This is a genomic window from Arthrobacter sp. zg-Y916 (assembly GCF_020907385.1).
GTDB lineage: Bacteria > Actinomycetota > Actinomycetes > Actinomycetales > Micrococcaceae > Arthrobacter_B > Arthrobacter_B caoxuetaonis.
On the sequence record NZ_JAJJOD010000002.1, the window covers coordinates 170,760 to 282,660 of the forward strand.

Annotated in this window: 114 protein-coding genes, 7 tRNA genes, 1 pseudogene and 1 riboswitch (1 of these 123 running past the window's edge); of the genes and pseudogenes, 68 read left to right on the forward strand and 54 right to left on the reverse strand. The window is 66.3% G+C overall.

Translation table 11 applies throughout. The features are described from left to right. The first annotated feature begins 32 nt into the window (after positions 1-32). Genes dut through LOC59_RS06055 form a run of 4 tightly spaced genes read left to right on the forward strand, consistent with a single transcriptional unit; the run spans position 33 to position 2,328 of the window. Positions 33-503, forward strand: coding sequence for a dUTP diphosphatase (gene dut, locus LOC59_RS06040; protein ID WP_331460410.1), 471 nt, complete (start codon positions 33-35; stop codon positions 501-503). 55 nt (positions 504-558) lie between these two features. Continuing rightward, positions 559-1,266, forward strand: coding sequence for a DUF3710 domain-containing protein (locus LOC59_RS06045; protein ID WP_227897048.1), 708 nt, complete (start codon positions 559-561; stop codon positions 1,264-1,266). Positions 1,267-1,270: 4 nt separating this feature from the next. Beyond that, positions 1,271-1,612, forward strand: a complete 342-nt coding sequence (locus LOC59_RS06050) for a hypothetical protein (RefSeq protein ID WP_227897046.1) — start codon at positions 1,271-1,273, stop codon at positions 1,610-1,612. Next, positions 1,612-2,328 carry a DUF3159 domain-containing protein gene (locus LOC59_RS06055; protein ID WP_227917248.1) on the forward strand — a complete coding sequence of 239 codons (717 nt, stop codon included), beginning with the start codon at positions 1,612-1,614 and terminating at the stop codon, positions 2,326-2,328. Before LOC59_RS06050 ends, LOC59_RS06055 begins: the two co-directional genes overlap by 1 nt. On the opposite strand, the gene LOC59_RS06060 is transcribed toward LOC59_RS06055, so the two are convergent. Both LOC59_RS06060 and LOC59_RS06065 read right to left on the reverse strand, forming a co-directional pair. Further along, on the reverse strand, positions 2,325-2,987 hold the full coding sequence (locus tag LOC59_RS06060) for a potassium channel family protein (protein ID WP_227917251.1): 663 nt from the start codon (positions 2,985-2,987) through the stop codon (positions 2,325-2,327). The genes LOC59_RS06055 and LOC59_RS06060 overlap by 4 nt on opposite strands. Then, on the reverse strand, positions 2,984-3,658 hold the full coding sequence (locus LOC59_RS06065; protein WP_227897042.1) for a potassium channel family protein: 675 nt from the start codon (positions 3,656-3,658) through the stop codon (positions 2,984-2,986). The genes LOC59_RS06060 and LOC59_RS06065 overlap by 4 nt, the downstream gene beginning before the upstream one ends. A gap of 139 nt (positions 3,659-3,797) precedes the next feature. Here LOC59_RS06065 and LOC59_RS06070 point away from each other — a divergent pair, with 139 nt between their 5' ends. The 6 genes from LOC59_RS06070 (at position 3,798) to LOC59_RS06095 (ending at position 12,685) form a co-directional block, all read left to right on the forward strand. Next, positions 3,798-5,153: a class I SAM-dependent RNA methyltransferase gene (locus LOC59_RS06070; protein WP_227917253.1), complete on the forward strand. Its 1,356-nt coding sequence runs from the start codon at positions 3,798-3,800 to the stop codon at positions 5,151-5,153. Positions 5,154-5,428: 275 nt separating this feature from the next. Beyond that, complete coding sequence (locus tag LOC59_RS06075) at positions 5,429-8,254, forward strand: aconitate hydratase (RefSeq protein WP_227897037.1); 2,826 nt, start codon at positions 5,429-5,431, stop codon at positions 8,252-8,254. 173 nt (positions 8,255-8,427) lie between these two features. After that, complete coding sequence (dxs, locus tag LOC59_RS06080; protein WP_229971016.1) at positions 8,428-10,401, forward strand: 1-deoxy-D-xylulose-5-phosphate synthase; 1,974 nt, start codon at positions 8,428-8,430, stop codon at positions 10,399-10,401. Positions 10,402-10,441: 40 nt separating this feature from the next. Continuing rightward, positions 10,442-11,293: an SDR family oxidoreductase gene (locus tag LOC59_RS06085; protein ID WP_229971018.1), complete on the forward strand. Its 852-nt coding sequence runs from the start codon at positions 10,442-10,444 to the stop codon at positions 11,291-11,293. A gap of 53 nt (positions 11,294-11,346) precedes the next feature. Continuing rightward, complete coding sequence (locus tag LOC59_RS06090) at positions 11,347-11,661, forward strand: hypothetical protein (protein ID WP_229971020.1); 315 nt, start codon at positions 11,347-11,349, stop codon at positions 11,659-11,661. A 46-nt stretch (positions 11,662-11,707) separates the two neighbouring features. Next, a complete protein-coding gene (locus LOC59_RS06095; RefSeq protein WP_227897032.1) occupies positions 11,708-12,685 on the forward strand; it encodes an aldo/keto reductase in 978 nt (325 codons plus the stop codon). A 127-nt stretch (positions 12,686-12,812) separates the two neighbouring features. On the opposite strand, the pseudogene LOC59_RS06100 reads toward LOC59_RS06095, so the two are convergent. Next, positions 12,813-13,310 (reverse strand): annotated as a pseudogene (locus LOC59_RS06100) (hemerythrin domain-containing protein); the annotation flags it as partial. Between the two features lie 428 nt (positions 13,311-13,738). Between LOC59_RS06100 and LOC59_RS06105 the strand changes: the two are divergent. The 6 genes from LOC59_RS06105 to LOC59_RS06130 are packed head-to-tail and all read left to right on the forward strand — an operon-like array spanning position 13,739 to position 19,888. Then, positions 13,739-14,518, forward strand: a complete 780-nt coding sequence (locus tag LOC59_RS06105) for a tyrosine-protein phosphatase (RefSeq protein ID WP_227917263.1) — start codon at positions 13,739-13,741, stop codon at positions 14,516-14,518. Next, on the forward strand, positions 14,515-15,474 hold the full coding sequence (locus LOC59_RS06110) for a metallophosphoesterase family protein (protein WP_229971024.1): 960 nt from the start codon (positions 14,515-14,517) through the stop codon (positions 15,472-15,474). The genes LOC59_RS06105 and LOC59_RS06110 overlap by 4 nt, the downstream gene beginning before the upstream one ends. Further along, a complete protein-coding gene (locus tag LOC59_RS06115; RefSeq protein ID WP_229971026.1) occupies positions 15,455-16,516 on the forward strand; it encodes an ABC transporter substrate-binding protein in 1,062 nt (353 codons plus the stop codon). The genes LOC59_RS06110 and LOC59_RS06115 overlap by 20 nt, the downstream gene beginning before the upstream one ends. Continuing rightward, the gene (locus LOC59_RS06120; protein WP_229971028.1) at positions 16,500-18,209 is read left to right on the forward strand and encodes an ABC transporter permease; all 1,710 of its coding nucleotides are present in this window, start codon (positions 16,500-16,502) and stop codon (positions 18,207-18,209) included. The genes LOC59_RS06115 and LOC59_RS06120 overlap by 17 nt, the downstream gene beginning before the upstream one ends. Beyond that, the gene (locus LOC59_RS06125; protein ID WP_227917272.1) at positions 18,210-19,343 is read left to right on the forward strand and encodes an ABC transporter ATP-binding protein; all 1,134 of its coding nucleotides are present in this window, start codon (positions 18,210-18,212) and stop codon (positions 19,341-19,343) included. It abuts the gene before it with no gap. Further along, on the forward strand, positions 19,340-19,888 hold the full coding sequence (locus LOC59_RS06130) for a histidine phosphatase family protein (protein ID WP_227917273.1): 549 nt from the start codon (positions 19,340-19,342) through the stop codon (positions 19,886-19,888). The genes LOC59_RS06125 and LOC59_RS06130 overlap by 4 nt, the downstream gene beginning before the upstream one ends. A gap of 99 nt (positions 19,889-19,987) precedes the next feature. Here the strand turns inward: LOC59_RS06130 and LOC59_RS06135 are convergent, their stop codons facing one another. From LOC59_RS06135 to LOC59_RS06145, 3 genes are all read right to left on the reverse strand, one after another. Further along, complete coding sequence (locus LOC59_RS06135; protein ID WP_229971030.1) at positions 19,988-20,278, reverse strand: DUF4287 domain-containing protein; 291 nt, start codon at positions 20,276-20,278, stop codon at positions 19,988-19,990. 155 nt (positions 20,279-20,433) lie between these two features. Next, positions 20,434-21,081, reverse strand: a complete 648-nt coding sequence (locus LOC59_RS06140) for a maleylpyruvate isomerase family mycothiol-dependent enzyme (RefSeq protein WP_229971032.1) — start codon at positions 21,079-21,081, stop codon at positions 20,434-20,436. Positions 21,082-21,259: 178 nt separating this feature from the next. Then, complete coding sequence (locus tag LOC59_RS06145; protein ID WP_331460412.1) at positions 21,260-22,375, reverse strand: type I phosphomannose isomerase catalytic subunit; 1,116 nt, start codon at positions 22,373-22,375, stop codon at positions 21,260-21,262. A gap of 378 nt (positions 22,376-22,753) precedes the next feature. Between LOC59_RS06145 and uvrA the strand changes: the two genes are divergently transcribed. The 7 genes from uvrA to LOC59_RS06180 all read left to right on the forward strand — a co-directional run bounded on the left by uvrA (position 22,754) and on the right by LOC59_RS06180 (position 31,576). Further along, the gene (uvrA, locus tag LOC59_RS06150) at positions 22,754-25,234 is read left to right on the forward strand and encodes an excinuclease ABC subunit UvrA (protein ID WP_229971211.1); all 2,481 of its coding nucleotides are present in this window, start codon (positions 22,754-22,756) and stop codon (positions 25,232-25,234) included. 195 nt (positions 25,235-25,429) lie between these two features. Further along, positions 25,430-25,816 (forward strand): hypothetical protein, encoded by a 387-nt coding sequence (locus LOC59_RS06155; protein WP_227897014.1) that lies wholly within the window; start codon positions 25,430-25,432, stop codon positions 25,814-25,816. Beyond that, positions 25,816-27,423 (forward strand): sensor histidine kinase, encoded by a 1,608-nt coding sequence (locus LOC59_RS06160; RefSeq protein WP_227917277.1) that lies wholly within the window; start codon positions 25,816-25,818, stop codon positions 27,421-27,423. The genes LOC59_RS06155 and LOC59_RS06160 overlap by 1 nt, the downstream gene beginning before the upstream one ends. Then, positions 27,420-28,079, forward strand: coding sequence for a response regulator transcription factor (locus tag LOC59_RS06165; RefSeq protein ID WP_227897012.1), 660 nt, complete (start codon positions 27,420-27,422; stop codon positions 28,077-28,079). Before LOC59_RS06160 ends, LOC59_RS06165 begins: the two co-directional genes overlap by 4 nt. Next, on the forward strand, positions 28,076-29,596 hold the full coding sequence (locus LOC59_RS06170; protein WP_227897010.1) for an SLC13 family permease: 1,521 nt from the start codon (positions 28,076-28,078) through the stop codon (positions 29,594-29,596). The genes LOC59_RS06165 and LOC59_RS06170 overlap by 4 nt, the downstream gene beginning before the upstream one ends. Positions 29,597-29,637: 41 nt before the next feature. Next, positions 29,638-30,846 (forward strand): glycerate kinase family protein, encoded by a 1,209-nt coding sequence (locus LOC59_RS06175; RefSeq protein WP_227897007.1) that lies wholly within the window; start codon positions 29,638-29,640, stop codon positions 30,844-30,846. 118 nt (positions 30,847-30,964) lie between these two features. Next, complete coding sequence (locus LOC59_RS06180) at positions 30,965-31,576, forward strand: dihydrofolate reductase family protein (protein WP_227897006.1); 612 nt, start codon at positions 30,965-30,967, stop codon at positions 31,574-31,576. A 3-nt stretch (positions 31,577-31,579) separates the two neighbouring features. Here LOC59_RS06180 and LOC59_RS06185 read toward each other — a convergent pair whose 3' ends face one another. After that, entirely contained in the window at positions 31,580-31,930 is a 351-nt protein-coding gene (locus LOC59_RS06185) for an ArsR/SmtB family transcription factor (RefSeq protein ID WP_227897005.1), read from the reverse strand. 115 nt (positions 31,931-32,045) lie between these two features. On the opposite strand from LOC59_RS06185, the gene arsB reads away from it, so the two are divergent. From arsB to LOC59_RS06200, 3 genes are read left to right on the forward strand one after another with little or no spacing between them, the layout of a single operon-like run. After that, entirely contained in the window at positions 32,046-33,161 is a 1,116-nt protein-coding gene (gene arsB / locus LOC59_RS06190; RefSeq protein WP_227897004.1) for an ACR3 family arsenite efflux transporter, read from the forward strand. Continuing rightward, on the forward strand, positions 33,158-33,574 hold the full coding sequence (locus LOC59_RS06195; protein ID WP_227897003.1) for an arsenate reductase ArsC: 417 nt from the start codon (positions 33,158-33,160) through the stop codon (positions 33,572-33,574). The genes arsB and LOC59_RS06195 overlap by 4 nt, the downstream gene beginning before the upstream one ends. A 32-nt stretch (positions 33,575-33,606) precedes the next feature. Then, a complete protein-coding gene (locus LOC59_RS06200) occupies positions 33,607-35,118 on the forward strand; it encodes an FAD-dependent oxidoreductase (RefSeq protein ID WP_229971036.1) in 1,512 nt (503 codons plus the stop codon). On the opposite strand, the gene LOC59_RS06205 is transcribed toward LOC59_RS06200, so the two are convergent. Together LOC59_RS06205 and LOC59_RS06210 are read right to left on the reverse strand one after the other, a co-directional pair. After that, positions 35,115-35,582, reverse strand: a complete 468-nt coding sequence (locus LOC59_RS06205; RefSeq protein WP_229971038.1) for an SRPBCC domain-containing protein — start codon at positions 35,580-35,582, stop codon at positions 35,115-35,117. The genes LOC59_RS06200 and LOC59_RS06205 overlap by 4 nt on opposite strands. 39 nt (positions 35,583-35,621) lie before the next feature. Next, positions 35,622-36,689 carry a hypothetical protein gene (locus LOC59_RS06210; RefSeq protein WP_227896998.1) on the reverse strand — a complete coding sequence of 356 codons (1,068 nt, stop codon included), beginning with the start codon at positions 36,687-36,689 and terminating at the stop codon, positions 35,622-35,624. A gap of 329 nt (positions 36,690-37,018) precedes the next feature. Here LOC59_RS06210 and LOC59_RS06215 point away from each other — a divergent pair, with 329 nt between their 5' ends. Continuing rightward, positions 37,019-37,165 (forward strand): hypothetical protein, encoded by a 147-nt coding sequence (locus LOC59_RS06215; protein WP_229971040.1) that lies wholly within the window; start codon positions 37,019-37,021, stop codon positions 37,163-37,165. Between the two features lie 118 nt (positions 37,166-37,283). On the opposite strand, the gene LOC59_RS06220 is transcribed toward LOC59_RS06215, so the two are convergent. The 4 genes from LOC59_RS06220 to LOC59_RS06235 form a co-directional block, all read right to left on the reverse strand. Further along, positions 37,284-39,419, reverse strand: a complete 2,136-nt coding sequence (locus LOC59_RS06220; RefSeq protein ID WP_229971042.1) for a 3-hydroxyacyl-CoA dehydrogenase NAD-binding domain-containing protein — start codon at positions 39,417-39,419, stop codon at positions 37,284-37,286. Beyond that, positions 39,419-40,660 carry a thiolase family protein gene (locus LOC59_RS06225; RefSeq protein ID WP_227896996.1) on the reverse strand — a complete coding sequence of 414 codons (1,242 nt, stop codon included), beginning with the start codon at positions 40,658-40,660 and terminating at the stop codon, positions 39,419-39,421. Before LOC59_RS06225 ends, LOC59_RS06220 begins: the two co-directional genes overlap by 1 nt. Before the next feature lie 181 nt (positions 40,661-40,841). Beyond that, a complete protein-coding gene (locus LOC59_RS06230; protein ID WP_229971044.1) occupies positions 40,842-41,882 on the reverse strand; it encodes a hemolysin family protein in 1,041 nt (346 codons plus the stop codon). Beyond that, positions 41,879-43,237, reverse strand: coding sequence for a hemolysin family protein (locus tag LOC59_RS06235; RefSeq protein WP_227897183.1), 1,359 nt, complete (start codon positions 43,235-43,237; stop codon positions 41,879-41,881). The genes LOC59_RS06230 and LOC59_RS06235 overlap by 4 nt, the downstream gene beginning before the upstream one ends. A gap of 241 nt (positions 43,238-43,478) precedes the next feature. Here LOC59_RS06235 and LOC59_RS06240 point away from each other — a divergent pair, with 241 nt between their 5' ends. Then, positions 43,479-44,621, forward strand: a complete 1,143-nt coding sequence (locus tag LOC59_RS06240; RefSeq protein WP_229971046.1) for an NAD(P)/FAD-dependent oxidoreductase — start codon at positions 43,479-43,481, stop codon at positions 44,619-44,621. Continuing rightward, positions 44,564-45,484 carry an RNA polymerase sigma factor SigJ gene (gene sigJ, locus LOC59_RS06245; RefSeq protein ID WP_227896985.1) on the forward strand — a complete coding sequence of 307 codons (921 nt, stop codon included), beginning with the start codon at positions 44,564-44,566 and terminating at the stop codon, positions 45,482-45,484. The genes LOC59_RS06240 and sigJ overlap by 58 nt, the downstream gene beginning before the upstream one ends. A 2-nt stretch (positions 45,485-45,486) precedes the next feature. On the opposite strand, the gene LOC59_RS06250 is transcribed toward sigJ, so the two are convergent. From LOC59_RS06250 to LOC59_RS06280, 7 genes are all read right to left on the reverse strand, one after another. Beyond that, entirely contained in the window at positions 45,487-46,761 is a 1,275-nt protein-coding gene (locus LOC59_RS06250; protein ID WP_227917285.1) for an HRDC domain-containing protein, read from the reverse strand. Between the two features lie 76 nt (positions 46,762-46,837). Further along, entirely contained in the window at positions 46,838-47,464 is a 627-nt protein-coding gene (locus LOC59_RS06255) for a DUF3000 domain-containing protein (protein WP_227897182.1), read from the reverse strand. Between the two features lie 121 nt (positions 47,465-47,585). Then, a complete protein-coding gene (locus tag LOC59_RS06260) occupies positions 47,586-48,662 on the reverse strand; it encodes a threonine aldolase family protein (protein WP_227896982.1) in 1,077 nt (358 codons plus the stop codon). Between the two features lie 44 nt (positions 48,663-48,706). Beyond that, the gene (locus LOC59_RS06265; protein ID WP_227896981.1) at positions 48,707-49,432 is read right to left on the reverse strand and encodes an SDR family oxidoreductase; all 726 of its coding nucleotides are present in this window, start codon (positions 49,430-49,432) and stop codon (positions 48,707-48,709) included. Then, positions 49,429-50,802 carry a DUF6421 family protein gene (locus LOC59_RS06270; RefSeq protein ID WP_227917286.1) on the reverse strand — a complete coding sequence of 458 codons (1,374 nt, stop codon included), beginning with the start codon at positions 50,800-50,802 and terminating at the stop codon, positions 49,429-49,431. The genes LOC59_RS06265 and LOC59_RS06270 overlap by 4 nt, the downstream gene beginning before the upstream one ends. A gap of 116 nt (positions 50,803-50,918) precedes the next feature. Continuing rightward, positions 50,919-51,605 (reverse strand): VC0807 family protein, encoded by a 687-nt coding sequence (locus LOC59_RS06275; RefSeq protein ID WP_229971048.1) that lies wholly within the window; start codon positions 51,603-51,605, stop codon positions 50,919-50,921. Between the two features lie 121 nt (positions 51,606-51,726). After that, positions 51,727-53,355: a peptide chain release factor 3 gene (locus LOC59_RS06280; protein ID WP_227917287.1), complete on the reverse strand. Its 1,629-nt coding sequence runs from the start codon at positions 53,353-53,355 to the stop codon at positions 51,727-51,729. A 171-nt stretch (positions 53,356-53,526) separates the two neighbouring features. Here LOC59_RS06280 and LOC59_RS06285 point away from each other — a divergent pair, with 171 nt between their 5' ends. Then, a complete protein-coding gene (locus tag LOC59_RS06285) occupies positions 53,527-54,678 on the forward strand; it encodes an acetyl-CoA C-acetyltransferase (RefSeq protein WP_227896970.1) in 1,152 nt (383 codons plus the stop codon). Positions 54,679-54,706: 28 nt separating this feature from the next. Beyond that, positions 54,707-55,252, forward strand: a complete 546-nt coding sequence (locus tag LOC59_RS06290) for a GNAT family N-acetyltransferase (RefSeq protein WP_227917288.1) — start codon at positions 54,707-54,709, stop codon at positions 55,250-55,252. Here LOC59_RS06290 and LOC59_RS06295 read toward each other — a convergent pair. The 11 genes from LOC59_RS06295 to LOC59_RS06345 all read right to left on the reverse strand — a co-directional run bounded on the left by LOC59_RS06295 (position 55,249) and on the right by LOC59_RS06345 (position 64,206). Beyond that, complete coding sequence (locus LOC59_RS06295; RefSeq protein ID WP_227917289.1) at positions 55,249-55,836, reverse strand: V-type ATP synthase subunit D; 588 nt, start codon at positions 55,834-55,836, stop codon at positions 55,249-55,251. The genes LOC59_RS06290 and LOC59_RS06295 overlap by 4 nt on opposite strands. Continuing rightward, positions 55,833-57,236, reverse strand: coding sequence for a V-type ATP synthase subunit B (locus LOC59_RS06300; RefSeq protein ID WP_227917290.1), 1,404 nt, complete (start codon positions 57,234-57,236; stop codon positions 55,833-55,835). Before LOC59_RS06300 ends, LOC59_RS06295 begins: the two co-directional genes overlap by 4 nt. Further along, the gene (locus tag LOC59_RS06305) at positions 57,233-59,002 is read right to left on the reverse strand and encodes a V-type ATP synthase subunit A (RefSeq protein WP_227896962.1); all 1,770 of its coding nucleotides are present in this window, start codon (positions 59,000-59,002) and stop codon (positions 57,233-57,235) included. Before LOC59_RS06305 ends, LOC59_RS06300 begins: the two co-directional genes overlap by 4 nt. Next, the gene (locus LOC59_RS06310) at positions 58,990-59,514 is read right to left on the reverse strand and encodes a hypothetical protein (RefSeq protein WP_229971050.1); all 525 of its coding nucleotides are present in this window, start codon (positions 59,512-59,514) and stop codon (positions 58,990-58,992) included. Before LOC59_RS06310 ends, LOC59_RS06305 begins: the two co-directional genes overlap by 13 nt. Then, positions 59,511-59,747 carry a hypothetical protein gene (locus tag LOC59_RS06315; protein ID WP_227896958.1) on the reverse strand — a complete coding sequence of 79 codons (237 nt, stop codon included), beginning with the start codon at positions 59,745-59,747 and terminating at the stop codon, positions 59,511-59,513. Before LOC59_RS06315 ends, LOC59_RS06310 begins: the two co-directional genes overlap by 4 nt. Beyond that, positions 59,744-60,196, reverse strand: a complete 453-nt coding sequence (locus LOC59_RS06320) for an ATP synthase subunit C (RefSeq protein WP_227896954.1) — start codon at positions 60,194-60,196, stop codon at positions 59,744-59,746. The genes LOC59_RS06315 and LOC59_RS06320 overlap by 4 nt, the downstream gene beginning before the upstream one ends. After that, positions 60,193-61,485, reverse strand: coding sequence for a V-type ATPase 116kDa subunit family protein (locus LOC59_RS06325; protein WP_227896952.1), 1,293 nt, complete (start codon positions 61,483-61,485; stop codon positions 60,193-60,195). Before LOC59_RS06325 ends, LOC59_RS06320 begins: the two co-directional genes overlap by 4 nt. A 34-nt stretch (positions 61,486-61,519) precedes the next feature. Continuing rightward, a complete protein-coding gene (locus LOC59_RS06330; protein ID WP_229971052.1) occupies positions 61,520-62,518 on the reverse strand; it encodes a V-type ATPase subunit in 999 nt (332 codons plus the stop codon). Beyond that, positions 62,515-62,967 carry a hypothetical protein gene (locus tag LOC59_RS06335; RefSeq protein WP_229971054.1) on the reverse strand — a complete coding sequence of 151 codons (453 nt, stop codon included), beginning with the start codon at positions 62,965-62,967 and terminating at the stop codon, positions 62,515-62,517. Before LOC59_RS06335 ends, LOC59_RS06330 begins: the two co-directional genes overlap by 4 nt. A gap of 234 nt (positions 62,968-63,201) precedes the next feature. Continuing rightward, entirely contained in the window at positions 63,202-63,666 is a 465-nt protein-coding gene (msrB, locus tag LOC59_RS06340; RefSeq protein WP_229971056.1) for a peptide-methionine (R)-S-oxide reductase MsrB, read from the reverse strand. 48 nt (positions 63,667-63,714) lie between these two features. Beyond that, positions 63,715-64,206: a hypothetical protein gene (locus tag LOC59_RS06345; RefSeq protein ID WP_229971058.1), complete on the reverse strand. Its 492-nt coding sequence runs from the start codon at positions 64,204-64,206 to the stop codon at positions 63,715-63,717. Positions 64,207-64,299: 93 nt separating this feature from the next. Here LOC59_RS06345 and LOC59_RS06350 point away from each other — a divergent pair, with 93 nt between their 5' ends. From LOC59_RS06350 to LOC59_RS06365, 4 genes are all read left to right on the forward strand, one after another. Then, on the forward strand, positions 64,300-65,550 hold the full coding sequence (locus LOC59_RS06350; RefSeq protein ID WP_227917298.1) for an alpha/beta hydrolase: 1,251 nt from the start codon (positions 64,300-64,302) through the stop codon (positions 65,548-65,550). A gap of 150 nt (positions 65,551-65,700) precedes the next feature. Continuing rightward, on the forward strand, positions 65,701-66,084 hold the full coding sequence (locus LOC59_RS06355) for a DUF1304 domain-containing protein (RefSeq protein ID WP_229971060.1): 384 nt from the start codon (positions 65,701-65,703) through the stop codon (positions 66,082-66,084). Between the two features lie 403 nt (positions 66,085-66,487). After that, a complete protein-coding gene (locus LOC59_RS06360) occupies positions 66,488-68,179 on the forward strand; it encodes an HNH endonuclease (protein ID WP_229971062.1) in 1,692 nt (563 codons plus the stop codon). A 217-nt stretch (positions 68,180-68,396) separates the two neighbouring features. After that, positions 68,397-68,885 (forward strand): FBP domain-containing protein, encoded by a 489-nt coding sequence (locus LOC59_RS06365; RefSeq protein WP_229971064.1) that lies wholly within the window; start codon positions 68,397-68,399, stop codon positions 68,883-68,885. Here LOC59_RS06365 and ybaK read toward each other — a convergent pair. The 3 genes from ybaK to LOC59_RS06380 are packed head-to-tail and all read right to left on the reverse strand — an operon-like array spanning position 68,882 to position 70,841. Next, the gene (gene ybaK, locus LOC59_RS06370) at positions 68,882-69,388 is read right to left on the reverse strand and encodes a Cys-tRNA(Pro) deacylase (RefSeq protein WP_227896912.1); all 507 of its coding nucleotides are present in this window, start codon (positions 69,386-69,388) and stop codon (positions 68,882-68,884) included. The two genes, LOC59_RS06365 and ybaK, sit on opposite strands and share 4 nt — an antisense overlap. A gap of 4 nt (positions 69,389-69,392) precedes the next feature. Further along, positions 69,393-69,896: a SufE family protein gene (locus tag LOC59_RS06375; RefSeq protein ID WP_229971066.1), complete on the reverse strand. Its 504-nt coding sequence runs from the start codon at positions 69,894-69,896 to the stop codon at positions 69,393-69,395. A 39-nt stretch (positions 69,897-69,935) separates the two neighbouring features. Continuing rightward, a complete protein-coding gene (locus tag LOC59_RS06380) occupies positions 69,936-70,841 on the reverse strand; it encodes a sulfurtransferase (protein WP_227896910.1) in 906 nt (301 codons plus the stop codon). 144 nt (positions 70,842-70,985) lie between these two features. Between LOC59_RS06380 and zapE the strand changes: the two genes are divergently transcribed. Next, entirely contained in the window at positions 70,986-72,041 is a 1,056-nt protein-coding gene (gene zapE / locus LOC59_RS06385) for a cell division protein ZapE (RefSeq protein WP_227917138.1), read from the forward strand. Positions 72,042-72,145: 104 nt separating this feature from the next. Here the strand turns inward: zapE and LOC59_RS06390 are convergent, their stop codons facing one another. The 8 genes from LOC59_RS06390 to LOC59_RS06425 all read right to left on the reverse strand — a co-directional run bounded on the left by LOC59_RS06390 (position 72,146) and on the right by LOC59_RS06425 (position 73,596). Further along, complete coding sequence (locus tag LOC59_RS06390; protein ID WP_227896908.1) at positions 72,146-72,403, reverse strand: antitoxin; 258 nt, start codon at positions 72,401-72,403, stop codon at positions 72,146-72,148. Positions 72,404-72,457: 54 nt separating this feature from the next. Then, positions 72,458-72,901 (reverse strand): hypothetical protein, encoded by a 444-nt coding sequence (locus tag LOC59_RS06395; RefSeq protein ID WP_227896907.1) that lies wholly within the window; start codon positions 72,899-72,901, stop codon positions 72,458-72,460. Positions 72,902-73,000: 99 nt separating this feature from the next. Next, a tRNA-Gly gene (locus LOC59_RS06400) sits at positions 73,001-73,077 on the reverse strand. Positions 73,078-73,081: 4 nt separating this feature from the next. Further along, positions 73,082-73,153, reverse strand: a tRNA-Val gene (locus LOC59_RS06405). A 48-nt stretch (positions 73,154-73,201) separates the two neighbouring features. Continuing rightward, a tRNA-Gly gene (locus LOC59_RS06410) sits at positions 73,202-73,275 on the reverse strand. Positions 73,276-73,310: 35 nt separating this feature from the next. Continuing rightward, positions 73,311-73,382, reverse strand: a tRNA-Val gene (locus tag LOC59_RS06415). 26 nt (positions 73,383-73,408) lie between these two features. Further along, a tRNA-Cys gene (locus tag LOC59_RS06420) sits at positions 73,409-73,482 on the reverse strand. 40 nt (positions 73,483-73,522) lie between these two features. After that, positions 73,523-73,596: transfer RNA gene (locus tag LOC59_RS06425), tRNA-Gly, on the reverse strand. A 176-nt stretch (positions 73,597-73,772) separates the two neighbouring features. On the opposite strand from LOC59_RS06425, the gene LOC59_RS06430 reads away from it, so the two are divergent. The 6 genes from LOC59_RS06430 to rpe all read left to right on the forward strand — a co-directional run bounded on the left by LOC59_RS06430 (position 73,773) and on the right by rpe (position 78,553). Continuing rightward, a tRNA-Val gene (locus LOC59_RS06430) sits at positions 73,773-73,844 on the forward strand. 81 nt (positions 73,845-73,925) lie between these two features. Then, positions 73,926-74,816, forward strand: coding sequence for a PD-(D/E)XK nuclease family protein (locus tag LOC59_RS06435; RefSeq protein ID WP_229971067.1), 891 nt, complete (start codon positions 73,926-73,928; stop codon positions 74,814-74,816). Positions 74,817-74,877: 61 nt separating this feature from the next. Next, entirely contained in the window at positions 74,878-75,450 is a 573-nt protein-coding gene (def, locus tag LOC59_RS06440; RefSeq protein WP_227896905.1) for a peptide deformylase, read from the forward strand. Positions 75,451-75,462: 12 nt separating this feature from the next. After that, positions 75,463-76,392: a methionyl-tRNA formyltransferase gene (gene fmt / locus LOC59_RS06445; RefSeq protein WP_229971069.1), complete on the forward strand. Its 930-nt coding sequence runs from the start codon at positions 75,463-75,465 to the stop codon at positions 76,390-76,392. Next, a complete protein-coding gene (locus LOC59_RS06450; protein WP_227896903.1) occupies positions 76,389-77,873 on the forward strand; it encodes an RsmB/NOP family class I SAM-dependent RNA methyltransferase in 1,485 nt (494 codons plus the stop codon). Before fmt ends, LOC59_RS06450 begins: the two co-directional genes overlap by 4 nt. Before the next feature lie 8 nt (positions 77,874-77,881). After that, complete coding sequence (gene rpe, locus LOC59_RS06455) at positions 77,882-78,553, forward strand: ribulose-phosphate 3-epimerase (protein WP_227896902.1); 672 nt, start codon at positions 77,882-77,884, stop codon at positions 78,551-78,553. On the opposite strand, the gene LOC59_RS06460 is transcribed toward rpe, so the two are convergent. Continuing rightward, positions 78,550-79,386, reverse strand: coding sequence for an SMP-30/gluconolactonase/LRE family protein (locus LOC59_RS06460; RefSeq protein ID WP_227896901.1), 837 nt, complete (start codon positions 79,384-79,386; stop codon positions 78,550-78,552). The two genes, rpe and LOC59_RS06460, sit on opposite strands and share 4 nt — an antisense overlap. Before the next feature lie 136 nt (positions 79,387-79,522). On the opposite strand from LOC59_RS06460, the gene LOC59_RS06465 reads away from it, so the two are divergent. From LOC59_RS06465 to LOC59_RS06500, 8 genes are all read left to right on the forward strand, one after another. Next, positions 79,523-81,115, forward strand: a complete 1,593-nt coding sequence (locus tag LOC59_RS06465) for an ABC-F family ATP-binding cassette domain-containing protein (RefSeq protein ID WP_227896900.1) — start codon at positions 79,523-79,525, stop codon at positions 81,113-81,115. Between the two features lie 58 nt (positions 81,116-81,173). Further along, positions 81,174-81,320, forward strand: a riboswitch (FMN riboswitch). 105 nt (positions 81,321-81,425) lie between these two features. Next, positions 81,426-82,109 carry a nicotinamide riboside transporter PnuC gene (pnuC, locus tag LOC59_RS06470; RefSeq protein ID WP_227896899.1) on the forward strand — a complete coding sequence of 228 codons (684 nt, stop codon included), beginning with the start codon at positions 81,426-81,428 and terminating at the stop codon, positions 82,107-82,109. 2 nt (positions 82,110-82,111) lie between these two features. Then, a complete protein-coding gene (gene ribD, locus LOC59_RS06475; RefSeq protein WP_229971070.1) occupies positions 82,112-83,164 on the forward strand; it encodes a bifunctional diaminohydroxyphosphoribosylaminopyrimidine deaminase/5-amino-6-(5-phosphoribosylamino)uracil reductase RibD in 1,053 nt (350 codons plus the stop codon). An 11-nt stretch (positions 83,165-83,175) separates the two neighbouring features. Then, complete coding sequence (locus LOC59_RS06480) at positions 83,176-83,817, forward strand: riboflavin synthase (protein WP_229971072.1); 642 nt, start codon at positions 83,176-83,178, stop codon at positions 83,815-83,817. Continuing rightward, a complete protein-coding gene (ribB, locus tag LOC59_RS06485; protein WP_229971074.1) occupies positions 83,814-84,452 on the forward strand; it encodes a 3,4-dihydroxy-2-butanone-4-phosphate synthase in 639 nt (212 codons plus the stop codon). The genes LOC59_RS06480 and ribB overlap by 4 nt, the downstream gene beginning before the upstream one ends. Next, positions 84,449-85,081 carry a GTP cyclohydrolase II gene (ribA, locus tag LOC59_RS06490; protein WP_229971076.1) on the forward strand — a complete coding sequence of 211 codons (633 nt, stop codon included), beginning with the start codon at positions 84,449-84,451 and terminating at the stop codon, positions 85,079-85,081. Before ribB ends, ribA begins: the two co-directional genes overlap by 4 nt. A 30-nt stretch (positions 85,082-85,111) precedes the next feature. After that, the gene (ribH, locus tag LOC59_RS06495; protein WP_227896894.1) at positions 85,112-85,594 is read left to right on the forward strand and encodes a 6,7-dimethyl-8-ribityllumazine synthase; all 483 of its coding nucleotides are present in this window, start codon (positions 85,112-85,114) and stop codon (positions 85,592-85,594) included. An 8-nt stretch (positions 85,595-85,602) separates the two neighbouring features. Then, positions 85,603-86,097: a hypothetical protein gene (locus LOC59_RS06500; RefSeq protein WP_229971078.1), complete on the forward strand. Its 495-nt coding sequence runs from the start codon at positions 85,603-85,605 to the stop codon at positions 86,095-86,097. A gap of 20 nt (positions 86,098-86,117) precedes the next feature. Here the strand turns inward: LOC59_RS06500 and LOC59_RS06505 are convergent, their stop codons facing one another. After that, positions 86,118-87,482, reverse strand: a complete 1,365-nt coding sequence (locus tag LOC59_RS06505; RefSeq protein WP_229971080.1) for an MFS transporter — start codon at positions 87,480-87,482, stop codon at positions 86,118-86,120. A 98-nt stretch (positions 87,483-87,580) separates the two neighbouring features. On the opposite strand from LOC59_RS06505, the gene LOC59_RS06510 reads away from it, so the two are divergent. Continuing rightward, positions 87,581-87,886, forward strand: coding sequence for an EthD family reductase (locus LOC59_RS06510; RefSeq protein ID WP_227917125.1), 306 nt, complete (start codon positions 87,581-87,583; stop codon positions 87,884-87,886). A gap of 16 nt (positions 87,887-87,902) precedes the next feature. Here the strand turns inward: LOC59_RS06510 and LOC59_RS06515 are convergent, their stop codons facing one another. Continuing rightward, the gene (locus LOC59_RS06515) at positions 87,903-89,057 is read right to left on the reverse strand and encodes an RNA polymerase sigma factor (protein WP_229971082.1); all 1,155 of its coding nucleotides are present in this window, start codon (positions 89,055-89,057) and stop codon (positions 87,903-87,905) included. 3 nt (positions 89,058-89,060) lie between these two features. Continuing rightward, positions 89,061-89,468: a YciI family protein gene (locus LOC59_RS06520; RefSeq protein WP_229971083.1), complete on the reverse strand. Its 408-nt coding sequence runs from the start codon at positions 89,466-89,468 to the stop codon at positions 89,061-89,063. A gap of 147 nt (positions 89,469-89,615) precedes the next feature. On the opposite strand from LOC59_RS06520, the gene LOC59_RS06525 reads away from it, so the two are divergent. Continuing rightward, positions 89,616-90,746 carry a hypothetical protein gene (locus LOC59_RS06525; protein WP_229971085.1) on the forward strand — a complete coding sequence of 377 codons (1,131 nt, stop codon included), beginning with the start codon at positions 89,616-89,618 and terminating at the stop codon, positions 90,744-90,746. Here LOC59_RS06525 and LOC59_RS06530 read toward each other — a convergent pair. Then, on the reverse strand, positions 90,743-91,537 hold the full coding sequence (locus LOC59_RS06530) for an alpha/beta fold hydrolase (protein ID WP_227917122.1): 795 nt from the start codon (positions 91,535-91,537) through the stop codon (positions 90,743-90,745). The genes LOC59_RS06525 and LOC59_RS06530 overlap by 4 nt on opposite strands. Positions 91,538-91,662: 125 nt before the next feature. After that, positions 91,663-92,487: an NAD(P)H-binding protein gene (locus tag LOC59_RS06535; protein WP_229971087.1), complete on the reverse strand. Its 825-nt coding sequence runs from the start codon at positions 92,485-92,487 to the stop codon at positions 91,663-91,665. Positions 92,488-92,697: 210 nt separating this feature from the next. Here LOC59_RS06535 and LOC59_RS06540 point away from each other — a divergent pair, with 210 nt between their 5' ends. Next, positions 92,698-93,213: a hypothetical protein gene (locus tag LOC59_RS06540; protein ID WP_229971088.1), complete on the forward strand. Its 516-nt coding sequence runs from the start codon at positions 92,698-92,700 to the stop codon at positions 93,211-93,213. Positions 93,214-93,240: 27 nt separating this feature from the next. On the opposite strand, the gene LOC59_RS06545 is transcribed toward LOC59_RS06540, so the two are convergent. The 3 genes from LOC59_RS06545 to LOC59_RS06555 all read right to left on the reverse strand — a co-directional run bounded on the left by LOC59_RS06545 (position 93,241) and on the right by LOC59_RS06555 (position 94,972). Then, positions 93,241-93,837: a hypothetical protein gene (locus LOC59_RS06545; protein ID WP_227896884.1), complete on the reverse strand. Its 597-nt coding sequence runs from the start codon at positions 93,835-93,837 to the stop codon at positions 93,241-93,243. Next, positions 93,818-94,414 carry a chloramphenicol phosphotransferase CPT family protein gene (locus tag LOC59_RS06550; RefSeq protein ID WP_229971090.1) on the reverse strand — a complete coding sequence of 199 codons (597 nt, stop codon included), beginning with the start codon at positions 94,412-94,414 and terminating at the stop codon, positions 93,818-93,820. The genes LOC59_RS06545 and LOC59_RS06550 overlap by 20 nt, the downstream gene beginning before the upstream one ends. Positions 94,415-94,477: 63 nt before the next feature. Continuing rightward, positions 94,478-94,972: a GNAT family N-acetyltransferase gene (locus LOC59_RS06555; protein WP_229971091.1), complete on the reverse strand. Its 495-nt coding sequence runs from the start codon at positions 94,970-94,972 to the stop codon at positions 94,478-94,480. Between the two features lie 574 nt (positions 94,973-95,546). On the opposite strand from LOC59_RS06555, the gene LOC59_RS06560 reads away from it, so the two are divergent. Together LOC59_RS06560 and LOC59_RS06565 are read left to right on the forward strand one after the other, a co-directional pair. Continuing rightward, positions 95,547-96,059 carry a hypothetical protein gene (locus LOC59_RS06560; protein WP_229971093.1) on the forward strand — a complete coding sequence of 171 codons (513 nt, stop codon included), beginning with the start codon at positions 95,547-95,549 and terminating at the stop codon, positions 96,057-96,059. A gap of 238 nt (positions 96,060-96,297) precedes the next feature. Then, the gene (locus LOC59_RS06565; protein ID WP_227917115.1) at positions 96,298-96,876 is read left to right on the forward strand and encodes a DUF3060 domain-containing protein; all 579 of its coding nucleotides are present in this window, start codon (positions 96,298-96,300) and stop codon (positions 96,874-96,876) included. Between the two features lie 112 nt (positions 96,877-96,988). On the opposite strand, the gene LOC59_RS06570 is transcribed toward LOC59_RS06565, so the two are convergent. Beyond that, on the reverse strand, positions 96,989-97,831 hold the full coding sequence (locus LOC59_RS06570) for a MerR family transcriptional regulator (RefSeq protein ID WP_229971095.1): 843 nt from the start codon (positions 97,829-97,831) through the stop codon (positions 96,989-96,991). Between the two features lie 306 nt (positions 97,832-98,137). Here LOC59_RS06570 and LOC59_RS06575 point away from each other — a divergent pair, with 306 nt between their 5' ends. The 4 genes from LOC59_RS06575 to hisF all read left to right on the forward strand — a co-directional run bounded on the left by LOC59_RS06575 (position 98,138) and on the right by hisF (position 100,666). Then, on the forward strand, positions 98,138-98,584 hold the full coding sequence (locus tag LOC59_RS06575) for a GNAT family acetyltransferase (protein WP_229971097.1): 447 nt from the start codon (positions 98,138-98,140) through the stop codon (positions 98,582-98,584). A 103-nt stretch (positions 98,585-98,687) separates the two neighbouring features. Beyond that, entirely contained in the window at positions 98,688-98,951 is a 264-nt protein-coding gene (locus LOC59_RS06580) for a phosphoribosyl-ATP diphosphatase (protein ID WP_066298286.1), read from the forward strand. Positions 98,952-99,040: 89 nt separating this feature from the next. Continuing rightward, positions 99,041-99,883 (forward strand): ATP phosphoribosyltransferase, encoded by an 843-nt coding sequence (hisG, locus tag LOC59_RS06585; protein WP_229971099.1) that lies wholly within the window; start codon positions 99,041-99,043, stop codon positions 99,881-99,883. 12 nt (positions 99,884-99,895) lie between these two features. Beyond that, entirely contained in the window at positions 99,896-100,666 is a 771-nt protein-coding gene (gene hisF, locus LOC59_RS06590) for an imidazole glycerol phosphate synthase subunit HisF (protein ID WP_229971101.1), read from the forward strand. Here hisF and LOC59_RS06595 read toward each other — a convergent pair. Then, on the reverse strand, positions 100,651-101,667 hold the full coding sequence (locus LOC59_RS06595; RefSeq protein WP_229971102.1) for a serine hydrolase domain-containing protein: 1,017 nt from the start codon (positions 101,665-101,667) through the stop codon (positions 100,651-100,653). The two genes, hisF and LOC59_RS06595, sit on opposite strands and share 16 nt — an antisense overlap. A 285-nt stretch (positions 101,668-101,952) precedes the next feature. After that, positions 101,953-102,597 (reverse strand): TIGR03085 family metal-binding protein, encoded by a 645-nt coding sequence (locus LOC59_RS06600; RefSeq protein WP_229971104.1) that lies wholly within the window; start codon positions 102,595-102,597, stop codon positions 101,953-101,955. A gap of 91 nt (positions 102,598-102,688) precedes the next feature. Between LOC59_RS06600 and hisI the strand changes: the two genes are divergently transcribed. The 9 genes from hisI to gltB all read left to right on the forward strand — a co-directional run. Continuing rightward, on the forward strand, positions 102,689-103,069 hold the full coding sequence (gene hisI / locus LOC59_RS06605; protein WP_227917108.1) for a phosphoribosyl-AMP cyclohydrolase: 381 nt from the start codon (positions 102,689-102,691) through the stop codon (positions 103,067-103,069). Between the two features lie 32 nt (positions 103,070-103,101). Continuing rightward, positions 103,102-104,688: an anthranilate synthase component I gene (locus LOC59_RS06610; protein WP_229971106.1), complete on the forward strand. Its 1,587-nt coding sequence runs from the start codon at positions 103,102-103,104 to the stop codon at positions 104,686-104,688. Continuing rightward, positions 104,685-105,299 carry a Trp biosynthesis-associated membrane protein gene (locus LOC59_RS06615; protein ID WP_229971108.1) on the forward strand — a complete coding sequence of 205 codons (615 nt, stop codon included), beginning with the start codon at positions 104,685-104,687 and terminating at the stop codon, positions 105,297-105,299. The genes LOC59_RS06610 and LOC59_RS06615 overlap by 4 nt, the downstream gene beginning before the upstream one ends. A gap of 99 nt (positions 105,300-105,398) precedes the next feature. Further along, entirely contained in the window at positions 105,399-105,689 is a 291-nt protein-coding gene (locus LOC59_RS06620; RefSeq protein WP_227896870.1) for an HGxxPAAW family protein, read from the forward strand. Next, positions 105,690-106,523 carry an indole-3-glycerol phosphate synthase TrpC gene (gene trpC / locus LOC59_RS06625; protein WP_227896869.1) on the forward strand — a complete coding sequence of 278 codons (834 nt, stop codon included), beginning with the start codon at positions 105,690-105,692 and terminating at the stop codon, positions 106,521-106,523. A 73-nt stretch (positions 106,524-106,596) separates the two neighbouring features. Then, complete coding sequence (gene trpB, locus LOC59_RS06630; RefSeq protein ID WP_229971110.1) at positions 106,597-107,958, forward strand: tryptophan synthase subunit beta; 1,362 nt, start codon at positions 106,597-106,599, stop codon at positions 107,956-107,958. After that, positions 107,955-108,755 (forward strand): tryptophan synthase subunit alpha, encoded by an 801-nt coding sequence (trpA, locus tag LOC59_RS06635; RefSeq protein ID WP_229971112.1) that lies wholly within the window; start codon positions 107,955-107,957, stop codon positions 108,753-108,755. Before trpB ends, trpA begins: the two co-directional genes overlap by 4 nt. A 3-nt stretch (positions 108,756-108,758) precedes the next feature. Then, positions 108,759-109,814: a prolipoprotein diacylglyceryl transferase gene (lgt, locus tag LOC59_RS06640; RefSeq protein WP_227917105.1), complete on the forward strand. Its 1,056-nt coding sequence runs from the start codon at positions 108,759-108,761 to the stop codon at positions 109,812-109,814. A 251-nt stretch (positions 109,815-110,065) separates the two neighbouring features. Beyond that, a protein-coding gene (gene gltB, locus LOC59_RS06645; protein ID WP_229971115.1) for a glutamate synthase large subunit crosses the window boundary here: on the forward strand, positions 110,066-111,901 show its beginning. The gene runs 2,751 nt beyond the window's last position; 1,836 of the gene's 4,587 nt are visible here — the first part of the coding sequence; it begins with the start codon at positions 110,066-110,068; its stop codon lies off the right edge, out of view.

Sequence of the window (111,901 nt, forward strand, 5' to 3'; positions counted from 1 at the left end):
TACCCACACCAAACGAAACCGCGGAGACCGTTGTGCAGGATGCAGTACCCAGCGTGAAAGTCCAGCTGAAAATGCTCGACGACGGGCTCGAAGCGCCGTCGTATGCACACCCCGGCGACGCCGGAGCGGACCTGCGTGCCCGGGAGGATGTCGAACTGGCGCCGGGAGAGAGGCGCCTGGTGCCCACGGGCGTTGCCATCGCCCTTCCGTTCGGCTTTGTTGCCCTGATCCATCCCCGGTCCGGACTGGCCACGAAGCACGGACTGACAATCGTCAACGCGCCGGGAACCGTGGACGCAGGCTACCGCGGTGAAATTTCCGTCACACTGTTAAATACCGATGTGTCGGAGCCGATCAAGCTCAAGCGCGGCGACCGGATTGCGCAGATGGTCATCCAGCGGGTGGAGACGGCTGAATTCGAGGACGTGTCGGAACTCTCCGATTCCGTCCGCGGAGCTGGCGGTTTCGGTTCCACCGGCGGATTCGGCACGGCACCGGCCTAGGCCGCACTATCCCGGGCTCACCGTCCGGCACCAGATCAGGAAAGAGGACCAGGCGATGGCATTTGGACGCCGCAGGAAAGACAGGGCGGAATCCGAATTCGTGCCCGAAGCAGAGAGCACGGACAACGGCGCCGAAGAGACAGCCGGCGGCCCGGAACACGGGCCCTTCGACGTGGCCGACCGTCCCTCGGAAGAGGGCTACGTTGACCTGGGTGCGCTCCGGATCGCTGCCACCCAGGGCCTTGCCCTCCGACTGGAAGTCGAAGAGAAAACCAAGCGCGTGGTCGCCGTGACCCTTGACCTCGACGGTTCCAGCCTTCAGCTCCAGGCCTTTGCCGCTCCGAAGTCTGAAGGTCTCTGGGATGAAATCCGCAGCCAGATTGTGCAGTCCGTGTCCTCCCAGGGCGGCACCGCGGATGAGCTGACCGGACGGCTGGGAAGCGAACTGCTCGCCCGGGTCCCCGCACAGGCCAAGGACGGTTCCAAGGGCTACCGGGTTGCACGCTTTGTGGGTGTGGACGGGCCGCGGTGGTTCCTGCGCGGAGTCTTCGGCGGTCCGGCTGCCATGAACCCCGACGCCGCCGCGCCGCTGGAAGAGGTCTTCCGCAACGTCGTCGTGGTCCGCGGAGATGCTCCGCTGCCGCCGCGCGACCTGCTGCAGCTGACCCTGCCGCGCGACGCTTCTCCGCTGCCCCCACGCGGTGAGGACGCATCCAAGCCCGAGCCGCCGGAGCGCGGCCCGGAAATCACGACCATTGGCTAAGCGCATGCCTGCTGTTGCCGGTGCCTCTCCGAGACGGACGATCAGTGATCTTCCGGACCGCGGGCGGGTGCACAGCAGCGGCTACGTTGAGTCGGTGACCTTGGCTCCGGCCGACGATGCACCCCGGTTCACGGCTGTGCTGGATGAACTCAAGGGTGCCTACCGGGACCCCTCGGCGTCCCTGGCGCGGCGGCGTGTCCGGCTCATTTGGGTGGGCCAGCGGCGGATCCCCGGCATTGTTGCCGGAACGCAGGTTGCCTTCGAAGGCATGGTGAGCCCGGTCAACGGCATCCCCACGGTCTTCAACCCCCGCTACGAAATCATCGGACGTCCGGAAGGTGCGTAATGAACACGAGCCACGATTCATCAGGCGAAGGCCGCGGGGCGCCCGAGCCTTCGATGAGTGAGCTGGCCGGCGCGTATGCTGCCCGCTCCGGCGTCGAACGCGGCGAAGACGGCCAGATCGATGTCTTGAAATCCGTCGGCGGTATCCGCGGACTGGCTGAGGCCATCCTTCCCGGGCTCCTCTTCACGCTGCTCTACACCGTCACGCAGGGGCTTTATCTGTCCCTCGGCGCTGCGGTCGTGGCCGCCGGCACGTTCGCCGTTGCCAACCTGATCCAGAAGCGTCCGCTGGTGCAGTCGCTGACGGGTGTCATCGGCGTCGCCATCTGTGCCGTCTTCGCTCTCCGGAGCGGCAGCGGCACCACCTACTTCCTTCCCGGCTTTTACCTGAACGGCGCCTACATCCTGGCGTTCGTGGTCTCGGTGGCGGTGAAGTGGCCCGTAGCCGGGCTGCTGTTCGGGTTCATCCGGGGCGAGAACCTGTCCTGGCGCAGCGAGAAGAAGCGGCTGCGTGCCTATTCCCTGGCCACCTGGATCATCATCTCGGTATTTGCCCTGCGCCTGGCCGTGCAGCTGCCCCTTTACCTGGCTGACAACGTCGCGGCACTGGGCACGATGCGCCTGGCGATGGGCGTTCCGCTGTACGCGCTGGGCCTGTGGCTGGCATGGATGGTCTCCCGTCCGCTGCCCGCCAGGAGTGCGGAGCCCGCAGCCTAGGACGACGGCGCCAGCAGCTCCCGCAGCTCGTCTTCCGCTGCGATGGTGGTGACGAAGAAGAGCTCGTCTCCATCCTCGATCACGTCGTCGCTGCTGGGGGTGATCGGTGCGTCGTCGCGCAGGATCGCGACCAGGGTCGAGTCCTGGGGCCAAGGGACTGATCCGACCCGGGCTCCCGCCATGGGAGACGCAGCAGGAACCGTGAACTCGACCATCGAGGAAACTCCGGTCTGCAGGGTCAGCAGCCGGACCAGGTCGCCGACCTCCACGGCTTCCTCCACCAGGGCAGTCATCAGGCGCGGCGTATTCACGGCGACATCCACGCCCCAGGAGTCGTCGAACATCCAGTCGTTCTTCGGGTTGTTGACCCGCCCCACCGTCCGCGCGACACCGAATTCGGTCTTGGCGAGCAGGGAGACCACCAGGTTCACCTTGTCATCGCCGGTAGCGGAGACCATCACATCGGCTTCGTCGAGCTTGGCGTCCTTCAGGGTGGTGAGTTCACAGGCGTCACCGATCAGCCACCGGGCACCGCCGAGCCCGCTGCGGCCCACAGTCTCGGGTTTCTCGTCGATGAGGAGCACGTCATGCCCGTGCGAAAGCAGCTCCTTGGCGATCGAGGAGCCCACGGACCCTGCGCCGGCAATGACGACTTTCACTGGTTCTCCTTTACGGGCGGCTGGGACAGCACCCGGCTGATCTCAGCGGTGCGCTCGACGTTCATCATGGCGTGCAGGACGTCGCCCTGCTGGTAACTGGTGTCCGGCCGGGGAAGAATGCCTTCGCCGAAACGGGTCAAATACGCGATCCGGACACCGGCTGCAGTCTCCACGGCATGCAGGGGACGCCCCAGCCAGGAAGGGTCCAGCGCCAGTTCACCGAGAATGAGCCGGCCCGAGGATTCCCGGAAATCCCCGTTGATGCTCTGCTCGGGCAGGATCCGGCGCAGCACCTGGTCCGCGCTCCAGCGGACCGCCGCAACCGTGGGGATGCCCAGGCGCTGGTAGATTTCGGCACGCCCCGGGTCATAGATGCGTGCGACGACGTGGGGAACGTGGAAGGTCTCCCGCGCCACGCGGGTGGAGAGGATGTTGGAGTTGTCTCCGCTGGAAACCGCCGCAAAGGCGTAGGCCTCTTCGATGCCGGCCTGGGCCAGCGTGGTGCGGTCGAATCCGACTCCCGTGACCTGCCGCCCCGAGAACGTGGGCCGCAGCCGCCGGAACGCGCGCGGGTCCTGGTCAATGACGGCCACTGAGTGGCCTGCGTTATCCAGGGTGTGCGCCAGCATGGCACCGACCCTGCCGCATCCCATGATCACGTAATGGGCCACCTTGTTCCTACCTCTGTTCCCGGCGGGATCCGCCCGTCGCTGCCGTCCCGTTTTGGGCCAAGGGACAGCTTAGTCCTGCCCCGTCGTTAAAACGTGGTGTGATGGTGTTTTAGCATCAACACGGAAGTCCGAACGCATCATGCCCCAAAACACCCTCCCCCCTGAAGACTCCCAGTCCCTGGACCTTGAACTGCGCATCGGTCCCGCCGCCCACGGCGGGCACTTTGTTGCCCGGCATGAGGGACGTGTTGTTTTCGTCCGGCATGCGCTGCCCGGGGAGCTGGTGCGGGCCCGTCTGACCGAGGCGGGGGACAAGGCGAAGTTCTGGCGGGCGGATACCGTCGAGGTCCTTGAGGCGTCCCCGCACCGGGTGGAGCACTTCTGGGCTCCTGCCGATGCGCTGCGGGCAGGGGCGCGCGGCCGGCTCCCCGTCGGCGGCGCGGAGTTCGGCCACATAGCCCTTGAAGAGCAGCGCCGTATCAAGGCAGGGATCTTTGCCGAGCAGCTGCAGCGCCTGGGCGGGCTGCAGCGCGAGGTCACCGTCGAAGCCGCACCGGGGGAGGACGACGGCGGGCTGGGCTGGCGCACGCGTGCCAGCTTCTCGGTCGCTCCGGGCGGCAAGCTGGCGATGCACCCGCACCGCTCCGATGAACTGATCCCCGTCCAGGAAATGCCGCTGGCCACCGGCGCCGTCAATTCCCTGAAGCTGTGGGACGTCGACTTTACCGGCACCGATCGGGTCGAGGTCGCCGCGCCGGCCGTTGGCGGGGCACCGCTGGTACTCCTCATTGCTTCACCGGGTACGCATCCAAGGACGCTGGCCCGCATCGCATCCGACATTGGAACGGCTGCCGATCCGGGCGCCGGGGAAACAGTTTCCGTGGCAGCCTGGGATCCCGAATCCCACGACCTCACGCGGCTGCGCGGCCGGACCTGGGTCCGGGAGAACGCCGCCGGGCACGACTTCCGCGTCACCGGCGCCGGCTTCTGGCAGATCCACCGCAGCGCGCCCCTTGCCCTGACGTCCGCAGTCCGGGACGGACTCCAGATCCAGCCCGGGGAACGGGTGGCGGACCTGTTTGCAGGTGCCGGACTCTTTACCGCACCCCTGGCCGACGCTGCCGGGGAAACCGGCCATGTGCTCTCCGTGGAAGGTTCTCCGGGCGCCAGCAGGGATGCCCGCAAGAACCTGTTCTCCTCTCCCCAGGTGGAGGTGGCCCAAGGCCGCGTGGACAAGGTGCTGCGTACCCGTGAAGGCGGCTTCGACGTCGTGCTCCTGGACCCGCCGCGCGCCGGAGCCGGCCGCACCGTCGTCGAGCAGATTGATGCGGCATCGCCGCGGGCCATCGGCTACATCTCCTGCGACCCCGCGTCGTTCGCACGCGACCTGGCGTGGTTCCGCGAGGCCGGGTGGGAACTGGACGCACTGCGCGTTTTCGACCTCTATCCGCACACCCACCACATGGAGTCCTTCGCAGTGCTGCGCAAGCCGTAGCCGCGTCCGGGCCGGGATGTGGCGAGCGTAATGTCATGTCCCGGCGCGGTGCAAAGGCCCACGGAACCGGCATCCGGCTAGGATGGGGAGTAGTTGTCCGGCTCCGGGCCGCAGGGATCCCGATGAGGAGTATTTCCGCGGCAAGGGACCGTCCGCCCGGGGAATCACCCACCATTCTCCGGCCGGCCCTCTTCAGCCCTGTCAGTTAGGAAAACCTAACTAGCGTGCGGCGGATCACTGGACAAAGATAAAACGGTGGCGAGAGGAGTCCTGTTATGAGTAATGTGGACAGCTTCGGATCCAAAGGCGTCCTTGACGTCAACGGAAACGAATATGAAATTTTCCGGCTGAATTCCGTCGAAGGCGCCCAGAGCCTTCCGTTCAGCCTCAAGGTCCTGCTGGAGAACCTGCTGCGCACCGAAGACGGTGCCAACATCACTGCGGACCACGTCCGTGCCCTGGCCAAGTGGGATGCCAACGCAGAGCCCAGCACCGAAATCCAGTTCACGCCTGCCCGTGTGATCATGCAGGACTTCACCGGTGTTCCCTGCATCGTTGACCTTGCTACCATGCGTGAGGCCGTTGCCGATCTCGGCGGCGATCCCAAGCGCGTCAACCCGCTGGCTCCGGCGGAAATGGTCATCGACCACTCCGTGCAGATCGATGCCTTCGGCAACGCCGGCGCCCTTGAGCGCAACATGGAGATCGAATACCAGCGCAACGGCGAGCGTTACCAGTTCCTGCGCTGGGGCCAGACCGCGTTCGACGACTTCAAGGTTGTCCCCCCGGGCATGGGCATCGTCCACCAGGTCAACATCGAATACCTGGCCCGCACCGTCATGACCCGCGAGGTTGACGGCGTGCTGCGTGCCTACCCGGACACCTGCGTCGGCACAGACTCCCACACCACCATGGTCAACGGCCTGGGCGTGCTCGGCTGGGGCGTTGGCGGCATCGAAGCCGAAGCAGCCATGCTCGGCCAGCCTGTCTCCATGCTCATCCCGCGCGTCGTCGGCTTCAAGCTCACGGGTGAAATCCCCGCCGGCGCCACCGCCACTGACGTGGTCCTCACGATCACCGAAATGCTGCGCAAGCACGGCGTCGTCGGCAAGTTCGTGGAGTTCTACGGCGAAGGCGTTGCCTCCGTGCCGCTGGCCAACCGCGCCACGATCGGCAACATGAGCCCCGAGTTCGGTTCCACTGCCGCGATCTTCCCGATTGACGACGTGACCCTGGACTACCTGCGCCTGACCGGCCGCTCCGATGAGAACGTAGCCCTCGTCGAGGCCTACGCCAAGGAGCAGGGCCTCTGGCACGACCCGTCCAAGGAGATCAAGTACTCCGAGTACCTGGAACTGGACCTCTCCACCGTCGTTCCGTCGATCGCCGGCCCGAAGCGCCCGCAGGACCGCGTGGAGCTCACCAGCGCCAAGCAGCAGTTCCGTGCCGACCTGAAGAACTACGTGCACGAGACCGTCGATGCCGAGGACGGCACCGTGGACGAGGCGCTGGAGGAGACCTTCCCGGCTTCTGACGCACCGTCCTTCGCCGCAGGCAGCACCAAGATCCAGGACAAGGAGCACGACCTCGTCAAGAAGTCCGATGCTCCGGCGGAACGCTCCGTCAACAAGGTCCCCGTGACCATGGCTGACGGCCGCAGCTTCGAACTGGACCACGGTGCCGTGACGATCGCCTCGATCACGTCCTGCACCAACACGTCCAACCCCTCGGTGATGATGGCGGCTGCCGTGCTGGCACGCAACGCCGTCGAAAAGGGCCTCGTTGCCCAGCCGTGGGTCAAGACCTCCGTTGCCCCGGGCTCGAAGGTTGTCACGGACTACTACGAGAAGTCCGGCCTGATCCCGTACCTGGAGAAGCTTGGCTTCTTCGTGGTCGGCTACGGCTGCGCCACCTGCATCGGCAACTCCGGTCCGCTTGAAGAGGAAATCTCCGAAGCGATCAACGAAGCCGACCTCGCCGTCACCGCAGTGCTTTCGGGCAACCGCAACTTCGAAGGCCGCATCAACCCGGACGTGAAGATGAACTACCTGGCCTCCCCGCCGCTGGTAGTTGCCTACGCACTGGCCGGCACCATGGACTTCGACTTCGAGAACGATGCCCTGGGCCAGGACGCCGACGGCAACGACATCTTCCTGAAGGACATCTGGCCGAACCCGGTCGAGGTGCAGGAAATCATCGATGCCTCCATCGACAAGGAAATGTTCACCGACAGCTACGGCACCATCTTCGAAGGTGACGATCGGTGGAAGTCCCTCCCGACCCCCGAAGGTGCAACCTTCGAATGGGATACGGAGTCCACGTACGTCCGGAAGCCCCCGTACTTCGAAGGCATGAAGGCACAGCCCGAGCCCGTCGAGAACATCGAAGGCGCCCGCGTACTCCTGAAGCTGGGCGACTCGGTCACCACCGACCACATCTCCCCGGCAGGTTCCTTCAAGTCCGACACCCCGGCCGGCAAGTACCTGCTGGAGCACGGTGTTGCCCGCAAGGACTTCAACTCCTACGGTTCGCGCCGTGGAAACCACGAAGTCATGATCCGCGGCACCTTCGCCAACATCCGCATCAAGAACCAGCTGCTCGACGGCGTTGAAGGCGGCTTCACCCGCGACTTCAGCCAGGCCGACGCTCCGCAGGCTGCCGTTTACGATGCCGCGATGAACTACCAGGCTGCCGGCACCCCGCTGGTCGTCCTGGCCGGCAAGGAATACGGCTCCGGCTCCTCGCGTGACTGGGCCGCCAAGGGCACCGCACTGCTGGGCGTCAAGGCCGTCATCGCCGAGAGCTACGAGCGCATCCACCGCTCCAACCTCATTGGCATGGGCGTCCTTCCGCTGCAGTACCCGGCCGGCGTCAACGCCGAGTCCCTGGGCCTGACCGGCACCGAGACCTTCTCCGTCGAGGGCGTCACCGAGCTGAACAACGGCACCACCCCGAAGACCGTCAAGGTCACCGCGGTGCCGGAGTCCGGCGAAGCCATCACCTTCGATGCGGTCCTGCGCATCGATACCCCGGGTGAGGCTGACTACTACCGCAACGGCGGCATCCTGCAGTACGTACTCCGCCAGATCTCGGCGAAGTAGGCACAGCAGCCCGCTTGGGCTCAACGCCCCGTTTGTCCGTGTTCCGAGAAATCGGACCGGGGAAACGGGGCGTTTTGCGTTCCTGAGGAATCCTCCGGCCCTGCGCAGGCGTTAGAGTTAAACGTTGTGACGGTGCGTTTGCCCGTTGCCTATGACGCAAGGGAGGCGCCCTTTTGGGACTTCTGGAAACCATCCGTGATCCGCAGGACCTCAGCAAGCTGAGTGACGCGCAGCTCTCGGCACTGGCAGGGGAGATTCGTTCCTTCCTCATCACCAATGTTGCCCAGACCGGAGGGCATCTTGGCCCTAACCTCGGCGTCGTGGAACTGACCATGGGCATCCACCGGGTCTTCGACTCGCCCCGGGACAGCATCGTCTTTGACACGGGCCACCAGTCCTATGTCCACAAGATCCTCACCGGCCGGCAGGATTTCTCCACCCTGCGCCAGCAGGGCGGCCTGTCCGGTTATCCCTCGCGGGCTGAATCCGTGCACGACATCGTGGAAAGCTCCCACGCTTCCTCCTCGCTGTCCTGGGCGGACGGCATCTCGCGTGCCCGGCAGCTCACCGGCGAAGGTGACCGGTACACCGTTGTCATGGTGGGCGACGGTGCCCTGACCGGGGGCATGGCGTGGGAAGCACTGAACAACATTGCCGCCGACCAGCGCAGGCGCGTAGTGATCGTCGTCAATGACAACGGCCGGTCCTACGCACCGACGATCGGCGGAGTTGCCGATTACCTCGCATCGCTGCGCCCGACCATCGACGCCGTACGCACGCACCAGATGTATGAGAACACCATGGACTGGTGGAAGGGGCGTCTGCAGAACGGGGGACCGGTCGGCCGCTTTGCCTACCACAGCCTCCATGCAGCCAAGAAGGGCGTCAAGGACTGGTGGGCACCCCAGGGCCTCTTCGAAGACCTGGGCATGAAGTACGTCGGACCGATCGACGGCCATGACCTGGCAGCGGTGGAGCAGGCGCTGGTCAAGGCCAAGAACTTCGGCGGACCGGTGATCGTGCACGCCATCACCGAAAAGGGCCACGGCTATGCCCCGGCCCGCGCCCATGTGGAGGACCAGTTCCACGCCGTCGGCGTCATTGACCCGGAGACGGGTGCGCCGGTTTCCGCCGGTGGAAAACAGTCCTGGACCTCTGTCTTCGCGACGGAAATCGCCGACATTGCTGACGAGCGCAAGGACATTGTCGGCATTACCGGTGCCATGCTGATCCCGGTGGGACTGCACCGCATGGCCGAGAAGCATCCGGAACGGGTGTTCGACGTCGGCATCGCCGAGCAGCACGCCCTCACCTCTGCTGCCGGCATGGCCTATGGCGGCCTGCATCCCGTCGTCGCGCTTTACGCGACGTTCCTGAACCGTGCCTTTGACCAGTTGCTGATGGACATCGCGCTGCACAAGGCCGGCGTGACCATCGTGCTGGACCGTGCCGGTGTGACCGGACCCGACGGTGCCAGCCACCACGGTATGTGGGACATGTCCATGCTGCAGATCGTCCCCGGCCTGCACCTAGCCGCTCCGCGCGACGCCACGAGGCTGAAGGAGGAGCTGCGCGAGGCAGTCGCCATTTCCGATGCTCCCAGCGTGGTGCGTTTCTCCAAGGGAACCGTTGGACCCGATGTCGACGCCGAGGACCGCACCGAAGACGGCGTGGACATCCTGGCGCGGCGGCCTTCCGGCGACAGCCGCAACGACGTCCTGATCGTCAGCGTTGGCGCCATGGCCGAGATGGCACTTGACGTGGCTGACCGGCTGGGCGCGCAGGGCATCAGCTCCACCGTGGTTGACCCGCGCTGGGTACTGCCCGTCCCGCGTTCGATCATTCGGCTGGCCGCAGAGCACCGGATCGTCATTGTGATCGAGGACGGTGTGCGTGCCGGCGGGGTGGGTTCGCGGATCCGCCAGGAAATGCGCGCTGCCGGTGTGGACACTGCCCTGAACGAGGTGGGTCTGCCGGCCGAATTCCTGGACCACGGCACGCGTGCAGAGGTCCTGGAGCGGGTGGGACTGACCGCCCGCCAGGTGGCAAGCGACGTCGTCGGACAGGTGCTGGGCACCAAGGTTCCGTTTGCCCGGCCGCTTCCAGGGCAGCCGGCACCAACAGGACAGATTCCAAAGATCAAGTAGGCTCCGCGGCCCGGCGGGGCAAGGAAAGAAGGTGGCGTTCATGCCAAACGACCTCCCCGAACTCGCCGTCACCGGAGCCACCGGTGCGCTGGGCGGCATGGTGGCGCGCCTGCTGGCTGAAGCGGACGTTCCGCAGCGGCTCCTGGCGCGGCACACGGCCAGGATGCCGCATCTGCCCAACACTCCGGTTTTCGCCACGGCCTATGCGGACAGGGAGCATGCCGAGCGCGCGCTCCAGGGCGTGAAGACACTTTTCATGGTCTCCGCCGCGGAAAACCCGTACCGCGCCCAGGACCAGCGGACCTTTATCGACGCGGCGAAGGAGGCGGGCGTCCAGCACGTGGTCTACACGTCCTTCATGGGCGCGGCGCCCCATGACGTGTTCACCCTGGGGCGTGACCATTGGGACACCGAGGAGTACATCAAGGCGAACGGCCTGAAGTACACCTTCCTGAGGAACTGCTTCTACCAGGACATCCTGCCCTCGTTTGCAGGGCGCGACGGCGTCATCCGCGGCCCGGCTGCCGACGGAAAGTTCGCGCCGGTGGCACGCAGCGACGTCGCCCGTTCCGCCGCCCGGATCCTCACCTTCCCCCGGGAGCATGAGGACCGGATCTACACCCTCACCGGACCGCAGGCGATCACCATGGAACAGGTAGCCAAAATCCTGTCCCGCGTCACCGGGGAGGACATCACGTATCACGCTGAATCGCTGGATGAAGCAGTTGAGTCCCGGCGCCGTGCCGGTGCCAGTGACTGGCAGGCGGTGGCGTGGGCAACCAGTTATGCGGCCATTGCCACGGGTGAACTTTCCCAGGTGAGTGATGACGTCGCGTTGCTCACCGGGGTGGCTCCGCTGAGCTTCGAGGACCATTTGCTGCGCGAAGAATAAAGTTCAGCGGCGGCCTCTTCCCAATCGGCAGGTGCGTGCCTAGGGTCGAAAACATGGCACATACACCCGGGGATCGCGTTGAGGATTTCCTGCGCGAATGCACCATTACCGGTTTGGACGAGTCCGACGCTACGCCTGCCGCGGACCTGTACGGGATGTACATCATCTGGTGCGAACAGGTCGAGCTCGAACCGGTTTCGACGGCCCTGTTCTCCCGCCGGGTCAAGGCCAGCGGCATCCGGCCCACGCGCCGCCGCCGGGAGAACGTGTATGCAGGACTGCTGCCCACCGGGCCCGTCCCTGTCCAGTACATCCTGGAAACGGACAAACCGCCGAGCCCCAACGGGCTGAGTCTTTTCGGCGCCTAGCTTGTTGTTCCAGCGTCGGGACGCATGCTGTTGATAGCGTGGCAGGATGACCACCTACAACAGACTTGGCACTTCCGGCCTCACCGTTTCGACTGTCGGGCTCGGCTGCAACAACCTCGGCCGGGCAGGCACCGCCACCGAATCCCAGGAGGGGACCGACGCCGTCGTGCATACCGCGGTGGACGCGGGCATTACCCTGTTCGATACTGCGGACACCTACGGCGCTGAGCCGGGCCTCAGCGAAATCCGGTTGGGGAAAGCCCTCGGATCACGCCGGGGCGACGTCGTCGTTGCGACGAAGTTCGGCATGGACATGCAGGGGGCCAACGGACCGGACTTCGGTGCACGCGGCTCCCGCCGCTACATCGTGACGGCGGCGGAGGCATCTCTTCGCCGGCTGGGCACGGATTGGATCGACCTGTACCAGTTCCACACGCCGGACCCGCTGACTCCGATTGATGAAACCCTCGCCGCACTGGATGACCTCGTGACCAGCGGCAAGGTCCGGTACATCGGGCACTCGAACCGCAGCGGCTGGCAGATTGCCGAGGCCGAGTTCACGGCACGGATCAAGGGAACGACGCGTTTTATCTCGGCACAGAACCATTACAACCTGCTGGACCGCCGGGCTGAGCTCGAAGTCACTCCTGCCGCAGAGGCCTATGGCCTGGGCGTGCTGCCGTACTTCCCGCTGGCCAACGGCCTGCTGACCGGCAAGTACAGCTCCGGCCAGGCTCCCGAGGGCAGCCGCCTGACCCACTCCCGCACCAACCTGCTGCAGAACGCGGACTACGACCAGCTGCGCGAGTTCGGCGACTTTGCCAGGGACCGCGGGCTGACCGAGGTGCAGGTCGCGTTCTCCTGGCTCGCATCCCGTCCTTCAGTTTCCTCGGTCATTGCCGGGGCGACCAGGCCCGAGCAGGTGCAGCAGAACGCTGAAGCGGCGTCATGGGTGCCTTCGGAGAAGGACCTGGAGGAGCTGGACCGGATTTTCCCGCAGACGCCGAAGGTTGCTCTGTTCTAGTTCTTTGTCCCTGTTACCTTGGGACGGCCGGTGGGTCCGGAACGGCGGCAACGAAACTCCTGTGCTCGCAGAGCTCGCAAGGAGTATTAAAGCCGCCTAACCCGGACCCTCGCGCGGCCTTCTTCGGTTAGAGTGTTTCGGGGATTCTGCGCCCGGGAAAAAGCGTCGAGTATTGCCGCCGGTACATTCTGCGTCCGACCAGGCGGTAGGCGAGACGGATCGGCGGCGGGATCTCCTTGAACAGTTCTTTTCGGTCCTGGGGAGGATTGGTGGCCAGCACCATGCCGAGGTAGCTCACCAGAAACTTCTTGTCGAGCTGTCCGATCCCGTGCTCGCCGACCGCCTTCATTTCCTTTTCGTTCAGGACCCTGTCCACAACAGGCATCACCTCGGTGACTTCGCGGCGCAGGTGGACTTTGAGGAGATTGGACAGGTCCTCATAGCGTTCAGTGAGTGCCTCACTGGCCGCCTTGTCTGCTGTCTCCGTCCAGCGCCGCCGGACCGGTTCGATGTCATCAAGCCGGACCCTTACTTGCCGGTGCTGCTCCAGCATCTGGGCCACATGCAGTGCGCACCCCGGCGCCCGGCCGGCCAGCTGGGGATACATGAGCAGGTCCTCGCCCTCGTGGTGGCGTGCGCCGCCATCCTGCCCACCGCCGTGGTTGTGGGCGCCAGTCCGCTCGCACCATTGCCGCTGGCCATACTCTTTGGCCTCTGCGGCGCCGTTGCGCTGACGACGCTACCCATTACAGAGATCGCGGCGCGACGGGCGATGGGTGGACGGTTAAGCGGCACGGTCAACACCACGTGAGCAGGCGTGAGGTCCGGGGCCCGCCGGCGAACACGTCGCCCTCACCGCGAATAAGCGGGGGGAAAACATGCTTCTGGAGCAAGAGAGTGCATCGGAGTTTTCCTTACCCTGGACGAGAATCGTTGCGTTGATCACGAGTGTTCGCGCACGGTTCACCGGGACGCCGGTGCGTGTTCACCGCCGATTAACCTTGGCCGGATGAACTCGGAGAGTCCCAATTCGAGCACGACTCAGAGGTCTCATTGAATACCGAACTGCCCTCCAGTCCGCAGGTTCCTGCAGACGTTCCGCCCTCAGTCGGCGGATTGTTCAATTTCCGTGACGCGGCATCAGGAACCGGAACTCCGGGACTGCGCAGGGGACTGCTCTTCCGATCTGGAGCCCTGAATGACCTTGACGCTGCCGGTCTTGCTGAACTGGGTGCAGCACGGATCGCCACGGTGGTAGACCTGCGCGAGCCGGTGGAGGTTGCCTCGGCTCCGGATACTGTTCCGGCCGGAACGCGGGTGGTGAACATTCCGCTCTACTGCGGAAGCGTCCCTGTCTCCGAGCCGATCGAAGCCGTCTACCGGCATCTGCTGCAGAACTGCGCCCGGGCACTGACCAGTGCCGTCGGGGAGGTGATCCGGAGCCTTGACGGCGGTGTCCTGGTGCACTGTGCTGCAGGGAAAGACCGCACCGGGCTGGTGGTCGCGCTGGTGCTCGACGCCGCCGGGGCCTCCCGCAGTGCCATTGTGGAGGACTACTCCCGCACCGAAGCGGCCCTTCCCTGTTCCTTCCGCCGGGCTGTACTGGCCCGGCTGGGTGGCCGGATCACCGATCCCGCGGAAATGGCCACCGCTGTCCGCCTGCATCTGGCCAGTCCGCAGGAGGTTCTGGACAGCGCACTGCAGGTCCTGGCTGAGGAGTCCTTCGAAGGTGAGACCGGTGCCGCTGCCTACCTGCTGCGGAACGGCTTGGATCGGGGAATGCTGGTCCGGGCCCGCGTCCTGCTGCACGGCATCGGAACTCCCGCGGCATGAGCGGGGACGGGTACACCCTGATCCACCTCACGGACACTCATTTGCGTCAGCCGGGTGAGCTGCTGTTTGGTGCCTTGGACACGTGGGCGCGCACCGCAGAGGCGCTGCGTGCTGCGGCCCGCTACCGGCCCGATGCCGTCGTGGTTACCGGTGACATCGCCGATTCCGGCGCGGATATCTACGCCGTCGCTTCCGGGCTTTTCACCCGGGCCAGGCGGGAGCTGGGCTGCCCAGTCATCGTGCTGCCCGGTAACCATGACGTTCCCGGCACCCGGGCATGGGCGGCAGAATCATTCACCGGTTCGCAGACAGATACAGGCCCCGGTCCGGGTAACGACGTGCATTTCGTGGGAGGACTGCGCCTCATCACGCTGGATTCGGATGATCCAGGCCGGCCCGCAGGACGGCTTACGGGAGCGCAGCTGCAATGGCTGGATGATGTCCTGGCCGAGCCTGCCCCCGACGGCACCGTACTGGCCCTGCACCATCCACCCATCGATTCATTGCTGCCGCAGCTGGCCGGCCGGGGCCTGGACAGGCCCGCAGAACTAGCCGGCGTGCTGGCCGGCACGGACGTCCGCGCCGTCCTGTGCGGGCACTACCACCATGCTCTGTCCGGTCGGCTGGGCGGTGTGCCGGTCTGGGTCGGCCCGGCGGTGTCCTACGGTCAGGATCTCTTCGCCCCACCGGAGACCGTGCAGGGCCTGGACAGCAGCTGGCTCTCGGTCATCCGGCTGGGCGAAAACAGCTTCAGCGCCGTCCCGGTGCCGCTTCTGCCCGCCGGAGCCTCGGTGTTCACCAACGCCGCCGTGCCCCCCGGGGCTGTCCCAGCCGCGGGTACCAGCCCTTCCACCCATCTCATCCCGGTGCCCGCAGGTGCACCTGGCCACCAATACCGGCAGCAGCCGTTGCTGCCGGGTTCCCGAGGAGAAACCATTGCTGCAACAACGCACTAAGTACCCCGCCCTCGCCGTCGTCTCAGTTGCATCGCTGGCGTCGCTGGCTCTCCTGACCGCCTGCAGCGGCAGCGCCGACGGCGCCGAAAACTCCCCGGCAGCCGCAGCTTCCAGCACAGCGGCCGGCGCCACCGGCACCCTCACGGTGTACACCTCTGAGCCGCAGGCCAAGATTGATGAATTGGTCGCCGCCTACAACGAGGTCAATCCGGAGGTCAGCGTTGAGGTCTTCCGCGCCGGCACTGGGGAGCTGAAGACCCGGATCGCCACGGAGAAGGAGACTGGCGGCATCCAGGCCGACGTTATCCTCGCCGCCGACGTCCCCACGTTCGAGGCGTACGCCGCCGAGGGCGACCTGCAGGTCCTGGACATCGACAACGCCGGAGAATTGAACCAGGATATTGTCGACCCCGAGGGCTACTACGTGGGCACGCGCATCATTCCCACTGTCATCGCCTACAACACCACACTGGTGGACAGCGCCCCCGAGTCCTGGGCCGAACTGGCCGACGAGGAATACAAGGGCATGATCGCCATGCCGAACCCGGACGTGTCCGGTGCCGCTGCCTTCAACACCACCGTCTGGCTCGAAACCCCGGCCCTGGGTGAGAACTGGCTGAAGAACCTGGTCAAGAACGAACCGACCGTGCTGGAAAGCAACGGTCCGGTTGGGCAGGCCGTGGCCGCCGGTACGTCGGGCATCGGGATTGTGGTGGACTACGTGGCCCGCGAACTGGCAGCAAAGGGCTCGCCCATCAGCCTGTCCTACCCGTCCGACGGCGTTCCGTACGTCTCCCAGCCTGCCGGCGTCTTCAATGATTCGAAGAACCCGGACGCCGCCAACGAGTTCGTGGAGTTCCTGGTTTCGAAGGAAGGCCAGGAACTGGCCGTGGCGCAGTCCTACCTCCCGGTTCGCGAAGACGCCGGTGTCCCCGCAGGTGCGCCTTCCCTTGCCGACCTGGAGCTGCTGAATCCGGACCTCGCGGTGATCGCCGAGAAGCAGGCAAGCGCCGTCGCAAAGTTCAATGACCTCCTCAAGTAATTCCGTTTCCCTGCCGGCACGGCAGCTCAGTACCGCCGGACAGAAGTCCCGGGGCGACGGACTGCACTGGCTCAGGTTGGCGGTCTGGGCTGCGCTGGCCCTGCTGGTGCTCCTCCCGCTCGGTGTCATTGCATTCCGCGGGGCCCAGCCGTCCAACGCCGATGTGCTCACGGACTCCGATGTCCTGGCCGCGGCGTGGAACTCCGTTTCCTCCGCCGCCGGATCAGCCGCGCTGGCCACCGCGTTCGGTGCGCTGCTCGCCGTCGTCCTTGACCGGACCGATTTACCGGGCCGAACCGTGCTGCGCTGGATCTTCCTGCTGCCGTTCCTCATTCCGCCCTTCATTGGGGCAATGTCCTGGATGGCGCTGCTCTCCCCGGCTGGCACCGTGAACAAGGCGCTGATGGCGCTGACCGGATCCGCAGGCCCGGTGCTGGATATCTACGGCGGCGGCGGTGTGGTGTTCCTGCTCGCCGTGCACTCCTATCCGCTGGCCTACCTGGTGATCAGTGCAGCGCTGCGCCGGGTTCCCGGCAGCCTGGAGGAAGCCGCCCGGATCAGCGGTGCCGGCGGGCTGCGAACGTTCTGCCAGGTGACCCTGCCCCTGGTGCGCCCGGCCGTGGTAGCCGCGTTCGTGCTCACGCTGGTCGCCAACCTCTCCGACTTTGGCATTCCCGCGCTGATCGGCCTGCCCGAGCGGTACACCACGCTCACCACACTGGTGTACCGCTACCTCGCCTCCGGCACCGTGACCAATCCGCTGCCCGCCGTGGCCGCGATCGGCGTTGTGCTGCTGGTCCTGGGCCTGGCGGCCGTGCTGCTGCAGCGCCGGCTGCCCGGGGGCAGTGAACTTGGCGGGTCCGGAGCGTCTGCACTGCCTCTGCAGCTGGGGTCCTCCCGCTGGGCTGCGGCGGCGCTGCTGTGGTGCACCGCCGGCGTCGTCTGCGTCCTGCCGCTGCTGGCGCTGACAGAGCAGGCACTGCTGCCCGCTCCCGGTGTGCCGCTGACCTGGGACAACCTGACCCTGGCCAACATCGCCCGTGCCGTGACCAGCGCAGGAGCGCTCACCGGCATCGCCAACTCGGTGATGCTCGCACTCGGTGCGGCGGTGGCCTGCGGCGTCCTGGGACTCGGTGTTGGTGCGCTCCTGACCCGTACCCGACACCGCTCCAACACCGCACTGGACGTCACCGCCATGCTGCCGCAGGCACTGCCCGGCCTCGTCCTGGCTGTCGCCTGGCTGCTGATTGCCCCGGCGGTGGGTATTTTCAACACGCCGTGGGTGATCCTCGGCGCCTACGTCATGGCATTCCTGGCCCTGGTGGTCCAATCCGTGCGTGCACCGCTGGAATCCGTGCCGGTGTCCCTGGACGAGGCTGCACGGATCTCCGGTGCCGGCCCGCTGCGGACACTGGCGGACGTGGCGCTGCGGCTGAGCGTGCCCGCGGCAGTGAGCGGCGCCGTCGTCGTCGCGCTGACCGCAGTGCGCGAACTGACCATTTCCATCCTCCTGGTGGCGCCCGGCTCCCAGACACTGGGCGTGGTCATCTTCAACCTCCAGCAGGCCGGGGACTACAACTCGGCTTCCGCCCTGGCGCTGCTGGTCACGATCGTCGGCGTCGCGGGTCTCGCCGCGACTGCCGCCTGGGGTGCCCGCCGTACAGCGCGCACCCGCTTCCGGAAGGGAAAATAAATGTCTTCGATCAGCCTTCAAGGCCTGCACCATGTCTACGCCAACGGCCATGTTGGCCTGTCCAATGTGGACCTGGACGTGCACGACGGCGAGTTCCTGGCGTTGCTGGGCCCGTCGGGTTCCGGCAAAACCACGCTGCTGCGCAGCATCGCCGGGTTTGTTCAACCGGAGGGCGGCACTCTTTGCCTCGGTGGCAGGCCTGTGGCAGGGCCCGGCGTCTGGGTCCCGCCGGAGAAGCGGAACCTGGGTATGGTCTTCCAGGATCACGCGATCTGGCCACACTGGTCGGTGGCCCGGAACGTGGGGTATCCGCTGCGCCTGGCCGGCCTGCCCCGCAAAGATGCCGAGGCCCGGGTGCGCAGCGTACTGGGACTGGTCGGGCTGGACGGGCTGGGGGAGCGGGCACCGGCTGCACTTTCCGGCGGGCAGCGCCAGCGAGTGGCCCTGGCGAGGGCGATCGCAGGCGCTCCACAGGCCCTCCTCCTGGACGAAGCGTTGTCTTCCCTTGATGAACCGCTGCGGGCCAGACTCCGTCTGGATCTGAAGGCGCTGACTAGCGAGCAGGGACTGACGTCGGTGCACGTCACGCACGACCGCGCAGAGGCCCTGGCCCTGGCAGACCGGGTGGCGGTCCTGCGGGCCGGGCGGATTGAACAGATTGGCACACCGCAGGATCTCGTGCGGAATCCGGCGTCGACGTTTGTGGCGTCTTTCGTCAGCGATGCCGTGCTGCTGGACGGTACCTGGGTGGAGGGACGGCTCGAGCTCGCGGGGGGCATCAGCATCCCCGGCGAACGGCTCGACGCCGGGCCGTGCGTGGGCGCGGACGGTCTGGGACACAGTGCCCTGGCGGTTACCGCCGCGGTGTCACCGATGGACCTGGTGCTGCACCCGAACAACGCCGGCGACACCGGCTGGGCACCGACCGGTGTTGTGACCTCCGCGCTCTACGGACCGCACGGGTTTGACGTCTCTGCAGACTGGCAGGGCAGAACGTTGCGGGCGCATGTCACAGGATGGGTACCCAAGCCGGGGGACCGGGTATCGCCGGAGGTTCTCCGGGCCCATGTGTTCGCGTCCGATGCGGTGGGGCCCGCGGCGGGAGCTGCTCGCCCCAGGCTGGTGCCGGCGTGAGTGGTGCTTCCAGGCCCCCGGAACGGCTGGTCCTGGTTCGGCACGGCGAAACGGACTGGAACCAAGAGCGCCGGTTGCAGGGGCGCACCGATAATCCGCTGAACGGTGTGGGCCGTGCCCAGGCGCGCACGGCCGGACTGCTGCTGGCTGCTGATCCGTGGAGTGTGGTGGTTTCATCGCCGCTGCTGCGTGCCGTGCAGACAGCCCACATTATTGCTGACGCGGCCGGTTTGCAGCCGGCCGGCACCATGGCGGAGCTGATCGAGAGGGACTATGGGTCGGCAGAAGGGCTGCACCTGAACGGACTGACCGAACCGGAGTTTACAGCTGCACTTGGCACCGGCGAACCTGAGAGAGCAGTGGCGCGTCGCGGACTCGCCGCTCTGCGCGGTTTGGCTGCACAGTTTCCAGGCCAGCGGATCATCGCCGTGGCGCACGGCACCCTTATCCGGCTCACCCTCTCTGAGCTCACTGGCCAGCGGTGTCCGCGTGTGCTGAACGGTGAGGTGGTGGAGGTTCCGCTGGCCGCTCTGCTCGAACCCTAGATTTACTGGAAGCCGACAGGAGCGGTGGAGGATCGCTTATTGGACGTCGGCGGTTCAGCCTCTCGGCTGCGTTCCCCGGCGCAATCAAGGGGGTTTCAATCACGACGGCTTAGTCGCTGCCCCGTCCAGCCAGAGCATGTCCGATTCGTCCCGGTGCGTTCCCGTGGTGCCCACGTGCTTTGCATCGATCTTCGGACCATTCCTGATCACGTGCACCAGGGCCATGCCATGGCCGCGTCCAATCCCATAGTCCGTTTTCAGCCACGCCAGGATGTCGCCTGCTTTGGCACTCCCGCCGTCGAAACCCCTGGCTTTTGCCATCCCAATGAGTTCGCGGGGAGTCAGCCCGGTCTTTTGTTCAATGGTGTCCAAATTGGCTTGAAATGACATCGAGTCCCTCCCTAACGCCCAGCCACGTGATGACCCTGATTGTGGCGGAGAAACCGTCCGGCTGTACAGGGGCAGTCTGTGCTGCGGGGCAGGGGCTGACAGCGACATCGCGGCCGCTGTTCAAGCGGTTCCTGGACCGGCAAAGACTGAGGGGCTCAGGAAGTGGAACACCGTTTCAGCAGCGCGCCTGAACCACCGCCGCCGAGCTCATCGTCCCGAACCGGCCTGCCTGACACCGTCAGCAGGAGCGCCACCGACGAACCGCGAACCTCATCGCCTCTGCCGAGTTCAAAAGGGCCGTCCGTGGCCACCAAGCGGAGCCCCTCCACCAGCTCCTTGCCGCCGCCGATTTTCACGGACGTCTTCAGCTGATGCTGCAGGGCCGCGAGGACGGGCGCAACGGGGTACGTGCGGACAATGCCCAGAGGCCGCCGGATGTCCTCCCCGTGGACCACGGCTTCCACCAGCCGGGTGGCGAGGGGCACCGGAGGGCCGGACGTCCGCGACTGGACGGAACGGAACGCCGCCAGGGTGATTTGAGGGTCCTGGGCACGTTCACGGAAGACTCCGGCGGTGTTATCCCGGTCAAAATCCATCCGGGCGGCAAGCAGGCGGCGGATAAAACCCAGCCGGGTCGTTTTGGCGGTATCGACAAGATGGGCCAGGACATCGTGCACATCCCAGCCCGGACAAAGCGAGGGCGTCTGCCACTGTGCGGCAGAGAGACTCTCCAGATCCTGAATCAGCGCACGGCGTTCTTCATGCACGGCAGACCAGATGGAAGAGGCCGGTTGGGGTGTCATGTCCGTACTCAACCAGCGTGGAACCGGGGTGTCCAGTGACGCTGTGCCCAAGACCCGTCGCTGCTGCCTTCGGTACGGCCAGCATCGTTGCCGCTTTCGCGGCGCTCGATGAATCCACCGCTGGGCGAGGAGCGGCCTGGACCCGCCCAGATGTAAACACCGTGCTGTTTGTGTACAGCTAGAGCGTTGAAGCCACGAAGATCTGGGACGGCCCCGTGATCGTGGCCGTGACGGGCTCCCCGGCGTACAGGATCTTCGCCTCGGGCTCCAAATCCGCCGTGGCCCCATCCACGGTGATGTCAGCGGGTTCCGTCGCGGCCAGCACAACGCTAAACGGCCCCACGCTGACGGGCTTTTGGCCACTTCCTACGACCACCCGCCGCAGGTCCAAATCGTTGCTCCAGAGCGGAATGCGCTGCTGGCCGTCGCCGACGTCGACCACGGGCAGGGGAGAAGGCTGCGGCTGTCCGCCGCTCGTCAGATGCTGCAGTTCGCAGAGGTCCACATACTCCTGGGTCAGGCCTGCCTGCAACGCGTTATCGGAGGTGCCCATAACCAACACTGCCTGGCCGGACAGATAGGAATGCAGGCACCCGGGAGGTATCACGGCTGCATGCCCGGGATCCAGCTGGATCAGCTTCATGCAGACGGCCAGCAGGATGCCCCGGTCGTGTGGGAAATGCTGCTGCAGCCGGCGTACTGCCGCGAGCACCTCGGCGGCCGGACCGTCGACGTGCCGGATCCGGTCCACGGCGTCGGCTGTTTCCCGCACAGCAGCTGCTGTTTCCTCCCGCGTCATGCGAAGTACGGAGTGGATGGCGGTCTCATGGTGGAAGGAAAGGTAGGAACGCAGCCAGGGCAGTTCCAGCCCGGAGGCGATGGCCTGAAGTTCTTCCATGGTCCGTTCTCCGGCAAGCACGCGCAGGGGCGTGAGGGCTACGGCGACCTCACACTTCGGGTTGCTGTCCTTGTAGTTACGGTTTCCGGCGCCCAGCGGCACGCCCCGGGCCTGTTCCCTAACAAAGCCCGCCAGCGCCTGCTCCCAGCGCGGGTGCAGCATGATCGGCGACGGAACATCGGCGTCCAAGACCGTGAGACGGAAGGGAAACGGAGAGCCGGTTTCGGCTTCGGGATGGGGGAGTGTTAACGGCCGGTCAGCGGCAAACCGCTCCAGTGTTTGCCGGTAGGTCGCGGGATCCCAGTCAATGAGCAGGCCGCGGGAGGACTGTGGCGAAGGTCGGCGAGCGGGTGCTACCGACCTTGAGAGATCAGAATCAGTACGCACTAGGGTCACTTACATCACTGAGGTGGGGCAAAGACGGTGCTATGGGGGGAGCGGAGGGTCCGGCACATAGACAAACGTTCTCCCATAATTATAGCCATTCCGGCCGCAGAGTGAGTGCTGATCCCGGTGCGGGACTCTCCCAAAGGACGATCCCCGACCGCCGCCAGTCATCAGCTCTCACGCCGTGAATCCCTGATGTATCGGGTGACGGGCAGGGAGCCCTGGCCGGGGCTCGGGGAGCCCTGGGGCCGCTGATCACGCCCATGGTGAAACCGTGGGCAGCAGGACAAATCGGTAGAGGTGCCCTGTTAGCGTCGGAGGGTGAGTACCGAACCTGTTGCAGCAGACCAGTCCGCTCCCAACCTCATCAGCGCCGCCGGCAACGGCATGGTCCGCGTCCGCGGCGCCCGGGAAAACAACCTCCGCAGTGTCGACGTCGATATTCCACGCGACGCCATTGTTGCGTTTACCGGTATCTCCGGCTCCGGCAAGTCATCCCTGGCGTTCGGCACCATCTACGCAGAAGCCCAGAAGCGGTACTTCGAATCGGTGGCGCCTTACGCCCGCCGGCTGATCTCCCAGGGCCACAATCCCAAGGTGGAGGCCATCACTGGCCTGCCTCCCGCCGTCGCGCTCCAGCAGCGCCGCGGCACGGCGAGCTCACGGTCCACGGTCGGTACGCTCACCACGCTGTCGAACTCGATGCGGATGCTGTTCTCCCGCGGCGGCACCTACCCTGCCGATGCCGTGCCGGGCAGCCTCGACTCCGACGCCTTCTCGCCCAATACAGCCGCGGGTGCCTGCCGCGAATGCTCCGGCCTGGGCATCGCGCACACCGTGACCGAGGAATCCCTGGTCCCGGACCCGAACCTGAGCATCCGGGACGGTGCCATTGCGGCCTGGCCGGGCGCCTGGCAGGGCAAGAATCTGCGGGACATCCTGATCCACCTGGGGTACGACGTCGATGTGCCCTGGCGGAAGCTGCCGAAAAAGGACCGCGACTGGATCCTCTTCACTGAGGAACAGCCCGTCGTCACCATCACCCCGCAGCGCGACCGCGTGGCCAAGCCGTACAAGGGACGGTTCTGGAGCGCACGCAGCTACGTGCTGCACACCCTGGCGGATTCGGGCAGCGCGAAGATGCGCGAACGGGTCCTGGCGTACATGGTCTCCGGACCCTGTCCCGTCTGCGGGGGAGCGGGTCTCCGCCCGGAGGCACTGGCCGTTACCTTCGCCGGCCGGAACATCGCCGAACTCAACGGGGCGACCCTGGGCGAACTCGCGGAGGTCATCCGGCCGACAGCGGAGCTCAAGGAAGCGGGCACGGCGTCCCGGTCCGCGGCGTCCAACGAAAACACCGACGTGGCCGTCACCATTACCCGGGACCTGCTTTCCCGGCTCGAAATCCTGATCTCCCTGGGGCTGGGTTACCTCAGCCTGTCCCGGGCGACGCCAACGCTTTCACCGGGGGAGATGCAGCGGCTGCGGATCGCCACCCAGCTGAGGTCCGGACTGTTCGGCGTCGTCTATGTCCTGGACGAACCCTCCGCCGGCCTGCACCCGGCGGATGCCGAACCGCTGCTGGCCGTCCTGCAGGAACTCAAGGACGCGGGAAACTCGGTATTCGTCGTCGAGCACAACATGGACGTGGTCCGCAGCGCCGAATGGATTGTCGACGTCGGTCCGCAGGCGGGCGACGGCGGCGGCACCGTGCTCTACAGCGGTCCGGTTGCAGGACTGGCCGAGGTTGCGGAGAGCGCCACCCGGCCCTTCCTCTTCGGCGAAGCCGAGGAAACCGCTCCTGCCCGCCGCCGCGCTGAGCGCTGGCTGTCCCTTAAGGGCATCACCCGGCACAACCTCGTGGACCTCGACGCCGAGATCCCGCTCGGCGTGCTGACAGCTGTGACCGGTGTGTCCGGGTCCGGCAAGTCCACGCTGGTCAGCCAGGTGCTGGCAGAGGCCGTGGGAACCCAGGTCAACGGGGCTCCGCCCGAGCCGGAAGATGAAGGCGACGACGCGGCGCCGGAGCGCGCAGACCCCGGCGTGCAGGTCCGCAGCATTGACGGCCTGGAGCATCTGGACCGGCTGGTGAAGGTGGACCAGCGACCCATTGGCCGGACCCCGCGGTCCAACCTGGCCACCTACACGGGACTGTTCGACGCCGTCCGGAAGCTCTATGCCTCCACGGATGAGGCCCGGGCCCGCGGCTACACCGCCGGACGGTTCTCCTTCAACGTGGCCGCCGGACGCTGCGAGACCTGCCAGGGCGAGGGCTTCCTCGCCGTCGAACTGCTGTTCCTGCCCGGGACCTATGGTCCCTGCCCGCAGTGCCACGGCGCGCGCTACAACGAGGAAACCCTGGAAATCACGTACCGGGGCAAGAGCATCGCGGATGTGCTGGGCATGCGGGTGGAGACTGCCGCGGAGTTCCTGTCCGACGTTCCTGCCGCGGCACGCAGCCTGAACACCCTGCTCGACGTCGGGCTCGGCTACCTTCGCCTGGGCCAGCCCGCCACCGAGCTCTCCGGCGGTGAGGCCCAGCGGATCAAACTGGCCACCGAGCTGCAGCGGGCACGCCGCGGACACACGCTCTACCTGCTGGACGAGCCGACCACCGGCCTGCACCCGCAGGACGTGCAGCTGCTGCTGGCCCAGCTCAACCGGCTGGTGGACGCAGGCAACACGGTTGTGGTGGTGGAGCACTCGATGAACGTGGTGGCGTCTGCGGACTGGGTGATCGACATGGGCCCGGCAGGCGGCGACGACGGCGGCCGGATCATCTGTGCCGGAACGGCCGATGAGGTTGCGGGCTGTAAAGCCAGCCGGACGGCGCCGTACCTTTCTGCTGCACTGGAACGGATTCGCTGAACGTCTAGCGCGCGGCAGGAAGGTTCGGAACGGCGGCAACGAAACTCCCTGCTCGCAGAGCTCGCCGGGAGTATTAAAGCCGCCTAACCCGAGCCCTCCTGCCTCGGTGCCAGTGGACGGCTTCGATCCGCGAAGATGAAGAATTCTTCATCGCCGTTTCACGGTGGCCTCATAAAGCCCTGAAACTATGTAGGCATGCAAACGATGCGACGTGTGCTCCTGCTGGGGGCGATGCTGCTGGTGCCGGTGCTCCTGGCTGTAGCCGGGACCTTGCTCCTGCCTCCGGCCGGACCTCCCAAGGTTGACGCGACCCCGGTCGAACTGGGCCCCGGTCCTGACGGCGCGCCTGCCCACGGACTGGAACCGCGGCCAAGCGATTCCCCCACGGCCCCGGCGGAGCCTGCGCCCCCGGCCCCTGCACCGTCAGATCCGGACACCGCCCCGGCGCCGCAGCCGCAGGCCACGCCTGCGGAAGGACCGGTGGTTCCTGCACCGGCCCCGGTCACTCCCGCCGAACCCGTGCCTGTCCTGCCGCCGGTCGTCATCGATGACGACGACGCCGGGGAAGAGGATGACGACTAGTGGCACTGACCGTACCCGCACCGGACCGCACGGCACCTCCTGTGCCGGAACACCGTCCTCAGGCCGGTAATGCCTGTGCACGGCGGGGCTCGAAAGTACCCGCCCGCTGGCGGATCGCCGGCTGGATCCTGCTTACCACCGCACTGACCCTCCTGGCCGTGCTGCTGACCATGAAGTCGCTTCTCCTTAATGAGGCGAGGACGCAGGCCCATCAGGACATCAACCAGGAACTGCAGGAATTCCGGGCCTTCGCGGCTGAAGGAGTCGATCCCACCACGGCTGAACCCTTTACCTCCATCGAGAAGATGCTGGAGATCTTCCTCAGCCGGCAGTCGGCGGCCCCGAATGAAGTCATTGTGGGCAGTGTTGGCCAGCGGATCCTCTATACCGCCGCAGGCGCAAACGGTTCGCCCGCCAACGGCCACAACCTGCCCGAGGACGACGCGCTGATGGGCAGCATCCGCTCGGGGGACGCCGCTTCCGGCATTGCCCAGACCAGTGCGGGGGAGATGCACTGGGTTCGACTGCCGGTTGTCTCCGGGGACGAGACCGGCCACCTGATCGTCGGTGTCTATATGGCTCCCCGCCAGGAGGAGGTTGCCGACACCATCCTGACCATCTTCTTCGTCTCCTTCGGCGGGCTCGCAGTGACCGCCGGGATCGCCTGGCTCGTGGCTGGGCAGATCCTCTCACCCATCCGCGAAGTGCGCCGGGTTGCCGAAGAAATCTCGGAGAGCGATCTCACCGCCCGGGTGCCGGTCCGCGGCAACGACGACATCTCCGCGCTGGCTGTGACCTTCAATATGATGCTTGACCGGCTGGAATCGGCCTACCGGACGCAGCGTGCATTCGTCGACGACGCCTCACATGAACTGCGCACGCCAATCACCGTGATCCGCGGGCACCTGGAGCTGATGGAGGACAATGCGGCGGACCGCAGCCGGACGCTGGCCCTGGTGGACGGGGAACTGGCACGGATGGGCCGGATCGTCTCGGACCTGCTGCTGCTGGCCAAGGTAGACCGCCCCGGGTTCGCCGTCCCGCGGCCCACCGACGCGGCGGCACTGCTTCTCGACATCGAAGCCAAGGCGCAGGTCCTGGGTCCGCGGGGCTGGCCGATCCTGGAAATTGCCGAAGGCACCATCAGCGTGGATGCGCAGCGGATAACCCAGGCCGTGCTGCAGCTGGCGACGAATGCCTGCCAGTATTCCCCGGAACGCAGCACCGTGAGCCTTGGGTCCCGCTTCGAGGAGGAGGGGACCGCGCGCCGGTTCACCATCTGGGTTGCCGACCGCGGCAGCGGCGTGGACGCACAGGAAGCTGCCCGCATTTTCGGCCGGTTCCACCGCGGGCAGGCAGCAGATCAAGGCGACGGCGCCCGCCCCGGTGCCGGCCTGGGACTGGCTATCGTGCGCGGCATCGCCGAAGCCCATCATGGGACGGTCTGGGTCCGCAGCACGCCGGGGCACGGCGCCACCTTCGGTATCACCATCCCGGCCCCGGAAGCGCCCGGTGAAGTATCCGCCCTCCCTCCGGACACAGGCACCTCCTGCAGCACAGAAAAGGCCGCCGACGGCCCGAAGCCAAAGAAAGATATGAACCCATGAGCAGGATCCTGATCGCGGAGGATGACCGCCGGATAGCCGAGTTCATCGAGAAAGGCCTGCGGGCCGCGAACTACACCTGCATCTGCGTGGAGGACGGCGCCAGCGCCCTGCTCCTGGCACGCTCCGGGGGTTTCAGCATGATCATTTTGGACATTGGACTCCCTACCCTCAGCGGCTTCGACGTGCTCGAACGCCTCCGAAGCGAGGGTTGCCGGACCCCGGTGATCGTGCTGACAGCCAGTGATTCGGTAGCAGACACCGTCCATGGACTGGAAAGCGGCGCCAATGACTACATGACGAAACCGTTCCAGTTCGCCGAGCTCCTTGCCCGTGTCCGGCTGCGCCTGAACGACGACGCCGAGCCCGCCCCGGTATCCACCCTCACCCACGGGGACCTGGTCCTGGACATGCGCAGCAGGCGGGTGCGGACCGGAGAAGACACCGCCGACCTGACTGCCCGCGAGTTTTCCCTGCTGGAAGTCTTCCTGCGCCATCCGGGCCAGGTGCTCAGCCGGGAGCAGCTGATTTCCCATGCGTGGGACATGGACTTTGACCCCGCGTCGAACGTGGTGGACGTCTACGTCCGCGCCCTGCGCGCCAAGATCGGCGCTGGCCGCCTGGAAACTGTCCGCGGGGCGGGATACCGGCTGACATGAGCGAAGTCTTCTACACCTCCACACCCAAAGGTGCCAGCCTGCCGGAGAACGCTGAAACCGGCAGAAGGTTCCTTGGCGTGCTGAAGCCCTCCGCCGCCGTCGCGCTGGGTGTGGCGCTTTGCCTGATGGCCGTCCTGGCGGTCAACGCGGTCGCCGGCTGGGGCCTCGGCGGGGCCGCCGCGGTCACGCTGTGCATCTTCATCGCAGCGGTCTGGTTCTGGATTTTCTCTCCGGTGGGGGATACGTACGTAGCCCTGGGGGCCGCCGTCGCACTGGTGATCAGTGGAATCCTCCCCTCTGAGGACCTCTTTGCGGCTCTGGGGGAGGACACCATCTGGCTGCTCATGGCTGCCTTCGTGATAGCCGCTGCGGTGGCGTCCACCGGCCTGGCCGCACGGGGCGCCGCGTTCATCGTTTCGGGTGCCCGGTCGGTCCGGCAGCTGGCCCACCTGACTTGCCTCGGCCTGATTGTCACGGCCTTCGCCATCCCTGCCACGTCGGGGCGCGCCGCCCTGGTGCTGCCGGTCTTCCTGACCCTGCGGCGGGTGCTCAAGGACCGTCCCGCGGTGGTGAAAATGCTGGCCGTGCTGTTCCCCACCGTGATCCTGCTCTCCGCTGTCAGTTCCTTTCTGGGCGCCGGCGCGCACCTGATCACCAGCCAGATCCTGCAGGCAGCGGGGTATCCCGGGTTCGACTTCGCGTCCTGGCTGCTGCTCGGACTGCCGCTGGCACTGGTGGCCTCTTTCCTTGCTGCCGAACTCGTGCTCAGGCTCTTCACCGGCAGGGAGGAACGCCGGGAGCCGCTGCGGATTCCCCTCGCCAGCCTGCAGCAGGACAGCCCACAGCGGATCACCGGCCGGCTGGACCTCGATGAGCAGCGCTCCCTGCTGCTTCTCTGCGCCGTGGTGGCACTGTGGTGCACCGAGCCGATCCATGGCCTGGACCCTGCGCTGGTGGCCCTCATCGGCGCCCTGGTGGTGTGCCTGCCGGCCTACGGATCCGTGGACCTGGGTGTAGCTCTGAAAAAGGTTCCGTGGTCCATGCTGATTTTCATGGCCGCCACCCTGGCACTGGGATCCAGCCTGGTGAGGACAGGCGCGGCGGATTGGCTGGCAGCGTCGATGCTGGGGCCGGTGGAGTTCTTCGGTGCCGCCAAGCCCTATGTCTTCGTCGTCGCCGTCGTGCTGGTCTCGACAGCCGCTCACCTGGCGATCCAGTCGCGGTCGGCCCGGTCTGCTGTTCTGATTCCCGTCATCGTGGCCTCCGCTGCCCCGATGGGCGTCGATCCGATGGCCGCCGCCTTCGCCTCCACGGCTGCCGCAGGCTTCTGCCACACCCTGACGAGTTCCGCCAAGCCAGTGGCCATCTTCGCCGAAACGGAGGGCCAGCCAAACTTCGAACCGGCCGATCTGCTCCGGCTCTCCGCCTGGCTGGCGCCGATGAGCGCCGTGGCCGTACTCCTGTTCAGCTTCACGGTATGGCCCCTGCTGGGCCTGCCGGTGATCGTTTCCCCCTGACCCACAAAACCCCCAAAAACCCCCAAGAAAAGGTGTCCATCATGGTCATGACCATTCCGCAGCGGATTCTGGTTGCACCCTCCGGTTTCAAGGAAAGCCTCGATGCCGTCGAGGTGGCTGCGGCCATCTCTGCCGGGATCAGGCGCGTCATCCCCGGCGTCAGCATCAACGCGGTGCCCATGGCCGACGGCGGGGAAGGGACGGCCGCTGCACTGGCCAGTGCGACAGGGGGAAAAATCGTCCGCACCAGGGTCACCGGTCCGGTGGGCCGGACAGTCGACTCGCACTTCGCCGTCCTTGGCCGGGCGGAGCGCCCCACCGCCGTCGTCGAGATGGCCGCAGCGGCAGGGCTCCGGCTCGTTCCCGCCGATATGCGCGATCCCGGAGCTACCACCACGCGCGGAGTCGGCGAGCTCATTTCTGCCGCGCTGGACCAGGGCGCGGAACGGATCGTAGTCGGCTGCGGTGATTCCGGGACCTCCGACGGCGGGGCGGGCGCCCTCCGAGCCCTCGGCGTGAAGATCTTCGACCGCAACGGCAATGACCTGCCCGACGGCGGTGCCGCGCTGGCGCAGGCCGGACACGTCGACTTTTCCGGGCTGGACCCCAGGCTTTCCGCGTGCCGGCTGGAGCTGGCGCTGAATCCGTACAACGTCCTGTGCGGCCCGCAGGGGGTGGCCAGGGTCTTTGGGCCGCAGAAGGGCGCGACCCCGGACCAGGTGGAGGAGCTCTCCCGGGGCCTGGACAATTGGGCGAGGCTGCTGGCGGAGGCCACCGGGACGTCGGAGGATTACCTGCGCAACGGTCCCGGCACGGGCGCGTCCGGCGGCCTCGGTGCGGGCCTCGCAGCGGTGGGTGGCTGGCTGGTTCCCAGGTTCGAGCTGCTCCTGGATTCCGGGCTTGCCGGCATCGATCTGGACACCGACATCGCGAATGCGGATCTGGTGGTCACGGCGGAAGGTGCCATTGATTTCCAGACTCCCCGCGGCAAGGTTCCGGCCGAAGTGGCCCGCCGTGCGCAGCGCGCGGGCGTTCCGGTGCTGGCATTTGCCGGTTCCATCGGCAAGGACGCTGCGGATGTTCACGCCGCCGGGATCGACGCCATCGCCGGCATCATTCCCATCCCGATGGACCTCAAACGCGCCGTTGCGGAGGGTGCCATGCTGCTGGAGGAAGCCACGGAGCGGACCTTCCGGGTCCTGCTTCTGGGTTCGGCCATATCCTCCAGGGTGGCCGCTGCTGCTGCCTGAGCCAGCCTAGCCGTTGCGCGGCCATGGACTCAGGCGAGGTCGGGAAGATTATCCTGTCTGGGAGCGGAACCCAGGACCGGAAAGCTCATCCGTTTGGCACTGACGTAAGGAGCACAGCATGGGGAGCATCACCCTTGACCTGTTCATGACCCTGGACGGCATCTACCAAGGACCCGGCAGCGCAGATGAGGATCCCTCCGGAGGCTTCACCCTTGGCGGCTGGCAGGCCGCTTTTGCCGACGCCGAGTCCGGCAGCGCGATCATGGCCGGCATTAACCAGATGGATGCGCTCCTGCTTGGCCGCCGGACCTACGACATTTTTGCTGGCTATTGGCCGCAGCGCGGAGACACCAACCCGATTGCGGAGAAGTTCAATTCCATGGACAAGTACGTGGTGTCCCGGACACTGGACGAAGCGGATTGGGAGGGAACTGGCGTCCTGTCCACAGTGGAAGAGGCGGCAGTGCTCAAGGACCGGTATCAGGACATTCACGTTGTGGGCAGCGGTGCCCTCGCGGGCGCCCTGCTGGCCGCGGGGATCCTGGACCGGCTCAATCTCTTCCTGTATCCCGTGACATTGGGCAGCGGCAAGCGGATCTTCGCTGACGGCGCCGGCGTTCCTGCAGCCTTCACCCTTGCCTCGAACCCGCAGTCGTTCCCCTCGGGGGTGCTCCGCCTGGTCTATGAACGTGACGGCGCACCGGTGACGGGTATGGACGCCGGTGAGTAGACGCTACCGGGGTGAGAGTACTGCTGCAGCCCGTTCCAGAGCGCCGGGAACGATCGAATAGTACGCCCACACACCGCGCTTGTCCCGGTGCAGGATTCCCGCGTCCACCAGGATCTTCAGGTGATGAGACACCGTGGGCTGGCCCAGCCCTACTGGTTCGGTCAGGTCACAGACACAGGCTTCCTGGTTCTCCTGTGCCGCGATGATGGACACCAGGCGCAGCCGGGTTGGTTCGGCGACGGCCTTGAGCAGCTGGGCAAACCGCTGCGCGTCCTCAGCGCTAAGCACGTCCCGGGTCAGCGGCGTGCAGCATTCTGCTGCAGCGGTTTCGGGGACGGTCTGTGCAGCATTCACCCGACCATTATGCCCTCAGATTGACACTTGTCGATATCTGCGCGGATACTCGACATCGAAGGGTGTCGATGTCCTTCGATCAATGATCCCGCTATGGCCGTCCTCGAGGAGCTTCGTGAGCCACCCCGCCCAGCCGCCTGCAACCGGCCAGGCCCCCGCCCGGCTCTCCACCCTTGACCGCTTCCTCCCCGTCTGGATTGTCGCTGCCATGGCGGCGGGTCTGCTGCTGGGCCGTTTCGTCCCCGGCATTGCGCCCACCCTGGACTCAGTGAGCGTCGCTGGCGTCTCCCTCCCCATCGCCGTCGGGCTCCTGGTGATGATGTACCCGGTGCTGGCCAAGGTGCGTTACAGCGAGACCCGCAGGGTTGTGGCCGACCGCAAACTGATGATCACGTCCCTGGTGCTGAACTGGGTGGCGGCGCCTGCGTTTATGTTCGCCCTGGCCTGGACCTTCCTTCCGGACCTGCCTGAATACCGCACCGGATTGATCATTGTGGGGCTGGCCCGCTGCATCGCGATGGTGATGATCTGGAACGATCTCGCATGCGGGGACCGTGAAGCCGCAGCGGTGCTGGTGGCAATCAACTCAGTTTTCCAGGTCCTCGCCTTCGGTGCCCTCGGCTGGTTCTACCTCCAGGTTCTGCCCGGTTGGCTCGGTCTGGAAACCGCCAGCGCAGACTTCTCGTTCTGGGCCATCACGCTGAGCGTCCTCATTTTCCTGGGCATTCCGCTGCTGGCCGGATTCCTTACCCGCACATTCGGCGAACGTGCCAGGGGGCGTGACTGGTACGAGAACAGATTCCTGCCCAAGATTGGCCCCTGGGCACTTTACGGGCTCCTGTTTACGATCGTCCTGCTGTTCGCGATGCAGGGGGATGAGATTACCTCCAACCCGCTCGACGTCGCCCGCATCGCCCTGCCGCTGCTGGTCTACTTTGTGGTCGTGTTCGTGGCCGGGATGGTGCTGGGCAAGCTCCTTGGCCTCGGGTATCCACGCACAACCACCCTTGCCTTCACCGCTTCCGGCAATAACTTCGAACTGGCCATCGCTGTTGCCATCGCCACGTACGGAGTGACCTCCGGCCAGGCGCTGGCCGGCGTCGTCGGACCGCTGATCGAAGTCCCCGTCCTGGTCGCCCTCGTTTATGCCGCTCTCTGGGCGCAGAAGAAGTACTGGCCCACAGCCACCCCCACCGTTGCCGACACCCCGGCAGAGAAGGCCAACCGATGACCGAAGCAGCTGCCAAGCCGTCCGTCCTGTTTGTCTGCGTCCACAACGCCGGACGGTCGCAGATGGCCGCCGCGTACCTTCGGACCCTGGCCGAGGACCGGATCGTAGTCCGGTCCGCCGGGTCTGCGCCGGCTGAGCAGGTCAACCCGGCCGCCGTCGAGGCCATGGCGGAGGAAGGCATAGACATGTCAGCCGAGCAGCCCAAGGTCCTGACTACCGACGCCGTGCGGGAGTCCGACGTCGTCATCACGATGGGCTGCGGCGACACCTGTCCGATCTACCCCGGAAAGCGCTACGAGGACTGGGAGCTCGAGGACCCGGCCGGGCAGGGCGTGGACGCCGTCCGCCCCATTCGGGACGAGATCAAGGCGCGCATCCAGTCCCTGATTGCCGATCTTCTTCCAAGCGCCTAGCACCCGAACCACATTCTCCGCGAAGGAAATTCATGTCGAAGAACACCGACACCGCACTGTCCCAGCTCCCCGTCGCCGTCATCGGCTCCGGGCCCGTTGGGCTGGCCGCCGCCGCGCACCTCCTTGAGCGCGGACTGACCCCCATCGTCTTCGAAGCCGGCGACTCACCGGCCGCGGCCGTCAACGCCTGGGGGCACATCCGGCTGTTCTCACCCTGGCAGTACGACGTCGATGCCGCCGCACGCCGCCTGCTCGAGGGCACCGGCTGGCAGGAACCGGACGCCGACACGCTGCCGACCGGGGCCGAACTCCTCGAACGGTACCTTCGCCCGCTGGCGGCCGTGCCGTCGATGAGCGGTGCCCTGCATTTGAACAGCGAAGTCGTTGCCGTCACCCGGGAAGGACTGGACAAGACCCGAACCGGCGGACGGGAGAACACCCCGTTCCTGCTCCGCATTCGGGATGAGTCTGGCAGCGTGAGTGAACACCGGGTACGCGCAATCATCGACGCCTCCGGCACCTGGAACAACCCGAACCCGCTTGGACAGGCGGGGCTTCCTGCCGCAGGCGAAGCGGAGGCCTACGCTGCAGGCTTCATCACTGTCCCGCTGCCTGACGTAGCCGGCCGTGAGCGCGCCCGGTTTGCCGGCCGGCATGTCCTGGTGGTCGGTGCCGGGCACTCTGCAGCCAATAGTCTGCTGGCGCTGGGGGAGCTGGCCGAGCAGGAGCCGGACACCCGGATCAGCTGGGCCATTCGCCGGTCCTCGGCGGCCAGTGTTTATGGCGGCGGAGACCTGGACGGCCTGCCCGCCCGCGGCGCCCTGGGCAGCCGGTTGCGTGCCCTCGTCGAAGAGGGCCGGATCGAACTGCACACCTCGTTCACGATCACCGGGTTCAAAGCGGCGGACAGCCTCACGGTCGTGGGAAGCACCCCGTCCGGCGAAACGCAGCTGGACGTGGACCTGCTGGTTCCTGCTACCGGCTTCCGTCCCAGCCTGGACATGCTGCGCGAAATCCGGCTGGACCTTGATCCGGCAGTGGAAGCACCGCGGCAGCTCGGCCCGCTCATCGATCCGGAGTTCCACAGCTGCGGCACCGTGGAACCTCACGGTGCGCGGCTCCTGGCCCATCCGGAAAAGGACTTCTACATTGTGGGCATGAAGTCCTACGGCCGGGCGCCCACGTTCCTGATGGCCACCGGCTACGAGCAGGTTCGTTCCATCGCGGCAGCCCTTGCGGGGGACCAGGAAGCCGCGGACAAGGTGGAACTTGTCCTGCCCGAAACCGGGGTCTGCTCAACCGATCTGGGCGGCAGCTGCGACACCGATGCCAGCTGCGGGACCGACTCCGCCGCGGAAGAGGCTTCCTGCTGTGGGACGCCTGAGCCGTACACCGCTGCTGAACCGGAAGCGGCTTCGTCCTGCTGTGGAACCGCGCCTGAACCGGAACCGGCGGCGTCCTCGTGCTGCAGTGCACCGGAGCCGGCGTTCCTCGGCATCCCCACGGGTCTGGCGCACGGGCGCTCAGCCCGTGAGGAGAGCTAAGGGCACAACGCTTGAAGCGTTGAGTGCAGCGGCCAGAACTGCGCCGCTGGCAGCGGAGTCCCGGAGACAGCTGCTTCAAGGAACGTGAGGTGGGTGAGCCAGCCCGGGAGATAGGCGCCGGTGAGGTTGCCGAGCTTGAGATGGCGGAGTTCAAGGGTGCTTCCCTGCTCCGTGGGATCGAGGCTGAACTCCAGCTGTGATTCCGGTTCGTCCGGAAAGTTCCAGGTCATGGCCAGGAGCTCCGGCTCATTGGCCGTGAGCACCAGGCTTTTGGACCCGAAGCCGTCCCCGTGGTCGATCAGTACCCGTCCGCCCGGCCTGAGATCACATTCGGTCGCCCTGCCCAGCCACTGGGACAACAGGGTGGGCTGGCGGAACGCGTTCCAGACGTCTTGCTGAGGAACGGGAAATGCCCAGGACACCGTGAGGACGTCGTCGGCCATTGAGTACTGGGAGAGTGGCATGGCGATGATTCTGGCACACTGCCCTGTCCGCGTGCGGAGCTAGCCGGTCCGGGTCCAGACGTCGCCGTTGGGCTCCCGGGACCAGAGCTGCCGCGGCACCTCTGCTTCGCGGACGACGTCGGTCAGCCACAGTGTGCTGTCTGGATCCCATCCGGCGAGGACAGTGGCGGTGTCCGCGTGCACCTCAAGTGCCCGGCCGGCCGTGTTGAGGTAGCCCATGGTCGTCAGATGCACTGCGTCCCATTCCGAGGCAACCCTCTGCCAATCCGGGATCACCCACTGGCCGTTCCTGCCAGTCGTGTGAAACCAGTCGTGTCTGCGGGAAGCAGTGACCTCCACTGGATAAGCACGGCAAAGCGAGATCCAGTCCTCCGCAGTGTGTATCTCCAAGGTCCGCCCAGCTCCGTATACCGGAATCACTGTGGCCTCTTGCTCCCCGAAAGAGTCCTCCACCAGATTCAATGCTGCGGGGATGGCCCCCACAGTCCGGATGATTCCAAGAGGGCAGGACCACCAGGTTCCCGTGATGTTGGCGTAGACGCTCTCGGGGCGATCCAGTGCAGCCTGTGCTTCCTCGGAGCGCACCCCCTCAGCCCAATTGTTCAGCACCTCCTGCGGATTCCGAGGCAGCGGCGCCGGGTCCTCCGCGGAACGCCAGTCCACGGCCCACTGCTCCGCCTGATGCTCCTGGGACCAGGCTTGCCCGGTATGGGTGGCAAGGATCTGCCCAGCGATCGGCTGGAGGGCTGCCGTTATGGCCGGCAGGCCGGCGAGCACATCTTCCCCGTCGGGTTCCTGCCAGTACCGTGCGGTACCCACGGCCCTCTGCAGGGCCGCAGCGAGTTGTTCCTCGGTGATGCTGGACGCATCGATTGATCGAAGCGCCGCCGCCAGGTCGCCCACGGACGGCTCTTCGCTTGGAGCGCTGGCCTCAGAACCGCCGCTGGAAAGGGCGAAGAGAACCGTGGAAGTTCCTTTTCCGGGGTCCAGTTCGTACCCAAGATGGAAGACGGCGCTTCGGACGTCGGAATCAAGTTCCATCGCGAGCTCCAGGCACAGACGCCGCCCGCGAGGTCCCTCAAGAAGCAGGTTCGGCTGGGTTTCCATCCGCCCATCCTTGCATGGCGCCTGCTTGTCCGGACGCCGGATGCCGTCGATCGGGCTGTCCGGTCCAAGTCGAGGCTACGCCTCAGGGGGCCCAGAGCGATCACCCCCTCATCCTCTGGGGAGATAACGCTCTTTAGGGAAGGTTCAGCGAAACCATTGGGGAGGTAACGCTGCTTTGACCCGCTCAGAACAGCGATATCTCCCCAAACGTTGGGCGAGAAAGACCCATAACAGTGTTATCTCCCCAAAGGTTCGACGCCGGCCACAAAATCGTGAGAGCTGGTACGCAGAGAGTGTTGCTATGACACGGTGCATGCATAAGGGACCGTATGGCCAGGACCTCAGCAGGGAATGACAAGGAGCGTGGTGTTTCCGAGCGTCAGCTTGTTGCCGCGAGATTCAGATGGTGGGCAGCTGCGGCGTGCTTCGCAGTGCTGCTCGCCGCCGCCGTCCTGCTCCGCCGTGCACGCAACTGAGACACGCCGAGAACGGCGGACGCAAAGCGCCGGACGGACCGGGTTAGGCGGCAGGAATGCAGCCGTTCCGGTCCGCCCGGCGCGTGCCAAGCGTGCCAAGCAGATGAAACGAAGAAGCCTAGACAGCAGCCGGAACAGCACCGGCGTTGAACAGCTTCCCGTTCACGCGGTCAGAAGCACCAACCCGGTCCAGGTACGGGGTGATCCCGCCCAGGTGCATCGGCCAGCCGGCGCCGAGGATGACGCAGAGGTCGATGTCTTCCGGACCGGCTACAACGCCTTCGTCCAGCATCAGGCCGATTTCCTCGGCCAGGGCATCCTGCGTGCGGCGCAGGACTTCCTCGGAAGTGGACGGCGAGTCGCCGAAGGTCAGCAGGTCCAGCGTTTCCTGCGGCACGTACGGCTTGCCGTCCTCGTCCTTCTGCCACAGCGACTTGATGCCGGCATCGATCAGCTTCTGCGAGTTCTCCGAGACGTAGAACCGGTCGCCGAAGGCAGCGTGCAGGGATTCCTGGACGTGCTGACCAACCGGCAGGCCGACCAGGGCCAGCAGGCTGAACGGGGTCATCGGCAGGCCCATGGGGCGCAGCGCGTTGTCCGCAGTGGCGGCGTCGGTGCCCTCGTCAAAGACCATGGTGATCTCGCCGAACATCCGGCCCAGGATCCGGTTGACCACGAACGCCGCAGCATCCTTGACCAGTACGGCAGTCTTCTTCAGCTGCTTGGCGAGGACAAACGCGGTGGCCAGCACGGCGTCGTCGGTCTTCGGGGCGCGCACAATCTCCAGCAGCGGCATGACAGCCACCGGGTTGAAGAAGTGGAACCCGACCACGCGCTCGGGGTGCTGCAGGTCGGCAGCCATCTCGGTCACGGAGAGTGACGAGGTGTTGGTGGCCAGGATGCACTCGGGGGAGACCACGGCCTCCACCTCGGCGAAGACCTGCTTCTTGACGGACATTTCCTCGAACACAGCCTCGATCACGAAGTCGGCATCCGCAAAGACATCCTTGGAAACCGAGCCCGTGACCAATGCCTTGGTGCGGTTCGCGGCGTCGGGAGAGATGCGGCCCTTGCCGAGGAGCTTGTCCACTTCGGCGTGGACGTAGCCCACACCCTTGTCCACGCGGGCCTGGTTGATGTCCGTCATCACCACGGGAACCTTGAGGTTCTTGGCGAACAGCAGGGCCAGCTGGCTGGCCATCAGGCCTGCGCCGACGACGCCGACCTTGGTCACCGGGCGCGCCAGCTTCTTGTCAGGAGCACCTGCGGGACGCTTGCCGCGCTTCTGCACCAGGTCCAGGAACGCGTACACGGTGGACTGGAACTGCGGGGTCTGCATTAGCTCAGCCAGTGCATCGCACTCGGCCTCGCGGGACTGCTCCCGCGTCCACTCCTTGCCGGCTTCCAGCAGGTCCAGCACCTTGGCCGGGGCGGGGGCAGCGTTGGACGTACGCGCCTCGACGAAGGCACGGCCGGCAGCGACGGCGGCATCCCAGCGGTCGGCAACCTCGGAAGGCTCGACGGCGTTGGGCCGGGCGACGCTCTCCGCACCCGTAATGACCCGGGAGGCCCAGGCGAGGGACTGCTCCAGGAAGTCGGCCGGTTCGAACAGGGCATCCGCCACGCCGAGCTTGTAGGCAGCAGGACCCGACAGGGTGCGGTTGTTGCTCAGCGGGTTCTCGATCATGACCTTGACGGCGTTCTCAGGTCCGATCAGGCGCGGCAGCAGGTAGACGCCGCCCCAGCCCGGAACCAGGCCGATGAACGCCTCAGGCAGGGCCAGGGCACCCGCCCCGGTAGAGACCGTGCGGTAGTCGGACTGCAGGGCGATCTCGAGCCCGCCGCCCAACGCCACACCGTTGATGAAGGCAAAGCTGGGCACGCCCAGGTTGCCGAGCTTGGCGTAAACATCGTGCCCCAGGGCAGCCATGGCGACGCCGTCCTCGTACTCGCCGAGGGTCTTCACCGCGGAGAGGTCGGCGCCGGCGACGAGGTAATGCGGCTTGCCTGTCACACCGACGCCCACGATCTCACCCTTGTCCGCGCGCTCCTTCAGGGCATCCAGCACGCCGCCGAGTTCCAGCAGCGTGTTCGGGCCCAGTGTGGTGGGGCGGGAGTGGTCGACGTCGTTGTCCAGGGTGATGAGCGCGAAGGTGCCGGCCCCGCCGGGCAGCTCGACGTCGGAGACGTAGGAGTGAGTGACAACCTCGTTCGGGAAGAGCCCGGCGAGGCGCTGGAAATCAGTGGCAGTCATTACTTCGAAGCCTCCGTGGACTCGGTGTTGTAATCGGGGTGGTTGGGGTTTTCCCAGATGACGGTGGCGCCCATGCCCAGGCCGATGCACATGGTCGTCATGCCGTAGCGCACCGACGGGTCCTCCTCGAACTGGCGGGCCAGCTGCGTCATCAGGCGCACGCCTGAGGAAGCCAGGGGGTGTCCGACGGCGATGGCCCCGCCATAGCGGTTCACGCGGGGGTCGTCGTCGGCAATGCCGAAGTGGTCCAGGAAAGAGAGGACCTGCACGGCGAAGGCCTCGTTGATTTCGAACAGGCCGATGTCCTCGATGGACAGGCCGGTCTGCTTCAGTGCCTTTTCGGTGGCAGGCACCGGTCCGATGCCCATGACCTCGGGCTCGACGCCGGCGAAGGCGTAGCCGACCATGCGCATCTTCACGGGCAGGCCGAGCTCCTCGGCGGCATCCGCGGACGCGAGCAGTGCGGTGGTGGCGCCGTCGTTCAGTCCCGACGCGTTGCCCGCGGTGACGCGGCCGTGCGGGCGGAACGGGGTGCGCAGGGTGGCCAGGTCTTCAACCGTGGTTCCCGGGCGGGGCCCTTCGTCAACCGAGCTGAGTGTCCAGCCGGCGCCGGCCTTCTTGGTGGCAACGGGAACCAGGTCCGGCTGGATCTGGTTGCCTGCGTAGGCCTTGGCCAGTTTCTCCTGGCTGGCAGCGGCGTAAGCGTCGGTGCGTTCCTTGGTGATGTCCGGGAAACGGTCATGCAGGTTCTCGGCGGTGTTGCCCATGTTCAGGGCAGCCGGGTCCACGAGGCGCTCGGTGACGAAGCGCGGGTTGGGATCCGCGCCGGCCCCCATCGGGTGGTGGCCCATGTGTTCCACGCCGCCGGCAATCACGACGTCGTACGCGCCGAAGCCGATGCCCGAAGCAGTGGTGGTCACGGCGGTCATGGCGCCCGCGCACATGCGGTCGATCGCGAAGCCGGGAACCGTACGGGGCAGACCGGCCAGCAGTGCCGCGGTGCGGCCGATGGTCAGGCCCTGGTCGCCGGACTGGGTGGTGGCGGCAATGGCTACCTCGTCAACGCGCTCCGGAGGCAGCGACGGGTTGCGGCGCAGCAGTTCGCGGATGCACTTGACCACCAGGTCATCGGCCCGGGTGTCGGCGTACATGCCTTTCTCGCCGGCCCGTCCGAAGGGGGTGCGGACGCCGTCGACGAAAACGACGTCCCTGATCTGCCGTGCTCGGCTCTGTGGGCTCACGTACTGCTCCTCTTTGAGATGTGGATTAGCTCACGCCCAATGTTACTCGCCAGTAACTTAGGCTGCAAGGGCTGCAGCCGTGCGCCGCAGGCGAACTCCAGCCCAGCAAACTCCGGTGCAAACAGCAAGACCCGGAACCCGCGCGTCGCGGATTCCGGGTCTTGGGATGGGGAAGGTGATGCTAGGCGGAGGTGGCGTCCTGCACTTCGCCTACCAGCTCTTCGATAATGTCCTCCAGGAACAGGACACCGGTGGTGTTGCCCTCAGCGTCGAACACGCGGGCCACGTGGGCGCCGGTGCGGCGCATGGTGTCCAGTGCGTCCTCCAGTTCGCTGCCGCGGAACGCTGAGGCAAGGCGGCGGATGCGCTTTGCCGGAACCGGGGCGTTGAACGTCTCCGCCGTGTGCAGGTCCATCACGTCCTTCAGGTGAAGGTAACCGGTGAGCCCGCCGTCGGCGTCGGCCAGGATGTACCGGGAGTAGCCGTGGATGCCCACTGCCGCCCGGATGTCTGCCGGGGTGGGCTCGGCCGGGACCAGGACCATTTGGGGCAAGGGCACCTCGACGTCGGCAACGGTCTTCGAGGTGAACTCGAAGGCGTTGGTCAGGGTGCCGGTTGCATCGTCAAGCACACCTTCGCGGGTGGACTGCTCCACGATCGTGGCGACTTCGTCCAGCGTGTAGGTGCTGGTCGCCTCATCCTTCGGCTCCACCTTGAACAGGCGCAGCACACTGTTGGCAATGGAGTTCAGCGTCCAGATGACGGGCTTGAAAACCCTGGCCACGAGCACCAGCGGGGGAGCCAGCAGCAGCGCTGCCTTGGTGGGTACGGAAAAGGAGATGTTCTTCGGGATCATCTCGCCCGCCACCACGTGCAGGAAGGTAACCAGCAGAAGTGCCACGACGAACGCCGTGATGCTGATGGCCTCCGGCGTCAGCGGCGTGTTCGCCAGCGGGATTTCCAGCAGGTGGTGGATGGCCGGTTCGGAGACGTTGAGGATCAGCAGCGAACAGACGGTGATACCGAGCTGGCTGGTGGCCAGCATCAGGGTGGCGTGTTCCATCGCCCACAGCGTGGTCTTGGCCGCCTTGCTGCCCTGGGCGGCCTTGGGCTCAATCTGGGAGCGGCGGGCGGAGATGACGGCGAATTCGGCACCCACAAAGAAGGCGTTGACGGCCAGCAGCACGAACAGCCAGATGATGCCGGGCAGATACTCACTCATTGGGTGGCTTCCTTCGTCAGGGTATCGACCAGGCGGTCGTGCGCGCTGCGCGGTGATTCCGAACCGGCGTTGGGGGTGAAGCGCAGGCGCTCAACGTGCGTTCCAAGAACGCGCTCGACGCGCAGGACGCCGTCGTCGACTTCAACTTCATCGCCCAGTTCGGGCATCCGGTCCAGGCAGTGCGTGACAAAGCCGGCCAGCGTTTCGTAGTCCTCGCCGTCGGGCACGGTGATTCCGGCACGGTCCAGCAGTTCATCCGGACGCAGCGACGCATCGAAGGTGACCGAGCGGCCGGTGCGGACGACGCCGACGCGTGCGCGGTCGTGTTCGTCCTCGAGTTCGCCGACGATTTCCTCCACCAGGTCTTCCAGGGTGACGACGCCGGCGGTGCCGCCGTGTTCGTCCGTCACCACGGCGATCTGCAGTCCCTGGCTGCGCAGGATGCCCAGCAGGGAGTCAACGCCCATGGATTCGGGGACCCGCAGCGGCGGGACCATCACGTCTGCCGCCGTCGTGGTGGCACGTGCCTCCAGCGGCAGCGCGAAGGCCTGCTTGACGTGCAGGACGCCCAGGATGTCGTCCGGGTCCCGGCCAAGAACGGGGAAGCGGGAGTATCCGGTGGTCACGGCGATGGCAATGATGTCCTCGGCCGTATCCGTGGCCTGGACGCCCACCATCCGCACGCGCGGGGTCATGACGTCTTCAGCGGTGTGGTCGGAAAAGCGCAGTGTCCTGTGCAGCAGTTCCGCGTGGTCCTGGTCGAGTACGCCTTCCAGTGCGGAGCGGCGGACCAGGAAGCTGAGTTCCTCGGCGCTGCGCGCACCGGAGAGTTCTTCCTTCGGCTCGATGCCGAAGGAGCGGATGACCTTATTTGCCGTGTTGTTGCAGACCAGGATGACGGGTTTGAAGACGGTGGTGAACAGTGCCTGGAACGGAATTACTACCTTGGCGGTGGCCTTGGGCAGTGCCAGGGCAAAGTTCTTGGGCACCAGTTCGCCGATGATCATGGAGAGCAGGGTGGCAACGGCAATGGCGATCACTGCGCCGGTACCGCCGACGACTGCCTCGGGTACGCCGACGCTCAGCAGCGGGCCGCGAAGCAGCGCACTGATGGCCGGTTCAAAGGTGTAGCCGGAAAGCAGGGTGGTAAGGGTGATGCCCAGCTGGGCACCGGAAAGATGGGTAGAGGTAATCTTCAGGGCCTTGATGGTGGGACCAAGACGCTTTTCCCCGGCGGCCTGTCGGGCCTCCAGATCACTGCGGTCGAGGTTGACCAGGGCAAATTCTGAGGCCACAAAGAGGCCGGTACCGACAGTCAGCACGAGGCCAACGCCGATCATGAGCCATTCATACAAATCATTCAACTGAGGTGCCCCCCTAGAACCAAATTGTCTGGCACACAGGAGGGCATGGGTTTATGAGAAGGGTCGTCCATAGTAGCCAAGAGCCTACGGCCCTTTCCTAGGAAAATCCTGAAAGTGCCTGGCCAGAGGGGGTGTTTGGGGCTGATTGTTGCCGAGCTGTCACAAAACGGGGTCCGGAGGTGTCTTATGTACAGCCGGAACGACCGGTGCAGGCGAACTCGAGGAGCGAGAAATGCAAACGGATACCACCACAGCGGCCACGGTCATCCTGGGCGGCGGGTATGCCGGTGTCATGGCAGCGAACCGGCTGGCCGGACGCGGGCAGGACACTGTCCTGCTGACTCCGGATCCCCGCTTCACCGAACGGATCCGGCTGCACGAATTCACAGCCGGCGGCAGGGCGGACCCCACGCAGGACTACCGCTCGCTGCTGCACCCGGCCGTGCGGCTTGTGGCCGGCGCAGCCGCGGCGATCGAGCCGTCGGCGAGGACCGTGCATCTGGCCTCTGGTGACTCGATGGGGTACGAATACCTGGTGTACGCAGTGGGCAGCGGAAGCGCCCCGGCCCCCGCGGGCGCCGTAGCCCCTGACCGGCTGGATGGCGCGCGTGAGGCACGGAGGCGGCTCAGGGAGCTGGCACGCGGGGAACGGATCGCCGTTGTCGGGGGAGGGCTGACCGCCGTGGAGATGGCGGCGGAGATCGCCCGGCGATACCCGGACAACCCGCTCACCCTGTATGCCTCCGGGACATTGGTTCCGCAACTGGCAGAGAGCACGCGCAGCGGCATGCTGGAGAGCCTCCGCCGGGCAGGCGTTGAAGTTCATGCCGGCACAGTGGATCCGGAGAACCTTCCGGAGGCGTCCCTGGTGCTGTGGTGCGTGGGGTTCGGTGTTCCGTCCCTGGCTGCGCGAAGCGGTCTGCCGGTCAATGCTGACGGCCGGCTGGTGGTGGATTCCTCTCTCCGGGTCCCCGGCCAGGACCGGATCTTCGGAGCCGGGGATGCTGCCGTCATTGGTGCGCCGGGATATGGCTACCTGCCGATGACCTGCGCCACCGCGATGCCCATGGGCGCCGAAGCTGCCTCCAACATCCTCCGGCTGCAGGAGGGAGAGCCGCTGCCGCGGCACGACAGCGGTTTCCAGGCGCAGTGCATCTCGCTGGGGCGCCGGGACGGCGCGGTGCAGTTCCTGACGCCTGGGTTCACGCCGAGGCGGCTGCATGTCCACGGACGGTCCGCTGCCGTCTTGAAAGAGGTAATCTGCCGAATGACGCTGCGGTGGATCCGCGGGGAGGCACGGAAGAGCGGAGCCTACACATGGCCGAGGGGTCCGAAGCTGAATCCACAGCCGGTGCCGCGGGCGGCATGGGCCTAACCCGGGAGGTTGAATTCCTTGCCCATCGGGGCATGGTCTTCACCATCGCCTACGACATCACGGGAACCGTCGCCGACGCGGAGGATGTGGTCCAGGAAACCTACCTGCGTTTCTCCGCCGTCGGGCACCCGGTAGACAATCCCCGGGCTTATCTTGCCCGGACCGCGGCGCGCCAGGCGCTGAACTCGGTCCGGGCGTCCGCCCGGCGCCGGGAGGAGTACATCGGAGACTGGCTGCCTGAGCCGCTGCCCACGGGCGCCGGGGAGCAGGCAGACCCGCAGGTTGCGGCCCTCACGGCGGCGGAAGTCTCCACGGCCATGCTGGTGCTGATGCAGAGCCTCAACGGTCCGGAGCGGGCAGCCTTTGTGCTGCGCGAAGTTTTCGGGTTCGAATACCGCGAAATCGCGGCCGCGCTCGGTGCCGGGGAGGCTGCTGTCCGCCAGTTGGTGCACCGGGCCGGGGAACGGGTGCGTTCCGGCCTGCCGCGGACGGTGCCGGACGAGGCAGAGCACAGGACCGCCGTCGAACGTTTCCTCCAAGCCGCGATGACCGGGCAGGTGCAGGACCTGCTGGACGTGCTGGCTCCCGAGGTCGTGCTGGTCTCGGACGGCGGCGGCAAAGTCAGTGCCGCGCGCCGGCCGGTGTACGGTCCGGAGCGGGTGGCGGCGCTGCTGCTGGGGCTGGCAGCCAAATACGGCGAGGGGGCGGTGCCGGAGTTCATCGAGCTGAACGGGCTGCCTGCCGTTGCCTTCCGGGAAGACGGACTGGTGACCACGGTGTTCCAGCTTTCCTTCCGGGACGGACTGGTGACCGGGGTCTTCGCCATGCGCAACCCGGAGAAACTGGCCCGGCTGCAGCCCTGAAGCTATTCCTTTTCCGGCAGCGGATCGGGGTCCAGGAAGGCGACGGTCAGGATGGCCGCCGATTCGCGGATCTGCCATTCCCGGGCTCCGAGGGAACGCAGCGCCTCGCTGACGGTATCCAGGTCGATCGGAGTCGGCGGGCGCCAGGCGATGCGGCGCAGGTGGTCCGGGGTAAGAAGGTTCTCAACCGGCAGGTTGAGCCGTTCCGCCTGGGCTGCCAGGCGCGGTTTGGCGGTATGCAGGCGGGCAGCGGCGGCGGGGTCGTTGCGTGCCCAGACCCGCGGGGGAGGCGGCGCGTGCGTGGGGATATGCAGCGGAGGCAGGTCTTCGGTGTCCCTGGCAGCCGCGATGCAGCGCAGCCAGCGGGGGGCTTCCTTCTGTGCAGCGCGCCCGTGGAATCCGGGAGTGCCGAGCAGCGCCGGAACGGTGGAGGGCATGGCCCGGGCCGCGGCGACGATCGCGGAGTCCGGAATCAGCCGGCCGGGGGCGGTGTCGCGGCGCTCAGCCAGCTGTTCGCGTTCAGTCCACAGCTCACGGACGGCGGCCAGCTGGCGGCGGTCCCGCAGCTGGTGCATGCCGGAGGTGCGGCGCCAGGGGTCGGTGCGGGGCGGGGCGGGTTCGGCGCTGCGGATGGCCTCGAACTCCTCCTCGGCGTACTCAAGCTTGCCGTCAGCTTCCAGGACCTTGATGAGTTCTTCACGGAGTTCCGCCAGCACCTCAACGTCCAGCGCGGCATAGCGCAGCCAGGGTTCGGGCAGGGGCCGGGTGGACCAGTCGGCAGCCGAGTGTTCCTTCGCCAGGCTGAAACCCAGCAGGGATTCGATGACGGCGGCCAGCCCGACGCGGGGCAGTCCGGCCAGCCGTGCTGCCAGTTCCGTGTCGAAGAGCTTGTCCGGCCACATGCCCAGTTCGGAGAGGCACGGCAGGTCCTGGGTGGACGCGTGGAGGATCCATTCAACCCCGCGGAGGGCTTCGTTGATGATGCTCAGGTCGCGCAGCGGTTCCGGATCAATGAGCCAGGTGCCGGCGCCCTCGCGGCGGATCTGGACCAGGAACGCCCGCTGTCCGTACCGGAAGCCGGAGGCGCGTTCGGCATCGACGCCGGCGGGGCCGGTGCCGGCGGCCAGTGCACGTGCCGCGCGTTCGAGCCCTGCCGCGGTGTCGATGACCAGCGGTACTCCGTCGCGGGGAGTTTCAAGAACGGGAAGGGGAGCGGCGGCAGCGGGATCGGCTGCCGGTGCTTCGGGAGCGGTTTTGCCGGAAGTTTGCGCGGTCATAAGGACTTCAGTCTATCGAGTACCGGCGCGAATACCGTTTCCTGCGGCCAGGCACGGGAATCCGCGCGACGATTGGCTAGTTCAGGCGGCGCCTCGGCAGCGGTGACACGCCTTCGGGGAGGGGCGGCAGTCCGGCGAAGGTGCAGACCATGTCGGACCAGGCCTCAAGGTGGCTCTGCACGTCGGCGTCGGCCGGAGTCCAGGAAGCCCGCAGCTCGATGTCTATGGCGTCGCTGCGCCCGGCCAGGGTGCCGTAGCTCTCGGAGAGGATCCTCGTGGCGGTGCCGCCGGCGGAGGAGTAGCGGGCACCGTGTTCCTGGAGCGCATCAACCAGCCAGGTCCAGGCGACGGAACCCAGCATCTGGTCGTTGCCCATGTCCGGTTCCAGTTCGGCCCGGATGTACGTGACGATCCGGAAGGTGCCGTTCCATACGGCGCTGCCCTCGGGGTCGTGGAGGAGGATGAACCGTCCCGTGGCCAGTTCCTGGCTCTCGGGCAGGACGGGTCCCACCGGGCCATGGAACGTGGCGGAGGCGGGAACGGGACCGGAAATGCCGACGTCGGCAGCCAGCGACACCGCAAACGGGGCCAGCCGGGTCGGGGCCGGGATCTCTTCCAGCCGCAGTTCAGGCCGGCACTTGGCTCGGCGCAATGCCCCAAGAGCTGTCAGGAATTCGGGGGGCACCTGTGACAGGTCACCAATCGCACTCACCCTCGAAGATTACGGCCGGTCCGGCCTGCTGCCGATCAGGCTCGCCGGTGTTTCCTTTTCGTTACGTGGCTTCAGCTTACGGACCGGCGGGCCCGACCGACAGGGCCAGGGATCAGCGTGCGGCGGAAACCTCTGAAGCGATGGCCGCGGCGAAGGCATCCACGTCCGCTTCGCTGGTGTCGAACGTGCACATCCAGCGCACTTCGCCGGTGGCCTGGTCCCAGTCGTAGAAACGGAATTGGTCCCGCAGCTTATCGGCCACGCCGGCCGGGAGGGTGGCGAAGACGGCATTGGCCTGGGTGGGCTGGGTCAGGGTCACGCCGTCGATCTTCTCAACGGCCGCACGCAGCCGGGCCGCCATGGCGTTGGCGGTGGAAGCCGAGCGGCGCCAGAGGTCCGTTCCGTAGAGCGCAATGAACTGTGCGGAGACAAAACGCATCTTGGAGGCCAGCTGCATATTCATCTTGCGCAGGTAGTCCAGCCCGGGGGCGGCGTCGGGATCCAGCGCGACGATGCACTCGCCGTACATCATGCCGTTCTTGGTTCCGCCCAGGGAGAGGATGTCGACGCCGGCGTCCGTGGTGATCGCGCGGAGCGAGACGCCCAGGGAGGCTGCAGCGTTGCCGAGCCGGGCACCGTCCATGTGCAGCTTCATGCCGCGTGCGTGCACATGGTCGGCAATCGCCTGGATTTCCTCGACCGTGTACAGCGTTCCCAGCTCGGTGGACTGGGTAATGGAGACCGCCAGCGGCTGCGCCCGGTGCTCGTCGCCCCAGCCCCAGGCCTCGCGGTCGATCAGTTCGGGGGTCAGCTTGCCGTCCGGGGTGGGAACAGTGAGGAGCTTCATTCCGCCCACACGTTCCGGGGCACCGTTCTCGTCGACGTTGATGTGCGCAGTGGAGGCACAGACCACGGCACCCCAGCGCGGCAGCAGGGACTGCAGGCCGATGACGTTCGCACCGGTGCCGTTGAACACCGGGAAGGCCCGCATCCGGTTGCCGAAGTGTTCGGTGAAGACTTCGCGGAGCTTTGCCGTGTAGACATCCTCGCCGTAGGCGACCTGGTGGCCCAGGTTGGCTGCGGTCAGGGCATCAATGATCTCCGGGTGGACGCCTGAGTAGTTGTCCGAGGCGAAAGCACGCAGGGCGGGATCGTGAAGGGAGGCAGTATCAGTCACTAAATCAGTCACAAAAATCAGTATCTCTCAGGGTGGGTCTTGGCTGAAATCGGTTCTCAGGAGCGCGGAACCAGGTTGATCCGCTTGCCGTTGATCTGCCCCGCCGGTGCAGTGAACAGGCTGGTGGCAGCGCGGGCAAGCTCGGAAACATCGGTATAGCCGGGGAACTTCCGCTCCGGCTGCCCTGCCCGCATGGCATCATTCACGAGCGCCTTCACGACGAAGACGACGGCGGCAGCGCCGGTGCCGCTGAACTGCGCGGCGATGGCCTGGACCCAGGCCTCCGCCGCAGCCTTGGCCGCGGCGTAGCCGGCGTTTCCCGGCGTGGGGGATTCCACGGCGGTGGAGGAGACGATGGCCAGGCGCCCGTGCTCGGACGCTGCCAGCTGTCCCACGAAGCTGCGGCTGACGTTGCGCAGCGTGGTCATGATGTTCTGCTGCAGGAAATCCCAGTCATCGTCGCTCTGGTCCTCGAGGGTGCCGCCTCCCCGCCAGCCGCCCACCAGATGGATGAGGCCGTCGATCCCGCCGTAGCCCTGCATATCGGAGGCCAGGGATGCGACGTCGCCGGGGCGGCTCAGGTCGCAGGTGCGCAGTTCGACGCCGGCGACCAGGCCCAAGGATTCATCGAGCCGTCCGGCGCTGGAGCCGACAGCAATCACCTGGGCTCCGGCGCGGGCCAGGGCGGTGCACACAGCGGTGCCGGAGGCAGAGGCCGCTCCGGCTACGAGGACCCTCAAGCCCTCAAGCGCGGATGCTTCCCCGGCTCCGGCTGCGCTCATAGTGTGCTGCTCCCTGTGATTCCGGCGGTGGATTCGATGACCGGTGCCATCTTCTTCGACAGCGCTTCGTAGAACATGGACAGCGGGAATTCGTCGTCGAGCACCTGGTCAGTGAGCGCGCGCGGCGGGCCGTCCAGCGGCAGGGCATCCGGCCCCTTGGCCCAGCGCGATGCCGGGTGCGGAGTCACTGTGCCTGAAATCAGAGTGTACGCAGCGAGCCAGTGGGCTGTCTTGGGCCGGTCGATGGAACGCCAGTACAGTTCCTCGATTTCTTCGCCCAGCCGGATCACGACGGCGGGAACTTCGTCCCAGTCGATGCTCAGTTTGCCGTCGGTCCAGTGCAGTACATGGTTCTGGTGCATCCAGGCGAAAAGGAGCTGTCCGCCGAGGCCGTCATAGTTGCGCACCCGGGATCCGGTGATGGCGAAGCGGAAGATCCGGTCAAAGATCACCGCGTACTGCACCAGCGCTGCGGTGCTGCGCGCCTTGGGGTCGGCGTCGTCGTCATGCTGGATCTTTACTGCTTCGCGGAACGCGGTCAGGTCGCAGCGCAGTTCCTCCAGCGAGTACAGGAAGAACGGCATCCGCTGCTTGATCATGAACGGATCAAAGGGGAGGTCGCCGCGCATGTGCGTGCGGTCGTGAATGAGGTCCCACATCACGAAGGTCTCCTCGGTGAGTTCCTGGTTGTCCAGGAAGTCCGCCGCAGCCTCGGGAAGTTCCAGCGAGGTGATCTCCGCGGCGGCGCGGAGTACCCGGCGGAAGCGGGCCGCCTCGCGGTCGGCGAAGATGGCGCCCCAGGTGAACGTGGGAGTCTCGCGGACGGCAACGGTTTCCGGGAAGAGAACCGCGGAGTTGGTGTCATAGCCCGGGGTGAAGTCACGGAACCGGATCGGAACGAAGAGTTTGTTGGAGTATTCCCCGGCTTCCAGGCCGGCAATGAACTCGGGCCAGATGACTTCCACCAGCACGGCCTCGAGCAGGCGGGATCGTGAGCCGTTCTGCGTGTACATCGGGAAGACCACCAGGTGGAGCAGTCCGTCGATGCGGTCCAGCTGCGGCTGGAAGGCCAGCAGCGAATCGAGGAAGTCGGGCACGCCCAGGCCGGCTTCGAGCCAGCTGTCCAGGTCGCTGATCACCAGGCGCAAGTACTCGGAGTCGTGCGGAAAGGCGGGGGCCAGGTCGGCCACGGCATCGCGGACCGTCTCCAGCAGCGCTGCGGCTGCCGTGCGGTGCTCGGCGGGAACCGAACCGTCCTGTTCCTGGAACTGCGCGAACTCCGTGGCGGCGTTCTTCAGGCGCTGCCAGGCGGCGCTGGATTCGGGAGCGGCGAGTTCAGTGGCTGGGGAGCTGAAGACGGTGGACGACATGGCGGAGACCTTCCAGTTGCACGGACTCCCGAACCGGGAGTGAGTGATGGTCCCAGCGTAGCCAGAAATCAAAGAATCTTACCCTTAGCAACCGGCTAAGTAAGTAATGCTTATGCTTACTGTGTATTGTCGCGGCGTATGGCCCAGCGGCCCTTCGGGTAATCCACGGCAACTCCGGCATAAAACGGTGACCAGGCACGGGCTGCGCCGCTCACCTGGTAGTAGGTGTTGGCGGCCACCACCAGAACGAGCGCTGTTCCTGCCGTCAGCGCCGTCGTCAGGCCCGGGACCGTGTCTACCGGGAGGTTCCAGGCCATGAGGATGCGAAGGGCGCTGTCCATGCAAAGTCCCACGCCCCACGCAATGCTGCTCACCCGCCAGATCCGTCGGAAGCGCGGCAGTTCAGTAAAGAGCCTGTCCCAGTTCCCCGGCCACCCGAACCGTCCTTCGAGCACCGGCTTGGACATCACATAGACCAGCGGCCGCCGGGTCACGGAACTCACGAGAAACCACAGCCCGGAGACTCCCACGACCAGTGCGCCGCGGGCCAGCAGGAACCTCTCGTCCCCGGGGATTACCGAGACCACGGTGCTCAGGGCCATCAGCGCCAGGGCATACAGGGTAAAGGGTGAGATTCGCCGGACGCGGAGGAAGTCCGCCAGCGAGCCGGCCATTGAGGCAGCCGTGCCTGCCAGCAGTGCGGCGTAGGCCCCCACGCCGGCCGCACGCAGTGCGTAGAACAGCGCAACAGGCACCAGGAAGTCCAGGGCCAGGCGGGCAATCCGGGGGAGAGCGGGTGCCATGCGCGAGGCCTTAGGAGCCGACGTCCGCTCCTCGCCGCCAGGTCCGCTTTCGCTTTCCTGCATGAGTAGAAACTACGTCGGCCACGTTGGCGGAACCAGAGTTCCCGGAACTTCTACCGGATTAGTAGCCGCGGCTGTTGGGTGACTCGGTGCCGATCACGGCCAGCGGAACACCGGGGTGGTTTTTCTCCACCCGGCGCAAGGCCCAGATGTCGTTGAACACGGCCACGTAGGCGCCGTCGGTACGGAGGAGGACTTCGGCTCCGTGCACGTTGCTGAGCACCTCGGCAGCGGAGGCGTCAGTCAGCCGGGCCATGGAGTAGGAGAGCTGCTCCATGCGCATGGGGGCGTTGAAGTCCTGGTTCATCCGGTCTTCGACGACCTCGAACTGCATGGGGCCGACGGCGGCCAGGACCGGAGCCTGGTCACCGCGCCGGTCCGAGCGCAGCACCTGGATGATGCCTTCGTGTTCGAGCTGGTCGATGCCGCGGCGGAACTGCTTGTACCGGCTGGGGTCCTGGGACCGGGCGACCCGGAAGTGCTCGGGGCTGAAGAACGGGATGGGCGGGTAGCGGACCGGCTCTTCGACGTAGAGGCTGTCGCCCACGCGCAGGGCGGAGGCGTTAACCAGCCCGACGACGTCGCCCGGGTAGGCCTGGTCGATCACTTCGCGCTCGCGGCCGAACAGGTGCTGGGCGTACTTGGTGGCGAAGGTCTTGCCGGTGTTGGCGTGCGTGACGACCATGCCGCGTTCAAAGATGCCGGAGCAGACGCGGATAAAGGCCACGTGGTCGCGGTGTGCCTTGTTCATGCCGGCCTGGACCTTGAACACAAAGCCGGAGAACGGCGCGTCTACGTCGCGGGAGTTGCCGTCTTCGTCCACGCGGGCGCCGGCGGGCGGAGCCAGGTCAACCAGAGTGTCCAGGATCTGCTTGACGCCGAAGTTCAGTGCCGCGGAGGAGAAGAGGATGGGTGTGGCCTTCGCGTCCAGGAACGCCTGCCGGTCAAACTCGCGGCCGTCGATGACCAGCTCTGCCTCGCCGAGCGAATCGGTCCAGGCGTCGCCTTCGGCGGCTTCGGCTTCTTCGGGGGTGAAGTGTTCTTCCAGGGCCAGTGAAGCGCCTGAGTTCTGCCGGGTGAAGCGGACGAACTCGTCCTTCTGCAGGTCCCAGATGCCGCGGAAATCTCCGGCGATGCCCACGGCCCAGGTCAGCGGCATGGGTGCCAGTCCGGTGCGCTCGGTGATTTCGTCCATCAGGGCCAGCGGGTCGAGTCCGGGGCGGTCCCACTTGTTGATCACGGTGATGATCGGGAGGTTCCGGGAGCGGCAGACCTCGAAGAGTTTCATGGTCTGGGTTTCCAGGCCCTTGGCGGCGTCGACCAGCATGACGGCGCAGTCCACAGCGGCGAGGACACGGTAGGTGTCCTCGGAGAAGTCGGCGTGGCCGGGGGTGTCCAGCAGGTTGATGACCGTGTCCCGGTAGGCGAACTGCAGCGCGGTGGAGCTGATCGAGATGCCGCGGTCCTTCTCCATCTGCATCCAGTCAGAGACCGTCTCGCGGCGGTTTTCCTTGCCGTTTGTCGCGCCCGCCGTTCCAATGACCCGGGCGTGCAGGGCCAGGGCCTCGGTCAGCGTGGACTTTCCGGCGTCGGGGTGGGAGATGACGGCGAAGGTGCGCCGGCGGGCGGCTTCCTTGCCGATTGCCGGATTGGCGCTCGCACGGACGGGAGTCTGGACCTGTGAGGACACTGCCGCTGCTTTCAGGAGTGGGAAGTGGGTGGGGCGCTGCCCAAGGAACAGCCTTTCCATTCTAGCCGCCGATCGCAAACCGGCTTTCCGCGGCGTGCCAGGAGGCGGGCCGACTGGGTTTAGTGTGGTGCACAGCACACACCGCACAGATTATTGGGCAAGGGAGCCACCATGGCAGAAGCATTCATTGTTGACGCGATCCGCACTCCGGTGGGACGCCGCGGCGGTGGGCTCAGCGCCATCCACCCGGCCGACCTGGCTGCTGCGGTCATCGGCGAAGCGGTCCACCGCACCGGCATCACATCGGACGAGTTCGACGAAGTGATCCTCGGTTCCATTGACCAGGTGGGGCCGCAGGCCATGGACATCGCCCGCACGGCGTGGCTCGCCGCCGGACTCTCCGAACGCGTTCCCGGAACCACGGTGGAGCGCCAGTGTGGTTCCGGCCAGCAGGCGGTGTCCTACGCCGCCCAGGCTGTCATGAGCGGAACGGCTGATTTGGTGGTGGCGGGAGGAGTGCAGAACATGTCCGCCATCCCCATCGGCTACTCCAATACTGCCGCTGCCGAGCTGGGCTTCCCCAATCCCTTCGCCGGGTCGGCGGGGTGGGAAGCCCGGTACGGCACGCAGCCGATCTCCCAGTTCATCGGCGCCGAGATGATGGCCGAGCGCTGGGACCTTTCGCGCGCTGAGATGGAGGATTTCGCCGTCGCCTCCCACGAGCGCGCGCTGGCTGCCCAGACGGAAGGCCGCTTCGACCGGGAGATCCTGCCTGTGGCCGGGATCCGTGCGGACGAAGGCCCGCGTACCCCGGACCGGGCGAAGATCGAATCCCTGGCGCCGCTGCGGGAAGGCGGAAAGCTCACCGCGGCCACGGCGTCGCAGATTTCCGACGCCGCTGCCGTCCTGCTGCTGGCCTCCGGGGACGCGGTGCGGCGCTACGGCCTGCGCCCGCGTGCCCGTATCCACCACATTTCCGCCCGCGGGGACGATCCGGTAATGATGCTCAGCGCCCCGATCGAGGCAACCCGACACGCCCTCAAGCGCACCGGCATGTCCCTGGCCGACATGGACCTGATCGAAATCAACGAAGCCTTTGCCTCCGTGGTCCTGGCTTGGCAGCGTGAACTCGACGCTGACCTGGACAAGGTCAACGTCAACGGCGGCGGCATTTCGCTGGGACACCCCATCGGAGCTACGGGAGCCCGGATCATGACCACGATGCTGCACGAACTTGAACGGACCGGCGGGCGCTACGGGCTCCAGACCATGTGCGAGGGTGGCGGGCAGGCAAACGTCACGATTATCGAACGGCTCGGCTGAGCTCCTCGACTTCTTCTAGACTTCGGCCATGGCTATTAGTTTCCTGCCCATGGCGGAGTCCGGCGACGAGACCCGGGCGCTGGTGCAGTTCCTGACCTCAAACCGTTTCCCCTTCCACGTTATGCCGGCCCATTCTGAGGAGTCAGCCAGGAAGCTGGTGGAGGAAGGACGTTTCTGGAGCGGGGATTCCATCGGGTTCTGGATCGAAAACGGTCCGGAACGCATCGGACTGGTGGTCCTGGACGATCTGGAAGAGGACACCCCTATGTTCGACCTGCGGCTGGCGGAGGACTTCCGTGGCCGCGGAATGGGCGTCCAGGTGCTGAAGGCACTGTGCGCCATGGTCTTCGACCGGTTTCCGGAGATTGTCCGGTTCGAAGGGCAGACCCGTGAGGACAACGTCGCGATGCGCAGGACGTTCCTGCGTGCCGGGTTCCTGAAGGAAGCGCATTACCGCCTGGGCTGGCCCACCGCTGACGGCACCCGCGTGGCGTCCGTTGCCTACGCCATCCTTCGGCAGGACTGGGAGAACCACGAGATCACGCCGTTCGAGTGGGAAGACGTTTTCGTCTAGACGGCCCCCGCCGCCCAGCGCAGCCGGAGGCTTTCCTCGAGTTCCTGTTCAGCGAGGCTGCGCTGGATGCGTTCGAGTTCCGCTTCGAGCCGGGGGATCCAGCGGTTTTCGACGGCGCGCTGCCGGGTGCGGGTCTCGGCCAGCTCCCTGCTGACCAGCAGCAGCGCACGCGCGTCGGCGGCGTGGATCACGGCGGCGGCGAGCGCTTCCCGATGCGCTGCGGCAGCAAAGGCGAGCGCTGAGGACCCTGCGGGAGGGACCGGTGCGGGCAGGGTGACTGAGGCGCCCTCGGGGTAACGGATTCCCATCGCGCCTCCCCAGACGATGCCGGCTTTGGCATACGACTCCGGAACGGCCCCGTGCACGCGCCCCAGCCCGTCCATGGCCAGGGTGCGGGACAGCCACAGTGCTGCGTTCCGGGCAGCCTGTTCCCACGCCAGCCTGCTCTGTTCCGCTTTTTCCTTTCGGTTGCTGATCGCAATGCGCAGGATCTGCTGCTTGCGGTCCAGGAGTTCCGCGCCGCGGCGGGCGGTTTCGAGCCTGCGCTCCACCTCTGCCCGTGCCGCCCGGCCCGAGCCGCTCACAACCGGGCACCGCCGATCGGTCCGGGCAGGTAGCGGTCCAGCAGCTCGGGGGAGAGCATGCTCAGCTCACGCCGCGGAAGAACTGCCAGCGCCGTCCAGGCAATGGACAGGGTCTCTTCCAGGGAACGGTATTCGTCGCGGCCCTGGTTCAGCAGCTTCTCCTCCACCACGGAGCGGAACTCAATGTAGGCACGGTCAGCCTCACCCAGCGCTGCCTGCCCCACGAGCTCGGCCAGCTCCGAGGCCTGCCGGGCACGGGCCATCGCGGCCAGCACCTGTGCCGCCACGTCCAGGTGGTCTTCCCGGGTCCGTCCCTTGCCGGCACCGGAACGCATCAGCCGGGACAGGGAGGACAGCACATCCACCGGGGGATAGATGCCGCGGGCGTCGATGTCGGGGGAGAGTACTATCTGCCCTTCGGTGATATACCCGGTCAGGTCAGGCACCGGGTGGGTCATATCCCCTGAGGGCATGGTCAGCACCGGCACCACGGTGACCGACCCTTCCCGTCCCTGGACCCGGCCGCAGCGTTCGTACAGGGTCGCCAGGTCGCTGTAGAGGTAGCCCGGATAACCCCGCCGGGCAGGGATCTCCTTGCGCGCGGCGGAGACTTCACGCACGGCCTCGGCGTAGCTGGTCATGTCACTCATGACGACCAGCACGTCGCTGCCCTCCTCATAGGCCAGGTGCTCGGCGATGCTCAGCGCGATCCGGGGAGTGAGGATGCGTTCAATCACGGGATCATCGGCGGCGTTGAGCAGGAGCACCAGTTCTCCTGCAGCGGAGCGCTCCTCCAGCCGGTCCCTGACATACGCGATGTCCGCGTGGGTCATGCCCATCGCGGCAAAGACCACCCTGAAGTTCCGCCCGCCGGTGCGTGACTGCGCCGCAATCTGCGTCGCTAACGTCAGGTGCGGCAGGCCGGGGACAGAGAAGATAGGCAGCTTTTGACCGCGTACCAAGGTGGTGAGGGCATCGATGGCGGACACCCCTGTGATGACCGCTTCCTGCGGGGGTATCCGGTAAACGGGGTTCAGCGGCCAGCCGCTCACGGGTTCAGAGGTTTCCGAAGTGACGGGCGGCCCGCCGTCGAGCGGCACCCCGCGGCCGTTGCACACCCGCCCCAGCCACTGCGGACCCACCGGGATGTGCAGCGGTTTTCCCTGGAACCGCACCGAGATGCCGCCCGGCTGCAGCCCTCCGGTTCCTTCCAGGACCTGCAGGACGGTTTCCTCACCGTCGACTTCCAGGACCAGCCCGTGCCGTTCGTCGCCGCCGTCGACCTCCACCGTGGCGAACTCATCCCAGCCCACCCCCTGGGTCTCGCCGAGGATCATCAGCGGCCCGCGCAGTTCGCGCACGTCGCTGTAGGAGACAAGGTTCCGGGGGTCCGGGTTCATTGCAGCTCCTTCAGGCCGGCCAGGAAGGCTGCGGCGCGCTCGCTGACGCCGGCGGCGTCGTCCGGTCCGGCCGCTTCACGCAGGCGCAGCAGGGGAGAGAAGTCATAGCTGTCCACGCTGGAGGCAGGCACCCCGGAAGCCACCAGCTGCTGGCAGGCATCGATGGTGTCCAGCACCGCCTGCAGCAGGGCGGCGCCCTTGGCGGCGGAGGAGTAGCCGTCATTGGGGCTCAACGCGTTCTGCACCAGCACGCCGTCGCGCAGCAGCCGCCCGCCCAGCAGGATCATCTGCTCGTGCCCCGGCAGGGAAGCGGCACCGATGATTTCCGCGAGCGCTGAAAGCCGGTCAGCTTCGGCCAGCACCAGGGCGGCCCGGGCTCGGCGTCCGGCCCATTCCGGGTCCCCGTTGGCGGCATGCCAGCGCCCCAGGGACTCGGCGTCACGGGAGAAGGAACCCCGCCAGCTGACCGCAGGGTAGTGCCGGGAGTAGGCCAGGTCCCGGTCCAGCTGCCACAGTGAACGGACGAAGCGCTGGGTCCCGGTGGTGACCGGTTCACTCATATCGCCTCCCGGGGGTGAGACGGCGCCGATGACGGTCACTGACGCCGTCGCCCCGCCCAGCGTGGTAGCCAGCGACGCCCGCTCGTAGAACGCCGCCAGCTCCGAAGCCAGTGAGGCCGGATAGCCTTCCTCCGCCGGAAGATCCCCGTTGCGGTTGGCGAACTCGCGCAGTGCCTCGGCCCAGCGGGAGGTGGAATCGGCGATGACCACCGCGTGGTAGCCCATGTCCCGGAAGAACTCGGCGACCGTGACGCCGGTATTGATGCTGGCTTCGCGCGCCATCATCGGCATGTTGGACGTATTGGCGATGATGACCGTCCTGTCCAGGAGCGCGCCGCCGGTGCGCGGGTCCTCCAGATGGCTCAGGCCGTCCAGTACGTCGGCCATCTCGTTGCCGCGCTCGCCGCAGCCCACGTAGATGATCACATCGGCGTCGGACCATTTGGCGATCTGCTGCAGCAGCAGCGTCTTCCCGGTGCCGAACCCGCCGGGGACGGCAGCGGCGGATCCCCGCGGCAGGGGATACATCAGGTCCAGCACGCGCTGGCCGGTGTGCATGGGGACCGTGTCGGAGAGCCGGGCGGCAACCGGGCGGGGCCGGTGCACCGGCCATCGCTGCGAGAGCGGGACGTCCTGTCCGCCCACCACTGCAACGCGGTCCAGCGGGCGCAGCTGCCCAGAGGCCAGGAAGCTCACCTCGCCGGAAATTCCCGGGGGAACGGTGACCCGGTACTCCACGCTGCCGGCCCCGGGGACAGTTCCCAGTACGGCTCCGGAGGCGACCGTGTCCCCAACCGCTGCCCGCGGCTCGAAAGTCCATTCCCGGTCCAGGACCAGGCGGTCTTCGGCCGATGCTTCCCGGTCCGCCGTCAGCCACATGGGGGCGGAGGAAAGCGGCCGCAGCAGCCCGTCGAACACCTGTCCCAGCAGGCCGGGTCCCAGGAGTGCGGAAAGCTGGTGTCCGGTGCCCACCGCCGCGTCGCCGGCCTTCAGGCCGCCGGTGTATTCATAGGCCTGCAGGGTGGCTTCGGTCCCGTTGATGGCAATCGTCTCGGCTGATATCCGGGACGGGCCCAGGGAGACCAGTTCGAGCATGGACACGCCGGCGAGACCGCTGACCTCAACCAGCGGTCCGCTGACACGCCGTACCCGCGCGGTCTGGGGTCCGGTGTCCCGGCCGTCATCCTTAGGATTCAGTCCTGCCACAGGGTGCGCACCTCCCCGGCGTGCCGTTCCAGCGCCGCGTCCGCGAGCGCCGGAAGTGAAAGATTGACGCTGCGCGAACCAAGCCTGCCGATGATTCCGCCTTCCGGAGCTTCTTCCAGCTGCGCCTGCCGGCCGAGCAGTGTCCGTGCCTGGGCCCGCAGGGCATCGAGCAGCCGCGGATACCGCGGGTCGGTGCGCAGCTGTGCCATCTCCGCAAGGACCTCGGTGCGCAGCTGTTCGCGCAGCTCCTCTTCCTGGGAGAGGACGATTCCGCCTGCCCTCCGGCGCAGGCGTGCTGAGCGGAGCGCCGCCTCGGTGCGGGCAGCGTCACGGCCGTCGGCGTCGGAACGGCTGCGGATGCCGTCTGCTTCCTCCCGGGCCCGCCCGCGGATGTCCTCAGCCTGCCGGGTGGCCGCGTCCACGACCTCCCGTGCCCGTTCCTCCGCGTCCCGCCGGATGGCTTCGCGGACAGGTTCCAGCGCGGGTCCGGCGCTGCGCGGCAGGGCGCTCATGAGGGCAGCGTGATCGTCAGCGGGCGGTCCGGATCGTCAAGGAGTCCGGCAAGGGCGGCAGCGCAGGGCGGTGTCAGGAGAACGACGGCGGTGTCCTCGGGCAGGTGCTCCCAGGCCAGTCTGGCTTCCACGGGCGTGCGGGCGGCGTGCAGCCGTGCTCCGGCGAGCTCATAGCCTGCCAGCACCTCCGGTTCCCCCAGGGCCGCCACGACGGCGGCATCCGGGGACGTCACGCCTGTCCAATCAGGATGATCGAGATAATCAGTCCGTAGATGGCGATGCCCTCGGCCAGGCCCACCACCACCATGGCCCGGCCGAAGATCTCCGGCCGTTCACTCATGGCAGCCAGCGCAGCCGAACCTGTGTACGCGACGGCGATGGCCGCCCCGATGGAGGATCCGGCGACGGCGATGGCCGCCCCGATCAGGGCGGCACCGGAACTGTCACTGCCGTCGGTGGCCATGGAAACCGCCGCTTCCGCAGAGCCACCCGAGGCGGAAGCCGGAGCAGCCGCGAAGGCTGCGGCCAGCAGGGCCAGCGCGCCGGCCATGATCAGGGCGTTGACCCCGAGCATGACCTTGATGCCGGCGCGTTGCCGGCGGCGCAGGACATACAGTGCTCCTCCGGCGAGCAGGACGGTAACGATGAGTGCCAGTGGTATTCCGGCAAACCAGGGATTCATGGCGTTTGCCTTTCGGGGTGGGAGACAGCGGGCGGCTCGGGGGATGGGCCGGAGTCCGCCCCGGACTCCGGCAATTCAGGGCTCCACGGTTTGAAGGGCCGTCCTTCATCCGTGAAAACGCGGGAAAAAAGTTCGTAATACTCCAGCCGCAGTGCCTGGATGCCGGCGACCAGGCCTTCCAGCGCGAAGGTGATGGCATTGCCGATGAGGAAGACCAGTACGGCAAGGACGGCACGCCAGTCCGGGTGCCACAGCGCCGTCGTGCCCTGCCAGACAATTGACATCAGTGCTGCGTGGGTAAGGCCAAAGGCCGCCAGGCGGGTAAAGGACACCAGGTTGGAGCCGAGCTGGATGACCGTGTCCACCAGCTCCACCGAAGCCTGCACGCCGCCGGTGGCACCGCCTCCGGCTTCCACGAAGAGTCCGATGAAAATCAGCACGAGGGCCAGCCCGGCCAGCACGGCAGCGGCGATGACCATGGCGGGTATCCCGGCCAGGAGCCCGCCCGCCAGGAGTCCCACGGCCAGGAAGAGCATGGCTCCGGCGAGCCCGCTGCGGGCATAGAGGGCATACCCCCAGCCGCCCTCCCGGACACGGTTGATGGTGCCGACGGTGTACGCGCCCGCGAGCAGCACGGCACCGAAAATCAGCGCGGCAATCAGCAGCGGGATGGGATTCTCCACCGGCTCGAGCCAGAGCACCGGAATGACGTGGGTGGGCCCGAAGAATTCTCCGTAAAGGATCCCGAAGAACACGGCGGCCATCCCCGCGCCAAAAATAAACAGCCACGTGCGCTGGAATCTGCGCAGCGCCGGGACCAGGCCGGAGCGCATGAGCAGCCCAAAGAGGACCAGCAGCAGCCCCTGCCCGGCGTCGCCGAACATCATCCCGAACATGACCACGTACGCCAGCCCGGCCAGCCGGGCCGGATCCAGGTCCGCGTACGGAACGGTGGTGTACGTGTCCACCAGGAGCCGGGACAGCCTGGGCGCCTGCCGGGAGCGCTTCTCGTTGCCGGTCAGCAGTGTGGGGGGCTGCACGCCCCGGGGGGTCTTCAGCGGCACGACTCCGGCTCCCAGGGGTGCCAGTGTGCCCTGCAGTTCTCGAAGCCGGCGTGCCGGCGTCCAGCCGACCAATCCGGACACCGGGCCGTTTTCCACGGCGGCTTCCGCTGCCCGGTCCAGTTCCTCCGGGCCGTTGCCCGGGGTGTAGGGCAGGTCCAGTTCGACGGCGGCGCTGCGCGCGACTTCGGTGAGCGCCTCCCGCCTGCTCTCTGTGGGGGTTATCACGGCCACCCGTTCCATCCGGACCGGGCTGAGGGTTTCACGCCACGGCATCGAGCACCTCGCTGCCTCCTCCTGCGGACGCGGCCGCGAGCGCAGCACGCATCCGCCACGCGTCGACGGCCAGGACAGCTACGGCTCCCACTGCGGTGTCCGGGCCGGGCAGCCCCGACCTCAGCAGGCGGAATGCGTCCTCTTCAACCCGGGCCTGCAGGGCCGCTTCGGCGCGCCAGAGCCCCGTGGGTTCCTCGACGCCGTCCAGTACCGGAGCGGCTGCCGCCGGAAGGGCAGCGCGGAAGGATGCGACGTCGTCCGCTGTTGACCAGGTGCCGCCAATCAGGGGCTGCAGCAGCATGCCCAGCCGTTCCGGGATCTCCGGCACCGTTGACGTTCCCGTTGCCGGCGAGACCAGGATGCGGCGGGCTGCGAGCAGTGCCGCTTCAGCGACGGCCCAGCTCCGGGCCTGCGGAACAGCGGCGGCCAGCCGGCGGAGCCAGACGGCCGTCAGGGTGTCCGGCATCGTGTCCGGGCTGCCGGGATCACCCCAGGGGCTGGTCCGGAGCAGTTCCGCAAGCTCCGCCGTCGAGCCGGCAGCGGAAAGCCGCGGCCAAGCGGTTGCCAGTCCGCCGAGTTCGAAGTATTCGGGAAGCGGAACACTGCGGTGGAGGTCCCCGGCGCTGTCCTGGTCTCCGAGCTGGCCGGCGGGCTGGTCGGCAGACTCCGCGAGGCGGCGGGCGAGGAGCAGGATGTTCACCAGTTCAAACGCTGCTCCGGCCGCGTGGACCATGCGTGCCCCCGAGACAGGGACCCAGCCTGCCAGAACCCGCAGCTGCCAGAGCACGCTGCGGCGGGTTGCGTCCTGGGCTGCGGCCAGGTCGGTTGCTCCCGCCAGGTCCGCTGCATACGAGGTGCTGCTGAGCACTTCCAGGGCCTGGTCCAGGCTGGGCTGCGCCGCAGCTTCGCGGCACAGGCCCGCTCCGGCACGCCGACGGGCCATCGCTTTGGCCCGGACCGTTGCCGCCACCCAGTCGGACCTCATGAGTCCTGCCTCGGGGCGGTGTCCGGGCCCAGGTAGTCCTGGATCACGGAGGCGGCGATCCCTGTGGCCAGCTGGGTGACCCTGCCCGCTGCGCCCGCCGAGATGCTGGCCGCGCGTTGCCGGGCCTGGTCCAGGCGTTCCTGGTCACGTGCCGCGGCCTCCTGTGAGACCTGTTCGGCGGCCCGGGCCCGGACCGCACCGGAATCCATCCGGGCCTGGGCAACGTCGGTGTCCGCCTGGCGCCGGGCATCGGAAAGGATGGTGCGTGCCTGTTCCCCGGCCGCTTCAAGGAGCTGCCGCGCCGCTTCGACGTCGGGCTTCAAGGCTTCGAAAACCGGGAGCAGTTCGGCTGCGGACCCTTCATCGTCCGCTGAGGGGACTCCTACGGGTCCGGAGGGACCGGGTGCCCCGACCGGCCGGAACCGATCCAGGATGGTTGGCCGCGCCATGTCTCATGCACCTCCCAAGGATTGGCATGCGTTCGAGCGTTGTGCCGGACGGTTTACTCCTCCTTGGCTGCAGCCTCTTCACGAGGCTGGCGCAAATCTCGGCGTCTTCGGGCCTCCGCACCGGACGCAAAAAGCCCGCCGTACGCTGGTCCGAAAACGTGTTTGACCCTCATTCGAGCGTACGGCGGGCTGCAGGGGCGCACAATGGCAGGGCGCCAAGTGTCCGTCCGGGCGTCAGTTCCCGTCGGTGTCCTTGGGGACAAGCTTGATGGAAATCGAGTTGATGCAGAAGCGCTGGTCGGTGGGGGTGTTGAATCCCTCGCCTTCGAAGAGGTGGCCCATGTGGGAGTCGCAGTTGGCGCAGCGCACCTCGATGCGGTCCATCCCCATGGAGCGGTCGTGCAGGTAGCGGACCGTTCCTTCGGCCAGCGGTGCAAAGAAGGACGGCCACCCGCAGTGGGAATCGAACTTCTCGTTGCTGGTGAACAGTTCCGCACCGCAGGCACGGCAGGCGTAGACGCCCTCGGTCTTGGTGTCCCAGTACTCCCCGGTGTACGGACGTTCGGTTCCGGCCTTCCGGAGGACCTGGTACTCGGCCGGCGTGAGTTCGCTGCGCCACTCGTCGTCGGACTTCTGGACGGGAACCTGGATCCCAGTTACGCCTTCAGGCTTGCTTGCGTTGATTCCTGTATCGCTCATAACCGCCTCAACGTTCCAGGGCCTCCAATAATTTCGCGGTGATGCGATCTACGAATCGCCGATGAAGCTGGAGCCGGAGTACAGGTGGAGGACCGGCACTCCGAGCCGCTCCTGTGCTTCGTTGGCCCAGTCGGTGCGGAACGTGTCCTCGACGGCGTGCGGTGTCGTGATCACGACGACCTGCTGGGCGCTGGAGTTCTTGGCCTCCTCCACCACGGCCTGCACCGGGTTCTCGCCGGTGACCCTGCCGTCGGCGTCGAACCCCAGTCCGCGCAGCAGGTCCAGGGACTCGGCCAGTTCCTGCTCCGCTGCTTTCACTTCCTGCTTGGGCGTTCGATGCGGCCCCGCGATGTTCCGGTACGCTGCGGCGAAATCGAGGAGGCTGAGGTTATCCAGGACGTCCACGAGCATGTTCCGCCCCGGATCTGACGGAACCAGGACCTCGAAGCGGACGGGATTGTTTTCGGCGAGGTAGCCCAGGTTGCGGGCATCTGCTTCATTCAGGGGTTCTTCGGTCAGCACCACGATCGTCGGATTCATCCCGCCAGCCTAGCTTCAGCGCCGGTCGGGTGAGAAGGACCCGATGCGGCACGGTTTTTCGGCCCCTGCGGCAAAGTCAGTCACAATGAAGGCATGCAACTCTCAGCTTCCGAGGCGCCCGTACAGGCCGTCTCAGCCCAGACCGCATCCTGGGTGAAATGGACTGCCTTCGGTGCCGGTATGGGAATGGCAGCGTCGACTGCCGTCCTGGCCGCGACGTCGGGTCTGGCCGTGTATTTTGCCCGGCAGATTGTCACGCCGCGCCGTGCGCGGGATGAGAACCTCGAAATCCTCGCCGTGATTGATACCCCCGAGGGACAGCAGATCATCCTTCCGGCCAATGCCGACACCACCGCTGAGGGCTCCTACGGCCTGTATTTTGACGGCGGTACCGGCTACGCCCGGATCGGAGCCATCCGCTCCTACGTTCCCCGCGAAGGGACCGTGCAGCGCGACGTCGAACGCGTCTACTCAGGGGACCTGGCCACCGCGGTACGCGGCTGGTGGTCCGGGACTATCCATCCGACGCCGTCGGACGCCGGTTTCCCGCAGGAAGACGTGGAGATCGACGTCGAGAACGGCAAGGCGCCCGCGTGGCTGGTGCGCTCGCTGGATGCAACGGATACCTGGGCCATCATGGTGCACGGCAGGGGAGCCCAGCGCACGGAGACAATCCGGGGGCTCGGGGCCGCGCGCAGTGCGGGCATGACGAGCCTGCTGATTTCCTACCGGAACGACGGCGAAGCGCCCTACACCTCAGACGGGCGCTACGGCCTGGGCCTGACCGAATGGCGCGACGTCGAAGCAGCCATCCGCTATGCCCTGGACCACGGCGCACGGGACGTTGTCCTGTTTGGCTGGTCCATGGGCGGCGCGATTGCCCTGCAGACCGCTGACAAGTCCCCGCTGGGCCGGCATATCCGGGCACTGGTGCTGGACGGTCCGGTGGTGAACTGGGTGGAGGTCTTGGCCCATCACGCCCGGTTGAACCGGATCCCGGCACAGGTGGGCAGGCTCGGGCAGTGGCTGATTTCCAACGCAGCCGGCCGGACGCTGACCGGACTTGCTGCTCCGCTGGACCTGAAGAGCATGGACTGGGTTGCCCGTGCCGAGGAGATCCGGACCCCGGTGCTGATCGTGCACAGCGAGAGGGACGAGTTTGTTCCGGTGGGACCCTCGGCTGACCTGGCCGAGAAAAACCCGGACCTCGTGACCTTCGTGCGGTTCCCCCAGGGTGGACACACCCGCGAATACAACACCGATCCCGTGCGCTGGGAAGATGCCGTTGCAGGATGGCTGCGGACCGCCCTGGGGCGGACCCGGCGGCCCGGGGAGCACCGCTAGGCCCGGGGAGCACCGCTAGGGGCTTTCAGGGACCTTCACCGGGGATTGCGGCACCTCAACTGGGGTTTGCGGCACCTCATTGTGGCGTACCGTGCCGGATGCGAGCATGAGGGAAACCGGAAGGGATCTCCGATACCGGTAGGAGGAACCATGCTCGTTGCCGCATCGGTCTTCGCGCTTATTGCCGCTGCCATCCACGTCTACATCTTTGTGCTGGAGTCCATCCGGTGGACGGCCCCGGCAACCATGGCACTGTTCCGGATCCCGGACGAGGAACAGGCAGCCCACACCCAGGCGCTCGCCTACAACCAGGGTTTCTACAACCTCTTCCTCGCCGTGGGTGCAGTCCTGGGAGTTCTCCTGCTGGCCAGGGGGAACATAGCTGTTGGTGCTTCGCTGATCGGGTTTGCTGCAGCGTCGATGATGCTGGCCGGCGTGGTACTGCTGCTGAAAGACCGCCGTATGCTCCGGCCTGCGCTCATCCAGGCCGTTCCGGCTTTTTTGGCGCTGGTGTTCCTTGTTGCGGGGCTCTGAGCCGGAGACGTGTCCTGGCCGGCGGCTCGCAATCCCGTTAGTTAGGGTCCCGCTTCTTGTTGTGCCTCCGGCGCTTGAGGGTGCTAATGGCCCGGTCGCCGCAATCCCATTGCTGGCGTGCCGCTTCCAGCTCCGCCGCATCCAGAACTCCCGGCGCTCACTGGTGATCCCGGCATTCCGGAGGCTCCCTGACGGTGTGCCGGTTGTTGGTCTTCCTGTCCTCCACTGCTCCAGTGCCGGCCGTTGGCCACCGGAGTTATGCCCAGGTTTGGTGGACACGCTGCCACTTAGGCACGGGGGCTCGCCCAAGGGAGGGGAGGGGAATCGCAGGCGACGAAACAGGTACTGGAACCCGTAGGAGTCTGTCTTTCGGTGACCCCATTCGACTCATAGACTCGAACACATGTTCGAATCATTCACGGTGGGTCCAGATGGTCTGACTGCAGGCGGCGACCATGCTGCGTGGGGACATGGACCCGGCGGAGACTCCTGGAGCACAGTTTCTCCGGTGTCGCTTTCAGCAGAGAACGTTAGGGCCTTCTCCACCGCGCTCGCAGATGCCGATCTTTCAGAAACGGCGGACCCGCAGCTCATAGATTTGATGCGGGTGCTGGAGGAACTGAAGTCTGCAGCTGCGGCGGTGCAGGCCCGTGCCGCGGCAGCGTTTGATGCCTCCCAGCGGCGGACGCAGTCCCGTGCCGGTGTCCCGGCTGAGCATCTTGGCCGCGGTGTGGGATCGCAGGTGGCGCTGGCGAGGCGGGATTCCCCGCACCGGGGCAGCCGGCACCTGGGTTTGGGCAAGGCACTGGTCCACGAAATGCCCTACACCCTGGCGGCTTTGTCTTCCGGGGTGCTCAGTGAATGGCGGGCCACGCTCCTGGTCCGGGAAACAGCCTGCCTGGACGTGGAGGACCGGCGCCGGGTCGATGAGCTGATCTGCAAGGACCCAGCCTCCCTGGAAGGCCTCGGCGACCGGAAACTCATTGCCCGGATCCGCACGATCACCCAGACCATTGACCCCGCGTCCCAGGTCCGGCGCAACGCCAAAGCCGTCTCCGACCGGTACGTCTCCTGCCGCCCGGCGCCGGACACCATGTCCTACCTGACCGGTCTGCTGCCGGTCGCTCAGGGAGTGGCGGTGTATGCGGCATTGTCCCGGGCAGCGGATTCCCTGCGTGCATCCGGGGACGGGCGCGGGCGGGGACAGATCATGGCCGATACCCTCGTCGAACGCGTCACCGGCCAGGACACAGCGGACCAGGTACCGGTCGAGGTGCAGCTGGTGATCACGGACCGGACCCTGCTCTCCGACGTCCTGTTCCCTCAGCGCCAAACCGGTGGGGACCGTGTTCCGGGTGCACCGGAAACCAAAGCGGACACACCGGCGTATTTCCCCGGCTACGGGACCATCCCCGGTGCCTGGGCACGAAACCTCATCAGCTCCGCACTGGGTACCGGGGAAGGCCGGCATGCATCCCCGCCCGGTATTCGCCTGCAGGGATCCCCGCCCGGTACGAGCCGCCAGGCGTCCCCGCCCGGTACGCGCTTACCCAGCCAACCGCTGCGGGACACCTTGGGGGTACCGGATAAGGAGCAAGCCGGCGGGGATACTCCAGCAGGCGCCGGACTGAAGCACAAGCGGGCATTGGTGCCGGTATTGGTTACAGTGCCGGAGCCTTCGTCTTTGGTGAGCCTGCGCCGCCTGTACCTCGATCCGTTCAACGGGGAACTCACAGCCATGGAATCCAAAGCCCGGGCCTTCCCCGCCGGACTGGCACGAATGATCCGCACGAGGGACCGGACCTGCCGCACACCCTGGTGCGACGCACCCATCCGGCACATCGACCACATCCGTCCCCGCGCCGAAGGCGGCCCTACCAGCTACACCAACGGACAGGGACTCTGCGAAGCCTGTAACCACGCCAAAGAAGCACCCGGGTGGAACGCGACCACCATCAGGAGCATGCGGACGGCCCGTACAGGATCCGGCAGGAGGCACACCGTCCGCATCACCACGCCTACCGGCCACACCTACACCTCCGCGGCGCCTCCGTTGCCGGGGGGGCGAGCACATCCGGCAATGCAGGACCTGTAAGCTTTTCTCCATGATCGTTTCGGTACCCGTCTGCGTGAGCGCAGCGGAAGGGCTGGTGGGCTTCGGGCCCTGCTGTGGGGCACGCTCCTAGCACGCACATCCTCTATTGCAGGTTCATCCCCTAAGCGGGTGCTGCCAATGCCAAACCAGATGACCGCGCCCCCGCGTCCCGCCTGCACCAGCGCTCTCTGAGCAACCCGAAACGAAAGCCTGTTACATGAAAGCCCTAACCCAAGCTGCCATCCGCAAGTCCTTCATCAACGCCAGCCGGTCCCAGACTGCGGCAGTGAACTTCCCCGCCGACTTCGACACCATCGACTGGGAGAACATCGACCAGTACGGCTGGCGGGACCACAAAATGCCCCAGCGCGCCTATCTGGTCCTGGACGTGGAGGGCAAAACCACCACTGTCCTGCTCCGCGCGCCCGAACTGGTCTCCGCAAGCAAGAAAGCACTCTGCGCCCTCTGCGAGGACATGGAAAGCGACGACGACGTGTTTATGTTCGTTGCGCCCAAGGCTGGCCCCGCCGGAAAGAACGGCAACTCGGTGGGAACGCTGATCCACAGCAACTTCTCCTGTGCCCAGAACGTCCGCTCCGAGCCCAAGCCGGATCCGATCCACCCCGACCCGGAACTCGTCAAGGCCGAGCGTGCACGGCGCCTGCAGGAGCGGACCGTTCAGTTCGTCCGGAAAATCCGCAGCTAGTCCTTGTATACCGCGATCGGCCCGGTCTGAGCTTCCGTCAGGCGGATCAGGTCGAAAGGGGAGAGCTCTATCTCGAACCCGCGGCGGCCGCCGGATACGTAGATGGCGTCAAGCAGTTCTGCGCTGGAATCAATAAGCGCAGGGGAGCGGTGGCGCTGCCCCAGCGGGGAGATGCCGCCGACCACGTAACCGGTCCGCCGCTCGGCTTCGGCACGGTCGGCAAGGGAAACCTTCCGCACCCCCAGCATGGACGCGACCTTCTTCAGGTCAAGCATGGCAGCAACCGGAACCATAGCCACCGCAAGACGGTTCTCCAGCGACACCATGAGTGTCTTGAAGACGGCCTCCTCGGGAACGCCGAGTTTCTCCGCTGCCTCCAGCCCGTACGACGGCGTGGACGCGTCGTGGTGGTAGCTCAGGGTCCGGTAGGCGACGCCGGCAGCATCCAGGGCTTGGGTGGCCGGCGTCGCGCCGTGCCCGCTTTTCCTGCTGCTGCCGGCCATCGGCTTAGCTCCCCAGTCCGGCGGCAGGTGCGTCAGCGGAAGCAACGTCCACCTGCTCTGCCACCTTCCGCTTGATCCGGCCCAGCATGGCCGACATGCCGCGCATCCGCAGGGGAGTGATCGCCCGGGTCAGGCCCAGCCGGTCCGGCACATCGGCCGGTACGGCCAGGATTTCTGCAGCGGACAATCCATTCAGACCCTCGTGCAGCACACCGGCAAATCCGCGCGTGGTCGGGGCTTCAGGCGGAGCCGAGAAGAACAGTTCAACGTCATGCTCCGGGCCGTCGCCAACCTCGACCGTCAGGAACAGCGGGGACTGGCATTCGACAACCTGCTCCAGCATTTCCGGGTGGTCCGCCAGACGGGCCGGAAGGGCCGGAAGCGACCGGGAGAACTCAAGCAGCAGCTCAAGCCTCTCAGGCTCAGTCATGGCCTGAAAATCGTCAATAATCTCCTGAAGCGCCGCCGGAACGGCCGAATCAGCGGAGGAAGGAACGGTGGTGCTCATATAACCAGTTGCTTTCGGTTGAGGAGTGCAGGAAGCGATCTAGCGCGAAGCCGGCGCGGGACCCGGTTCGGTTCCCCGGACGATCGGCACGCGTACTGCGTTGCCCCACTCCGTCCAGGATCCGTCGTAGTTGCGCACCGAATCGAAACCGAGGAGGTGCTTGAGTACAAACCAAGTATGGCTGGAACGCTCACCGATCCGGCAGTAGGCGACGACGTCGTCCCCCTCCTTTAGGCCCGCTTCGCCGCCGTAGAGATCCTGCAGCTCCCGGCGGTCCCGGAACGTGCCGTCCTCGGCTGCGGCTTTGCCCCAGGGTACGGAGACGGCAGTCGGGATATGACCGCCCTTCATGGCGCCTTCGTCCATGTAGTCCGGCATGTGAGTCCGTTCGCCGGAGTACTCGGCGGGGGAGCGGACGTCGATCAGCGGACCGGTACCAAGATGGGCCAGGACATCCGGCAGGTAAGCACGGATGGGAGCATCATTGCGTTCGACGACGGGATAGTCGACAGCGGTGACTACAGGCTTGTCAGTGGTCATCTCGCGGCCTTCGGCGATCCACTTGTCACGGCCGCCGTCGAGCAGCCGTACATCTTCGTGGCCGAAAAGGGTGAACACCCAGAGAGCGTAGGCAGCCCACCAGTTGCTCTTGTCGCCGTAGATCACCACGGTGGAGCCGCGGCTCACGCCCTTTTCACCCATGAGCTTGGCGAAAACTGCGCCGTCGACGAAGTCCCGGGTATCGGCGTCGTTCAGGTCCGTGTGCCAGTCGATCTTGCGGGCGCCGGGGATGTGGCCGGTGTCGTAGAGCAGGATGTCCTCGTTGGACTCCAGCACCACCAGGTCCGGCGAATCCAGGTTCGCGGCCAGCCATTCGGTGGACACGAGCCTTTCCGGATGGGCGTACTCGGCGAACTTCGGATTCGGATCTGCGGGCAGCGGCATGAATGTTCCCCTTTGGGTAAGGCGGCAGGTTTACTACCAAGCCTAACGATGTGCACGTCCTAAAACTTCCTTGGGGACTGCTCATCCGCCGCAGTGGCGTATCGTTGCTACGGCAGCAAATGAAGGTACCCCTAGCAGAATCGGATGGATAGTTTGGGCGCAGCAGGACAAGTGGAGCAGCTGACAAAGCGGACTCCCCAGGTTTCCACGGACGAACTCCTGCAGGGTTTCTTCCCCTCGCCCAGATTCGGAGAAGTCTCCTTCGACAGCTACATCCCGGATCCGGCACAGCCCTCGCAGGCGGAGGCAGTCGCTGCGATGCGTGCCTTTGCCCAGAACGTTGATACTCCCGCCCCCAGCGGCTTCCGCAAGCTGTTCGGCGCGAAGAAGCCTGAAACGAAGGCCGGGTTCTACCTCGACGGCGGCTTCGGTGTGGGCAAGACCCACCTGCTCGCCTCGCTTTTCCACGCGGTGGAGGGGCCCAAGGCCTTCGGCACCTTCGTGGAGTACACCAACCTTGTGGGCGCACTGTCCTTCCGCAAGACGGTCGAGGCGCTCTCGGCCTACAAGCTGGTCTGCATCGACGAATTCGAACTCGACGATCCCGGAGACACGGTCCTGATGTCCCGCCTCATGCGGGAACTGTCCGACGCCGGCGTCAAGCTCGCTGCGACGTCCAACACCCTGCCCGGCTCCCTGGGTGAGGGCCGCTTTGCGGCCGTCGACTTCCAGCGCGAGATCCAGGTCCTGGCGGACCAGTTCGACGTCGTACGGATCGACGGCGAGGATTACCGCCACCGCGGCCTGCCGGAGTCCCCGCCGCCGCTGGACGAGGCCGGACTTGCCGAGCGGATCACCGCGGAGTTTGACGGGAAGACTGTTGCCGAGGACGACTTCGCTGACCTGGTGGCCCACCTGGCGGACGTGCATCCCAGCCGCTACCGCCAGCTGATCGATGGAATCGACGCCGTGGCCTGGCACAACGTTCACACCATCTCGGAGCAGTCCGTGGCGCTGCGCTTTGTGGTCCTGGCCGACCGCCTCTATGACAAGGACGTTCCGATCCTTGCCAGCGGCGTTCCCTTCGACCAGCTTTTCACCAAGGAAATGATGGCCGGCGGCTACATGAAGAAGTACTTCCGCGCCGTCTCACGCCTGACGGCGCTGGCCCGGGAGGGCCAGACCGGCGAGGCATCCTAGCCAAAGCCGAGCCCCAACCGACGCTTACGCAACTGGCGCTTTAAAAGACGAAGGTCCTGATCCCGCGGAAAGCGGGACCAGGACCTTCTGCCGTGCTCTGAGACTTATACGGCCGGAGGAGTCTGTCCGGTTTCGGGTCCCTTGCCCGGTCCCTGGTTGCGGTCGATGTTCTCTACCGCTTCAGAGGCCTTGGCCTGGAAGCCATCGATTTTGTCGGAGTACTTGCCGCCGGTCTTCTGGTCAACGAAGTTCCCCGCATGGTCGATGCCGCCCTTGATCTTGTCGGCGTTTTCGCCCACAAGTTCGGTAGCCCTGTCCTTCAGCTCTCCGGCCTTGCCTTTGAGCCCGTCAAATACAGACACGGATCACCTCCCTTCCACCAGGGGAGGCCCTGACGCCTCCCGTTCGCTTCAATGCTAAGCCTCCTGATGGATTGCACCAATGGATTCAGCTGAGGGAATATCCGGTTCCAGGACCGGCGCATTCAGTTCGGTAATGTCCCGGTGCAGTTTCCAGCTGCCGGAGACCCGCCGCCAGGATTCCATTAGCAGCGCCCGGGCGATGACCTGTGAGTCCCGGCGGTAGCTCATCTCGTAAAAGACCACGGCCTCATCCTCACCGCGCATCCCCACGGTGCGGTGGCTGGCATGGACGGTGGATCCCTGCATTCCCCGGACTACCTGTGCGAATCCGTCCTTCGCCTCGGCCGTCTCGAACTCGGAAATGGATGTGGCGTCCTGGCCTACCCACCCGTGGTATTTCGGTGCCAGGAACGCGTAGACGGGTGTGGCATCCCCAGTTGCCATTCCCTCGTTCCAGGCAGCTATGTACATGTCGTGAAAATCGTCCGTTTTCCCCATGGCGCCGAATCTAACACGCTGTTGTCCCTAGTCAGCGCACTGAACCGGTATGTGAAGACAAAAAAGAACCAGGCCCGGGAGGGGCCTGGTTCTTTTTAGTGGAGCGGACGACGGGATTCGAACCCGCGACATCCACCTTGGCAAGGTGGTGCTCTAGCCAGCTGAGCTACGTCCGCAGAGTGCGCGATACTGGGATCGAACCAGTGACCTCTTCCGTGTCAGGGAAGCGCGCTACCGCTGCGCCAATCGCGCCTGATACTGACAGGTTCCGAAAGAATTCCGGTGCCTTCAGTACAGGAGAGCGGACGACGGGATTCGAACCCGCGACATCCACCTTGGCAAGGTGGTGCTCTAGCCAGCTGAGCTACGTCCGCAAATGAATATCCAACACACAAGGTGCTGAACCTCGTGCGCGATACTGGGATCGAACCAGTGACCTCTTCCGTGTCAGGGAAGCGCGCTACCGCTGCGCCAATCGCGCCCATAAATGGGTTGTGCATGTAACCGTGGAGGTGGGGACGGGATTCGAACCCGCGTATACGGCTTTGCAGGCCGCTGCCTCGCCTCTCGGCCACCCCACCGTGACCAGCTTTTTGAGGGCCGGAAATACAGTGACTTGCGAGCGGACGACGGGATTCGAACCCGCGACATCCACCTTGGCAAGGTGGTGCTCTAGCCAGCTGAGCTACGTCCGCATGTTGGTGTTCCAGCGGCGAACTCCCGCTTTCCAACGAAGAAAAACTCTATAGGACGTTTCGAAGTTCGTCCAATCGGCGCGCTTTGCACATTCACCCCGAAGCGGGTTTTGACGAGGCACGATTGTGGGCTAGCATCTTTAGACGTTGCAGCACTTCAAAGGCAACTCCCGCAAGGGCGATTGGCGCAGTGGTAGCGCGCTTCGTTCACACCGAAGAGGTCACTGGTTCGAACCCAGTATCGCCCACAGAAATACGCAGGCAGGCACCGGAACAGCTCCGGTGCCTGTTTTTGCTTAAAGGTCAGACCCGGGTGACAGACTGTTGATATGACTGAACCAGCACTGGCGCACACTACCGAGTTCGGGCGCATGTATTCGCGCTCCCTGTCCGAACCTCCTGCGGTTCCCTCAATCACCACTGTCATCGCCCAGGGCAGCACCTCCCTGGACGGCTGGCACAGCTACATGGCGGCCAGCGCCGTCGTCAAGCATCCGGGCCTGGGGCAGGCCCTCGGCAACCAGGCGCAGCTGAAGACGATCGTCAAGGAAGCCTCCCGCGCGTCCGAACGCTACCGCGATGCCGCCGCCGAGCGCGGCACCCGTGTCCACTTTTACTGCGAGCAGGTGGCGCTGCGGGCACTGGAGCAGCCGCATCAGCTTGCCGAAGCCCGCGAAAAGCTGGCTGAGCACGGCGAGCACCAGTTTGCCGACCGCTTCGACGAATGGTGGCAGCTCTACCAGGTGAAGCCCCTGGCTGCGGAAATCACCGTCTGGAACCATGAGCTCGGTTACGCCGGAACCCTTGACCTGGTCGCCAGCATCGGCGGACGGCTGTGCCTGATCGACTACAAGACCAAAAACACCGACCGCGACGGCCAGGTCAAACAGCTTGATGACAAGGTCGTGATGCAGCTGGTCGCCGGCATGAAGGCGGAAGAATCCCTGGTCGACGCGGGGCGGGGGGAATGGGAGCCGTGGGCCTACGGCGAGCAGCCGCTGCTCCTCGGCGTCGCGGTGGGACAGACCGAAGTGCGGCCCATGCGTGCCAACCCTGACGTGCTTCCGCAGCACTGGTACAAATTCTGTGCGCTGCGGCGGGTCTGGCAGACAAATTACGACGTCGCTGCCGCCGGCCGGGCGCTCCTTCCCATCGCTCCGCCGCCAATGCAGGCCTCCGGCGCCCATGCTGTTCCCGCCGGGCAGCCCGCGCACAACTAGACTTAGGTTCAGCACGAGGACTTAGCGCTACACAGAAATAAGAGTAAGGAACACACTCCAGATGGCAATCCTGACGATTCGGATCATCGGCGACCCCGTCCTGCGGACCCCCGCTGAGGAAGTGACGGAGTTCGGTCCGGAGCTCGCCAAGCTTGTGGCCGACATGGAAGAGACCATGGAGGACGTGGAAGGCGCCGGTCTCGCCGCACCCCAGGTGGGTGTCAGCCTCCGTGTCTTCACCTACCGGATCGACGGCGCTGCGGGGCACATCGTGAACCCGGTCCTGGAACTGAGTGAAGACCGCCAGGAAGACCAGGTCGAGGGCTGCCTCTCCATTCCCGGCCTGGGCTATCCCGTCCCCAGGTACCGCTGGACCCGTGTCACCGGCCAGGACAAGGACGGCAATCCCGTCACGGTGGAGGGCGAAGGAATGCTTGCCCGCTGCTTCCAGCACGAGACCGACCATCTGGACGGCATCCTCTACATCGACCGGCTCGAAGGTGAGGACCGCAAGGCCGCGCTTCGCGCCATCCGCATGGCCGACTACGATTCCATCGCCGAACGCACGGTCACGCAGCGCGCCCAGTCTGTCGGGTCCAGCTTCGGCACCTTCGGCCAAAGCACGGGAGCGTAAGCAGGCGTGGCGATGCGCGTACTTTTTGCTGGGACGCCCGCTGTGGCGGTCCCTTCCCTCAACGCCCTCCTGGACGCCGGATTCGACGTGGTCGGTGTCCTCACCAGGCCCGATGCGCCGCTGGGACGCAAGCGCGTGCTGACTCCGTCGCCGGTCGCAGCCCGCGCCGAAGAGCTTGGCCTGCCGGTGATCCGGGCGGACAAAATCGACGACGACTCCGTTGCCGCCATTGCGGAACTCGCACCGGATGCCGCCGCGATCGTTGCCTACGGGGCCCTGATCCCCGAACGCGCCCTGGCCATCCCGGCGCACGGCTGGATCAACCTGCACTTTTCCCTGCTCCCGGCCTGGCGCGGGGCAGCTCCGGTCCAGCATTCCGTCATTGCCGGTGACGAGATCACCGGGGCCAGCACTTTCCTGCTGGAAAAGGGCCTGGATACGGGACCGGTGTTCGGGCAGCTGACCGAAACCGTGGACCCGTCATTGACCAGCGGGGAACTGCTGGAACGGCTCTCGCACAGCGGAGCGGTGCTGCTCGCGCAGACCCTCGCCGCGATCCAGGCCGGGAAGGCCGTTCCGGTTCCGCAGAGCGGTGACGTGACACTGGCTCCCAAGCTGACGATCGAAGACGGACACCTGGACTGGCAGCAGCCTGCCCTGGCGCTCCGGCGGCGGATCAACGGCGTCACCCCGGAACCCGGGGCCTGGACCATGTGGGACGGAGCCCGGTTCAAGATCGGTGCTGCCGTGCCGCGGCCGGATGTCACTGACCTGGCCCCCGGCCAGGTGCGGCTGGGGTCCGGCAGCGGAGCCGAAGCCCTGGTGGGGACCGGAAGCACGGCGCTGGAACTGACGCTGGTCCAGCCGGCCGGCAAGAAAATGATGCCCGGACCTGACTGGGCCCGGGGACTAGGCCAGCGTGAGGACGTGGTTTTCGAATGAGCAGCACCGAACGCAATGCGAAGGGCCACGAGCGCAGCCGGCCCAAGGTCCGCAGCCATACCCAGGCCGCGCCGTCGCAGCGGACCCGCGCGGCGGATCCTGCCCGGCTTGTCGCCTTCGAAGTGCTCCGCGCCGTGTCCGGCGAGGACGCGTACGCAAACCTGGTGCTGCCCAAGAGCATCCGCAAGCACCGGCTGGACAAGCGCGACGCCGGGTTCGCTACTGAACTGGCCTACGGCGCCCTGCGCGGCCAGGGTACGTATGACGCCATCCTGGCCCGCTGCGTGGACCGCCCGCTGGAGAAGCTGGACCCTGCTGTCCTGGATGCACTGCGGATCGGCGCCCACCAGCTCCTGGCCATGCGCGTTCCGGCCCATGCGGCCCTGGACCAGACCGTGGGCCTGGCCCGCGCCGTGATCGGCGCCGGGCCTTCTGCCCTGATCAACGCGGTGCTGCGGAAGGTCGCTGCACGGGACCTGGGGGAGTGGACCGCACTGCTGACCGAAGGCGACACCGACGCCATCCGCCGCGCGGCGATCGAGCAGAGCCACCCCGAATGGATCGTCCGTGCGCTCCGCCAGTCCCTGGTGGCCCACGGCCGCAGCGTCGAGGAAATCAACGACCTGCTGCGGGCCGACAATGACGCGCCCGTCGTGAACCTCGTCGCCCTGCCCGGGCTCGGGGACCTGGACGAGGCCCGGGCAGCCGGAGCGGTAGACGGTGAACTGGTCGCGGATTCGGCACTGTTCTCCGCGGGCGACGTCGGACGGCTGGAATCTGTCCGGGCCGGAACCACCCGGGTCCAGGACGCCGGCTCGCAGCTGGTGGCCCGCGCCCTGGCCGAGCTGGACCTGGACGGCGTCACTCCGGACGAGGACGGCGTCGAGAAGTGGCTGGACATGTGTGCCGGTCCCGGCGGGAAAGCAGCACTGCTTGCCGCCCTGGCCCACGAAAAGGGAGCGGTGATCCTGGCCAACGAGCCTGCACCGCACCGCGCCCAGCTGGTCCGCCAGGCACTGGACGCCGTTCCCGGGGAGACCTGGAACGTGCGCACAGGAGACGGCCGCACCGTGGCCGAGGACTACCCGGAAACCTTTGACCGCATCCTGGTGGACGCTCCCTGCACCGGCCTCGGTGCCCTGCGCCGCCGGCCCGAGTCACGCTGGCGCCGCCAGCCCTCCGACGTCGGCGAACTGGGGAGCCTGCAGCGCGAGCTGCTCCTCAGTGCCGTTGACGCCGTGAAGCCCGGCGGCGTGGTGGCCTATGTAACGTGCTCTCCGCACCCCGCCGAGACCAAGGCCGTCGTCGCGGACGTGCTGCGCCAGCGCAACGACCTTGAGCTGCTGGACGCCGGAGCCGCACTGGATGCCGTCAGCCTGACCGGTTCCCTCGGGGCCGGGCACGAATCCACGGCCCAGCTGTGGCCCCATGTCCACCAGACCGATGCCATGTTCCTGGCGCTGGTCCGCCGCAAAATCTAGGAGACCCTGTGAGCCAGTGCTGCATCAACCCGAGCATCCTCTCCGCCGACTTCGTGAACCTGGAAGCGGAGCTGGAGCGGATCAGCGGCGCCGACGCCGTCCACGTGGACGTCATGGACAACCACTTCGTGCCGAACCTGACCATCGGCCTGCCCGTCGTGAAGCGGATCCAGGAGGTCAGCGGACTGCCGCTGGATGCCCACCTGATGATCGCCGACGCTGACCGCTGGGCTCCGGCGTACGCCGAAGCCGGGCTGGCCTCAGTGACGTTCCACGTTGAGGCCGCTGCAGCCCCGATCCGGCTGGCGCGGGAACTGCGTGCCCGGGGTGCCAAGGCCGGCATGGCTTTGAAGCCGGCCACTCCGGTGGAGCCGTACCTGGACATGCTGCCCGAGCTGGACATGCTCCTGATCATGACCGTGGAACCGGGTTTCGGCGGCCAGAAGTTCCTCGATGTGACGCTGCCGAAGATCCGCCGCGCTGCCGAGGCCGTCCGCGGCTCCGGCCTGCCGATCGCCATCCAGGTGGACGGCGGGATCGCCCCCGACACCATCGAGCGCGCCGCGGAAGCCGGGGCCAACGTGTTCGTCGCCGGCTCAGCGGTCTACGGCACGCCCGACCCGAATGAGGCGATTGCCAAACTGCGGGCCCAGGCCAGCGCGGTAAGCCGCGCCGTCTAGGCGGGCTGCGGCGGCCGAACCCGCTGCACCATGACCCGGCCGGTCTTCTCCCAGCCGGGGTCCATAACCTGCGGCCACTGCGCGGTCATCATGAACAGCAGGCCGCCGTCGTCACCGCCGGCGGCGCAGGAGAAGCATCCGTCCTCCAGCTCAATTGTCTGGAGGACCTCGCCGCCTTCCTGGACGCGGACGCACCGTTCGCCCGGCACCTCGGCGAACCAGATGCCGCCGCTGCCATCCCAGCTGATGCCGTCCGGGGCGCTGCCCTCCACGGCGGCCCATGTCCCAGCGGCTTCCAGGGTCCCGTCCGGACGGACCGTGAAAGAGCTCAGCCGTCCGGCGTAGGACTCGGCAACCACCAGGGTGTTCCCGTCTGCGGAGACCAGCATGCCATTGGGGAACGCCAGGTTCCCGGCGACCTGCTGGACTGAACCGTCCGGCCGGATGAGGGCGATCAGCCCGTTGTTCCGCGGCTCGCCCGCGTAGTCCTGCCCGATTCCGTTGACGTAGACGTTGCCGGAGGGGTGGACGGCAATCTCGTTCCAGGGATGCGGCGACAAGCCGCGCAGGTCCGCCAGCGGAATCAGCCCCGCGTGCGGAACTTCAACCAGCACCGATCCGTCAGCCCCGGAGACGACGGCCATCCGCCCGTCCGGCAGCCAGTCAAAGGTGATCGGAAAAGAGGGCACTCCGGTGATCCGCCGCACGTTCCCGACAGCGTCCAGGGCCGAGATGGTGCCGGCGGTCCAGTCCGCGAAGTAGAACTCTCCGCCGTGCCAGCGTGCGGATTCGCCCATCCCCAATCCGGAAACCAGAGTTGTCGCCTGTTCCATCGAAGGAACCTCCCGCGCCTGTAAGGATTCACTGCCGAACGCGTCCAGTATGCGTCGGTGCCACCGCGGGCAACAGGGGACACGGCTGGACCGATAAGATGAGTGGCTTGCTTCCATCCCGAGAGGACACCCCCGAATGAGCCTGATCAGGCTGCAGGACGTCAACGTTGGCTTCGAAAAGAACCAAATCCTCCGGGAGGTGTTCTTCCGTCTGGAGCCTAAGGACCGGGTGGGGCTGATCGGCAAAAACGGTTCGGGCAAATCCACGCTGCTGAAACTTATTCTGCAGCAGATCGAACCTGATTCCGGCACGGTGAGCGTGGATGAAGGCCTGAAGATCGGGTACTTCTCCCAGTTCTCCGAACTGGCCGGGGAGTCTACGGTGACCGAAGTCCTCGACGGCCTGTTCACCGAAATCAAGGACGTGGAAGCGGAACTGGCCTCGATCGACGCGGCACTGGGCGCCGATCCGGACGGGAAGACCATGGACCGGCTGATCCGCCGCCAGGCTGAGCTCTTTGAAACCATGGACCATCTGGACGGATGGGACTATCCGCGCCGGATCGACGCCGCGCTCACCACCCTGGGATTCAGCGAAGCCCACCGCACCTGCCCGATTGATGCCCTGTCCGGCGGCTGGCGCAACCGTGCCGCACTGGCCAAGATCCTGCTGCAGGCACCGGATGTGCTGCTGCTGGACGAACCAACCAACTACCTCGACGTCGACGGAGTCCAGTGGCTGGAAGGCTGGTTCCGGGACTTCCGCGGCGCCGCCGTCGTCGTCTCCCACGACCGGGCGTTCCTGGACGCCGTGGTGACCCGGATCATCGAAGTGGAGAACTTCCACCTGCACGAATACCCGGGGAACTTCGCCGAATATGTCATCCAGAAGCAGTTCCGGCTGAAGCAGCTGGCCTCCCAGTTTGTGCACGAATCGGAGCTGCTGGCCTTCGAAGCCGAAGGGATCGCAGACCGCCGCGAGGCTGCAAAGGCCGGCGGCCGGACCCTGGGTGCGAAGCTCGCGCGGATCAAGAAGTCCCGTGCGCCGCGTCCTGTGGACCAGATCATCACCGAGATCTACGCAGGACTGCACGTGAAGGACAACCTGTGCCGGGTGCAGGACGTGGCCAAGTCCTACGGGGAGAGGACCCTGTTCAGCGGGGTGTCCTTCGAGATCCAGCGCGGGGACCGGCTGGTGGTCCTGGGCGCCAACGGCAGCGGCAAGACCACCCTGCTGCGGGTGCTCACCGGCGAGGAAACGCCCGACGCCGGCAAGGTAGCCTGGGCGAACGGCGCCCGGATGGTTTCCTATAACCAGGTCCTGGCCGAACTCGACGACGCCGACACCGTCACCCACGCGGTCAACGCGATGCCGGACAGCCTGGCGCTGACCGCGACGAAGAAATCCGTGAACCGGTTCCTGGCCATGTTCCAGTTCTCCGAGGCTGACCTCAAGCAGAAGATCGGAAACCTTTCCGGCGGACAGAAGGCGCGCGTGGCCATGGCCCAGTGCCTGCTCTCGGGAGCCTCCGTCCTGCTGCTCGACGAACCGACCAACCACCTGGATCTTTCCAGCACCCAGGTCATGGAGCAGGCGCTGCTGCATTTCCCGGGCGCCGTGGTGGTGGTCAGCCACGACCGGTTCTTCACGGACAAGGTAGCCAACCGGCAGCTGGTCTTCGGCGCCGGGGGCGGCGCTCCCGGGGAGATCGACCTGCGCGTGGCCTGAGACACCCGGCGTAAAAGTTAAACCAGCCCAATCCGCCTGTGTGAGAATATGGATTAACAAACGTGCTCCGGGGTCGGTGTAATTCCGAACCGGCGGTTATAGTCCGCGACCCGCACGTCAGGCTGGGATCCCTCAGCAGGATGTGCGGTTGAACTGGTGAAATTCCAGTACCGACAGTTAAAGTCTGGATGGGAGAAGCACGTACAGTTTGTTGAACCGACGCTTCGGCGTACCTGCAGGGGTACCCCGGGCTGTCGGTGCATCGGACTGTCGTACCCCCGGAGCCGCCGCTACGGGATAAGGAACGACATTGGATTTTTTGCGGTGGCTCTTTGACGCGCAGATCCCCGTGGGGAGTTCTTCCCTGCTGGTGCGCGAAGTACTTGGCAACATCTTCGGGCTGCTCAGCGCCCTCGGCGGCATGCGCCGGAAAATCTGGGCCTGGCCGGTTGGAATCGCCGGCAACGCCCTGCTGCTCACCGTTTTCCTCGGTTCGATCTTTGGCGACGCCAGCACCGCGAACCTACTCGGCCAGGCCGGGCGGCAGGTGATGTTCATTGCCGTCGCCGTGTACGGCTGGCGCCGCTGGCAGGCCAGCAAGAGCTCGGGTGCCGACGCCGTCACACCACAGTGGGCCTCCGGCAGGGCACGGATCGGCCTGGTGGCGGGAATGATCCTCGGTACCGCGGCACTGACACCCGTCTTCGGCATGCTGGGCTCCTACGAACCAGTGTGGGCTGATGCCTGGACGTTCGTCGGATCACTGCTGGCTACATACGGCATGGCCAAGGGGTGGGTCGAATTCTGGCTGATCTGGGTGGCAGTGGACATTGTGGGCGTGCCGCTACTGTTCAGCGCCGGCTACTACGCCACGGCGTTCATGTACCTGTTCTACGGGGCCTTCACACTGATCGGGTTCTTCGTCTGGTGGCGCGCCAAGGCCAACGAGAAGCCGCAGGTACAGGTCGCCATGCCGGATCCGACGGTGCGGTAGCCATGAATTTCTCCGATGCGGAACGCACAGCCATGGAGCAGGCACTCCAGTTGGCCCGCCGGGGAGTGCGCGGGGCTAACCCGCTGGTGGGTGCGGTGATCCTGGACCCGTCCGGGGAGGTCCTGGCGAGCGGGTTTCACCGCGGGGCAGGAACTGCACACGCCGAAGCCGACGCCCTTGCGTCCGCCGCGGCCGACGGCATCGATGTGGATGGCGCGACCATGGTGGTCACCCTGGAACCCTGCAACCACACCGGCCGCACCGGACCCTGTTCGCAGGCCATCCTCCGCTCCGGTATCGCGCGGGTCGTGTACGCGGCCGCAGATACCAACGAGGACGCCGCCGGGGGAGCTGCTGCTCTGACCGCCGGCGGGGTGGAGGCTGGGGGTGGACTGCTGGCGGACGAGTCACGGGAACTAAATTCCCGCTGGGCAGCCGCGATGGACGGCCGGCGTCCGTTCGTCACGGTCAAGACGGCCCAGACGCTGGACGGCCGCACCGCTGCGGCGGACGGAACCAGCCAGTGGATTACCTCACCGGAGGCACGCGCCGATGCCCAGGATCTGCGCCGGCGGGTCGACGCAGTGCTGGCCGGCACGGGAACCATCCAAGCTGACAATCCGCGGCTGACCGCCCGGAATCCGGACGGCAGCACGGCGGAAAAGCAGCCGCTGCGCGCGGTCATGGGACACACGCCGGTTCCCGCCGAGGCCGCCGTCCGGGGAACCGACGGCCGGTTCGTCCAGATCCCGACGCATGATCCCGCCGTCGTACTCGCTGAACTGTATGCCCGTGGCGTGCGGCACGTGATGGTCGAGGGCGGCGGCACCGTGGCTGGCGCCTTCCTCCGTGCCGGACTCGCCGATGAGCTGGTGGCCTACACCGCTCCGGCGCTGCTGGGCGCGGGCACCGCGGCGTTCGCGGGCCTGGGCATCGCGTCCATGGCCCGGATCCAGCGCTGGCGCTGGGATCCTGCCGGCGGCGGCAGTGCCGTGCCCGTGGGGCCGGACCTCCGGCTGCACCTTGAACCTATTCCTTTCGAAGAACCACAGTAAGGACGTCAGACGTGTTTACCGGCATTGTCGCTGAACAGGGCAGCGTAGTTTCCCTGGAACCCGATGCCACCGGCGCCGGAAAGGTGCTGGTCATCGATGCTCCGCTCACGTCCGCGGAGCTGGGGCTGGGCGGATCGATCGCCGTCAACGGGGTCTGCCTCACCGCGACCGCCATCGACGGAGCCCGCATTTCACTCGACGTCATGGGCGAAACCCTGGACCGCACCACCACCGGCGGGCTGGAACCCGGGCGGACCGTAAACCTGGAGCGGTGTGTGCCCGCCGGCGGACGGCTGGACGGCCACGTGGTGCAGGGGCATGTGGACGGTGTCGGGACGCTGCTGGTACGCGAGGACCTGGGCAGCTGGGACCGGCTGCGCTTCGGTGTGCCGCCGCAGCTTGCTCGGTACATCGCGGAGAAGGGCTCGATCGCCGTCGACGGCGTCTCCCTCACCGTTACTGCCGTGAGCGTGCCGCAGGACCGTGAGCCGTGGTTCGAAGTCGGGCTGATTCCCACCACTCTGGCCGAGACCGGCCTTGGTGCCCTGCAGCCCGGGAGTCCCGTGAATCTGGAAGTGGATGTACTGGCGAAGTACGCCGAACGGCTGCTGGCGTTTGCGGCGCCTGCATCCGGAACCGAGGAGGAGTCATGAGCATCCGGCTGGATTCCATCGCCGCCGCCGTTGAGGCGGTTGCCGCGGGCCGCGCCGTCGTGGTCGTGGATGACGAGGACCGCGAGAACGAGGGCGACATCATCTTCGCCGCCCAGCACGCGACCCCGGAGCTGATGGGGTTCACCGTCCGGTACACCTCCGGCGTCATCTGTGTGCCGCTGCCCGGCAGCTACGCGGACCGGCTGGACCTGCCGCCCATGACAGCGGTGAACCAGGACGCCAAAGGCACCGCCTACACGGTCTCCTGCGACGCCGCCTCGGGAACCAGCACCGGGATCAGCGCCGCCGACCGCGCGCTGACCTCCCGGGTACTGGCCGATCCAGCCTCCGCTCCGGCGGACCTGCACCGTCCCGGCCACATCTTTCCGCTCCGCGCGCACGACCGCGGGGTCCGCGCCCGCCGCGGACACACCGAAGCCGCCGTTGAGCTGGCGCAGCTGGCGGGCTGCACACCGGTAGGCGTGATTGCCGAACTGGTGCATGACGACGGGACGATGATGCGCCTGCCCGCCCTGCGGGAGTTCGCCGACGAGCATGGGCTGGCATTGGTCTCCATTGATGACCTGGTGGCGTACCTGGCCGCGGTGCCGGCATCGGCCGGAGGCCGGCGGTGAAGGGCGCGGAGAACGTGGTCCCGGGACCCGTAGTTCAGCTGCCGACGGCGTTCGGTGACTTCACTGCCCAGGTCTGGACCGATACGCGCACCGGTGCGGAACACCTGGCTGTCTCCGCCCCAGGAACTTCCCCCGAACCCGGGACCCCGCTGGTGCGGCTGCATTCGGAGTGCCTGACGGGCGACGTATTTGCCTCCTACCGCTGCGACTGCGGTGAACAGCTGGAACAGGCCCTTGGGCTGATCAGCCTGCACGGCGGAACAGTGCTGTACCTGCGCGGTCACGAGGGCCGGGGGATCGGCCTGGCGAACAAGCTGCGGGCCTACGCGCTGCAGGAAGCCGGAGCGGACACCGTGGAGGCGAACGAGCAGCTGGGCCTGCCCGTGGACGCCCGCGACTACCAGGCCGCGGCGGAGATCCTGCTCCGGATGGGCCTGGACCGCATCCGGCTGCTGAGCAACAACCCGGTCAAACGTGACCGGCTGGAGGTGTTTGGCGTCGCCGTGGAAGCGATGGTGCCCTCCGAGGTGCCGGTCAGGGCCGAAAACGAACGGTACCTGCAGACCAAGCGGGACCGGATGAACCACCACCTCAATCTGCTGCGGGCCAATCCCGTCCAGCAAAGCTAACTTTCCCCACCACACCGAAGGACATCAGACATGAGCGGACACGGCGCACCGGAGAACGACGTCAGCAGCATCAAGGCCCAGGGCCTTGACATCAAGGTGGCGGTTGTCGCTGCCAGCTGGCACACCGAAGTGATGAACGGACTGATCGAGGGTGCGCTGCGCGCTGCCTCTGATGCGGGGCTGCGGCCGAAGGTGATCCGGGTTCCGGGCACGTTCGAGCTGTCCGTGGCTGCCGCGCGGCTGGCACCGCACTTTGACGCCGTCGTTGCCCTCGGCGTCGTGGTCCGCGGCGGAACTCCGCACTTTGACTATGTGTGCTCCTCGGCCACCCAGGGGCTGACTGAGGTCAGTGTCCGGACCGGCACTCCGGTCGGTTTCGGGGTGCTGACCTGCGACACCGACGAGCAGGCGCTGGACCGCGCCGGGCTGGAGGGGTCCTCGGAGGACAAGGGCTATGAGGCGTTTGCTGCCGCCGTGAACACCGTGGCAGCGCTGCGCTGGGCCGGCGTTTGAGCGCTGTCTTGAACAAAAAAGCACTGCAGGCGGACGGGTTCACCGGCTTCCGGCCGATCGCGGGGCTGGAGATCAACCGGATCCCGCAGCGGCAGGGAATCTTCGCGGTGCTGCGCCCCGCAGGCTTTGAACCGGTGTTCCTGGCCCAGAGCACCGCCGGGACCTTCAAGCGGAAGAACCCGTCTGTGTCCCAGGCGGTCCTGGCGGAGGAATGGGTTGAGGACGCGGACGTCCTGTTCCTTGGGAAGGCCGGTCCCGGCAGCAAGGGCAACCGCGGGCTCCGGCGGCAGATCCAGGAGTTTGTGGACTTCGGCCAGGGGAAGCCGCCGGGGCACTGGGACGGGCGGCTGATCTGGCAGCTGGCTGGTGCCGGGAAGCTGCTGGTCGCATGGAGGGAGCTCCCGGCGGGGGAGCTCAATGAGGCCCTCGCGGTGTATCACGAACAGTTCCGCCAGCTCCACGGCAGGCTGCCGTTCGCGAACCTGGTGCAGGCTCGGGGGTAGTACTGCGTGCTGGCCGGGTTCTAGGCCGGTTGGGGCGTCCGAATCCCCAGAAACGCAATCAGCGCTGCGGCAAACATCAGCACCGCCGTCGCCAGTGCCGTCCGCTGGAAACCGGCATAGTCCAGGGATCCGGCTGAGATGGTGCCGATGAGGGCAACCGTGATGAGCCCGGCCACCCGGCTGACGGCGTTGTTGACCGCAGACCCGATGCCGGCGTCGGTCTCATCCAGTGCACCCAGTACCGCTGCGGTCAAGGGAGCGACCATGACTGCCAGCCCCAGGCTGAAGAGCAGCAGGCCGGGTAAGAGCTGGGTGAGGAAGTTCAGCGGCGGGCTCATCGTGAGCATGAGCAGGAATCCGGCGCCCATGATGGCCGGACCCGCCGTCATGAAGATGCGCGGACCGTACCTGCCGGCCAGGTCGCCGAACCAGGTGGAGAGAAGCAGCATGGCGATGGGCAGGGGCAGCGAAATGAACCCTGCCTCAATGGCGCTGAAACCCGCGGTTTCCTGGACGAAGACCGTCAGGGCAAACGTGCCCAGGGAGAGTGCTCCGTACGCGGCTGCGGTCACCAGGTTTCCATAGCGGAAGTTCCGCGCCTGGAACAGGGAGAGGGGCATCATCGGCGACGGGGTCCGGGCCTCGCGGACTACGAAGAGCACCAGCGCAACCAAGCCCCCGGCCAGGGACAGATACACCGCCGGATGCGTCCAGCCCAGCCTGTCCTGTTCGATCAGCGCATAGACCGAGCCGCCCAGGCCGGCGACGGCGAGGAGCGCGCCGGGGATGTCCAGGGCTGTCCGGCGTCGCGGGCTATCCTGAAGTCCCGGCATGAGGACCAGGGTGATGGCCACCGGCAGCACGTTCACCGCAAAGATGAACCGCCAGCTGGCCCAGTCAACCAGAACCCCGCCCAGCAGCGGGCCGATGATCGCGGCAGTTCCGGTCCAGGCCGTCCAGGTGCCAATGGCGCGGGCGCGCTCAGGGCCGGCATACGCCGTCGTAATCAGGGCCAGGCTGCTCGGGACGAGCAGCGCCGCCGCGATGCCCTGGAGCGCGCGGGCGAGCACCAGGACGTCCGGGGTCCACGCCAGGGCACAGAGGACGGATGCCGCGGCGAAGCCCGCCAGTCCCCAGGCAAGGACACGCAGCCGCCCGAAGGAATCCGAAAGGGACCCGGCAAGCAGGATCAGTGCGCCCAGGGTCAGCAGATAGGCGTTGACCGTCCATTGCTGGGTGGCGAGCCCGCCGCCGAGGTCGGCACCGATAGCCGGGAGTGCGACCGTGACGATGCTGCCGTCCAGGAAGGCGACGAAGGACGCCAGGATCGCGACGATGAGCAGGCGGCTGCGTTTCGGTGCCGGGCCGGGGACTGGATCCGCCATTCTGAATGCCTTCCTTCATCCCGGGTTGCCCCAGGAAGAGTGATGCGGAAGAGTGCCTACATCCCCTCGGCTCCGCAGACTATGTACAGGAGAACACCATGTCCACCAAGATCACCTTCATCATCGACAATCCGGCAGACCCTGAAGCATTCGAAGCGGCCTACAGGGATTTCGAAGGCAGCGCGCGGCAGCTTCCGCGCATGCAGCGATTCGAAGCCGGAAAGGTCTGGCCCAAGGAGAACGGATCGCCCACCCCGGCGTACCGGACTGTGGACATGTACTTCGACACCTACGACGATGCCTCCGCTGCGGTGGCGACCGCCGAAGCCGCCGACTTTATGGACCAGCTGAAGGCTACAGGGACAACGTTCATGGCACTGTTCACGGATGTAAAGGACAGCTAGGCCGTAGGACCGTGAATCACCCTGGGCTCTTTCTCGGGGCAGCATTCAGCCGGCTCGCGGAACGGATCAGATGCTCGCGTTCGGGCAGGCTGAGGGCTAGATGAGCAGCCTTGGCATACAGCTGTGCGGCCTCTTCGGTGTCGCCGCTGCGTTCGTGGAGGTAGGCCAGGGCGGCGGTGTGCCGGGGGAGTGCAGGATCCAGCGTGGCCAGGGCATCGAGTCCTGCCCGCGGTCCGTCCGCCTCACCCAGGGCGACGGCGCGGTTCAGCTTCGCGACCGGGCTGTCTGTCAGCGCAACCAGCTCGTCGTACCACCCAACTATCTGCGGCCAGTCGGTTTCCCCGGCGCTGGCGGCATCTGCGTGCAGCGCCGCGACGGCGGCCTGTGCCTGGTATTCGCCCAGCCTCTGCCGGGCGAGCGCCCGCTGCAGGATCATCATGCCCTCGGAAATCAGGGCGGTATCCCAAAGGCCGCGGTCCTGCTCCGCCAGCGGTACCAGCTGACCGGCGCTGTTGGTCCGTGCCGGCCGGCGGGCGTGGTGCAGCAGCATCAGGGCCAGCAGTCCCTGCACCTCTTCGTGCTGAAGGCGGCTGGCCAGCTGGCGGGTTAGCCGGATCGCTTCGGCCGCGAGGTCCACGTCGCCGGTGTACCCCTCGTTGAACACCAAATACAGCACCCGCAGCACGGTGGACAGGTCGCCCGGGGAGTCGAACCGGACCCCGGACACTGTCCGTTTGGCCCGGCTGATGCGCTGCGCCATGGTGGCTTCGCCCACCAGATAGGCGGCCGCAATCTGACGGGTGGTCAGGCCTCCGACGGCGCGCAGCGTCAAAGCCACAGCCGACGACGGGGTCAGCGATGGATGGGCGCACAGGAAATAGAGCTGCAGCGTGTCATCCTTTTCTGGGGCGGTCCCGGGCGCCGGTTCGGCATCGGCCTTGAGTTCACGACGCCGGCGGGAAGCCTCCGCGCGCCCGGCGTCGAGGAACTTCCGCCATGCCACCGTGACCAGCCAGCCCAGCGGATCCCGCGGCGGGTCGCTGGACCAGGTCCGAAGGGCCTCGAGCAGGGCTTCCTGGACAGCGTCCTCGGCCGCCGCGAATCCTGCTCCGCGGCGGACGAGGACAGCGATCACCTGCGGGGTGAGCGTTCGGATGAGCCGTTCCTCCAAGGCTTACTCCGTTACGGTGGCGGGGGAGCCCATGAACGGGCGGAGCTCAATCCACTCGTGCAGCGGTTTTCCGCCCGCCGCCGGTGCGGCGGAGAGTTCACCGGCCAGTTCGACGGCACGGTCATAACCGTCGACGTCGATCACCATCCAGCCCGCAATCAGGTCTTTGGTTTCCGCGAACGGGCCGTCGGTCACCGGCGGCCGCCCCTCGCCGTCGTACCGTACAAAAGTCCCCTCAGGGGACAGGGCCTGACCGTCGATGTATTCGCCGCCGGCCTGCAGCCGGTCGGCGAAGTCCTGCATGAACTGCATGTGGGCGGAGACTTCCTCCGGCGTCCACTGATCCATCGGCACATCGTTCAGGGGTGCCGGGGCGCCGCGGTAGTGCTTGAGCAACAGATACTTGGCCATGACGTTCTCCTTGCCTGGTGCAACACGTGGGTTGCCTGCAACACAGCCATTGTGGCTGCCTTCATGTCTGGGACGAAGCAGGTTCAGGATTCTCGACATTGCTTTGGCTTGCTACCCTGAGGCACCAACTGGAAGGGGAGCCGGGCATTGAAGCAGGTGCTGGTGCATCGAATCCGGCGGCTACATCGAAACCGCGGGCGGGCCGTTACCGTTGGTGCGGCAGCGTTGCTGCTGCTGGGCGGCGTGGCTGGCTGCGGACAGCAGTTCGGAAATCATGCAGAGCCCCGGCCTGCGGCCGAGCTGGTCGACGCCGTCGACTGCACCTCCATGGAGCGCACCGTCGAATCGGGCACCCAGCCGACGCCGGCAGCGTCGCCGCCGGCGGCCGGCTCCATTCCTGCGGACTTTGTTCCGTTTGAAGCGATCCTCTGCACCGCCGGGCTGGAAACCGTCGAAGACCAGGACGGCGTGTGGTCGGCCGTCGCCGAGGAGCGACTTGGCGGAAACCTGGACGCGCTGGTGGCTGCCTTGGCCGAACCCAGCGACGGGCCCCGGCCGAACCAGGCCTGCACCGCCGACATGGAGCTGGTTCCCGATCTGTGGCTGCTGGCGGCGGACGGAAAGGCTATGCGCGCCGCCTGGCCCACGGACTCCTGCGGCAAGACCAAGCCCGGCGTGCGTGGCGTCCTAGCGGATCTGGATGTGCTTGGCTCGAGCCTGCACAAGCTCTCGCTGATCCAGTCCCGCGCCGCCCTCGACGCCGGCTGCCCCGCCGAGTGGAGTATCAGCGCCGTCCCGGGAGGCCTGGCGCTCGCCCCGCTGACGACAATCCCCGGTGACGGGCTGGGCCAGGTGGAGCCAGCGCACCCCTCATCCGGTCTGCTGCCAGCCGCTGACGACGTCGATGCCCTGAGGATCTGCGGCTACCGGACGGTACCTGAACCTGAACCAGGGAACGGGCTTTCTCCGGACGCAGGGCCGGACACCCCCTTTGACGTTGTCGAAATCGCGTCGGGAACGTTTACCCGCGGCGGGAACCTGACCGGTCCGGCCAAGGATGCTCTCTTGCAGGCTGCCGCCGCCGAGCCGTCGGCAACGGATTGCGGTGCGGCGGCGACCGAGTTCGCGGCGCTTTGGCCGGTGGCCCTGGGACAGGAAGCCGGTGCGCCGCTCACCCTGGAGCTTGACGGCTGCCTCCGGCTGGTCAGCATCGATGGGTCTGCGCGGACGGTGCCCGCGGAACTGGCTGCCGCCGTCGTCAGCGCGATGGCGGATTAGGCCAGGGACCTCAGGAACGCCGTCGCATCCGCCGCGACCCGGGACGGACATTCCCACAGCACCAGATGCGCAGCGTCGGGATAGACCAACAGGACGCTGCCCTCGATCCGTGCAGCAAGAATGTCCTGGCCGCTGCGCGGCAGCAAACTGTCCTGTGCGCCCCACAGGATGAGTGTTGGAGCGTGGATGACTGCTGACTCGGTGGGCGGCACCGCCTCGTACAGGCCGTGCAGGATTCCCTTCCACGCGTGCGAAGGGATGTTGACGCCGTCGCGAATCCGGTCCTCGATGAACCAGCGCGGAACAGGATTCCCTAGGGGATACCAGGACAGGGAAGCGCGTACCCAGTCCTCTTCCACGGGATCAATCAGTGCGTCGACGTCGTCCGCGAACGGCGGCCTGCCCTGCAGGCTCAGGGGTGCGCCCACCAGCACAAGCGCGGCGACCAGCGCCGGATGTTCGACGGCCAGCTGCTGGGCCACATAGCCGCCGCTGGAAGACCCGAGGACGGCTGCGCTCTCCACCTCGAGGGCAGCCAGGACCGCTGCGGCGTCGTCGGCCTGCTCCGCCAGCGAGTATCCCGCCAGCGGTTTGCCGGCATCTCCCTGCCCACGCAGATCCGGGGCGTAAATCCTGAAGCCGGCCAGCCCGGGCACCAAACGGTCAAAGCTCCGGCGGGATTCGCCCCAGGCGTGGAGGAGGAGCACCGGTGGTGCGTCGGCGTCCCCTCTGACGAGGCACGGGACCGTGATCCCGGTGCGGAGATTGAGGATCCGGACGTTGGAGTCCATGTTTCAGGGTACGCCGCGCGCCATGCCGGACGGTGGACCCGCCGGCTGCCGCCCCGCACCCGCCTCAAGGACGCTAGCGTGCGCCGCCGGAACGGCAGGTACGCGACCCCGTCAGAGTTTCATTTTCAGGGTGCGGCACGGAACAGGTCGGCGTGCTCTTGTGCCCAAAGGGCGAATGATCGTGCCGGACGCCCGGTGACCTCCTCGACGGTGGGCAGGACGGTGCCGGCATTCTCGGGAGGGCTGGTGGCCAGCTGGATGCCGAATTCAACGTAGTCCTCGTCGTAGCCGTAACTGCGAAGGCGTTCGCGCTCGGCGTCCTCACCCAACTGCACGTACCGGACTGGCTCGCCGATTGCATCCGCGAGCAGGCCGGTCCGCTCGGCAGGAGTCAGTGCCTCGGGACCGGTTACCCGGTAGGTCTTGCCTGCGTGCCCTTCCGCGGTCAGCGCGACCGCAGCGACACCGGCGATGTCGGCTTCGTGGACGACGGCGCTTTGGTAGCCGGCGAGCAGGGACACTGTGCGCGAGGCACGTATTTCGGGGGCCAGATCGAGCGAGTTGCCCATGAACTCGGCCGGCTGCACGATGGTCCAGCTGATGGAACTGGCTGTCAGCGCCTCTTCGATACTCGTGGGCGACCAGCCGCCCAGGACGGTGGCCCTCCGAATGCCGGCATGCTCGGCGAGCCGGATGATCTCCACCCCGTTGGTGAGGTCCCCGCCGTCGTCCCCGCCAAAGGTGATCAGGTGGATAGCATCCATGCCTTCGAACGCTGCTTCGAGGCTGTCGCTGTTGGTGAGGTCGCCGGTGACCACCTCCACCCCGTCCGGCAGGTCGGTCCGGGCAGGGTCGCGGGTAAGGGCGCGGACGGCGTGGCCGGACTCGAGGAGTCTGGCGACGAGGTGACGCCCGACCTGTCCAGCGGCTCCCGTGACAAGAATGTGCATGGGTGTGAGTTCCTTTCGTCGGGCTGGCATTTGGCCCCATGATGGCAGTGCTTGCGGACAGGTTCCGTCCTCAATAGGCGCCTTGTCTTGGAATATCCTTGAGGAATTTCGACCTATTAGTTCTCCGCGGGTACGCGGCGCCAGCAGCAGCATGAGACCGCACTAGTCTCCTGACTCAGACCGGGAGGCGCAGCATGTAGCGTGTAGGCCATGAAGAATCTTCCGCTGTCGCTCGCGCTGGCCGCTTTATCCGGTGCACTCACCCTGAAAAGCCCGGCCGGCTGGTCTCCGGGGGTGCGCCGCGCCTTCGTGCTCGCTCCCGGCGCCGCCACTGGCATCATCGCCGCCGCGGCCCTGCTAAAGGGAGCCCAGAAAGGGCGGGAGCTGGCTGCCGCCGGGAGAGTCGATCTAGTCACCCCGGCAGCGTCCAAATCCGACGGCGCTGGAAGCACTGCACCCCCGCCTTCCTATGTGCGCGCAGATGCGGTTCCGTCACGGAAGCCGGCAATCGCATTGACCGCACTGGCTGGGGCGGTGGGCGTCACCGTGAGCGGGGTCCTGGCGCTGAGCCTGGTGGTGGATGAGCGGATCGAAACCTGGTTGCTCCGGCACGGGACGGCCCGGCCGCGGCTTGTGATGGCGGTCATCGCGGCCGTGACTTCCCTGGCCCTGGACCAGATGATGGATTCCGTGGATTCCGTGGATTCCAAGGATGCCCGTCACTAGAGCCGAGGCACTCCCTGGATAGTCGCGCTAAGAGTAGAAGGGCAGCTTTTCATTCGGTTCGACCCGGACGACGTCGAGACGAGGCTCGGTCAGGAGCGGATCGATCAGCGACTGCTGGGCCCCGATGCCAGCCCAATGGGGATCGACGTCTGAGGTGACGCACCAGGCCCGGTCCGAGGGCCAAATGAACGCGGGGTGCGGCATAGAGCGGTTTGTTTCTGCCTGCCACGAGTCTTCGATCGCCCCGGAGACGAAGTCCGGCAGTGAGACCCTGCACAGGTAGTACTCCCGATTTGGGACCGTCAAACGCGGCGTTCGGAGTACGGGCTCGGGAAACGAGTCACGGCCCCAACCGTCCCACATCAGCAGGTACCCTTCGTCAGGTGCGTCGGTGTGCCGCAGCAGTGTCCCGACGGCGATGCGGAGCTGATCATTGTCTGAGGGAGCGTCGGCCTGGCGTACAGCATCGTTTTCGGACTGCCCCTCGTGGACCGGATCCGGGATGAACCGCAGCCGCGCATAGGCCGGGAATCCCGGCGGGCCCAGCGTCACCAGTTTGCCCCAGTGCTCATCACTGGCCGCGATCCATTTCGCGGCCGCCAGGTCACTGCAAGGATCGAACATCGCCCCTCCATCCTTCGCGGCGCGGATCTCTGGCCGAGAGCCAGCACGCGATGTCGTTGGCGCAGTCTTCGGCGGAACGATGCGTAGTGTCGACCTCGAAGTCGTACTTCATGCCGCTGTGCACGCTCAGCGCCTGATGCCGTGCCATGCCCTGCACCCGGTCAGGGCGTCGTGCTTCCCGCGCTGCGGCAACATCGGGGTCACAGCGAACTCCCACCCATGCCACAGCCACATCGTTGAAGACGGACATGAGATGTTCCTGTCTGCTTCCGCCGGCGAGCAGGACCTCGTCGAGGATGATGTGCGCTCCGGACCCGGCCATGCTGGCCAGTCCGGTGTACCAGGTCTGTTCCAGTCTCCGGTGGGCGGGGCTGAAGGTAATGGTGCCGTCAGGCTCGTAAGTGATTCCAGCCTGTGGGCTGTCGCCCCGGCCCGGGAGTGCATCGATGAACGTGTCTACTCCGAAAGTCAGCCAGATCCCCGAAGCTAACTCCTGAAGAGCTCGTGTGATGGATGACTTCCCGGAGCTCGAGCCACCGTTCAACACCAGGATGCGGAGATCTGGATTCGATGACATTCCGTGAGTCTAATCAGAAACGCCGACGAAGCCCTGCCGGTAAGAGGGTCCCTGACGGTGTGTCTACTGCGTTTCGCCGCTTATCTCCTTGAAGTAGCGAGCAACTGGCCACCGCTCGAACCCGGACCCCTCGTAGAACTGACGGGCCGGTGAATGTCCGGGATCGTCGCCCGTTTCGACCATCACCATCCGCATACCCTTTGAGCGGGCCCGTTCGATGGAGCGCTGAACAAGGGCGCGGCCGAGTCCTTTCCCTTGGTGCACGGGGTCGACAGTAAGAACATAGACCTCACCCATGCCGTCCTCCGGATGAAGCCGCGTGCAGACCCACCCGGCGGGTGAGTTGTCGATCAGGGCAACGTCGATGTTGTCCGGCTCATCGTCGAGGATTGCTTCAAGGTCGCTGGACTGCCGGCTGCGCCAGCCATCGGGGTAGAACGACTCATAGACGAAGACGGGGACAGCTGACTTGAGCAACGGGAACACGGGTTCCCATGCCCGCAGTGAGAGGGCAAGCAGCGGCTCGCGGTGTTCGGCGGAATACGGCACGATTTCCATTCGCCAACAATAGCCAGCCGGTGAGGGCTGGGCTGGGGCCCGCACAGGTTCCCACTCCCTGTTGCTCCTGTGGCATGAGCAACCTCTGCCGCAACACCAGGAACTACGGCTGGGAGCCCGGTGTTCGAAGAGCGCCACAGGCCCACATCACCCAAGCAGCTCGACTACTTGTGGGGTTGCCGACGCACGCCCGGGCTAAGGCTCTGAGTTCCATGCCGGCGCAGCATCCTGGGCAAGCCCCCTTGCGAGAAACACTGCACTTTTGGAAACACTGCATTTTGGGTGCGGAAACGCTGCGTTCCGGGATTCCGCTGCATCCTGTGACACCGATTCGCTGCGTTTCGGGAAAAACCGGTCGTCCGGGGAAAATCCAGCCATGGCGCCGCGCAGCAAATTCCCACAGCAAACGAATCAGCCCCACACGCAGCAAAACCGAAGGGGCTCCCGAGTCACTGACTTGAGTCACGGGAACACTGGTTCCCATGCCCGCAGCTTGAGGGCCAATAGTCGCTCGCGGTCTTCGGTGGGGGATCCCTCACCGCTCTTATCGCAACCAGTAGTAGTGTGGCGCGGTATGAGGAGCCCCTTAGACGAGCAGCAACGACACGTTGTTCCGATTGTGTTGGGTGGGGTTCTGATCATCAGTGCCTATGCGTTGATCGGTGCGCTGCAGATCATCGTTTGGAACCCCATGGCGGCCGTTCCGGGTATGAGCCTCCAAGAGATCAAGACGGCTATGTCATCTGTCAACGAGCCGCTAGTGGAAACCCCGGTTTACGCATGGGCACTGGCCGGACCCGTCCTTGCTCTCACTGTCGGCACCTTTTCCATCGTGAAATTCCCTGATCTGCCATGGACGATTACCCGGTATTTCCTCATCCTCATCATGCTCGGGACGCCCACCTACTACTTTGTCTCGTTCAGTCCCGGGATGAGCCTCGCTGACGCGTTCTCCACGACAGGCGGGGATCATTCTCCTTGGAGCAGGATCCTCTATGGCATGAGCTTTCTTGCATTGATCCTCCTGCTTTTGACCCTAAGGAAGAAGGATCAAAAGCATGGAAAGGCTACCCAGCCCCTGCCTTGACACTTCAACGAGATAGCGGCGCGTAGTGCTGGGACAAATCGAGGCACAGACGGGGGGACCTCAACGTTTCGGCCGTGTCTGTGGTCAATGACGAGCGTCAACATGGCCCTCCTGCCCCTCATGCTGAAGAATAGACAGGCAAGCGGAAGGGCCCCGGAAGAGGAATTGGTCGAGGAACTGCAGGTTCCCTTGGGGCAGGCCATACAACACCCAGCCTCGTCTAGCTGAGGAGACCGGCATGTACCGCAATTTCCGTATCACCGCACCCGTGCTCACCGCCGTCGCGGGCCTGGCACTCATCACCGGATGCACTAACCCCACGCCGGAACCCCTGGAAACCGGAACCCCATCAACCAGTGCCGGAACACCGGAGAACACGACGGCCGCCCCGACAGACTCAAGCGCAGCACCTGCATCAGGCGGCTCCGGCGAGGAGATCACCCTCAGCCGCGGCGACGCACACAGAATTACGGAAGCGAACACCAGCATCAGCATTACGTGCTCGGGCGGCGGGGATATCGACGTCCAGACCAGCGGCACCAGCGTGAAGACGACCGGTCAGTGTGAAGACATCGACATCCGGGGCAATGACAACTCAGTCAGCGGCGAGGACGCGGAAAGCCTCGACATTGACGGCAACAACAACGAGGCCAACCTGATGAATGTGCCCGAAATCGATGTTGACGGGACCGAGAACACTGTCGGCGTCGAGGAGACCCGTGACATCGACGTCGAAGGGGAGAGTAACAGCATCACCTATGCCTCGGGAGATCCCATCGTCGAAACCACGGGTACAAACTCCGTTTCGGTCCGATGAACCCGGGTGCGGGCAAATAAGCTTCCGGCGGGCGATCTCGTGGCGAGGTGCGTTGCCGCAGTTGGGTGCGCTCTCTACTCGGATTGCCATGGACGAGCCTCGCCGTTCTTGTTTACGAAGCGGGCAACTCCTTGGCGGCGAGTTCTGCGGTCAGCTCCATGCAACGCAGGCGGGCAGGGGAGTAGTCGTAGGGCATCATTCCAATGGCCTCGATGAGGCCCACGCGGCTTTCCCCGCCGCCGGCGTCCTGGCAGGCCGCGTCCACACCTTCAGTGCCAGCGGGGTGCAGGGCATCCCAGGAGTCGAAAAGCTCATCGTCGCTCTGAGCCTGGCCGGAATTGTTGATGGCGGCGTCCAGCTTCAGTTCGAAGGCGTGCCGTTCGGCAGCGGCCTGCGCCACGCGGGGGTCGTCGACGGCGACCGTGTCATCGAGCGCCTCCTCGGCGGCCTCGACGCGGTCGGATTCCTCCCGCAGACCCGGGTGAGTGGCCAGGACGATATAACGGCCGGCATTGACGGCCGCACCGAGCGGCCCGAAGATCCGCTCCATGACCAGCAGGTTGTCCAGGTCCGCCTGACGCAGCGAGCCCTCGGGCAGGCCCTTGAGGCGGCCGGTGACGAATTCAGAGAGTAGCCCCAGCCGACCCTCCAAGGTGCGCATTCGCTGCACGACGGCGGCGTCGCGGCCGCTGTCGACACCAGCAGGAGCCGCGTCAGCAAAGACTTCATGGATGTCGTCCACGGCAATCCCGGCGTCGACCATCTTGTGGATCCACAGCAGCCGGATCATGTCCTCGTAGTCGTATCGGCGGTGGCCGCCGCTGCCCGGTTCGGGCTCGGGAAGCAGGCCAATCTCCTGGTAGCCAAGGATCGCTTCCGGTGTGGTGCCAACGAAATGTGCCGCGTCACCGACTTCGACCTGACGCGGCGGCAGCGGGATAAGGGACGATTCCATGGGCGTGGCCTTCCATAACCGGTCGGGACGTCGCACCTCGGCGGGCTCCATGACGGTGCGGACGGTGCAGCTTCGCAATACCCTACCGCTCCTCGACCGCGACTTTTCCCTGCACGCCCGGCGAGTCCCAGGCGCCCCTTAGCCGGTCCCCACTGCGAAACGTGCCAGGGCGGCGCGGTGAGAGACGTCCCCCTGCGGATCCCTAGCGGGCTCCAGAGTGGACACGCGTCTGCGAGTACGGCCTGACGTTGACGCTGGAGTGAGCTCGGCAGCCGGCGGCAATCATGAGGTCATACAATCGGCAGAATGAATGCTCGCAGCCTCACAGAAGACCAGTACGACAGCGCTGTTTCCCTGTGGACGGCTACCGGTCTCACACGCCCGTGGAACGATCCCATGGACGACCTACTCCGAGCGATGAGCGGTGCGACGTCGACGGTCCTTGGGTGCTCCCTGGATGGTGACTTGGTGGCCACCGCGATGGTAGGGCACGACGGGCACCGCGGCTGGGTCTACTACCTTGCGGTCGCACCGGACAGGCAGGAATCCGGATTGGGACGCATGATGATGGAGGCCTCCGAGCAATGGTTGATTGAGCGCGGTGCTGTAAAGGTGCAGCTCATGATCCGCACCAACAACAGTCCGGTTATCGGTTTCTATGACCATCTTGGATACGAGCTCTCAGACGTCCAGGTGAGGGCTAAGTGGCTGAACGCAGATTATGCCGCCAACACAGATTCAGCTGCACGCTGAAGGTCCTCAGCCGGCGCGTCCACACCCCGCCTGGCCAAGCGTCCTTCGTCACACACGCGGGCCGGAATGGGGCAGACTGTGACGCACGGCGTACCCTTGATCTGTGAAAACCTTCGAAGAGCTATTTGCCGAACTCAGTGAGAAGGCGGCGACCCGGCCTGCCGGGTCCCGCACCGTCGCCGAACTTGAGTCCGGCGTCCACGGCATCGGCAAGAAGGTAGTCGAAGAGGCCGCAGAAGTCTGGATGGCTGCCGAGTACGAGTCTGATGAAGCCGCAGCAGAGGAAATCTCCCAGCTGCTCTACCACCTGCAGGTCCTGATGCTGGCCAAAGGCCTCACCCTGCAGGACATTTACAAGCATCTCTAGCCACGTGCTGCCTTGAGTTCACCTCAGGCAGCGTGTGGCCCGCCGGCAGGCCCAGCTCCCATCTGACTTCCAGCGAAAGACATACTCCAATGCTCCGTGTAGCCGTACCCAACAAGGGTGCCCTGTCCGAATCCGCCTCCGCCATGCTCTCCGAGGCCGGATACCGCCAGCGCCGCGACAGCCGCGAACTTGTCATGGTCGATCCCGACAACGACATCGAATTCTTCTTCCTCCGCCCCCGGGACATTGCCGTCTACGTCGGCTCCGGAACGCTCGACGTCGGACTCACCGGCCGCGACCTCTTCCTGGACGCCCAGGTAGAGGCCGAAGAGCTGATGAGCCTCGGTTTCGGCGCGTCCACGTTCCGCTTCGCCGGACCGGTCGGCGACTTCACCTCCATGGCCGAACTGCAGGGCAAGCGCGTGGCAACCAGCTACGACGGACTGCTCCGCGCGTACCTCGCCGAACACGGCGTGGACGCCTCCGTGGTCCGCCTCGACGGTGCCGTCGAATCCTCCGTGCGCCTCGGCGTCGCCGACGCAATTGCCGACGTCGTTGAAACCGGAACCACGCTCCGCGCCGCCGGCATGGAAATCTTCGGTGAGCCGATCCTGAAGTCCGAGGCCGTGCTGATCGGCCGGAAGGGTGCCAACCCCGCCGGTCTCGATGTGCTCAAGCGCCGCCTCAAGGGCGTCCTGGTGGCCCGCCAGTACGTGATGATGGACTACGACGTCCGCAAGGAACTCGTCGAAGCCGCCGCCGCCCTCACGCCCGGCCTGGAATCCCCGACGGTCTCCCCGCTGCGGGACTCCGAGTGGGTGGCTGTACGCTCCATGATCAAGAAGTCGGACACCAACCGCATCATGGATGAGCTCTACGACCTCGGCGCCCGCGCCATCCTGGTCAGCACCATCCACGCCTGCCGGATCTAGGGGAGCGCCGTCATGAGCGTTGCCATCCGTGTCATTCCCTGCCTCGACGTCGACGCCGGCCGCGTGGTCAAAGGCATCAACTTCGAAGGCCTGCGCGACGCCGGTGACCCGGTGGAGCTGGCCCACCGCTACGACCGCGCCGGCGCCGACGAACTCACGTTCCTCGACGTCACTGCGTCCTCCGCGGCGCGGGAAACCGTGTTCGACGTCGTCTCCCGCACCGCCGAGGAAGTCTTCATTCCGCTGACCGTGGGCGGCGGTGTCCGCACCGTTGAGGACGTGGACCGGCTGCTGCGCTACGGCGCGGACAAGGCCTCCATCAACTCCGCAGCGGTCGCACGCCCGGACGTTATTGACGAGATCACCCGGCACTTCGGTTCCCAGGTGCTGGTGCTCTCCGTGGACGCACGCCGCACGCACGACGGTTCAACGCCGTCGGGCTTCGAAATCACCACCCACGGCGGCCGCAAGGGCACCGGAATCGACGCCGTCGCCTGGGCGAAGGAAGCAGCTGACCGCGGGGTGGGGGAGATCCTGCTCAACTCGATCGACGCCGACGGCACCCGTGACGGGTTCGACCTGGAAATGATCCGCGCCGTCCGCGCTGCCGTGAACGTGCCGTTGATCGCCTCCGGTGGCGCCGGTGTACCGGAGCATTTCCCGCCGGCTATCGCTGCCGGTGCGGATGCTGTCCTCGCCGCATCGATCTTCCACTTCGGACCGGACAACGCGATCGCGGACGTCAAGAAGGCTATTGCGGACGCGGGTTACCCCGTCCGGTAATCAGCCAGAACCTCCGCGAAAGACCGGAACGCTTCATCGGCCGGGTGAGCACCGGGCACGTTCGATTCGTTCATGAACGCCACAATCGTTGCGCCGCTGGCCGGATCGTGGAACGCGGCGGAGGTGAAGCCGATGCCTTCGCCGTTGTGTCCCCACCAGCCGCGTGTCTCACCGATGCCGAGGGCGTACTGGTCGTAGGGCGGACCGGTCTTTAGCGGCGCGCCTGCCAGGCGTTCCTCCTGGGTATCCGCGTCCAGCAGGGCACCGGTGGCCAGGGCCTCCGCCCACACCCGGGTGTCCTCGAGCGTGGAGAACAGCGACCCGGCTGCGGCGAAGATGGACGGGTTCTCCACCTGTGGTTCCGGCACGCCGTCCTGTGCGATGTAACCGGTGGGATGAGGCTGCCCCCAGTCCGCGGCGTCCGTGAGGTAGGTGGTGCCGCTGAGCTGCAGGGGCTCGAGGACGTGTTCGCTGAGCACTTCGCTGTAAGGCTGGCCGGTGACCTTCTCGATCACGGCGCCAATCAGGTTGGTATTGGCATTGGTGTAGGCACGCTGCGTGCCCGGTTCGAACTGCGCCGGCTCACCGAGCACAAAGCCGTTCAGCTCCGCCAGGGTGAATATCCGTGCCGGGTTCTGCCCATATTCAGCAGCAAATTCTGCCCCCGTGTAGTCGGCATTACCGCTGGACATCGCCGCGAGCTGCCGCAGGGTAATCCGGTCACCGTTGGTCACTCCGTCCACGTACTGGCCGGCGGCGTCGTCGAGGTCCACCAGTCCCTGGTCGGCGAGCTGGAGCAGCAGGGTCACGGTGTAGGACTTGGTGATGCTGCGCAGCGGCCACGCCATGCCGGGGGAGACCGGCACCGCGCCGGCGACGTCGGCTGTTCCGGAAGCCGCCTGCCAAGTTCCCTCACCCGGGACCCAGACTCCGGCAGCCGCACCCGGCACGCCGTAACGCTGCATGACCTGGGCAAGTTGGTCCTGCAGCGCGCTCTGCATCTTGTGCGGCAATTCGTCCTGCGCCGAAACTCCAGGGGACGGGGAGGAGAAGGGAGAAGTCACTGAGTCCCGGGCAGCGTCAGGCGGGGAACAGGAAACAACCAGTAGCGCGGCGGCCAAGGACGCGGCCGCCAGCCGCACGGAACGAGCAAAGACGCAGTTCCTGCCCATGTGAATCTCCGAAGCCAGCGGTCAGTGCGCGGACTTCCAGCGTGGCATTTCCCGGGGTCCCGGGCAACGAAAAAGGGCCCGGCGCATAAGCCGGACCCTGTATTCGGAAAGGGTTTACAGCCCGATCTCGGCGCTCTCAAGCAGCGCGACGGCGTCGGGCTGGCCTTCGAACATGACCAGGGCCTGCTGGTTGCGGCCGTGGGCGTGCAGGAGCAGCTCGCAGGGCTCGCCGACGATCGCCACGGACACGGCTGCCCGCTTGGCTACGTGCCGGGGTCCGTCAGGACGCACCAGGACAATGCCGACGTCGACGCCGCGGTAGAGCAGCGCCGCTCGCTTCAGCAGCTCGGACCACAGGGCTTCGGAGTATTCGGCATCCAGGGCCCGCGGAGCCCAGCGGTCACCGGCACGGCGGATGTCCTCGGTGTGCACGAAGTACTCCACCAGGTTGGCGGAGTTGTCCACCGACTTGATCTTCATGGGGGAGAGCAGCGGAGGGCCGGACCGGAAGGACTTGACCAGCTTGGCGTAGCCCTCGGAGGTGGAGGCCTTGCTGACCAGCGCGTCCATGGCTTTGGCCGTCCGTGCGGCGAACGGCTTCACAAAGAAACCGAGGGCGGAGGCCGGACGGTGTTCGCGCAGGTAAAGGTGCGCAGCCAGGTGGCGGGTCTCCCACCCCTCGCAGAGCGTGGGCGCGTGGGGACCGGCCGCGAGCAGTGTTTCGGCCAGGACTTCACGGGAGGGTTCTACGAATTGCATCACTGCTGAAACTAGCACGGAACACCCCGCTTTGCCCGCCACGCGGGGCCGATCGGCCCCGGTGCGGCCAAACACACTAGAATCGATACCGATGGCAAGCGACCCAACCCCTCAGACCATTCCGGCCTCCAACCTGGACCCCGGAATCGCGGCGACCCTTAAGCGTGACGACGCCGGACTGGTGGCAGCAGTGATCCAGCAGCACGATACCGGCGAGGTACTCATGCTTGGCTGGATGGATGACGAAGCACTCCACCGCACTTTGACCACCGGACGGGTGACGTTCTGGTCCCGCTCCCGGGAGGAATACTGGCGCAAGGGCGACACGTCCGGCCACGTCCAATACGTCAAATCCGTGGCGCTGGACTGCGACGGCGATGCGCTGCTGGTCCGCGTGGACCAAATCGGCGCCGCCTGCCATACCGGCACCCGGACCTGCTTCGAGGGCCGCGCCCTGCCCGTGTCCGCCTAGCCGAACACCCTCCAACCCGAAAGCCCAAATACATGCAGGATCTAGGTGTTATCTCTCCCTCCCTGGAGGAATTCCGTGCTGTCGCCGCGGACCGCCGGGTTGTCCCGGTCCGGCTGAAGGTCCTGGCCGACGCCCACACTCCCATCGGCATCTACCGCAAGCTCACCGGCGGGGAAGCAGGCACCTTCCTCATGGAGTCGGCCGCGACCGGAGGAGTGTGGTCCCGGTACTCCTTCATTGGCGCCCGTTCCCGTGCCACGCTGACCACGCGGGAGGGCGAGGCCTGCTGGCTCGGCAAGCCGCCGGCAGGTGTTCCCCTGGACGGCAACCCGGTCGAGGCCATGGCCGCAACGCTGCAGTTGCTGGCCACCGACCGCTTCGACGGACTGCCGCCGTTCACCTCCGGCCTGGTCGGATTTGTCGGGTGGGAGTCGGTGCGGCACTGGGAAAAGCTCCCGTCGCCCCCGGTCGACGACCTGGACCTGCCCGAGATTGCCATGAACCTTGTCTCGGACATGGCCATCCACGACAACTCCGACGGCACGGTGCTCCTGGTGGCCAACGCCATCAACTTCGACGGCTCCGATGAACGCGTGGATGACGCCTGGCACGACGCCGTGGCCCGGTTGCACAGCATGCTGGACAAGCTGGCGGCCCAGGCACCCCAGGCCGTCACCGTGCTCCGCGGCGGCTCCGTGGACGTTTCCACCCTGACCGCCGGCGTGAAGGAAAGCTGGCCCAAGCCGGATTACCTGCGTGCCGTGGAACGCGGCAAGGAAGCAATTGTCGACGGCGACGTCTTCCAGGTGGTCATCTCCCGGCGCTTCGAAATGGAATGCCGGGCCGAGGCCCTGGATGTCTACCGGGTGCTGCGCAACACCAACCCGAGCCCCTACATGTACCTGTTCAACTTCGAGGACTGCAGCGGCAACCCGTTCGCCGTCGTCGGCTCCTCCCCGGAAGCGCTGGTTACGGTAACCGGAAGCGAAGTCATCACGCATCCGATTGCCGGCTCGCGTCCCCGCGGCAAGACGCAGGAACTGGACCGGGTGCTGTCCGAGGAACTCCTGGCGGATGAGAAGGAACGGGCCGAACACCTGATGCTGGTGGACCTGGCCCGCAACGACCTCTCCAAGGTCTGCCTGCCCGGCAGCGTGGATGTCACGCAGTTCATGGAAGTCGAGCGTTTCAGCCACATCATGCATCTGGTTTCAACCGTGGTGGGGGAACTGGCCCCGGACAGGACGCCGTATGACGTGCTGTCCGCGACGTTCCCGGCCGGGACACTCTCCGGCGCGCCCAAGCCGCGTGCCCTGAGCCTGCTCGACGAACTGGAACCGCACCGCCGCGGCATCTACGGCGGCGTCGTGGGCTACCTCGACTTCGCCGGGGACATGGACATGGCCATCGCCATCCGCTCTGCCCTGCTGCGTGAGGGCAAGGCCTACGTTCAGGCCGGCGGCGGGATCGTCGCCGATTCGGACCTGGAGGCTGAAGCGCAGGAAACAGTGAACAAGGCCGCGGCGCCGCTGCGAGCGGCGCTGATTGCCGACGGACTGGAACCGGTCACGCCCGCCGTGGGCGCGAGGATCTTCAACAGTCAGGAAACGAGCAAGTGAGTTCAGAAACGGCAGCGGCGCGCTGGCGGCGCAAGTCCACCGTCGTACTGGTGACCGTGCTGCTGGCAGCAGCCGCGTTCGGCACCACCACACGGACCTGGCTCGACGTCGTCCTCCCGCAGGCAGCAGTGGAGACCCCGAACATTGCCGTCGCCGGAAGCGAAGCCGCAACCGCGGTGACGGCTTTCGCCGTCGTCGCAGTGGCGGCCGCCCTGGCTGCCTCGATCGCCGGCAAGATCGCCCGGTGGGTCATCTCGGGAGTGCTCGTGGTGGCCGGCTTCGGCGTGGCCTATGCCAGCGCCGCAGTCATCAAGGATCCGCAGCAGGGTGCCGCCGGGGCGGTGGGCAAGGCAGTCGGTGTCAGCGGTGCAGCCGGGGCAGACGTAACGCTCACGGTCATGCCGTACCTGGCTGTAGCAGCCGGAGGGCTGATTGTGCTCGCCGGCATCTGGCTGGCAATCGCCGCCAGGTCCTGGGCAGCGTCCCGGAAGTATGCCGCGCAGCCCGCCACGGGCGCAGCATCCAAGGGCGAATCCACGCAGCCGCCGATCGATGAAATCGACAGCTGGGACCGCCTGACCAAGGGCGAAGACCCCACGAATTACCGGTAGGCAGCTTCGCGGCCGCCGCACACGCCCCGCAACAAGTAAGAGACTTCCTGCCAGCTAATGGCAGAATGGAACCCAGACCCGTTTACGAGGAGATTCACCATGAGCACAAACGCCATTGACCAGCAGGACACCAAGCCCGAGAACGCTGCCGAGGTCCACGCCAGCATCCACGACGAGACCATTGGACACGGCAACACCCCGGCAGCCTGGACCTGCGTGCTGATCATGATTGCAGGTGCCCTGGTTTCCAGCATCGGCTTCGTGATCGCCAGCATGCTGGTCTTCATCGCCGGCCTGGTCGTGGTGGCCCTCGGCCTGGTCGTCGGCTGGATCATGCGCAAAGCCGGCTACGGCGTCGGCGGTTCAAAGCTGAAGAACAACGGTCACTAAGTGAGCGTTCTCGACGACATCATTGCCGGTGTCCGTGAGGACATGGCCCAGCGTCAGCGGGAGCTGCCGCTGGAAAAGGTGCAGGAGCGCGCCGCCCAGGCCGCTCCTGCCCTTGATGCGTTCGATGCGCTGGGCGGCAACGACAACCCCCGCGGCACCCTCCGGGTGATCTCCGAGGTGAAGCGTTCCAGCCCCTCCAAGGGTGCCCTGGCCGAGATCACCGACCCGGCAGCCCTGGCGGTGCGCTACGAAGACGGCGGAGCTGCCGTGATCAGCGTGCTCACGGAGCAGCGCCGGTTCAATGGATCCCTGGCAGACTTCGACGCCGTCCGGGAGGCAGTGCGGATCCCGCTGCTGCGCAAGGACTTCACCGTCGATGAATACCAGATCTGGGAAGCCCGCGCGCACGGCGCCGACCTGGTGCTGCTGATCGTGGCGGCACTGGATGACGAGCAGCTGCGCACCTTCCTTGACCTGACCCACGAACTGGGCATGAACGCCCTGGTCGAGACGCACACCGCCGAGGAAATCGAGCGCGCCGCAGCCGTGGGCGCCCGGATCATCGGTGTGAACGTGCGGAACCTGAAGACCCTTGAGGTTGACCGTTCAGTCTTCGCCGCACTTTCGGAGTCCATTCCCGCAGGCGCGGTAGTGATCGCCGAATCCGGCGTAAGGAACACCGCTGACGTCGAGCACTTCGCAGCCAACGGCGCCAACGCCGTGCTTGTCGGTGAAGCGCTGGTCAAACACAACGACCCCGCGGCCACCATCGCGGAATTCATGCAGGCAGGAGCCGCGGCCATCGCCGGACGGCTGCAGGCCAGCGAACGCTAGGACATAACTTTCGACGCACCCTTCCGGCCACTGCCCGCAGCGGCCCGGACCAAAGCAGGACAGGACAGGCTCCATGACCGGGACCCCCGAGAACAGCACGGCCGCCAGCACGGCAGGCCCAGGCGAGACGGTGACGGACGAGGTGACTGACAGCTTCCTCACCGGAGCTGATTCCCTGCGCCACGCGGCCGGACCCTACTTCGGCGAGTACGGCGGCCGATGGATGCCCGAGTCCCTGATCGCGGCCCTGGACGAGCTGACCGACACGTTCGAGAAGGCCAAGGCCGACCCTGACTTCACCGCCCAGATCGCCGACCTGAACCGCAACTACTCGGGCCGCCCGTCCCTGTTGACCGAGGCCAAGCGGTTCGCCGAGCACGCCGGCGGCGTCCGGATCTTCCTCAAGCGGGAGGACCTGAACCACACCGGTTCCCACAAGATCAACAACGTGCTGGGCCAGGCGCTGCTTGCCAAGCGCATGGGAAAGACCCGCATCATCGCCGAAACCGGTGCCGGCCAGCACGGAGTGGCCAGTGCGACTGCTGCCGCCCTGCTCGGACTGGAATGCGTTGTGTACATGGGGGCGGAAGACTGCCGCCGCCAGGCCCTGAACGTTGCCCGCATGGAACTGCTGGGTGCCAAGGTCATTCCCGTGACCAACGGCTCCCAGACCCTGAAGGACGCCATTAACGAAGCGCTGCGCGACTGGGTCGCCAACGTTTCCACCACCCATTACCTGCTGGGCACGGCTGCCGGAGCGCACCCGTTCCCCGCACTGGTCCGCTACTTCCACGAGGTGATCGGCGAAGAGGCCAGGGGACAGATCCTGGAGCAGACCGGCAAGCTTCCCGACGCTGTCTGCGCCTGTGTGGGCGGGGGATCCAACGCGATCGGCATCTTCCACGGTTTCCTCGACGACCCGTCGGTAGCGATTTACGGCTTCGAAGCCGGCGGCGACGGCGTCGACACGCCGCGGCACGCCGCGACCATCACCCTGGGCCGTCCGGGCGTGCTGCACGGCGCCCGCACGTACCTGATGCAGGACGAAGACGGCCAGACGATCGAGTCGCACTCCATCTCCGCTGGCCTGGACTACCCCGGCGTCGGCCCCGAACACGCCTACCTGGCGGACATCGGACGGGTTTCCTACGAACCCATCACCGACGCCGAGGCCATGGACGCCTTCAAGCTGCTCTGCCGGACCGAAGGCATCATCCCTGCCATCGAGTCCAGCCATGCCCTGGCCGGTGCCATCAAGGTGGGCCAGCGCCTGGCTGCCGAAGCCGGTCCGGAAGGAGATCCGTCCGAAAAGATCGTGATGGTCAACCTCTCCGGCCGCGGCGACAAGGACGTAGCGACCGCCGCTGAATGGTTTAACCTGCTGGACGAGAAGTCAGCTGAAGCCGAGATCGGCAAAGAAGGAGAACAGCTGTGAGCGTCTCGACCGCAAGCAAGTCCGCCGCCGCAATCGACCGGGCACGGGCTGACGGCCGTGCCGCGCTGGTCGGGTACCTGCCCGCAGGATTCCCCTCCGTGCAGGACACCATCGCCGCCGGCATCGAGCTGGCCCGGAACGGTGCGGACCTGATCGAAATCGGCATCCCGTACTCGGACCCCGTCATGGACGGATCCGTTATCCAGGCCGCCACCAGCCAGGCCCTCGAAGCCGGCTTCCGCGTGCAGCAGGTGTTCGACGTCGTTGCCGGCATCACCGCCGAGACCGATGCCGCCGTGCTGGTCATGACCTACTGGAACCCCGTCATGCGCCTGGGTGTGGACGAATTCTCCCGCCGCCTGGCCGAAGCCGGGGGAGCGGGCCTGATTACCCCGGACCTCATCCCGGATGAAGCCTCCGAATGGATGGCTGCCTCGGATAAGTACGGGCTGGACAGGGTCTTCCTGGTCGCGCCGTCCTCCACCACCGAACGCATGAAGTCCACGGTGCAGGCCAGCCGCGGCTTCGTCTACGCCGTCTCCATCATGGGTGTCACCGGCACCCGCAGCCAGGTCTCCGACGCCGCCGAGGGCGTGGTGAGCGCGGCACGCGCCGCCGGCGCGGAACGTGTGTGCGTCGGACTGGGTGTGTCCACCGCTGAGCATGTACGCGAAATCGGCTCCTACGCCGACGGCGTGATCGTGGGCACCGCGCTGGTGGCCGCCCTGCGCGACGGGGGCCCGGCCGCCGTCGGCGCCCTGACCAGCGAACTGAGTTCCGGAACCCGAAAGAGCTAACCCATGTCCACGTCCCTGGCGGTTCCGGCCGCGATTCCCAGCCCCCCGGCTGACTTCAGCAGTTTCTCGCTGGGGCCGCTGACCATCCACGCCTACGCGCTGTGCATCCTCGCCGGTATCATCCTGGCGTTGTGGATGACCTCGGTGCGATGGAACAAGCGCGGGCTCCCGCAGGACTCCGTCTTTGACATCGCCATCTGGGCGATTCCCTTCGGGATCATCGGCGGGCGCCTTTACCACGTGGTGTCTTCTCCGGACGCGTACTTCGGGCCCGACGGGGACCTGGCCCTGATCCCGCAGATCTGGCGCGGCGGGCTGGGTATCTGGGGTGCCATCGCCCTCGGTGCCGTGGGTGCATGGATCGGCTGCCGCAGGGCCGGCATCAAACTCTCCACCTTCGCCGACGTGGCCGCTCCGGGAGTGCTGCTGGCCCAGGCCGTGGGCCGCTGGGGAAACTGGTTCAACCAGGAGCTCTTCGGCGGACCGACGGATCTTCCCTGGGGCCTGGAAATCGACCCGAACAACACCAACTTCCCCGACGGCACGGCGCCGGGCACCCTCTTCCACCCCACGTTCCTCTATGAGTCGCTGTGGAACCTGGCGGGCGTGGCGGTGCTGCTGCTGCTGGATAAGCGCTTCCGGCTGCGCGGCGGGCGCCTCTTCTGGCTCTATGCCGCCATTTACACCGCCGGACGGGTATGGATCGAAATGCTCCGGATCGACGACGCCGAGATGATCACCCTGTTTGGCACCACGCAGCGCCTGAATGTGTGGACGAGCGCCGCCATGCTGCTGCTCTCCATCGGGATGTTCATCTTCCTGTCGGTGCGTGCCCGGAAGACACCGGAAACGTCGCTGTACCTGGAGGGCGGACCCGTCCCTGCCGGTGAAACCGCTGGCCAGAGTAACAATTCACCGGTTGATAACAAGAATGAAACAGAATCCGGGAATGTGAAATCTGCGTCACGAACGCGTGAAGCGCGTGCTAATGTCGCAGAGACAAAAAACGAGGCTTCTAAAAAGCCTTCCCGGTCCGATCATTCGGACCCAGCCACGTAGGACCTGCGCCCGGGTTACCTCCCGGGCAGTCCTGATGCCACATCGAGGTGGCGGCGAGCGGTGGCCGCGCGGGGACAACCCCGCTCCGGCATCCGGACGGACGTAGTTTCCAGAGCCAGCCCCCACCCCCCATGCAGGGCCCTCACGGGAATACAGTCGTAGAATCATCTGACACGCCGGCAGGTACGTGCCGCCGGCGTGGGGCCAATGTCGTCCCCTCCGTACGTTCAACAGGGGGAAGGACTTACCCTATGACTCACTCAATGTCCCCTCAGCCTGCGCAGGTGGTGTCGCCGTTCCAGCGGTTCGCGGCCTACCCGGAAGACGCTGGCCTTTACCGGGCCGAGAACGAAAAAGACGCCTGCGGACTGGCCGTCATTGCCACCCTCCGCGGCGAACCCGGGCACGACATCGTCGATGCGGCGCTGACGGCGCTGCGCAACCTTGAACACCGCGGAGCCGTGGGCGCCGATGAAGGCACCGGCGACGGTGCCGGCATCCTCACCCAGGTTCCGGACGAGTTCTTCCGTGCCGTAACGGATTTCGAACTGCCGGTTGCCGGCAGCTACGCCGTTGGTACGGCGTTCCTCCCCACCGAAGAACGCGAGCAGGAAACCGCCCGCACCGGCGTCGAAGCCATTGCCGAGTCCGAGGGCCTCACCGTCCTGGGCTGGCGCGAGGTTCCGATTGCCGCAGACATCGTCGGCGCCATGTCCCGGGCCTGCATGCCGTACTTCGTCCAGGTCTTCCTGGCGCCCGTGGACGCGGCCTGCACGGACCTCGACGCACGTGCCTTCCGGGTCCGGAAGCGCTCCCAGAACAAGTTCGGCGTCTACTTCCCGTCCCTGTCCTCCAAGACCATGGTCTACAAGGGCATGGTGACCACCGCCCAGCTGGAACCCTTCTTCCCGGATCTCTCCGATCCGCGGTTCAAGACCAAGCTCGGCATTGTGCACTCCAGGTTCTCCACGAACACCTTCCCGTCCTGGCCGCTGGCCCAGCCCTTCCGCGCCATTGCCCACAACGGTGAGATCAACACGGTCAAGGGCAACCGGAACTGGATGCGTGCCCGGCAGTCCCAGCTCAAGAGCCCGCTGCTCGGGGACACCCCCGAAGAGCTCTTCCCCATCTGCACGCCCGGCGCCTCAGACTCGGCATCCTTCGACGAAGTCGCCGAACTGCTGATGCTCTCCGGCCGGCCGATCACGCACGCCGTGATGATGATGATCCCGGAAGCCTGGGAAAACCACGCCACCATGGATCCGGCCCGCCGCGCGTTCTACCAGTACCACTCCATGCTCATGGAACCGTGGGACGGCCCCGCCGCTGTCTCCTTCACCGACGGCGACCAGGTCGGAGCGGTCCTGGACCGCAACGGCCTGCGTCCTGCCCGTTACTGGATCACCGAGGACGGCCTGGTGGTCCTGGCGTCCGAGGTTGGCGTTGTGGACATCGATCCCGCCAAGGTGGTCCGGAAGGGGCGGGTGTCCCCGGGCAAGATGTTCCTGGTTGACACCGCTGAGGGCCGGCTGATTGAAGACTCCGAGATCAAGGCGGAGATTGCTGCCGCCAATCCGTGGGCCGAATGGGTCCGCGAGAACCAGGTCTCGCTGGAGGAGCTGCCCGAGCGTGAGCATGTGCTGCACACCAAGGCCTCCATCAACCGCCGGCAGCGTACCTTCGGCTACACCCAGGAAGAGCTGCGTATCCTGCTCGGCCCGATGGCCCGCACGGGTGCCGAACCGCTGGGTGCCATGGGCTCCGATACGCCCATCGCAGTGCTCTCCAAGCGGCCCCGGCTGCTCTTTGACTACTTTGTGCAGTCCTTCGCCCAGGTGACCAATCCGCCGCTGGATGCCATCCGCGAGGAACTGGTCACCTCCATGCAGAACTCGATCGGCCCGAACGGGAACCTGCTGGCGCTCGGGCAGGTCAAGACGCACCAGATCGCCCTGAAGTTCCCGGTCATTAACAACGATGAACTGGCGAAGATCGCCAACCTCACCAATGAAGACGGCGAAAAGTTGTCGCTGAAGGTCCGCGGCCTTTACCGGCCCGACGGCGGCGAGTCCGAACTGCGGGCACGC

Coding starts and splice junctions, on each gene's coding strand:
- LOC59_RS06045 (WP_227897048.1), top strand. CDS start 559: ATGGCATTTGGACGCCGCAGGAAAGACAGGGCGGAATCCGAATTCGTG.
- LOC59_RS06050 (WP_227897046.1), top strand. CDS start 1,271: ATGCCTGCTGTTGCCGGTGCCTCTCCGAGACGGACGATCAGTGATCTT.
- LOC59_RS06055 (WP_227917248.1), top strand. CDS start 1,612: ATGAACACGAGCCACGATTCATCAGGCGAAGGCCGCGGGGCGCCCGAG.
- LOC59_RS06070 (WP_227917253.1), top strand. CDS start 3,798: ATGCCCCAAAACACCCTCCCCCCTGAAGACTCCCAGTCCCTGGACCTT.
- LOC59_RS06075 (WP_227897037.1), top strand. CDS start 5,429: ATGAGTAATGTGGACAGCTTCGGATCCAAAGGCGTCCTTGACGTCAAC.
- LOC59_RS06085 (WP_229971018.1), top strand. CDS start 10,442: ATGCCAAACGACCTCCCCGAACTCGCCGTCACCGGAGCCACCGGTGCG.
- LOC59_RS06090 (WP_229971020.1), top strand. CDS start 11,347: ATGGCACATACACCCGGGGATCGCGTTGAGGATTTCCTGCGCGAATGC.
- LOC59_RS06095 (WP_227897032.1), top strand. CDS start 11,708: ATGACCACCTACAACAGACTTGGCACTTCCGGCCTCACCGTTTCGACT.
- LOC59_RS06110 (WP_229971024.1), top strand. CDS start 14,515: ATGAGCGGGGACGGGTACACCCTGATCCACCTCACGGACACTCATTTG.
- LOC59_RS06120 (WP_229971028.1), top strand. CDS start 16,500: ATGACCTCCTCAAGTAATTCCGTTTCCCTGCCGGCACGGCAGCTCAGT.
- LOC59_RS06125 (WP_227917272.1), top strand. CDS start 18,210: ATGTCTTCGATCAGCCTTCAAGGCCTGCACCATGTCTACGCCAACGGC.
- LOC59_RS06135 (WP_229971030.1), bottom strand. CDS start 20,278: ATGTCATTTCAAGCCAATTTGGACACCATTGAACAAAAGACCGGGCTG.
- LOC59_RS06140 (WP_229971032.1), bottom strand. CDS start 21,081: ATGACACCCCAACCGGCCTCTTCCATCTGGTCTGCCGTGCATGAAGAA.
- uvrA (WP_229971211.1), top strand. CDS start 22,754: ATGGTCCGCGTCCGCGGCGCCCGGGAAAACAACCTCCGCAGTGTCGAC.
- LOC59_RS06155 (WP_227897014.1), top strand. CDS start 25,430: ATGCAAACGATGCGACGTGTGCTCCTGCTGGGGGCGATGCTGCTGGTG.
- LOC59_RS06165 (WP_227897012.1), top strand. CDS start 27,420: ATGAGCAGGATCCTGATCGCGGAGGATGACCGCCGGATAGCCGAGTTC.
- LOC59_RS06170 (WP_227897010.1), top strand. CDS start 28,076: ATGAGCGAAGTCTTCTACACCTCCACACCCAAAGGTGCCAGCCTGCCG.
- LOC59_RS06175 (WP_227897007.1), top strand. CDS start 29,638: ATGGTCATGACCATTCCGCAGCGGATTCTGGTTGCACCCTCCGGTTTC.
- LOC59_RS06180 (WP_227897006.1), top strand. CDS start 30,965: ATGGGGAGCATCACCCTTGACCTGTTCATGACCCTGGACGGCATCTAC.
- LOC59_RS06195 (WP_227897003.1), top strand. CDS start 33,158: ATGACCGAAGCAGCTGCCAAGCCGTCCGTCCTGTTTGTCTGCGTCCAC.
- LOC59_RS06200 (WP_229971036.1), top strand. CDS start 33,607: ATGTCGAAGAACACCGACACCGCACTGTCCCAGCTCCCCGTCGCCGTC.
- LOC59_RS06205 (WP_229971038.1), bottom strand. CDS start 35,582: ATGCCACTCTCCCAGTACTCAATGGCCGACGACGTCCTCACGGTGTCC.
- LOC59_RS06210 (WP_227896998.1), bottom strand. CDS start 36,689: ATGGAAACCCAGCCGAACCTGCTTCTTGAGGGACCTCGCGGGCGGCGT.
- LOC59_RS06215 (WP_229971040.1), top strand. CDS start 37,019: ATGGCCAGGACCTCAGCAGGGAATGACAAGGAGCGTGGTGTTTCCGAG.
- LOC59_RS06220 (WP_229971042.1), bottom strand. CDS start 39,419: ATGACTGCCACTGATTTCCAGCGCCTCGCCGGGCTCTTCCCGAACGAG.
- LOC59_RS06230 (WP_229971044.1), bottom strand. CDS start 41,882: ATGAGTGAGTATCTGCCCGGCATCATCTGGCTGTTCGTGCTGCTGGCC.
- LOC59_RS06240 (WP_229971046.1), top strand. CDS start 43,479: ATGCAAACGGATACCACCACAGCGGCCACGGTCATCCTGGGCGGCGGG.
- sigJ (WP_227896985.1), top strand. CDS start 44,564: ATGGCCGAGGGGTCCGAAGCTGAATCCACAGCCGGTGCCGCGGGCGGC.
- LOC59_RS06250 (WP_227917285.1), bottom strand. CDS start 46,761: ATGACCGCGCAAACTTCCGGCAAAACCGCTCCCGAAGCACCGGCAGCC.
- LOC59_RS06265 (WP_227896981.1), bottom strand. CDS start 49,432: ATGAGCGCAGCCGGAGCCGGGGAAGCATCCGCGCTTGAGGGCTTGAGG.
- LOC59_RS06270 (WP_227917286.1), bottom strand. CDS start 50,802: ATGTCGTCCACCGTCTTCAGCTCCCCAGCCACTGAACTCGCCGCTCCC.
- LOC59_RS06275 (WP_229971048.1), bottom strand. CDS start 51,605: ATGGCACCCGCTCTCCCCCGGATTGCCCGCCTGGCCCTGGACTTCCTG.
- LOC59_RS06285 (WP_227896970.1), top strand. CDS start 53,527: ATGGCAGAAGCATTCATTGTTGACGCGATCCGCACTCCGGTGGGACGC.
- LOC59_RS06290 (WP_227917288.1), top strand. CDS start 54,707: ATGGCTATTAGTTTCCTGCCCATGGCGGAGTCCGGCGACGAGACCCGG.
- LOC59_RS06300 (WP_227917290.1), bottom strand. CDS start 57,236: ATGAACCCGGACCCCCGGAACCTTGTCTCCTACAGCGACGTGCGCGAA.
- LOC59_RS06310 (WP_229971050.1), bottom strand. CDS start 59,514: ATGAGCGCCCTGCCGCGCAGCGCCGGACCCGCGCTGGAACCTGTCCGC.
- LOC59_RS06320 (WP_227896954.1), bottom strand. CDS start 60,196: ATGAATCCCTGGTTTGCCGGAATACCACTGGCACTCATCGTTACCGTC.
- LOC59_RS06330 (WP_229971052.1), bottom strand. CDS start 62,518: ATGAGGTCCGACTGGGTGGCGGCAACGGTCCGGGCCAAAGCGATGGCC.
- LOC59_RS06335 (WP_229971054.1), bottom strand. CDS start 62,967: ATGGCGCGGCCAACCATCCTGGATCGGTTCCGGCCGGTCGGGGCACCC.
- msrB (WP_229971056.1), bottom strand. CDS start 63,666: ATGAGCGATACAGGAATCAACGCAAGCAAGCCTGAAGGCGTAACTGGG.
- LOC59_RS06345 (WP_229971058.1), bottom strand. CDS start 64,206: ATGAATCCGACGATCGTGGTGCTGACCGAAGAACCCCTGAATGAAGCA.
- LOC59_RS06350 (WP_227917298.1), top strand. CDS start 64,300: ATGCAACTCTCAGCTTCCGAGGCGCCCGTACAGGCCGTCTCAGCCCAG.
- LOC59_RS06355 (WP_229971060.1), top strand. CDS start 65,701: ATGCTCGTTGCCGCATCGGTCTTCGCGCTTATTGCCGCTGCCATCCAC.
- LOC59_RS06360 (WP_229971062.1), top strand. CDS start 66,488: ATGTTCGAATCATTCACGGTGGGTCCAGATGGTCTGACTGCAGGCGGC.
- LOC59_RS06365 (WP_229971064.1), top strand. CDS start 68,397: ATGAAAGCCCTAACCCAAGCTGCCATCCGCAAGTCCTTCATCAACGCC.
- ybaK (WP_227896912.1), bottom strand. CDS start 69,388: ATGGCCGGCAGCAGCAGGAAAAGCGGGCACGGCGCGACGCCGGCCACC.
- LOC59_RS06375 (WP_229971066.1), bottom strand. CDS start 69,896: ATGAGCACCACCGTTCCTTCCTCCGCTGATTCGGCCGTTCCGGCGGCG.
- LOC59_RS06380 (WP_227896910.1), bottom strand. CDS start 70,841: ATGCCGCTGCCCGCAGATCCGAATCCGAAGTTCGCCGAGTACGCCCAT.
- zapE (WP_227917138.1), top strand. CDS start 70,986: ATGGATAGTTTGGGCGCAGCAGGACAAGTGGAGCAGCTGACAAAGCGG.
- LOC59_RS06395 (WP_227896907.1), bottom strand. CDS start 72,901: ATGGGGAAAACGGACGATTTTCACGACATGTACATAGCTGCCTGGAAC.
- LOC59_RS06435 (WP_229971067.1), top strand. CDS start 73,926: ATGACTGAACCAGCACTGGCGCACACTACCGAGTTCGGGCGCATGTAT.
- def (WP_227896905.1), top strand. CDS start 74,878: ATGGCAATCCTGACGATTCGGATCATCGGCGACCCCGTCCTGCGGACC.
- fmt (WP_229971069.1), top strand. CDS start 75,463: ATGCGCGTACTTTTTGCTGGGACGCCCGCTGTGGCGGTCCCTTCCCTC.
- LOC59_RS06450 (WP_227896903.1), top strand. CDS start 76,389: ATGAGCAGCACCGAACGCAATGCGAAGGGCCACGAGCGCAGCCGGCCC.
- LOC59_RS06460 (WP_227896901.1), bottom strand. CDS start 79,386: ATGGAACAGGCGACAACTCTGGTTTCCGGATTGGGGATGGGCGAATCC.
- LOC59_RS06465 (WP_227896900.1), top strand. CDS start 79,523: ATGAGCCTGATCAGGCTGCAGGACGTCAACGTTGGCTTCGAAAAGAAC.
- ribD (WP_229971070.1), top strand. CDS start 82,112: ATGAATTTCTCCGATGCGGAACGCACAGCCATGGAGCAGGCACTCCAG.
- ribB (WP_229971074.1), top strand. CDS start 83,814: ATGAGCATCCGGCTGGATTCCATCGCCGCCGCCGTTGAGGCGGTTGCC.
- ribH (WP_227896894.1), top strand. CDS start 85,112: ATGAGCGGACACGGCGCACCGGAGAACGACGTCAGCAGCATCAAGGCC.
- LOC59_RS06505 (WP_229971080.1), bottom strand. CDS start 87,482: ATGGCGGATCCAGTCCCCGGCCCGGCACCGAAACGCAGCCGCCTGCTC.
- LOC59_RS06510 (WP_227917125.1), top strand. CDS start 87,581: ATGTCCACCAAGATCACCTTCATCATCGACAATCCGGCAGACCCTGAA.
- LOC59_RS06520 (WP_229971083.1), bottom strand. CDS start 89,468: ATGGCCAAGTATCTGTTGCTCAAGCACTACCGCGGCGCCCCGGCACCC.
- LOC59_RS06530 (WP_227917122.1), bottom strand. CDS start 91,537: ATGGACTCCAACGTCCGGATCCTCAATCTCCGCACCGGGATCACGGTC.
- LOC59_RS06535 (WP_229971087.1), bottom strand. CDS start 92,487: ATGCACATTCTTGTCACGGGAGCCGCTGGACAGGTCGGGCGTCACCTC.
- LOC59_RS06540 (WP_229971088.1), top strand. CDS start 92,698: ATGAAGAATCTTCCGCTGTCGCTCGCGCTGGCCGCTTTATCCGGTGCA.
- LOC59_RS06545 (WP_227896884.1), bottom strand. CDS start 93,837: ATGTTCGATCCTTGCAGTGACCTGGCGGCCGCGAAATGGATCGCGGCC.
- LOC59_RS06550 (WP_229971090.1), bottom strand. CDS start 94,414: ATGTCATCGAATCCAGATCTCCGCATCCTGGTGTTGAACGGTGGCTCG.
- LOC59_RS06555 (WP_229971091.1), bottom strand. CDS start 94,972: ATGGAAATCGTGCCGTATTCCGCCGAACACCGCGAGCCGCTGCTTGCC.
- LOC59_RS06560 (WP_229971093.1), top strand. CDS start 95,547: ATGAGGAGCCCCTTAGACGAGCAGCAACGACACGTTGTTCCGATTGTG.
- LOC59_RS06565 (WP_227917115.1), top strand. CDS start 96,298: ATGTACCGCAATTTCCGTATCACCGCACCCGTGCTCACCGCCGTCGCG.
- LOC59_RS06570 (WP_229971095.1), bottom strand. CDS start 97,831: ATGGAATCGTCCCTTATCCCGCTGCCGCCGCGTCAGGTCGAAGTCGGT.
- LOC59_RS06575 (WP_229971097.1), top strand. CDS start 98,138: ATGAATGCTCGCAGCCTCACAGAAGACCAGTACGACAGCGCTGTTTCC.
- hisG (WP_229971099.1), top strand. CDS start 99,041: ATGCTCCGTGTAGCCGTACCCAACAAGGGTGCCCTGTCCGAATCCGCC.
- hisF (WP_229971101.1), top strand. CDS start 99,896: ATGAGCGTTGCCATCCGTGTCATTCCCTGCCTCGACGTCGACGCCGGC.
- LOC59_RS06595 (WP_229971102.1), bottom strand. CDS start 101,667: ATGCAGAGCGCGCTGCAGGACCAACTTGCCCAGGTCATGCAGCGTTAC.
- LOC59_RS06600 (WP_229971104.1), bottom strand. CDS start 102,597: ATGCAATTCGTAGAACCCTCCCGTGAAGTCCTGGCCGAAACACTGCTC.
- hisI (WP_227917108.1), top strand. CDS start 102,689: ATGGCAAGCGACCCAACCCCTCAGACCATTCCGGCCTCCAACCTGGAC.
- LOC59_RS06610 (WP_229971106.1), top strand. CDS start 103,102: ATGCAGGATCTAGGTGTTATCTCTCCCTCCCTGGAGGAATTCCGTGCT.
- LOC59_RS06620 (WP_227896870.1), top strand. CDS start 105,399: ATGAGCACAAACGCCATTGACCAGCAGGACACCAAGCCCGAGAACGCT.
- trpB (WP_229971110.1), top strand. CDS start 106,597: ATGACCGGGACCCCCGAGAACAGCACGGCCGCCAGCACGGCAGGCCCA.
- lgt (WP_227917105.1), top strand. CDS start 108,759: ATGTCCACGTCCCTGGCGGTTCCGGCCGCGATTCCCAGCCCCCCGGCT.